Origin of the sequence: Moraxella bovis (genome assembly GCF_025985205.1) — a bacterium.
Lineage (GTDB): Bacteria > Pseudomonadota > Gammaproteobacteria > Pseudomonadales > Moraxellaceae > Moraxella > Moraxella bovis.
In genome coordinates this window covers 2192165-2285000 of the sequence record NZ_CP087840.1, presented here as the reverse complement: position 1 = coordinate 2285000, position 92836 = coordinate 2192165, and the positions used below count along the sequence as shown (strand labels likewise).

94 protein-coding genes, 3 tRNA genes, 3 rRNA genes and 1 other RNA gene (2 of these 101 cut by a window edge) are annotated in these 92836 nt (G+C 44.8%); 67 read left to right on the top strand and 34 right to left on the bottom strand.

All coding sequences use genetic code 11. The features are described 5' to 3' along the window. The 6 genes from LP107_RS11650 to LP107_RS11625 form a co-directional block, all read left to right on the top strand. Positions 1-152 (top strand): 16S ribosomal RNA (locus tag LP107_RS11650) (it extends 1379 nt beyond the left edge of the window). A gap of 61 nt (positions 153-213) precedes the next feature. After that, positions 214-290: transfer RNA gene (locus tag LP107_RS11645), tRNA-Ile, on the top strand. Between the two features lie 5 nt (positions 291-295). Continuing rightward, positions 296-371: transfer RNA gene (locus tag LP107_RS11640), tRNA-Ala, on the top strand. 316 nt (positions 372-687) lie between these two features. After that, positions 688-3913: ribosomal RNA gene (locus tag LP107_RS11635) — 23S ribosomal RNA — on the top strand. A gap of 162 nt (positions 3914-4075) precedes the next feature. Next, positions 4076-4189: ribosomal RNA gene (rrf, locus tag LP107_RS11630) — 5S ribosomal RNA — on the top strand. The 16S, 23S and 5S rRNA genes sit together here with 2 tRNA genes alongside, the layout of an rRNA operon. 134 nt (positions 4190-4323) lie before the next feature. Continuing rightward, complete coding sequence (locus LP107_RS11625) at positions 4324-4836, top strand: GspH/FimT family protein (RefSeq protein WP_112742596.1); 513 nt, start codon at positions 4324-4326, stop codon at positions 4834-4836. Positions 4837-4841: 5 nt separating this feature from the next. Here the strand turns inward: LP107_RS11625 and LP107_RS11620 are convergent, their stop codons facing one another. Both LP107_RS11620 and LP107_RS11615 read right to left on the bottom strand, forming a co-directional pair. Next, entirely contained in the window at positions 4842-5333 is a 492-nt protein-coding gene (locus tag LP107_RS11620; RefSeq protein ID WP_078275435.1) for a YbjQ family protein, read from the bottom strand. A 5-nt stretch (positions 5334-5338) separates the two neighbouring features. Further along, positions 5339-5713, bottom strand: coding sequence for a YbjQ family protein (locus LP107_RS11615; RefSeq protein ID WP_078275436.1), 375 nt, complete (start codon positions 5711-5713; stop codon positions 5339-5341). Between the two features lie 249 nt (positions 5714-5962). Between LP107_RS11615 and LP107_RS11610 the strand changes: the two genes are divergently transcribed. Next, positions 5963-6223: a type B 50S ribosomal protein L31 gene (locus LP107_RS11610; protein WP_029103198.1), complete on the top strand. Its 261-nt coding sequence runs from the start codon at positions 5963-5965 to the stop codon at positions 6221-6223. Between the two features lie 130 nt (positions 6224-6353). Here the strand turns inward: LP107_RS11610 and LP107_RS11605 are convergent, their stop codons facing one another. Next, the gene (locus LP107_RS11605) at positions 6354-7055 is read right to left on the bottom strand and encodes an IS1 family transposase (protein WP_078275358.1); all 702 of its coding nucleotides are present in this window, start codon (positions 7053-7055) and stop codon (positions 6354-6356) included. Positions 7056-7464: 409 nt separating this feature from the next. Here LP107_RS11605 and LP107_RS11600 point away from each other — a divergent pair, with 409 nt between their 5' ends. The 4 genes from LP107_RS11600 (at position 7465) to LP107_RS11590 (ending at position 9140) form a co-directional block, all read left to right on the top strand. Then, a complete protein-coding gene (locus LP107_RS11600; RefSeq protein WP_078275437.1) occupies positions 7465-7671 on the top strand; it encodes a hypothetical protein in 207 nt (68 codons plus the stop codon). Between the two features lie 406 nt (positions 7672-8077). Next, positions 8078-8407: an IS630 transposase-related protein gene (locus LP107_RS14350; protein ID WP_112742594.1), complete on the top strand. Its 330-nt coding sequence runs from the start codon at positions 8078-8080 to the stop codon at positions 8405-8407. Then, positions 8388-8822 (top strand): transposase, encoded by a 435-nt coding sequence (locus LP107_RS14345; RefSeq protein ID WP_338044504.1) that lies wholly within the window; start codon positions 8388-8390, stop codon positions 8820-8822. The genes LP107_RS14350 and LP107_RS14345 overlap by 20 nt, the downstream gene beginning before the upstream one ends. 150 nt (positions 8823-8972) lie before the next feature. After that, a complete protein-coding gene (locus LP107_RS11590; protein WP_162860430.1) occupies positions 8973-9140 on the top strand; it encodes a hypothetical protein in 168 nt (55 codons plus the stop codon). A gap of 221 nt (positions 9141-9361) precedes the next feature. Here the strand turns inward: LP107_RS11590 and LP107_RS11585 are convergent, their stop codons facing one another. Further along, the gene (locus LP107_RS11585; RefSeq protein WP_078273802.1) at positions 9362-11209 is read right to left on the bottom strand and encodes a calcium-binding protein; all 1848 of its coding nucleotides are present in this window, start codon (positions 11207-11209) and stop codon (positions 9362-9364) included. A gap of 641 nt (positions 11210-11850) precedes the next feature. Here LP107_RS11585 and rho point away from each other — a divergent pair. The 3 genes from rho to uvrC all read left to right on the top strand — a co-directional run bounded on the left by rho (position 11851) and on the right by uvrC (position 15863). Then, the gene (rho, locus tag LP107_RS11580) at positions 11851-13107 is read left to right on the top strand and encodes a transcription termination factor Rho (protein ID WP_112742592.1); all 1257 of its coding nucleotides are present in this window, start codon (positions 11851-11853) and stop codon (positions 13105-13107) included. Positions 13108-13498: 391 nt separating this feature from the next. Then, the gene (locus LP107_RS11575; RefSeq protein ID WP_078273804.1) at positions 13499-13903 is read left to right on the top strand and encodes a hypothetical protein; all 405 of its coding nucleotides are present in this window, start codon (positions 13499-13501) and stop codon (positions 13901-13903) included. 133 nt (positions 13904-14036) lie between these two features. Continuing rightward, positions 14037-15863, top strand: coding sequence for an excinuclease ABC subunit UvrC (gene uvrC / locus LP107_RS11570; protein WP_264676096.1), 1827 nt, complete (start codon positions 14037-14039; stop codon positions 15861-15863). Between the two features lie 139 nt (positions 15864-16002). Here uvrC and LP107_RS11565 read toward each other — a convergent pair whose 3' ends face one another. Further along, a complete protein-coding gene (locus LP107_RS11565) occupies positions 16003-17460 on the bottom strand; it encodes an anion permease (RefSeq protein WP_264676097.1) in 1458 nt (485 codons plus the stop codon). A gap of 595 nt (positions 17461-18055) precedes the next feature. Here LP107_RS11565 and LP107_RS11560 point away from each other — a divergent pair. Next, positions 18056-18463, top strand: a complete 408-nt coding sequence (locus LP107_RS11560; protein ID WP_078273807.1) for an alpha/beta fold hydrolase domain-containing protein — start codon at positions 18056-18058, stop codon at positions 18461-18463. Between the two features lie 292 nt (positions 18464-18755). On the opposite strand, the gene LP107_RS11555 is transcribed toward LP107_RS11560, so the two are convergent. Continuing rightward, positions 18756-19472, bottom strand: coding sequence for a pantothenate kinase (locus tag LP107_RS11555; RefSeq protein WP_078273808.1), 717 nt, complete (start codon positions 19470-19472; stop codon positions 18756-18758). Between the two features lie 173 nt (positions 19473-19645). After that, a complete protein-coding gene (locus LP107_RS11550; RefSeq protein ID WP_264676098.1) occupies positions 19646-20488 on the bottom strand; it encodes a biotin--[acetyl-CoA-carboxylase] ligase in 843 nt (280 codons plus the stop codon). A 78-nt stretch (positions 20489-20566) separates the two neighbouring features. On the opposite strand from LP107_RS11550, the gene LP107_RS11545 reads away from it, so the two are divergent. Beyond that, the gene (locus LP107_RS11545) at positions 20567-21376 is read left to right on the top strand and encodes a sulfite exporter TauE/SafE family protein (protein ID WP_078273810.1); all 810 of its coding nucleotides are present in this window, start codon (positions 20567-20569) and stop codon (positions 21374-21376) included. Positions 21377-21401: 25 nt separating this feature from the next. Here LP107_RS11545 and LP107_RS11540 read toward each other — a convergent pair whose 3' ends face one another. The 5 genes from LP107_RS11540 to LP107_RS11520 are packed head-to-tail and all read right to left on the bottom strand — an operon-like array spanning position 21402 to position 25110. Beyond that, on the bottom strand, positions 21402-21950 hold the full coding sequence (locus LP107_RS11540; protein WP_158079630.1) for a restriction endonuclease subunit S: 549 nt from the start codon (positions 21948-21950) through the stop codon (positions 21402-21404). Between the two features lie 11 nt (positions 21951-21961). Next, positions 21962-22789, bottom strand: coding sequence for a restriction endonuclease subunit S (locus LP107_RS11535; protein WP_143821664.1), 828 nt, complete (start codon positions 22787-22789; stop codon positions 21962-21964). Beyond that, a complete protein-coding gene (locus LP107_RS11530) occupies positions 22686-23063 on the bottom strand; it encodes a hypothetical protein (RefSeq protein WP_112742588.1) in 378 nt (125 codons plus the stop codon). Before LP107_RS11530 ends, LP107_RS11535 begins: the two co-directional genes overlap by 104 nt. Positions 23064-23074: 11 nt before the next feature. Then, on the bottom strand, positions 23075-23605 hold the full coding sequence (locus LP107_RS11525) for an HsdM family class I SAM-dependent methyltransferase (protein ID WP_264676099.1): 531 nt from the start codon (positions 23603-23605) through the stop codon (positions 23075-23077). Positions 23606-23643: 38 nt separating this feature from the next. Beyond that, a complete protein-coding gene (locus LP107_RS11520) occupies positions 23644-25110 on the bottom strand; it encodes an N-6 DNA methylase (RefSeq protein WP_264676100.1) in 1467 nt (488 codons plus the stop codon). 127 nt (positions 25111-25237) lie between these two features. On the opposite strand from LP107_RS11520, the gene LP107_RS11515 reads away from it, so the two are divergent. After that, the gene (locus tag LP107_RS11515; protein ID WP_112742842.1) at positions 25238-28996 is read left to right on the top strand and encodes an AAA family ATPase; all 3759 of its coding nucleotides are present in this window, start codon (positions 25238-25240) and stop codon (positions 28994-28996) included. 335 nt (positions 28997-29331) lie between these two features. Here the strand turns inward: LP107_RS11515 and LP107_RS11510 are convergent, their stop codons facing one another. From LP107_RS11510 to LP107_RS11500, 3 genes are all read right to left on the bottom strand, one after another. Continuing rightward, positions 29332-29751, bottom strand: a complete 420-nt coding sequence (locus tag LP107_RS11510) for a S24 family peptidase (RefSeq protein ID WP_112741841.1) — start codon at positions 29749-29751, stop codon at positions 29332-29334. Next, positions 29748-30035: an ORF6C domain-containing protein gene (locus tag LP107_RS11505; protein WP_078274962.1), complete on the bottom strand. Its 288-nt coding sequence runs from the start codon at positions 30033-30035 to the stop codon at positions 29748-29750. Before LP107_RS11505 ends, LP107_RS11510 begins: the two co-directional genes overlap by 4 nt. A gap of 194 nt (positions 30036-30229) precedes the next feature. Then, positions 30230-30529, bottom strand: a complete 300-nt coding sequence (locus tag LP107_RS11500; protein ID WP_078274961.1) for a helix-turn-helix domain-containing protein — start codon at positions 30527-30529, stop codon at positions 30230-30232. A 164-nt stretch (positions 30530-30693) separates the two neighbouring features. Between LP107_RS11500 and LP107_RS11495 the strand changes: the two genes are divergently transcribed. The 4 genes from LP107_RS11495 to LP107_RS11480 all read left to right on the top strand — a co-directional run bounded on the left by LP107_RS11495 (position 30694) and on the right by LP107_RS11480 (position 32148). Continuing rightward, on the top strand, positions 30694-30903 hold the full coding sequence (locus LP107_RS11495) for a helix-turn-helix domain-containing protein (RefSeq protein ID WP_078274960.1): 210 nt from the start codon (positions 30694-30696) through the stop codon (positions 30901-30903). 14 nt (positions 30904-30917) lie between these two features. Further along, positions 30918-31109, top strand: a complete 192-nt coding sequence (locus tag LP107_RS11490) for a DNA-binding protein (RefSeq protein WP_264676101.1) — start codon at positions 30918-30920, stop codon at positions 31107-31109. 8 nt (positions 31110-31117) lie between these two features. Then, on the top strand, positions 31118-31318 hold the full coding sequence (locus tag LP107_RS11485; RefSeq protein WP_264676324.1) for a hypothetical protein: 201 nt from the start codon (positions 31118-31120) through the stop codon (positions 31316-31318). A 77-nt stretch (positions 31319-31395) separates the two neighbouring features. Next, positions 31396-32148, top strand: a complete 753-nt coding sequence (locus tag LP107_RS11480) for a phage tail tube protein (protein WP_078274945.1) — start codon at positions 31396-31398, stop codon at positions 32146-32148. Positions 32149-32191: 43 nt separating this feature from the next. Here the strand turns inward: LP107_RS11480 and LP107_RS11475 are convergent, their stop codons facing one another. After that, entirely contained in the window at positions 32192-32536 is a 345-nt protein-coding gene (locus LP107_RS11475) for a helix-turn-helix domain-containing protein (protein WP_078274944.1), read from the bottom strand. A gap of 122 nt (positions 32537-32658) precedes the next feature. Here LP107_RS11475 and LP107_RS11470 point away from each other — a divergent pair, with 122 nt between their 5' ends. From LP107_RS11470 to LP107_RS11405, 14 genes are all read left to right on the top strand, one after another. Continuing rightward, complete coding sequence (locus LP107_RS11470; RefSeq protein WP_264676102.1) at positions 32659-32865, top strand: helix-turn-helix domain-containing protein; 207 nt, start codon at positions 32659-32661, stop codon at positions 32863-32865. Positions 32866-32971: 106 nt separating this feature from the next. Then, positions 32972-33571, top strand: coding sequence for an antA/AntB antirepressor family protein (locus tag LP107_RS11465; RefSeq protein ID WP_078274942.1), 600 nt, complete (start codon positions 32972-32974; stop codon positions 33569-33571). A gap of 1 nt (position 33572) precedes the next feature. Then, complete coding sequence (locus LP107_RS11460) at positions 33573-33788, top strand: hypothetical protein (protein WP_078274941.1); 216 nt, start codon at positions 33573-33575, stop codon at positions 33786-33788. A gap of 142 nt (positions 33789-33930) precedes the next feature. After that, on the top strand, positions 33931-34119 hold the full coding sequence (locus LP107_RS11455) for a type II toxin-antitoxin system HicA family toxin (protein WP_078274940.1): 189 nt from the start codon (positions 33931-33933) through the stop codon (positions 34117-34119). A gap of 62 nt (positions 34120-34181) precedes the next feature. Further along, positions 34182-34589: a type II toxin-antitoxin system HicB family antitoxin gene (locus LP107_RS11450; RefSeq protein ID WP_112741846.1), complete on the top strand. Its 408-nt coding sequence runs from the start codon at positions 34182-34184 to the stop codon at positions 34587-34589. 75 nt (positions 34590-34664) lie between these two features. Beyond that, positions 34665-35636: a phage tail tape measure protein gene (locus tag LP107_RS11445; protein ID WP_112741847.1), complete on the top strand. Its 972-nt coding sequence runs from the start codon at positions 34665-34667 to the stop codon at positions 35634-35636. Then, complete coding sequence (locus LP107_RS11440) at positions 35633-35965, top strand: hypothetical protein (RefSeq protein ID WP_112741848.1); 333 nt, start codon at positions 35633-35635, stop codon at positions 35963-35965. The genes LP107_RS11445 and LP107_RS11440 overlap by 4 nt, the downstream gene beginning before the upstream one ends. Beyond that, a complete protein-coding gene (locus LP107_RS11435) occupies positions 35899-36336 on the top strand; it encodes a hypothetical protein (RefSeq protein WP_162860346.1) in 438 nt (145 codons plus the stop codon). Before LP107_RS11440 ends, LP107_RS11435 begins: the two co-directional genes overlap by 67 nt. A gap of 53 nt (positions 36337-36389) precedes the next feature. Continuing rightward, positions 36390-37196, top strand: a complete 807-nt coding sequence (locus LP107_RS11430) for a hypothetical protein (protein WP_112741850.1) — start codon at positions 36390-36392, stop codon at positions 37194-37196. Beyond that, positions 37197-37541, top strand: coding sequence for a hypothetical protein (locus tag LP107_RS11425; RefSeq protein WP_078274937.1), 345 nt, complete (start codon positions 37197-37199; stop codon positions 37539-37541). It begins immediately after the preceding gene. Continuing rightward, entirely contained in the window at positions 37529-39358 is a 1830-nt protein-coding gene (locus tag LP107_RS11420; protein ID WP_078274936.1) for a hypothetical protein, read from the top strand. Before LP107_RS11425 ends, LP107_RS11420 begins: the two co-directional genes overlap by 13 nt. Positions 39359-39416: 58 nt before the next feature. Beyond that, the gene (locus LP107_RS11415; RefSeq protein ID WP_078274935.1) at positions 39417-39641 is read left to right on the top strand and encodes a DUF2190 family protein; all 225 of its coding nucleotides are present in this window, start codon (positions 39417-39419) and stop codon (positions 39639-39641) included. Positions 39642-39735: 94 nt separating this feature from the next. Continuing rightward, positions 39736-40014 (top strand): hypothetical protein, encoded by a 279-nt coding sequence (locus tag LP107_RS11410; protein WP_162860347.1) that lies wholly within the window; start codon positions 39736-39738, stop codon positions 40012-40014. 16 nt (positions 40015-40030) lie between these two features. After that, complete coding sequence (locus LP107_RS11405) at positions 40031-41038, top strand: WG repeat-containing protein (RefSeq protein WP_078273404.1); 1008 nt, start codon at positions 40031-40033, stop codon at positions 41036-41038. 1 nt (position 41039) lies between these two features. Here the strand turns inward: LP107_RS11405 and LP107_RS11400 are convergent, their stop codons facing one another. The 3 genes from LP107_RS11400 to LP107_RS11390 form a co-directional block, all read right to left on the bottom strand. Beyond that, a complete protein-coding gene (locus tag LP107_RS11400) occupies positions 41040-41813 on the bottom strand; it encodes a lysophospholipid acyltransferase family protein (RefSeq protein ID WP_264682785.1) in 774 nt (257 codons plus the stop codon). Positions 41814-41930: 117 nt separating this feature from the next. Beyond that, positions 41931-43826 carry an ATP-dependent zinc metalloprotease FtsH gene (ftsH, locus tag LP107_RS11395; RefSeq protein WP_208624073.1) on the bottom strand — a complete coding sequence of 632 codons (1896 nt, stop codon included), beginning with the start codon at positions 43824-43826 and terminating at the stop codon, positions 41931-41933. A gap of 148 nt (positions 43827-43974) precedes the next feature. Further along, the gene (locus LP107_RS11390) at positions 43975-44607 is read right to left on the bottom strand and encodes an RlmE family RNA methyltransferase (RefSeq protein WP_078273401.1); all 633 of its coding nucleotides are present in this window, start codon (positions 44605-44607) and stop codon (positions 43975-43977) included. 116 nt (positions 44608-44723) lie between these two features. Here LP107_RS11390 and LP107_RS11385 point away from each other — a divergent pair, with 116 nt between their 5' ends. Together LP107_RS11385 and LP107_RS11380 are read left to right on the top strand one after the other, a co-directional pair. Further along, positions 44724-45053: a YhbY family RNA-binding protein gene (locus tag LP107_RS11385; RefSeq protein WP_078273400.1), complete on the top strand. Its 330-nt coding sequence runs from the start codon at positions 44724-44726 to the stop codon at positions 45051-45053. A gap of 22 nt (positions 45054-45075) precedes the next feature. Beyond that, positions 45076-45726, top strand: a complete 651-nt coding sequence (locus tag LP107_RS11380) for a DOMON domain-containing protein (protein ID WP_078273399.1) — start codon at positions 45076-45078, stop codon at positions 45724-45726. 138 nt (positions 45727-45864) lie between these two features. Here LP107_RS11380 and LP107_RS11375 read toward each other — a convergent pair whose 3' ends face one another. The 5 genes from LP107_RS11375 to LP107_RS11355 form a co-directional block, all read right to left on the bottom strand. Beyond that, on the bottom strand, positions 45865-46443 hold the full coding sequence (locus tag LP107_RS11375) for a tetratricopeptide repeat protein (RefSeq protein WP_078273397.1): 579 nt from the start codon (positions 46441-46443) through the stop codon (positions 45865-45867). Between the two features lie 353 nt (positions 46444-46796). Beyond that, positions 46797-47414 (bottom strand): methionine biosynthesis protein MetW, encoded by a 618-nt coding sequence (gene metW / locus LP107_RS11370; protein ID WP_112741852.1) that lies wholly within the window; start codon positions 47412-47414, stop codon positions 46797-46799. 13 nt (positions 47415-47427) lie between these two features. After that, a complete protein-coding gene (metX, locus tag LP107_RS11365) occupies positions 47428-48660 on the bottom strand; it encodes a homoserine O-succinyltransferase MetX (RefSeq protein ID WP_264676103.1) in 1233 nt (410 codons plus the stop codon). Between the two features lie 169 nt (positions 48661-48829). Then, positions 48830-50230, bottom strand: coding sequence for an MATE family efflux transporter (locus LP107_RS11360; protein ID WP_264676104.1), 1401 nt, complete (start codon positions 50228-50230; stop codon positions 48830-48832). Positions 50231-50633: 403 nt separating this feature from the next. Further along, positions 50634-52160: an alanine/glycine:cation symporter family protein gene (locus LP107_RS11355; protein ID WP_264676105.1), complete on the bottom strand. Its 1527-nt coding sequence runs from the start codon at positions 52158-52160 to the stop codon at positions 50634-50636. Between the two features lie 515 nt (positions 52161-52675). On the opposite strand from LP107_RS11355, the gene LP107_RS11350 reads away from it, so the two are divergent. The 4 genes from LP107_RS11350 to LP107_RS11335 all read left to right on the top strand — a co-directional run bounded on the left by LP107_RS11350 (position 52676) and on the right by LP107_RS11335 (position 55392). Continuing rightward, the gene (locus LP107_RS11350; RefSeq protein ID WP_078273392.1) at positions 52676-53311 is read left to right on the top strand and encodes a LemA family protein; all 636 of its coding nucleotides are present in this window, start codon (positions 52676-52678) and stop codon (positions 53309-53311) included. 86 nt (positions 53312-53397) lie between these two features. Then, positions 53398-54510 carry a TPM domain-containing protein gene (locus LP107_RS11345; RefSeq protein ID WP_264676106.1) on the top strand — a complete coding sequence of 371 codons (1113 nt, stop codon included), beginning with the start codon at positions 53398-53400 and terminating at the stop codon, positions 54508-54510. Between the two features lie 24 nt (positions 54511-54534). Next, positions 54535-55047 carry a TPM domain-containing protein gene (locus LP107_RS11340; protein WP_078273390.1) on the top strand — a complete coding sequence of 171 codons (513 nt, stop codon included), beginning with the start codon at positions 54535-54537 and terminating at the stop codon, positions 55045-55047. A gap of 6 nt (positions 55048-55053) precedes the next feature. Further along, entirely contained in the window at positions 55054-55392 is a 339-nt protein-coding gene (locus LP107_RS11335; protein WP_078273389.1) for a hypothetical protein, read from the top strand. A gap of 572 nt (positions 55393-55964) precedes the next feature. Here LP107_RS11335 and LP107_RS11330 read toward each other — a convergent pair. Then, entirely contained in the window at positions 55965-56777 is an 813-nt protein-coding gene (locus tag LP107_RS11330) for a Cof-type HAD-IIB family hydrolase (protein WP_078273387.1), read from the bottom strand. Positions 56778-56883: 106 nt separating this feature from the next. Between LP107_RS11330 and LP107_RS11325 the strand changes: the two genes are divergently transcribed. The 3 genes from LP107_RS11325 to LP107_RS11315 are packed head-to-tail and all read left to right on the top strand — an operon-like array spanning position 56884 to position 59018. Continuing rightward, positions 56884-57159 carry an FAD assembly factor SdhE gene (locus LP107_RS11325; RefSeq protein ID WP_078273386.1) on the top strand — a complete coding sequence of 92 codons (276 nt, stop codon included), beginning with the start codon at positions 56884-56886 and terminating at the stop codon, positions 57157-57159. Further along, positions 57159-57563 carry a hypothetical protein gene (locus tag LP107_RS11320; protein ID WP_078273385.1) on the top strand — a complete coding sequence of 135 codons (405 nt, stop codon included), beginning with the start codon at positions 57159-57161 and terminating at the stop codon, positions 57561-57563. The genes LP107_RS11325 and LP107_RS11320 overlap by 1 nt, the downstream gene beginning before the upstream one ends. 9 nt (positions 57564-57572) lie before the next feature. Further along, entirely contained in the window at positions 57573-59018 is a 1446-nt protein-coding gene (locus LP107_RS11315) for an NAD(P)H-hydrate dehydratase (protein WP_264676107.1), read from the top strand. 556 nt (positions 59019-59574) lie between these two features. Here the strand turns inward: LP107_RS11315 and groL are convergent. The 3 genes from groL to LP107_RS11300 form a co-directional block, all read right to left on the bottom strand. Continuing rightward, positions 59575-61212, bottom strand: coding sequence for a chaperonin GroEL (groL, locus tag LP107_RS11310; RefSeq protein WP_078273383.1), 1638 nt, complete (start codon positions 61210-61212; stop codon positions 59575-59577). A gap of 200 nt (positions 61213-61412) precedes the next feature. Continuing rightward, positions 61413-61715 (bottom strand): co-chaperone GroES, encoded by a 303-nt coding sequence (locus LP107_RS11305; RefSeq protein WP_078273382.1) that lies wholly within the window; start codon positions 61713-61715, stop codon positions 61413-61415. Between the two features lie 101 nt (positions 61716-61816). Further along, positions 61817-63292, bottom strand: coding sequence for an alpha/beta fold hydrolase (locus tag LP107_RS11300; protein ID WP_078273381.1), 1476 nt, complete (start codon positions 63290-63292; stop codon positions 61817-61819). Positions 63293-63582: 290 nt separating this feature from the next. On the opposite strand from LP107_RS11300, the gene LP107_RS11295 reads away from it, so the two are divergent. The 16 genes from LP107_RS11295 (at position 63583) to LP107_RS11220 (ending at position 78171) form a co-directional block, all read left to right on the top strand. After that, complete coding sequence (locus LP107_RS11295; RefSeq protein ID WP_410173931.1) at positions 63583-64224, top strand: DUF3108 domain-containing protein; 642 nt, start codon at positions 63583-63585, stop codon at positions 64222-64224. A gap of 125 nt (positions 64225-64349) precedes the next feature. Further along, a complete protein-coding gene (gene pyrH / locus LP107_RS11290) occupies positions 64350-65093 on the top strand; it encodes a UMP kinase (protein ID WP_029102573.1) in 744 nt (247 codons plus the stop codon). Between the two features lie 137 nt (positions 65094-65230). Further along, the gene (frr, locus tag LP107_RS11285) at positions 65231-65785 is read left to right on the top strand and encodes a ribosome recycling factor (RefSeq protein ID WP_029102574.1); all 555 of its coding nucleotides are present in this window, start codon (positions 65231-65233) and stop codon (positions 65783-65785) included. 76 nt (positions 65786-65861) lie between these two features. Then, on the top strand, positions 65862-66611 hold the full coding sequence (gene uppS / locus LP107_RS11280; protein ID WP_112741854.1) for a polyprenyl diphosphate synthase: 750 nt from the start codon (positions 65862-65864) through the stop codon (positions 66609-66611). A 21-nt stretch (positions 66612-66632) separates the two neighbouring features. After that, complete coding sequence (locus LP107_RS11275; protein WP_078275407.1) at positions 66633-66977, top strand: hypothetical protein; 345 nt, start codon at positions 66633-66635, stop codon at positions 66975-66977. Between the two features lie 45 nt (positions 66978-67022). Then, the gene (locus tag LP107_RS11270) at positions 67023-67316 is read left to right on the top strand and encodes a hypothetical protein (protein ID WP_112741855.1); all 294 of its coding nucleotides are present in this window, start codon (positions 67023-67025) and stop codon (positions 67314-67316) included. A gap of 78 nt (positions 67317-67394) precedes the next feature. Further along, positions 67395-67733: a hypothetical protein gene (locus LP107_RS11265; RefSeq protein ID WP_112741856.1), complete on the top strand. Its 339-nt coding sequence runs from the start codon at positions 67395-67397 to the stop codon at positions 67731-67733. Between the two features lie 119 nt (positions 67734-67852). Next, positions 67853-68683, top strand: a complete 831-nt coding sequence (locus LP107_RS11260) for a phosphatidate cytidylyltransferase (protein WP_112741857.1) — start codon at positions 67853-67855, stop codon at positions 68681-68683. Continuing rightward, on the top strand, positions 68683-69897 hold the full coding sequence (dxr, locus tag LP107_RS11255; protein WP_112741858.1) for a 1-deoxy-D-xylulose-5-phosphate reductoisomerase: 1215 nt from the start codon (positions 68683-68685) through the stop codon (positions 69895-69897). Before LP107_RS11260 ends, dxr begins: the two co-directional genes overlap by 1 nt. Before the next feature lie 184 nt (positions 69898-70081). After that, positions 70082-71434, top strand: coding sequence for an RIP metalloprotease RseP (rseP, locus tag LP107_RS11250; protein WP_112741859.1), 1353 nt, complete (start codon positions 70082-70084; stop codon positions 71432-71434). Positions 71435-71642: 208 nt separating this feature from the next. Further along, positions 71643-74039, top strand: coding sequence for an outer membrane protein assembly factor BamA (bamA, locus tag LP107_RS11245; RefSeq protein WP_078274905.1), 2397 nt, complete (start codon positions 71643-71645; stop codon positions 74037-74039). Positions 74040-74041: 2 nt separating this feature from the next. Next, a complete protein-coding gene (lpxD, locus tag LP107_RS11240; protein ID WP_078274906.1) occupies positions 74042-75001 on the top strand; it encodes a UDP-3-O-(3-hydroxymyristoyl)glucosamine N-acyltransferase in 960 nt (319 codons plus the stop codon). Between the two features lie 52 nt (positions 75002-75053). Continuing rightward, positions 75054-75542, top strand: a complete 489-nt coding sequence (gene fabZ, locus LP107_RS11235) for a 3-hydroxyacyl-ACP dehydratase FabZ (protein ID WP_410173932.1) — start codon at positions 75054-75056, stop codon at positions 75540-75542. A gap of 12 nt (positions 75543-75554) precedes the next feature. Continuing rightward, the gene (lpxA, locus tag LP107_RS11230) at positions 75555-76328 is read left to right on the top strand and encodes an acyl-ACP--UDP-N-acetylglucosamine O-acyltransferase (RefSeq protein ID WP_078274908.1); all 774 of its coding nucleotides are present in this window, start codon (positions 75555-75557) and stop codon (positions 76326-76328) included. A gap of 203 nt (positions 76329-76531) precedes the next feature. After that, positions 76532-78046: a sodium-dependent transporter gene (locus LP107_RS11225; RefSeq protein WP_078274909.1), complete on the top strand. Its 1515-nt coding sequence runs from the start codon at positions 76532-76534 to the stop codon at positions 78044-78046. Next, positions 78043-78171 (top strand): methionine/alanine import family NSS transporter small subunit, encoded by a 129-nt coding sequence (locus tag LP107_RS11220; protein WP_078274910.1) that lies wholly within the window; start codon positions 78043-78045, stop codon positions 78169-78171. The genes LP107_RS11225 and LP107_RS11220 overlap by 4 nt, the downstream gene beginning before the upstream one ends. A gap of 259 nt (positions 78172-78430) precedes the next feature. On the opposite strand, the gene nfuA is transcribed toward LP107_RS11220, so the two are convergent. Further along, entirely contained in the window at positions 78431-79054 is a 624-nt protein-coding gene (nfuA, locus tag LP107_RS11215; protein WP_029102586.1) for a Fe-S biogenesis protein NfuA, read from the bottom strand. Positions 79055-79146: 92 nt separating this feature from the next. Between nfuA and LP107_RS11210 the strand changes: the two genes are divergently transcribed. Both LP107_RS11210 and LP107_RS11205 read left to right on the top strand, forming a co-directional pair. Next, on the top strand, positions 79147-80163 hold the full coding sequence (locus LP107_RS11210) for a bifunctional nicotinamide-nucleotide adenylyltransferase/Nudix hydroxylase (RefSeq protein ID WP_112741861.1): 1017 nt from the start codon (positions 79147-79149) through the stop codon (positions 80161-80163). A gap of 10 nt (positions 80164-80173) precedes the next feature. Further along, complete coding sequence (locus tag LP107_RS11205; protein ID WP_078274912.1) at positions 80174-81163, top strand: hypothetical protein; 990 nt, start codon at positions 80174-80176, stop codon at positions 81161-81163. Positions 81164-81284: 121 nt separating this feature from the next. On the opposite strand, the gene LP107_RS11200 is transcribed toward LP107_RS11205, so the two are convergent. Together LP107_RS11200 and ssrS are read right to left on the bottom strand one after the other, a co-directional pair. Next, positions 81285-81360, bottom strand: a tRNA-Asn gene (locus LP107_RS11200). Positions 81361-81496: 136 nt separating this feature from the next. Further along, positions 81497-81687, bottom strand: a non-coding RNA gene (ssrS, locus tag LP107_RS11195) — 6S RNA. A gap of 121 nt (positions 81688-81808) precedes the next feature. On the opposite strand from ssrS, the gene gpmI reads away from it, so the two are divergent. Continuing rightward, positions 81809-83365, top strand: a complete 1557-nt coding sequence (gene gpmI, locus LP107_RS11190; protein WP_078274913.1) for a 2,3-bisphosphoglycerate-independent phosphoglycerate mutase — start codon at positions 81809-81811, stop codon at positions 83363-83365. Beyond that, positions 83362-84759, top strand: coding sequence for a S41 family peptidase (locus LP107_RS11185; protein ID WP_228157773.1), 1398 nt, complete (start codon positions 83362-83364; stop codon positions 84757-84759). The genes gpmI and LP107_RS11185 overlap by 4 nt, the downstream gene beginning before the upstream one ends. 71 nt (positions 84760-84830) lie before the next feature. Here LP107_RS11185 and LP107_RS11180 read toward each other — a convergent pair whose 3' ends face one another. The 3 genes from LP107_RS11180 to LP107_RS11170 all read right to left on the bottom strand — a co-directional run bounded on the left by LP107_RS11180 (position 84831) and on the right by LP107_RS11170 (position 89219). Continuing rightward, a complete protein-coding gene (locus tag LP107_RS11180) occupies positions 84831-86741 on the bottom strand; it encodes a sigma-54-dependent transcriptional regulator (RefSeq protein ID WP_264682784.1) in 1911 nt (636 codons plus the stop codon). A 130-nt stretch (positions 86742-86871) separates the two neighbouring features. Further along, on the bottom strand, positions 86872-88587 hold the full coding sequence (locus tag LP107_RS11175) for a sensor histidine kinase (protein WP_264676110.1): 1716 nt from the start codon (positions 88585-88587) through the stop codon (positions 86872-86874). Next, complete coding sequence (locus LP107_RS11170) at positions 88584-89219, bottom strand: response regulator (protein ID WP_078274916.1); 636 nt, start codon at positions 89217-89219, stop codon at positions 88584-88586. Before LP107_RS11170 ends, LP107_RS11175 begins: the two co-directional genes overlap by 4 nt. A 532-nt stretch (positions 89220-89751) precedes the next feature. On the opposite strand from LP107_RS11170, the gene LP107_RS11165 reads away from it, so the two are divergent. The 3 genes from LP107_RS11165 to LP107_RS11155 form a co-directional block, all read left to right on the top strand. After that, positions 89752-90897 (top strand): D-alanyl-D-alanine carboxypeptidase family protein, encoded by a 1146-nt coding sequence (locus LP107_RS11165; protein ID WP_410173926.1) that lies wholly within the window; start codon positions 89752-89754, stop codon positions 90895-90897. 258 nt (positions 90898-91155) lie between these two features. Continuing rightward, the gene (locus LP107_RS11160; RefSeq protein ID WP_112741863.1) at positions 91156-91800 is read left to right on the top strand and encodes a thiamine phosphate synthase; all 645 of its coding nucleotides are present in this window, start codon (positions 91156-91158) and stop codon (positions 91798-91800) included. A 134-nt stretch (positions 91801-91934) separates the two neighbouring features. Continuing rightward, positions 91935-92836: the 5' portion of a phosphoglycerate kinase gene (locus LP107_RS11155; RefSeq protein ID WP_264676111.1), read on the top strand. The gene runs 298 nt beyond the window's last position; 902 of the gene's 1200 nt are visible here — the first part of the coding sequence; it begins with the start codon at positions 91935-91937; its stop codon lies off the right edge, out of view.

The window sequence follows — 92836 nt, the reverse complement described above, 5'->3', positions numbered from 1 at the left end:
CTTGTACACACCGCCCGTCACACCATGGGAGTTGATCTCACCAGAAGTGGTTAGCCTAACGCAAGAGGGCGATCACCACGGTGGGGTCGATGACTGGGGTGAAGTCGTAACAAGGTAGCCGTAGGGGAACCTGCGGCTGGATCACCTCCTTAACGAGATTATCTGATTGGCAAGAATTCACAACAAGTTGTTCTTAGTAGCGTAAGTTAAATTGGGTCTATAGCTCAGTTGGTTAGAGCACCGCCTTGATAAGGCGGGGGTCATAAGTTCAAGTCTTATTAGACCCACCATTTATGGGGTTATAGCTCAGTTGGTAGAGCGCCTGCCTTGCACGCAGGAGGTCAGGAGTTCGACTCTCCTTAACTCCACCACTTACAATAAATTAGAACTAAGCAATCAAATTAAACAGCATACAATTAGATTTCTTAATTCTACTTTATGTAGATAACTTACAATTAACTGATGAAGTTAATTACATTATTTAACAACGTAACTATGAGTCTGGGTTAATTATTTAATTCCAACAAATAATTAACCATCCCGACCACTACTCCACATCTTTTAGGTTTTATTTAAAATTTAAGTAAGATGAGTGGTCGGATAAAGTAAAGAAAACTGAATCAAGCGTAAACATAGGTAAATCGTTACACATTACCCTTATGACACCAAGACTGCTTGGGGTTGTATGGTCAAGTAATGAAGTGCACATGGTGGATGCCTTGGCAGTCAGAGGCGATGAAAGACGTGATAGCCTGCGATAAGCGTCGGTGAGGTGGCAATATCCTGTGACCCGGCGATTTCTGAATGGGGAAACCCAGCCAACATAAGTTGGCTATCCTAACCTTTGGTTAGGAGGCAAACCGGGAGAAGTGAAACATCTCAGTACCCCGAGGAAAAGACATCAATAGAGATTCCCCAAGTAGCGGCGAGCGAACGGGGAGGAGCCGATCAAACTTGTAGTAGCAAAATGGCGTGGGAAAGCCAACCATAGTAGGTGATAGTCCTGTATGCGAAACTGCAAATGCGACATATTAAGTAGGGCGAGACACGTGAAATCTTGTCTGAAGATGGGGGGACCATCCTCCAAGGCTAAATACTCCTGACTGACCGATAGTGAACCAGTACCGTGAGGGAAAGGCGAAAAGAACCCCTGTTAGGGGAGTGAAATAGAACCTGAAACCGTGTGCATACAAGCAGTCGGAGCCCGACCACTTAATCGCTTTGAGGATAACAATGAACTTTTATTATGTATATGTTCTACAAAACATCAATAATCAAAATGACTTTTATGTTGGGTTTACTTCCAACTTAAAGCAGAGAATTGAAGCACATAATACAGGTCAAACTACCGCAACTCGTGGTAGGACTTGGAAAATCGTTTATTGTGAAGCCTATATAAGTGAGAAAGTGGCAAGAAAGCGAGAACACGCCACAAAAAATAATGGCAAAGTGCGAACTTTCTTAATGAACCGCATTAAATCACAGTTTGAGTCATCATAAAATGACAAAGTATCGTAAATAAGCTAAGTCGGGCTTGCCCGATCACTTAATTACGATGCGAAGCAGAGTGATTAAGTGGTCGGGTGACGGCGTACCTTTTGTATAATGGGTCAGCGACTTATATTCTGTAGCAAGGTTAACCGTTTAGGGGAGCCGTAGGGAAACCGAGTCTTAATAGGGCGATTAAGTTGCAGGGTATAGACCCGAAACCGAGTGATCTATCCATGAGCAGGTTGAAAGTGCCGTAACAGGCACCGGAGGACCGAACCCACTGTCGTTGAAAAGCCAGGGGATGACTTGTGGATAGGGGTGAAAGGCTAATCAAACTCGGTGATAGCTGGTTCTCCCCGAAAGCTATTTAGGTAGCGCCTCGGACGAATACCATTGGGGGTAGAGCACTGTTTCGGCTAGGGGGTCATCCCGACTTACCAAACCGATGCAAACTCCGAATACCGATGAGTACTATCCGGGAGACAGACGGCGGGTGCTAACGTTCGTCGTCAAGAGGGAAACAACCCAGACCGCCAGCTAAGGCCCCAAATTCCTAGTTAAGTGGGAAACGATGTGGGAAGGCACAGACAGCTAGGAGGTTGGCTTAGAAGCAGCCACCCTTTAAAGAAAGCGTAATAGCTCACTAGTCGAGTCGGCCTGCGCGGAAGATGTAACGGGGCTCAAACTAGGAGCCGAAGCTGCGGATTTAATTGTTTCAATTAAGTGGTAGGGGAGCGTTGTGTAAGCCTGTGAAGGTGTGTTGTAAAGCATGCTGGAGGTATCACAAGAGCGAATGCTGACGTGAGTAACGACAAAACGGGTGAAAAGCCCGTTCGCCGGAAGACCAAGGGTTCCAGTCCAACGTTAATCGAGGCTGGGTGAGTCGACCCCTAAGGCGAGGCCGAAAGGCGTAGTCGATGGGAAATTGGTTAATATTCCAATACTTGTTTATGATGCGATGGAGGGACGGAGAAGGTTATGTCAGCCTGGCGTTGGTTGTCCAGGTGAAAGGATGTAGGTAGGTTTAGTAGGCAAATCCGCTAGACTATTACTGAGATCTGATAGCAAGCCAGTTTACTGGCAAAGTGGCAAATACCATGCTTCCAGGAAAAGCTTCTAAGCGATAGTCATAAACAAATCGTACCCGAAACCGACACAGGTGGTCAGGTAGAGAATATCAAGGCGCTTGAGAGAACTCTGCTGAAGGAACTAGGCAAAATGGTACCGTAACTTCGGGAGAAGGTACGCTGCCGATGGTGATAAGACTTGCTCTTTGAGCTGTTGGCAGTCGCAGATACCAGGCTGCTGCAACTGTTTATTAAAAACACAGCACTCTGCAAACACGAAAGTGGACGTATAGGGTGTGATGCCTGCCCGGTGCTGGAAGGTTAATTGATGGGGTTAGCGTATGCGAAGCTCTTGATCGAAGCCCCAGTAAACGGCGGCCGTAACTATAACGGTCCTAAGGTAGCGAAATTCCTTGTCGGGTAAGTTCCGACCTGCACGAATGGCATAATGATGGCAGCGCTGTCTCCAGCAGAGACTCAGTGAAATCGAAATCGCAGTGAAGATGCTGTGTACCCGCGGCTAGACGGAAAGACCCCGTGAACCTTTACTACAGCTTTACATTGAACTTTGACCTAACTTGTGTAGGATAGGTGGGAGGCTTTGAAGTGGCGACGCCAGTTGCCATGGAGCCATCCTTGAAATACCACCCTGGTTATGTTGGGGTTCTAACTTAGATGTAACAACATCAAGGACAATGTATGGTGGGTAGTTTGACTGGGGCGGTCTCCTCCTAAAGAGTAACGGAGGAGTACGAAGGTGCGCTCAGAACGGTCGGAAATCGTTCAAAGAGTATAAAGGCAAAAGCGCGCTTAACTGCGAGACCCACAAGTCGAGCAGGTACGAAAGTAGGTCTTAGTGATCCGGTGGTTCTGTATGGAAGGGCCATCGCTCAACGGATAAAAGGTACTCTGGGGATAACAGGCTGATACCGCCCAAGAGTTCATATCGACGGCGGTGTTTGGCACCTCGATGTCGGCTCATCTCATCCTGGGGCTGAAGCAGGTCCCAAGGGTATGGCTGTTCGCCATTTAAAGAGGTACGCGAGCTGGGTTTAGAACGTCGTGAGACAGTTCGGTCCCTATCTACCGTGGGCGTTGGAAATTTGAGAGGATCTGCTCCTAGTACGAGAGGACCAGAGTGGACGAACCTCTGGTGTTCCGGTTGTGACGCCAGTCGCATTGCCGGGTAGCTATGTTCGGATGGGATAACCGCTGAAAGCATCTAAGCGGGAAGCCCACCTCAAGATAAGATTTCCCTAAAGAGCCGTTGTAGACTACGACGTTGATAGGTTGGGTGTGGAAGCATGGTGACATGTGTAGCTAACCAATACTAATTGCTCGTTTGGCTTGACCATACAACACCCAAGTGGTTTAGTATGAGATAAGTGTAAAGATTTTACCTAACAAGCTTGAATCAATCTTGAATAACTTAACTTAAAAAGTTAAAACTTTAAAAATTAAATTTAAAGTAAAAAATAAAACAACAGACTCATAAGCAGCGTTGTTAATCCTTTTACGCTGACGACAATAGCAAGATGGAACCACCTGATCCCTTCCCGAACTCAGAAGTGAAACGTCTTAGCGCCGATGGTAGTGTGGTTTGCCCATGCGAGAGTAGGTCATCGTCAGCACCTTATTTAGCCCTCTCTGTCATTGATAGAGGGGGTTTTGGTTTTTAAAATCCTTGAATTTGTGTATAATAGCTGACCTAACTTTACTTATAATTATTTATGTGAGTAACTTGCTTGTGCGTAGGGTGATATTAATGGGTGGGCAAAAGGCGTTTACGTTGATTGAGTTGATGGTGGTAGTGGTTGTGATTGGTATGATTGGTATGATTGCTTATCCTAGTGTGATGCGGGTTTTGCGGGGGATGGAAGCAAAGAATGTTACGTCTGTCGTTACTGATGCATTAAAAGAAGCCCGCAGTCAAAGCCATATTACTAAGCAAAACATTGTTATGTGTCCTGCCGATGAGTCAAATCGTTGCCATAAGCAGTCGGGAGTAAAAATTATCGTGTTTAGGGATTTAGATGGTAATGCCCGTCTTGATGATGGTGAGTTGATTAAAGAGTATGGGCTTAATTTAAAACATGGCAGAATTGACATGAGAGTGTCAGCATCTAGGCATTATATTAAGTACTTTGGGCTCAGTGCCAGTCCACGTGGTCATTTTGGACATATTAAGTATTGTTCGGTGTCCGATGAGTTGTCTTATAGGATTGTTTTAACGCATACAGGGGTTGTTAGAAAGCGTGTTGATGATGTGGGGTGTTAGGTTTGTCAAAGATGGCTTGGCAATCTTGGCGGTACATTCGGATTGCCCACACTCATCACCGCCGTGCCATAGGCAAGCACTTCCACACCGCCACCGTCTATCGCCGATGTCTCAATGCGTACGCCATAGATTTGGTTATAGCCGTATTCATGCGCCTGCTGTTTCATGCGCACAATCGCTTCACGCCTGCCACGCTCCAAAAGACTCTCATACACTGTCAAATTTTTGCCAAACAAACTCAAAAAATCAGCAAACACAAGCTTAAATCTATCTTGGGCGATGGACACACTTCCCATCACAAGCGTGCCGTCCGCCTGCACCATTGGCACAAAAAAGCGTTCATTTGAGATGATGATATGCCCAAGCAAATGCTCGTCATCATCAAGGCTTGCCAAGTGCTTACGCTCATTCATCGTACCAAAATACCACCCCACAAAAAACAAAATAATGGCGATGACGATTTGCAGATTATCAAAAATCAGCTTGATAATGTTCATATCAATTACTCAAACGAAGTCGGATTAAACGCAGGGGGCTGTTGTGTGTTTTCAAACAGGGCATTTCGCACCGCTTTTACCGCTGTGCCATAAACAAAAATCTCAGACGCACCCACCGCCACATTGGACGTAGAAAAGCGCACGCCCACCACAGCATCCGCTCTCATTGCGTAGGCTTTGTCTATCATACGCTCCAACGCTTCTTGGCGGGCTTCTTCTAACAGCTCGGTATAGGCGACAAGCTCCCCGCCCACGATGTTTTTTAGCCCCGCCAAAAAATCCTTGCCAACGTGCTTGGTGCGGACAGTACTGCCATAGACCACGTCTAGGCGTTCGGTGATGGTGTAATTGGGTAGGTGCTCTAGGTTGGATAGTTGCATGGATTTTCCTTATTTAATTCAAAAGCAAAGTATAACAAAATCAAACCAATATGACAATTTTTCTTGAAAATTTGGCAAATTTAGGCTAAAATGACGTCTTTGTTTCCCATCTAACTCCCACTTAAGTTGGCTAATAAACGACGGTGTGGTGTATCATGTCAAAGTTGGTTGATGATGATATGGCCGCAATCGGCAAGCGTTGCTTGAAAATGCCTTTTTATTAGTGCTTAGGTTTATTGGATTTTTATCATGCGTAAAGACATTCATCCAGAATACCGTGAGGTATTGTTCCACGACACCAATGCGGACGTCTATTTTCTAACTCGCTCTACTGTGGCAACCAAGACCACTCGTGAGTACGAAGGTGCCCAGTATCCATACTTCCCACTTGATATTTCAAGTGCATCTCACCCATTCTATACTGGTGAACAACGTCAAGCGTCTAACGAAGGTCGTGTGGCAAGCTTTAACAAGCGTTTCGGTGCATTTGCCAACCGTGGCAAAAAATGATAGATTTTACAAATCCATCTATGTCGTTAAAATACCCCAAATCTCTGGTTTGGGGTATTTTCTAAATGAAAATCGCGTTAAAAAGATAGGCGTGTCCTAATTTTTTTTCGGCTCTGGTCTAAAAAGTATGCTAAACCCAACCATAGTTAATATAATGAAACACCAACTCAAATGCTTTGAAATGGTTTTCTAGCTTTTTAGAAAAACAGCAAGTTCTCCTAAATGCTCGCCTGACGAAGGTTCTCAGTCTGGTGTTATTGCCTTCAATACCCACAGTAAAGCGTTTACCAACTTGTTTTAAAGAGTGCTTAAAGGCAGTTAAAAAGCTATCCCAATCATCACAAGCAATTTTGTTGAAAGTAATGCCTAGTTGGGTAAGTTGTATTTTGAGTTTTTTGGCAGTAGCAAGGTTTCGTTTGCCCCACACAAAAGCAACAATCTCACCTGTGCCTTTGTCATAAGCATAGATGAGCCAAACTTTGTTTTTCTTGTTACCAACATAAGTCCAAAACTCATCCACTTCTAAGGTGTCGTAATGTTGTTGTTTGGGTTTGATTTTGTGGTTGCTGTTTGTGAGTACACTTAGCACCTTTGCTTTGCTCACTTGTTCAATTACCACAATATCTGCAATGCTACACCCACGAGCAAGCATTAAGCGTATTTTGTTGTCTATGTGCGAATAACAGCCCTTGTAGCTTAGTTCTGACTGTTGGACAAACTGTCTGTGGCAATTTTTACAAAAATAATTTTGTTTGCCATAGCTTTTTACGCCATTTTTCTTTATACTATGACATAGGCAACTTGGGCAAGTAATGGTAATTGTCGTCTTCATAACCGTAAATTACCACTGTTTGGTTAAGTTGTCTTTTTAGTTTTTGTTACAGCATACTTTTTGAACCACTGCCTTTTTTTTAAATAGACCTTTGATATGAGCTGGAGCACACAGCACTAGCACAATATGCCTGTTACCAACCTTGCAAATAATCAGGGGTTGATGTGGTAAATGGCTTAAATCAAGAAAAAAATTTGCTATGAACAGCAAGAATGCCAAGAAAAAGCCATTGGTAATATTATGGGTATTTTTGATGATTTTCACAAAAGTGGCGATACATCCAGCACATTATCTACGCATTATGCCATCGACAACTATCAGGTTTCCATTAATGATGATGAAATATCGATGTCGTGATGGGAGCTGACACAGGCAAATTTTTACCTTTATTAAGGCATTAAGGCGATTCTTGAGCCAAGCCAAGCATTTTGGCGACAAGAAGCCCATCATCTTAACCCCTACCACGCCCATTCGTGAAGGTAGAAAAATCAATCTCGAAGACACCAAAGATTACTTTATTAAAGGTCTTTACAATGATGCTCATGGCAAGAAAATTGCGTCTGTGTCTATGAAATTGGCAATATTTCTGTCATTAATGATTTCATCAAATCTGTAAATTTGTCCGCTCTGGTCATGACACTCAGCTTGTTTGACAAAGGTGGTAATGTTTTCAATCGCCCGTTGGAGAGACATTCACGTGCCTGATTTGTTTTTTGCTCATCAAGATGTGCCAAAACCCTACCTAGAATGCCTCAAACGACTCAATCTGATTTTTGCCATGGATAAACCACACTGTTTTGAAGGCAGGGCATTAGACTTTTTTCCAAACCTGGATTTTTGTGGATTTTTAAAAAAATTTAACGCTAGTATTTATAAGAGTTTCTGCTTAGTCTACAAGCAGATCTATTTAAAAAATATTTCGAAGGTTTTGATAATTTTTTCTTGCGTTTTGAGAAGACTTTTCCGAAAAAAGACAGCTTACTACTGCCCAATGTGGCTTATATGCTAGACAGCTTATTTGCATGTTAGTAGAGTTTGGTCAAAAAGATGGTGGCCTGCACTCAAAATATAACCAACAAACCTTGAAACAACACCAATTATCACCATATCTCCATCACCATCCACCAATCACTACTTATATGGCTTATTCACTAGAAATCAGACAAAAATCCTTGGCTTATTATGACAAATGCAAGAACATTGACCTTGTTATAGAAGCTTTTGGTGTATCAAGACACACCGTGTTTCGTTGGAGACGACAACTTAAAGAAACAGGCATTTGTCTTGTAAAAAACCAAAAACCTGATTGCTCCACTCATCTACAACAATACAATGACAAGTGCTTTGTTTGAAACGTGGTTTGAACAAATGCTACTGCCTTGTCTTAACAATCACACCAAACAAACAGGCAAGCCTTGTATCATCATCTTAGACAATGCAAGATTTCACAGAATGAAACACTTGCAAGCGCTTATCAATAACATACCATACAAACACATCATCTTACCACTACCACCTTACTCACCCAAGCTAAATCCAATAGAGCAAACTTGGGCAACGATTAAGAGATGGCTTAGAAGTCATTTGTCAGAGTTTGATACAATCGAAGAAGGTTTGAAGTGTTATTTTGGGGTTTGGTGGGTGTATCATCGAAAATACAGATATGCTGTTCAATGGCAAATCTATCAAAAAAATCAACAAAGATGCGGTGGTTTTGGTGGATGGCACCGGCACCCTAGAAAAATTGGGTTATTCCATCTCTGGTGACTCCCTAAGGGTTTCATGAAAATCGTGCAGGAGAGAGTATTGAGGTCAATACAGAACAACATAACGCCAAAAAAGATGTAGCTGAAAGCAACAAAAACAGTTACCTGATATTGGTCATAAGGTTTTTGATAACATACCTGCACCCCGATATTGATGCTACATGAAGAGAATTGTCAGATTGCCTTTCCTAAAGAGCATGCCAATGCGATAAGCTGTATTTATTACATGATATTTAAAGCGGGTATTGATGAGCCAACAAAAGTGCCGATTGACATTATTGATGACTGTATGTACAAAATTATTGACGCCACAAAGTAAGTAAAGATATGCTATTGAATGTCTTAAAGATGACTGGGTTTATATCGATGATTGGGTGACAAGCCTTGATGTTGTTTACAAAACCAAAAAGATAAAGTGCTGATTGTTTTTTAATAAAACTGGTGGGTGAGTTTGCCTCAAAAGTGCAAGCCGTTTGTCACAACCACACCCCAAAAGTTGTGTGTCACTTTTGGGGTGCGCTTACCAGTTGATAATTTAGCTTATGCCCCTGATATGCTGGCATGAGCCAAGACGTCATCAACGTTGGTGTTATTGATGATGATGTACAAATCAGTGGCTCTGATGTGAACATCGTTGCCAATATGATGGGTGGCTTGACTAAGCTCATTTATGTTGGCAAAAACATTGTCAAAGATGACCTTGTCATGGTCGCCAATATAGCTATTAAAGTCACGAATGATGTTCAAGCCAGTACTTTCTTGGTTAAATGCAAAAATGTCATCGCCGATACCACCAAACAGTATGTTGTTGCCTTTGCCACCATACAGATAGTCATTGCCTTCACCGCCATACAGATGGTCGTTGCCATCATTGCCAAATAGGCGGTCGTCGCCTATTCCGCCGTGTAACAGACCATTGACGCCGTTTAGTGCGTACAGAACGTCATTGCCTTCTCTGGCAAAGATGATGTCGCCTGTCAAGACATCATCTGACTGGCTGCCTTCAAGATGGTCTTGATAGTCGATGTTTGTATTGCGACTTTTGATGAGATAGCGGTTGGAGACAAGACCTTCTGAGCTGATGTCATAAGGACGAATCTGGGTATAGGATTCGTTATTAAAGCCAATTTTTTCAACATTTTCAAGGTGTTTGATGCCTGTACCGTCTTTGGCGTGCATAAATACTGTGTCATCAGACAGTCGATAGGCATGCCAATCTTGGCTTTTGCCTTGTAAGATGACAGTATCAACGCCTGCACCGCCATCCACACGGTCTGCACCTTGTGCCAGTACGATGCGGTCATTGCCATCTTTGGCATCGATGTAGTCACCCTGTTTGCTACTTTGTATAAGGTTGTTGTGGTTTGAGCCAATGATGAAACTACCAACTTTGTCCGCTTGATGGCTTTTGTCCTTGACCCACATGCTAAGACGTTCGGCGGCATTTAGCTGATCGATGATGATGCGGCTGTCTCTGTGGGTAAACTCATAAAAAGATGAGTTGGTAATACGTTCTAAAGTATCTTGACCCAATGCACCTGTATGTGCTGCCCAGCCTTGGGCAGTATTGATAAGTGACATGACAAAGGGGTTGTTGACATCCCACAAAGCCGAGGCATACGCGCCTGTCACCAATACCACATTGTCAATACTGCTGTCAAAATCATTGTCTATGTTGGACAATGCAGGACCGCCACCAGCGATGGCATCAGCAACACTGGTGTGAGAGCCTGTGATGCGAAAGACGGCATCATTTTCATAACCCATGTTCAAAATAACATCAGGATTGTCGTAGATGACAGGACTGGCATGACCGATGTATATTGCGTCGTTAAAAAATCCATCAGTCAATGATTCACGGTGTTTTGCCATGATATTGGTGTAGCCCCCACCTAGACTGTAACCTGTAACCAACACGTCTTTGCCCGATAGGTCGTGGGCGGTGGCATAGTCTTTGATGGCTTGCAAAAGTGGCTGCATGTTAGGGGCAATCTTACCTTCGTTGAGATGAAAATAATCCGCCACATCAAGCAAATCATTGGTGCCAGCCCAGCTGATGCCAAGGCGAGTGGGCTTGCCAGTATCATCAAATTCACCAACCAACATAACCTGTGGTCCTGAACCATTAATCGGACGGTCACCGGTGATGGTACTTACAAAAGTGTAGTAACCATAGATGTCCACAGCACTGTTCGGTAAGTTGAGTTCGGCTGGCGTGAGTGAACGCCAGCCATCGGGTAAGGTTAGGGCAGCATTAATGCCTTTTAGGCCATCGGGTATAAGTTTGGCGAAACTGGCGACATTAGCATGCTGAGCCAGCTTACTGGTGGTGTGCATAAGTTCGGTGGATTGGTCGCTGTCAAAATGACGAAAGTCAAACATTGCCATAATAATTCCTTGTGTGGTTAATGATGAATAGAAGTTAATCGTATTCTCAATATAACCAAAAAAATACAAAATAACAAGTAAAAAAAGACGTACTTTTAAATTTTGGCGATAAAGGTGTGTGTTGGGGTATATCTACTGTTGATGAGGTTTTTTATAAGGCGTGGTTAATTTCATGATTTGGTAGTAGTCTAAAAAGTATGCTGAACTAGGTTTTCCGTTCTTCCTGAGCCTGCCTGCGGGTAGGAAAACCGTTATGGTTTGACAAGCTCGCCACGAACGGTTTTCTTTGTAGCATACTTTTTGAACCAGAGCCCATGATTTTAATTACGGTGTGTCTGATGGAGGATTCAAGGCTCTTATTTCTCTTAATAAAGTGAGCAACCCCCCTTGCTCTCAACCTGTTTTTTAGGCAGATATTTTTATTGTAAATGCCGAAATCGATTATGTCCTAGTCATACGTCAACGACTAGCCTTTGGCATATCAAAAAATCACCCCCAAGCCCTTGACATTCAGGCAAAGAGCAGTTATTATGAGTGGCTGATTTATCCTTTCATATTTTTACCGCCCTCGTCAGTCCTTGACTTTTTCTTGGCGGAGTTCATTTTGTTTTCACTTCTACACATCTTATCTAGATCATCTCATGAATTTGACCGAACTAAAACGCAAGCCTGTCAGTGAGTTGCTATACATTGCTGAGCAAATGGGGCTTGAAAACATGGCTCGTAGCCGTAAACAAGACATCATTTTTGCCGTTCTAAAAACCCACGCCAAAAACGGCGAGCCGATTTATGGCGATGGCGTATTGGAGATTTTGCCAGATGGTTTTGGCTTTTTGCGTTCATCAGAAGGTTCATATTTGGCAGGGCCTGACGACATTTATGTCAGCCCAAGCCAAATCCGCCGTTTTAACCTGCAAACAGGTGATTCTATCGCAGGGCAAATCAGACCGCCCAAAGATGGCGAGCGGTATTTTGCTCTATTAAAGGTCAGTGAGATTAACTTTGATACGCCCGACCGTTCACGCCATAAGCTCATCTTTGAGAACCTAACACCGCTTTTCCCCACCCAGCAGTTACGTCTAGAAGTGGGCAACGGCACGACCGAAGACTTGACAGGGCGTGTGATTGACCTCATTGCTCCGATTGGTAAGGGTCAGCGTTCCATCATCGTCGCCCCACCCAAGGCAGGTAAGACGGTACTACTACAAAACATCGCCCAAGCCATCTCAAAAAACCACCCCGAGTGTTATCTTATCGTTCTGCTCATTGACGAACGCCCCGAAGAAGTTACCGAAATGCAGCGTACTGTGCGTGGCGAAGTGGTCGCATCGACCTTTGATGAGCCACCTGCTCGCCATATCCAAGTGGCTGAGATGGTCATCGAAAAAGCCAAACGCCTTGTTGAGCACAAACAAGACGTGGTCATCCTACTAGATAGTATTACACGCCTAGCCCGTGCTTATAACACAGTCATTCCATCAAGCGGCAAGGTGCTGACAGGGGGTGTGGATGCCAATGCGTTGGAGCGTCCAAAACGCTTTTTTGGAGCGGCTCGTAATGTCGAAGAAGGTGGCAGTTTGACCATTATATCCACCGCCCTGACCGACACAGGCTCGAAGATGGACAGCGTGATTTTTGAAGAATTTAAAGGCACAGGCAACCAAGAGATTACCTTGGAGCGAGAGCTTGCCGAACGCCGTATTTTCCCTGCCATTAACATCAAAAAATCATCAACCCGCCGTGAAGAACGTCTCATCGATGAAGAAATGCTTCGTAAAGTGTGGGTGCTTCGCAAACTGTTACAGCCGATGGATGATTATCAGGCGACCGAATTTTTACTTGACCGCCTAAAAGACGCCAAAACTAACGATGAATTTTTTAATAACATGACCAAATAAAGTCATGAATTATTAAGAAGAATGATAAATCATTTAATATTGGCAAGCTGTCATTATTAAAAAATGACTAAAATATAATCATTCTTAGAGTATTTGCTCAGTATGTTTAAAAATAGGTGTTATTAAAATTTTTGAAAAATAATCAGTTTAAGAAAATTTTACGTCATTTTAATGACAAAAATCAAAAATAGCTTTCTGTAGAAATGTTTTGTTACAGATTGATTGCATTTATTACTAAAAATCATTTGTTATTGCCGAATGATGTTTATATAATAGTACAAGAAATATAGGGGTAAATATTCTGCGATGATAATCTTTGTTAAAAACAGAGATTAAACATGGCAGTTTTTTTGCCTTAATTCTATGTTCATCCTAAGATTTGGAGAAAATCATGAAAAAGTTAATCCTAGCTACCTTAATCGGTTCATTGGCTCTTACCGCTTGCTCAAAGCCAGCGGAAGAAGCACCAGAAGCTGCTGCTGCTGCCCAAGAAGCAGCGAACGAAGCACAAGCCGCCGCAAACGCTGCTCCTGCTGATGCTGCTGCACAACAAGCTGCTGACACTGCCCAAGCTGCTGCTGACACTGCTGCTACTGCTGCTGCTGACGCTCAATCTGCTGACAAGACTGTTGCTGAGCAAGCTGAAGCGACTGCTGAAAACGCACAAGACGCTGCCGAAGAAGCTGCCGACGCTGCCAAAGACGCAGCTGACGGTGCTGCCGCTGCCGCAGGTACTGAAACTGTAACCAACGAAAACCCTGCTGTTGCTACTGTTCCTGCAACCGAAACTAAGTAATTCATTAAGTTTTCTTATTGAGTTAAAAGAGCCATATTTTTGTGGCTCTTTTTTTATTTGCCTATTGCTAGGGGCGGGCTTGCAAAAGCAAAAATTTACCTTATAAAGTAGTGAAAAATATCTCGTTTTTACCATGAATCAAGCCTATTCCGACCATCTTACCCAGCTCCTAAAAAACCTGCCCAATCTGCCTGGTGTCTATAAAATGCTCGGCAAGTCGGGCGAGATTTTGTACGTTGGAAAAGCCAAATCCCTAAAAAGCAGGGTGAACAGCTATTTTGCCAAGACCATTGACCACCCGAAAACAGTCGCCCTAGTCGCTCGCATTTGTGATATTGAGATTATTATCACACGGAGCGAGAGCGAGGCTCTGCTTCTTGAGCAAAATCTCATCAAACAGCACCGTCCGCCTTATAATATTATCCTAAGGGACGACAAATCTTATCTGTATCTGTTCATCTCAAAGGACAAATTCCCACGCCTTGCGGTGGGGCGGGGCAAGGGCAATCATGCCGAAGGTCGCTATTTTGGGCCCTATCCGTCCGCCAATAGTGCCAAAGAAGCGGTGCTACTTTTGCAAAAGCTTTTTATGCTACGAAACTGCACCAATAGCGTATTTGCCAATGCCAAACGCCCCTGCCTAGAACACCAAATCAAACGCTGTACCGCTCCGTGTGTGGGGCTGATTAGTCAGACGGATTATGATGACAATGTGGGACAAGCGTTAGATTTTTTGAATGGTAAAACAGGCGAATTGCAAGCCATGCTTGCCCAAAAAATGCACGAATCTGCCGAGAATATGTACTTTGAGCAAGCCGTTTTTTACCGAGACCGCCTTGCCATGCTCTCTGACATCACCGCCCGTCAAGCGGTGTATCGGGTGGGCGATGACAGCAGTGCCGATGTGTTTGCCATTGCCGACAAAAACGGGCTGACGGTCGTCCATGTGCTGACCGTGCGTGGTGGTAAGGTGCTGGGCGGTAAGAGTTATTTTCCTGATGATGTGGGGGTGTTTGATACGCCTGCCGAGCGGCTCGAACGGTTTTTGTTGTCGTTTTATTTGGAGGTGAGCGATGATTTGCCCAAAGAGATTATCATCAATGAGATGGTAGATGACAAAGACACGGTTGCCGAGCTGCTCCATGATGAATTTGGCAAAAAATGCCTGATAAAAGACAGAGTACAAAAGCACCGCCGAGAGTGGCAGGAGCTGGCGATTTTGAATGCTCATAATGCCTTGACCGCCAAGTTGTCTGATTTTAATGAATTAAATGAGCGGTTTGTCGCCATGCAACAGGTGCTAGGAGCGGTGTCAGATAAGGCAATTAACCGCATTGAGTGCTTTGACATCAGTCATACCATGGGCGAGCTGGCGGTGGGGTCGTGCGTGGTGTTTGACAGTCGGGGGGCGAGAAAGCGGGATTATCGCCAGTACGCCATTCATGACGTGGTCGGGGGCGATGATTATGGAGCGATGAGACAGGTGCTGACAAGGCGGTATGCCAAGCACCCCTTGCCTGATTTGCTATTGATAGACGGTGGAAAAGGGCAGTTAAATATCGCCAAAGAAGTCTTAACCGAGCTTGATAAATTGGACGACACGCTACTCATCAGCGTGGCAAAGGGAGAGGGGCGAAAGGCGGGGCTTGAAGTGCTACACTTTTTGGGGCATGAGCCAATAGATTTGCCAATGGATTCTAAGGCGTTGCACCTTATCATGCACATACGAGACGAAGCTCACCGCTTTGCCATTACCGCTCACCGCAAAAAACGAGACAAGGCTCGTGGGGCAAGCGTGCTGGAAGTCATTCCCAATCTGGGGGCAAAACGTAGGCGAGACCTATTGGCTCATTTTGGCGGTATTCAACAGCTCCTTGGTGCGTCCGAAAGTGAGATTGCCAGCATCAAGGGTATTGGCAAGGTGCTGGCAGGGACGATTTATAAAAGTTTGCATGGGTGAATGGCGTGTCTTTTGGGCGGTAAAAATAAAGACAAATCCAATTTGCCCTTATTTTTGGGTGTTGTTTGGTCAAGGGTTAATCAAGTTTTATTAAGATGCCTTACATCGTCATGTTGTAAATCTTAACTCATGATGCCTATCAATAATACCCAAGCACTTTCCACCAAATGAGCCCCACGCCAATCCATGTCACAAGATTGACCACGCTCATGACCGCCCCGACTTTCCACCATTGCCCAAGCGAGACATAACCCGCCCCAAAGATGACAGGAGCTGTACCTGTGGCGTAGTGCGTGAGCGCCATCATCAGACTGCTTGACGCCGCCAAAATCAAGGCGTAGAGCATGGGCGGAGCCCCAAGAGCCAGCCCCACGCCATAAAACGCCCCAAACATTGCCGTGATGTGAGCGGTTGTACTGGCAAAAAAGTAATGGGTGTACAGATACACAAGTGTCAAAATCGCCATTGCACCGACCCAGCCAAGTTCCATGCCCGCAATGGCAGTCTCAATCTGACCTGAAAACCATGCAATCAGCCCAAGTTTGTTCAGATAAGTCGCCATCATAATCAATACGCCAAACCACACAAGCGTATCCCAAGCCGACTTTTCTTTTAAAATATCATCCCATGTCAGCACGCCTGTCAAAATGACGACCGACAAGCCCAAAAACGCCACCGCTGTCGCATCCACCGCCAACGCATCGCCAAACAGCATGGCAGGCACATTTGCCCATAGTAGGAGCATACCACTAAATACGCCAAGCATGATTTTTTCATCACGGCTTAATTTACCAAGCTCGGCAAGTTTTTGACGAGTAAAGTCTTTGACATCAGGCGTTTGGGTAATCTCAGGCTTGGCAAGAACGTAGATGATAAGGGGCATAAGTAGAATACACGCAAGCCCCGGCAGGAGCATGGCGACCGCCCACGTTGTCCACGACATATGAATCTCGTTGCCTGTGGCTTTGCCAACCAGCTCCACTACCAAAGGGTTTGGGGCGGTGGCAGTGATGAACATGGCGGAGGTGATTGGGTTGGATTGGTAGTTTACCAGTGATAAATACTCGCCCATTTTTTTGGTGGTGCCGTCATCAGGCTTTGAGCCGAAACTCTCGGCGATAGAGCGAGTAATGGGATAGATAATCGCCCCGCCCCGAGCGGTATTTGATGGGGTAATGGGGGCAAGCAAGGTCTCAGCGATTGCCAGTGAATAGCCAATGCCGAGCGTTTTTTTGCCAAAAAAGCCGATAACATTATAAGCAATCCTCGCCCCTAGCCCTGTTTTGACAAGCCCTCGTGAGATGATGACCGCCACAGCGATGAGCCAGATAAGCGGACTTGAAAAGCTAGATAACGCATCTTTCATCGCATCTTTGGGCGTGTCGGCGGTTACGCCCGTCAAGGCAACAAGGGTAGTGGCGATGATAGAAATCGCCCCAATGGGCAATGCCTTACCAATAATCGCAACAATCGTCCCAACAAACAACGCAAGGAGGTGCCATGCGTTCGGCTCAACGCCTTGTGGCATGGGAATACCAAACCAAATGATGAGGGTAACAAGCACGGCAATGACCGCAGAAACGGGCTTAAATGGCATATGTTCACCTTTTTATTATCGTAAGATGTTAAAAATAAAACCTTGCCAATTTCCCTATTGGGTAAAATATCCTTATAAATTTTAAGGATTTAAAATGAAATAAAAAATCATCATCCGATTATTGATAAAATGCAACAAATATCAAACTTTTATCAGCATGATTTTTTGATTTGATTATAACAGAATTATTGGCATAAACCCACAAAATATGTGGGGTTATTTAAGGAATGTTTTGATAAATTCATCAGATAAAATGATAAAAATAACCAAAAAGTGGTATAATTGCTCAATTTATGGTTAATTTTTCATAAATATATCAGTAAAATTTATTATTTGGGGTATTTGATTGTAAAACAGAAAAGTTGTGGCATTAGAATGCTGTGTTGTGATAAATGTTTTTTCCAAATTTAAAGACATCTTTTCCAAAAATCATTATTCTTTTATCAATTTTAAAATTTTATAATAGGGCGTGCCTGCCTTTTGTATTTGCCATGAAAAATGCCTGTTTAAAACAGCAGGGGAATCGCCCGTTTTTCATGCAAAAACGATTGGTTTATTTCTAAAATATTTCTATATTGTAAATAGTGCTATAGATGTGAATGGCGTTATTTTGGTGGTGGGTGTTTTGCGTTATAACACCATGAATTTTGGGCATTTGCCACGCCCAGAACCTGCGGGCAGTTTTGTGGACGGCTCGGTGTCTTTGACCACACTTAACATTCCGTTTGAAGGGGCTGGCTTGTCGGTGGCTGGCGACCCATTGATGCTTGACAAATTTTCGGTGTCTTTACCCAACAGCTTTAAAGAAGGTGTTAAATATTTAAAAGACAATGACGACGAATTTGTTACCCCCAAAGATGCCCTTGATTTTTATAATGAGACCAACTCGGTGGATAAAAGTTTGATTTTGTATCCAAACTTTGGGCATTTGCTCATGCTGGAAAATGGCGGACAAAAAATCAATGACGATGTGGCACAATGGATTGGCGAGCGAGTGAAATAAATTAGATAAAAGAAAACACCGTTTGCATGTTCACTTTGGTTGGTTTTGTTTTTTGAGTAGTCTCAAAATCTCCTTTCATGCCCACTTAGACTTATCCCAAACATTTGTTTGTATCATGGCTAAACTGGATCAGACTTTTGCAACTGATTGCTTGGAGATGCTTTTGTGTGAGTTGTTCAGTGGCTTTTGAGCATGGTCTAAACGGTATATTTTTGGGATTGCAGGGGGCTGTAGACTGAGGTTTGGCAAAATAGCATGCTAAGGGGCGGATTGTATTCCGTTGTGTTTTGAGTTAAGCAAAATACCGCTTTAACCCCTCAAGCAATAGCTCTTTCTCCACATTCAGGGCGTTCTCAAATTGAACGTTTATCATATCCGCACCGCCCCCTGTGAGTGTAATCTCAAAATCAGGATAATCGGCACGCACCGCACGCACCGCTCCAACCACACCAAACAGCACGCCATGATTGACCGCATCAAAGGTCGTCCGCCCAAGCTCGGTGCGGTCAAACCGCCCAGCCTTGACCGCAATCTGCTGAGTGCCTGCATACAGGGCGTGGCGTTGCATATAGACGTTGGGCAGGATATATCCGCCCAAATGTGTGCCGTGTTCTATCAAATCAATCGTCAATGCCGTGCCACAGCCGACCACGCATTGTTTTTTGGTGTTATCCACCACACCAAGCATTTGTAGCCATCTGTCCACGCCAAGCTGATTGGGGTCATAATGGCTTGTCAAAAGGGGGTGATTGGCATTGACTTTGGCAAATTCAAACGGCACGGCAAAGCCTTGCAAGGTCTTGTCAATGGCGGTGTTAATTTTATTGCCAAGTACGCTAGAAATCCCCACAAATTCAGGCTCAAAGCTCGCCAATGTGCCAAGCAGTCCAAATAGTAACTCATTGGGGGCTTTTAGGTGTTCTTTTGCGTCATGGGCGATAATGGTGTCGTTATCGACTATCCAATATTTTAGGCGGGTATTGCCCAAATCTAGCCAAAGTTTTTTCATAATTTTCCTTAATAAAATGGGTTTTGGTATTTATATAAATTTTAAAAATTCTCATATTGTGGGGATAATTTTTTTAAAAATCTCAATTTAAATGCTAATTTTTAATACCGATTTTAATACCGATTTTTAATAAAGGGCAAATTGCAATTTTCCCCTACAATTTATTTAAAAACCTAATTCACAATTTTTGCCATACCTGCAAATATCGGCTTAATATCGCCATTGTCATTTAATAACAATTCGCCTTGATTACCAATGCCGATACATCTGCCTTTGGCATAAATATCCGTCATATTATTTTGCATAAAAATATGAATAAGTTTATCGGTCAAAAGATGATTGGCGTTAAATTTATCAATAAAATCTTGTAGATACATGGGTTCTTTACAATCATTGCAAATTTCTATTGCTTGAAAGATTGAATTTGCTATTGGGATATATAAATCTTGGGCGGTTGTTTTTATGTCGGATAATTCTTTTAAACACGTCGCTTGATAAAGACCGTCTTTTATCACAGGCGAATTATTGACATTTAACCCCACGCCAGTTACCACACCCACAAGCGTATTTTTATCCAATTTTTTAAAAACAGGTTCAATTAAAATGCCAGAGAGTTTTTTAAAAAATCCTGCCTTATCATCATAAAAGCCCACGTCATTTGCCCATTTTACGCCAATGGGAGGTAGGTTATTTTCGGTGCGAATTTGATTAATGGTTTGAATGATTTTTAATTGAGCAAGTTGATAGCCTACCGCCAATGACAATAAGCCCGATAATTGATGTAACTCAAATTGCCCCTGACCAATCGGAACATATAAAGACAAAAAAACATTGTCCGCACCGCTGACCCACGTCCGCCCATGCTGTCCACGCCCTGCCGTTTGGTGGTTTGCCGTGTATAGGTGGGGGGCGGTGTGTGTGTGTGTGTCGTCTGTAATGGCGTGGATAAGCTGGGTGTTGGTGCTGCCTGTCGTGTCAAAATGGGTGTGGGGCGTGGCGGTCAAAAAATTTGGCATGGGGCGGTTTTTGGTTGTTTCAAATGAATAAAAATAAGCTATAATACCATAAATTTGGTAAATGTGAGAGTATGTAACATGATGTATCTGTGGTTTGTGGTCGCAGGAGCGTTTGCGGGCGTGTGTGCAGGGCTGTTTGGCGTGGGCGGTGGTCTTATCATCGTGCCTGCACTTGTGTGGATTTTGGGGGCGTATGGCTTTCCGAGCGAGTTTATCCCCCATGTGTCGGTGGGGACGGCTTTGGCGACTATCATCATTACGTCTATCAGCTCTTTGACGGCTCACAACAAAAAAGGCGGGGTACGTTGGGACGTGTTTAAGAATCTAACCTATGGCTTGGTGGTCGGTTCGCTGTTTGGGGCGTGGGTGGCAACGCTTATCAAGGGGGATTATTTGCAAGGTCTGATTGGTGTGTTTGCCATTGCCATGTCCATACAGATGTTCATGAAAAAGGCAGACGAGAATATCAAGCCCCTGCCCAAGCCGATGAGTCAGAGCGTGGCGGGCGGTGTGATTGGTATGGCTTCGGCGATTTTTGGGATTGGCGGTGGTAGTCTAAATGTGCCGTATCTTACCCACGCAGGTCTACCCATGAAACAAGCGGTCGGGACTTCGGCAGCGTGCGGTCTGCCCATTGCCATTGCAGGGGCGCTTGGATTTATGATATTTGGGCGAAGTCATGTGGCAAACATGAGTGAGCCTGTGGCAGGACTGCTTGGCTTTGTACATTTGCCTGCCTTTGTTGCCATTAGTGTGGCGAGCTTTATTACCGCCAAACTTGGAGCAAAAATCGCCCACAAACTGCCAGCAGGCACACTCAAAAAAGCCTTTGCCTGTTTGCTGATTGTGGTGGGTTGTCAATTGGTGTGGAGTGGGGTGGTGGGGTAGGTGGCTACCCCCCCCATTTTTGTCTTTATAGGTATTTTGCTAATATTGCCTCTTTCTTTCTTTGGCTTTCATTTATAACTTTTGTATGAATTTCAATTTTTTGTTCGTAGAGTTCGGCTTTTGCGATTATTTTTTGCATTTCATCATATGACTGTAAGACTGGTATTTTAAATGATAATAAGGTTTTTTGAGTTAATTGGTTAATAGAAACAGTTGATGATATTTTTTCTATTTGTTCTGCATAGTGTTTGCTTTGCGTCCATAGGTAAATCCATTTGCTAAATTTATTACTACGACAAATTGCCATAAATGCCCCAAATGTCATCGGTTCATTTAGGGTATCTAAATAAGCAGATTTACCTAATAATTTTTTGCTTCCATTTCTAACGCAAATTAAAACATCTTTATTTTTAACAAAATACTTGTCGTTAATATTTAGCTTTACTCGTACTTGGTCATTAAAATCTAATTTTCCATTTTTAATATTTGATGAACGTAGCACGAGAATGCCATTATCATTTATATGTTCAGGTTTATAATTTAGTCCGATATATGATTGACAAATGTCTCCCAAATTAACCAGATTTAACCCCCCCCCCCCTGCGTTTTGTAAACAATCTCTAATTCATTAAAAATATCCGCAATTTTTTGGCGATAAGTTTCTATTGCCATACGGCTATTTTCATATTCATCATCAATCTTTTGGCATTCATCAATAATTTGTTGTTGAATACTTGGGGGCGGTAAGGGAATTTTAAAGTTTTTAATATCATCAGGATAGACATGGGGTTGTGCCGAGCCACGAGCCAAATCAAATAATGCCTGTTGCATACTTTGTAAATAAACAAATATATATTTGGTTGCCAATTCAGTTTTGCCACGAATGGTTGTACAATCTGATGCAAATATCTTTTCTTTCCAAAAATTAACAAAACCTGCATTTGCACCAGAAGCACTAATGGTTATGGTGTTTTCATCACGATTATATTCATTATGCGTATAGGCAAAATCTTTACCGCCAGCAACAACTTTGTAATTGCCCGATATGGCATTTTTTGCAGTAATCGATTTGCCTTTTCTGATTTCGCTTGGAAAATCAACTAATTTTATAAGCGGATATTTACTATTAATCTCAATTCTCTTTTGAATGATGGTACGAATGGATTTATTAAAACCAATCAATCCAAAATCAAGCATATCTACAGTATTAACCATATACGCATATTCGCCATAAGTGTCAGCAATCGCAATATCTTTTCGTTCAAACATTTGACGGATATAATGAGCCAATGTGTTTTCGGCAAAACGATTATCGTGGTTGTATAGCTTCCCCCCCTGCTTTGATGATTTGAATGCCTTCTGCCCCTTTACGATTGCTCCAATCATAGCCCAAAAATTCTTTTTGTTTGGCATTTTCGCTTGGGGCATTGATAATAAGGGTTTTCTGATTGTCCGTTAGGGCAAAAAAGGTAATTTTTTCTTTTTCTAATAATTCAAATTCTATTAAGAATTTTTTGGTAATGATTGCATTTTTTTCATCATTAGATAGGTTTTTTTGGGTTTTATCCAAACCAATTTTTGGTAATAAAGATTGGCGATGTAGGACGATATATTCGTTGTCAATGGTTGTTAATTCGTCCCATGTCAATGTTTTTAGGCGAAATTTATCATAAATATCAACAGGCACATCTATCTTATTTAAATAGCGTTGATAAACATTTTTATCATTCCAATATTTAATTCTGCTTTATTAAATATGGCTCGGGCATGATATTTGGCAAAATTTATTTGTTTTGGTGGATACTTCATTTTTTCCAAAAATAAAATTACCGTATTAGTGCCTGTTGCTCCAAATGTTTTACTGCCTAAATTGACAATAGCATGAATAAAAAACTCTTGCAATAATAATTCTCTTGCACCTGTATAGCTTGTGCTATCATTGCTCAAAATACTAGACGGCAGAATAACTGCACCAATACCGCCTGATTTTAATAATTGGGCAATGCGTTCGCAGAATAAAACTTCTATTTCTCCGCCATTATTGGTAATTAAATTTAATAAAGATAATTGGTTGTTTTTTAGTTTTAGATGAGATTTAAAAGCCGAAACAGAATAGGGTGGATTGGCAACCAAAATGTCAAATTGTTCATTTTGTATGCCTTTGCCAATATCATTATCTAAGCCGTCCCCAAAAATAATATTACTGTCGCCAGCACCATTCATAAACATGGATACTTGCGAAACACGAGCCAAACGATAGTCTTTTTCTATGCCAAAATACTATCACGAACCCAATCATTATTTGAATTGGGTTTGGCGTTATTAATGGCTTCTATGGCTTCTGTTAGAAAATGCCCAGAGCCACACGCATAGTCAATCACTTTTGGGTATTTATCATCACTTTTGTTAATGATATTTTGTAGTGGTAAGCTATCCCAAATAAAACGAGTGATTGGACTTGGGGTAAAAAACTGTCCTTCGTTTTGCTTAAAACCTTTATTTAATAATTGTTCAAATAAATCGCCCAAAAATTGATGTTTTGATAGATAAACAATGCGGTATTTCTCAAAAAGCTGTACCATTTCTACCAATATTTTGCCGTTTTGTAAAAATAGAGCTTCGTTATGTACGTCTTTAAAAGAAAAATCGTTATGGGTATAAAACTTTAATTTGCGAATGGTGTGTTTTAATTCATCAATGGCGTGAATTCTATCGCCACCTTGATAGCGTGAAAAAATGTCTTGGGCATATTCATTGGGAATATAAAAGATTTCTTCTTTCATAAACCTATCCATGCCTTCCGTATAAAGTCGTTGCAATCTGTCTTGTAGGGTTTCAAACGTGTCTTGACCAACTTTATATTGAAATTCTACTTCGCTGTTTTCGTCTTTTTGAATTTCATCAACCAATTTACAAATAAATAAAGCAATTAAGCGATTAAAGGCATTTTCTTTATCGGATACAGCATTATGACGTAATATTTCTTCAAATTGATTGATGATTTTGTCATCGGGATTAAAATCTTGCAAATCTTTTTTGCGAAGTGGTTTAATGCCAATATGATAAGCGGTGGTTTCATCGCCAAAAAATAGTTCTTGGTGTAATTGTCCAAGATAGGTTTCTTGCCAAATCTCGTGCAATTTTTGTTTGTTATGGGCATTGTTATAAAGTCCAATGCTTTCATCTGTTTGGAAAAGAAGTTTTAGGTTTTCGTCATCGCTACATTTGATGATGTCATTTTTATAAATCAATTCATCATCAATAATATCAGATGCGTATAAACCAAGCCATTTTACAGAGCGGTCTTGTTGCCAATAACTAAATAATTGACCGCCGTCATCTTTGAGTATTTTTAGGGCTTTATTGTATTCTGTGCCATAAGTTTTGCATTCAATAATCATCAATAAGTCATCATTATGATAAACGCAAATATCAGCCCGTCCGCTTTTTTGGCTATGACCTAATGACCAGCGTTTTTCTAATTCTATATCACAGGCTTGATAACCTTTTTCTAATAAGCGATGAACACATTCAAAAACCACGAAATTCTCATTACTGCTAAAATTACACGTTTGTTTTTCATTGATTTTTAAGTTTTTGGGATAAATCAATGTTTTGTTGTCAAAATCCACTTGTAAAAGAGTGGTTTCGTTAAATGTTTTTGTCCAAATATTTCCATGCTGGTTAAAGTTTAAAAGAACAAGTAGGTCTGGCAGGGTTTGTGCGGTAATCATGTCAGTGTCAAAAGTTTAAAAATGGCTATTTTACAATAAAAATAGGGCAAATGGTATGGATTTTGGTTTAATAAAAAGGTACTTTTTGCTAAAATACACCCCTTTTCCATACCCAATCCCAATCATCATGCGTCTAAAATCCCTAAAACTATCAGGCTTTAAATCCTTTGCCAATCCCACGACTTTTACCTTTAAGCACGACATTACCGCCATTGTTGGGCCAAACGGCTGTGGCAAGTCCAACGTGATTGATGCCATACGCTGGGTACTGGGTGAGACGAGTGCCAAACAGCTGCGTGGCGGGGCGATGAGCGATGTCATCTTTGCAGGGGTAGAAGGGCGAGCGGGTAAATCTCTGGCGAGCGTGGAACTGACCTTTGAGCATACCCAAGATGAGAGTACAGGCATTCGCCATGCTCTAAACCTATACCATGAGCTGACCCTACGCCGTCAAGTGACTAAAGAGGGCAAGTCTGATTATTACATCAATGGGCAAAAGGTACGTCGCCGTGATGTGGTGGACGTGTTTTTGGGGACGGGGCTTGGGGCGAGAAGTTATGCGGTGATTGAGCAGGGCATGATAGGGCGGATTGTTGATTCTAGCCCCATGCAACTGCGTGAGTTCATCGAAGAGGCGGCGGGTGTGTCACGCTATCAGGCACGCCGAGCCGAGACCGAAAAACAGTTAAATGAAACCAAGGATAATCTGGCACGACTTAATGACTTGCAAGGCGAGCTTAAAAAACAGCACAAAACACTCATCCGTCAAGCCGAGTCCGCCAAAAAATACCAAGCCCTAAATGATGAGTTGTTTGAGCTGAATAAAAACGACTTATTAAAACGCATTTTTGAGGCGTGGCAATACCTAGAAGCTAAAAAACAAGACAAAGACAAATCCGCCCAAATCCTGCACGAGCTAGAACAAGCGGTGGGTAAAGCCAAAAAAGAGCTGGACGTCTATTCAGCCAAACTTGCCGAAGCAAACTGGCTCAAAGATGACGCACGGGACAACTACCATAACGCCCGCATGAAAGAGCAGACGGCAGAGCATAACTATTATAGCCTAAACCAAGAGATTGCCAGTTGTGAAGACAAAATCGCCCGCCTAACCGAGCTCAAAGCCCAGTCAGAGGCGAGCATTGTGGAGAACCAACAAAGCATTGATGAGATTGACAAGGAGCTTGGGCAAATCAGCCCTGATGTAACCGAGGGGGCGTTAAAACTGACCGCCTTACAAGATGAGCTGACCCAAGCCCAAGGGGCGTTTAACACTGCCAAACAGCAAGTGAGCAAGCTTACCCAAAAAAAGAACGACCTAGAAAACACGCACAAACTGGCGACATCGCAAAAAAACCGCCTACTCACAAGCCACGAGCGAGTCACCAAAAAATACCAAGAACTCATCAATAAGCACGAGAACAAAGAGCAAAACCACGACAAAGAGCAGGATGAGATAAAGTCGCTGACGAGCCACATCGCCACGCTAAATCTTGCCATAGATGAGCTGTCCGATGACGACGACAGGCAGGTGTTTGATGAAAAAAGTCAGCAGGTCAAAGCATTGCAAGTTGAGCTGTCTGCATTAGAAAAACGCCATGCGTCCATGATGGGCGAGTATGACACCCTACACAAACTGGTGCATAAACCCAAACACGCCCCGTCCGCCCATGATGACGGCACGGATGATGATATAGACAACAGTGGGGCTGACACCAAAAGCTGTGTGGATGGTATCGCTCTGCCCCAACTAGACTCATTAAAAGACAGCATTAAGCTAACCTGTGATGGCGAAAAATATGCCGATGTTCTGGATAAATTTTTGGGCTTTTGGCTGGATGCTCGGGTGCTAGATGGTGAGCGTGATTTTTCTTTGTTGCCACTCATCAATCATCTGCCCACAGCCATGGACGGTGGTAAGCACAGCCATGATGATAAAAAGGATAAGAAAAAAGACGGCAAAAAAGCCAAGCACAAAGGCGAGACTTCGGGGCTGTCTGCTCATGAACGCTTGCCGAGTATGGTGCTTTATACCGCACCTAATTTTAGGCAAAGTAGTGATAAACTCATTCCGCTCACTGCCTTGATAAAATCGCCCACGCTGGCACTGTGGCAGGGCGTGTATCTGCTGGATGTCGATACCCAAACGCTTGATGAAAAGGGGTTTGATAAACTGGTCACGGCATGGGCGGATGAGCTTGCCCAAGGCGTGCTGATTTTGACGAAGACAGGATGGATTATTGGCTCTTTTGGGGTCGTGCATGTCTCTGCTTTGGGGCAGAGCGGACAGGGGCAGGGCGTGCTTAGCGAGCGAGCCGAACACGCCAAACGCTTAGATGAGCTAGAAGAGAAACTGGGACAGATAGAGAGTGAGTTAGATGATAAACAGCGGTCGTTAAAGGCGATGATGAGCGAGCTGGATGTCCTAAGAGTGGCACAAGAAGAACGCCATGCCAAGCACAGCGAGCTGACCCACAGCCTACACGAGAGCAAGGCAAAACTGGTCAAACTAGAACATCAGATAAGTCAAGATAAGCTGATATGGGAGAATTTTAACAGCCAAAAGATAAGCCTTAGCGATGAACTCTCCGAGCTAGATGGCGAGCTTAGGCTCATGGATGATGAGATTGGGCGTAGCATGACGGCACTAGATGAGCATTTGCCCGTATTGCAGGTCACCCAAAACACCCTAAATGTGCTGTCGGTAAGCGTGGATGAGCTGTCAGGCAAGCTCAAGCAGATGACCCAAGACAGACAGGAGCTGACACTCAAACAGACCACACTCACCCAAAACAAAGCCCACGCCACAAGGCTATTAGAGTTATCGCATGAGAACGTAGCAAAGGCGGATGCTGAGACCAAGGAGCTTATTGCTCAGAGCGTGGCGATGAGTGAGCGACTGCCTGTGTTAGAAGATGCCTTTAAGCAGGCAAAAGCTGAGACCGCCGAGCTAAAAGTGCAAAGCGAAGAGCATGAAGCGGTGGCAAAAACGCTGGTCATCATGCAGGGCAGGCTACAAGAGAATCTGACCGATGCCCATGCTAAGTTCGCTGCTGCACAGGCGAGCATTGCCAATGCTCATGCTGATGTGGCGGTGGGGGAGAGCCGTTTGGCGGATTTGGGCGAGCAGATGCTTGGCATGAATGAGCAGTTTAACCTGCCGTCCACGTTGGCGGATTTTCGAGCGAGTACGCCTGTATTTGCCGATAACAGCTCTCGCATTGAGCAGATTAAGGCGGACATTGAGAAGCTAGGGGCGGTCAATCTGGCGGCGGCGGCGGAGCTTGCCGAGTTAGAAGAGCGAGTCTCGCCCCTAGATGAGCAGGTGGCAGACATCACAGACAGCATGAAAAAACTCCAAGACGCCATTCGTGCCATTGATGACAAGACCAAACAGCTGTTTTTGGGCATGTTAAAAGCGGTCAATGATGAGATGAATGCGTTGTTTGCCAAAGTGTTTGGCGGTGGGCAGGCAAGCCTAACACTCATCGATGATGAGAGCTTGCCCAAGGCGGACAAATGGCGAGCAGGACTCGTGCTAATGGCACAGCCCAAAGGCAAAAAAAACTCACGCCTTGCCGTGCTGTCAGGGGGCGAGAAAACACTGACCGCCCTAAGTCTGATTTTTGCGATTTTCAAACAGCACCCTGCTCCGTTTTGTGTGCTTGATGAAGTCGATGCCCCTTTAGATGATGCGAACGTGGGGCGGTTTACGAGTCTGATTCATGAGTTGTCAGACAGCGTGCAGTTTGTCTTTATCAGTCATAACAAGCTTGCCATGCAAGCGGCACATGAGTTAAAGGGCATTACCATGCCTACGGCGGGTATTTCTAGTTTGGTAACGGTCAATTTAGAAGAAGCGGAGAAATATCTAGAACCCCGTGAATGATAAAAGAGTGTTTGGATGAGTGCGGGGGTGCTTGTTATTTCGGTGTGTATTATGGGGGACTGATTAAACCTGCATAGACCAGACCAGAGAGCAGACCAAGCCCGAGCCATTGATACATCTAAGCTGTGGGCGGTTGGGCGGTCAAGAATATGCACGAAACAAAATGATAAAAAATGAGAGAAATTGATAGAAAAATGATAAAAAAACCTGCATAAATGATGGGAGTTTGATAGGTATTTAAATAGCGTTTAAAACCGTTTAAAAGCCCATCAAAACACTTCAAACCAAAGCGACCCTGCAAGTGTAGTGGTCGCTTTTTTATGCGTGAGTGGTAGCTAGTGGGGTAAGTCGTAGCTGATGTGGACGACTTGCCCATAGACTTCAATGTCGGAGCTGTCTAGGTCGGCTTTTGATAGGTCTATGGGGTCGTAAATGGTGTTGTCGCTGATGAGCCGTAGCCCTGTCGGTAGCCACTGGGTGCGTTTGACATACAACTGCTCGCCGATGCGTATCACATAGATACGACCGTCTTTGGCGGTGTTTTTTGATTTGTCAATTAAGACAGTAGCGTTTTCTGGTATTGTGGGGAACATACTGTCGCCGTCTGTGTTAATGGCGACAAGCTGGCTTGCTGTAAGGCTTGTGCGGTTAATCCACTCTTTGCGAAAAGCCAAAAAGTCATCTGTGCCAATCACGCCATCGCTAAACTTACCGCCCCCTGCACTGGCAATAACCCCTTTAAAATAAAAGCTCATTGTGTGTTTGGTATCATACCTTGCAAAAATGACAATACTTCATCGTAGTTGTCTTTCTTTATGCTGTGGTAATTGGAAACACCACAATGCTCAACCAACGCCAACCAAATATCCATAATCGTTTTTTGGGGATTGTTCAAATGCACTTCATTAACAAGTTTTTCTAGTGTGTCTTTTTGTTCTTGCGACAAGCATTCTTTTCTGTATCTCTCCACCTCGTAAGAAAAAAGAAAAATTGGCTCTTCTGTGGGGTCTTCTAGAAGTGTTGGTTTGTGGTTAATCATAACGATTTCCTTATTTGCTAGTTTACAGTTTGTGTTCTGTAACCGTAAACTTTTTAGAAAATTAAAAATTTGGTTTACGGTTTATGTATATTGTTGATTTACAATATAATTTTTTTGGATTTATTGAATTTTCTTAATTTTAAACCGTAAACTCACAAAAACCATTTAAGAGTAAAAAGTTTACGGTTTATCTTTCAATTATTTAATAAAAATCTCATTACCGCACTTTTTTGCTCATCGGGCAACTGTCGCAATTTTTCTATTAACTGTCTCTCATTTTCATCTAATTGGGTGAGTGCTGTCTGTTGCCCCGTTACCAAATATCCAACATCTACGCCTGCTTGGTGGGCTTTTTGTAGGTAGTCAGCATCTGGACTGCGTTTACCACTTTCGTAATTGGACTGTGCCAACAATTTGACACCACACAACTCGCCAAATGTCTCTTGGGTTAGCCCAAGTCGTTTTCTTTCGGATTTTAGGCGTTCGCCAAACATTTAATTTTCCTAGATTTTTAAAAATATTTATTCAAATGAATAAAAAAATATTGATTTATTCATTTGAATAAAATATAATGCACGCATACAAGGAAATATCCTTGTAAAAACAGGTTAAAAGAAAGGGTAATTATACCATATTTTCAAGCAAATTGGGAGTTTTTATGACCAGAGAACAGCAGTCAAACCTAATAAAACAAAGGTTGTACTCGCAAGGTATGACTGTCAAAAATTGGGCGTTGGCAAATGGTTATCCAGTAACCGAAGTCTACAAAGTGTTAAATGGCGAACGCAAGGGGCTTTATGGGCGGTCGTTTGAGATTGCTCAAAAACTTGGGTTTTGGGATTTGGATAAATTTAATTCAAATGAATAAATTTGGGGTATAATATGAATGCTTATTATACAGCACAAGAATTAGCAGACTTAGGGTTGCAGTTGTTGCCAAAAACCAAAATGGGCGTATTTAAAAAAGCCAAAAAAGAAAACTGGCTCTCTCGCCCCCGCACAGGTCGTGGCGGTGGCTTAGAGTATGCCTTTAATAGTCTACCCTTAGCAGTGGCTACCGCTCAGAGCGACTAAACAATCGTATCGGAGGGGCGAAAAACTCAGCTCATAAATATGGGTTAGCGATTGATTTTATCGCCCCACGTTTTGGCAATACCCGAAAAATTGCTAAGTTTTTGGTGGCGGAACTGACTGCAAGAAATATTAAATTTGACCAGATTATTCTAGAATTCCCTGACAGTGCAGGCTCCAGGTGTATGGCTTTTTACTACATCAAGCATTAAATGCTGGTTAAATGACAATGTTGGCGAAACAAATGTCGCCAACATATCCCAACTCTTTAATTTATAAGGATAAATCAATGACACAACAAACACAATCCCTGCGGGGGCGTAAATATTCTGGTGATTTGTACGCTCGTAAATACGGCTCATCTGATGTATTTGAAAAAATGGGTAATGTTACCGAATTTACAACCAAAAGCGAAACCGAAAAAGACGAACTTAAAAGCACAGGTCGGGACGACTTTGGACAAGCCATTGAAGTGGAAACCGTGCCACAACCGATTGAAATTTCGCTTAAATTTAACACCTTTGACCGCCACGCCTTAGCCCGTGTGCTGATGGGCGAAGCGGTGGACATTGGCGGTGTGCCAGAAGTTATCAATGAAACTGCTGTCAAAGCGTCTAAAACGGGCTGGATTAAGCTAAATCACAACGACATTGACCCTGAAAACTTTAAGCTGAAAAACAAAAGCAAACAAGACATTGAAAAAGCCAAATACGAGCTAAACCCCCGTTTGGGTATGGTGCGTTTGCTTGACAGTACAGGCATTAATGACGGCGATAACCTACACTACGAAGGCAAAACAAAGGGGCGTAAAGGCTTTGCCATTGATGCCAATACCTTGCAATCAATCCCGCTTGAACTCTACCTAGACGGCAAAGACCGTATCAGTGGCAACGATGGCGTGCTGGAAGTGGCTCACGTTGTTTTGTCGGCTGATGGCGACATCAACTGGTTTGAAGACGGCTGGTGGGAGTCTGGACTAACAGGCACAATCGTCAAAGACGAGGGTAAACCTGCCATGCGGTTTACAGAGTTTGTGGGCTAATCCACGCCTGCCAAAACAAAACCCCATAAAAATGGGGTTTTGTTTATTTTGCAAGATTATCCAAAAAAGCAAGGAGTGCCTGTTTTGCCTTTGGATTGAGATTTTTTAGGTAGTCTATCAGCCTTAAATCATCAGCCGTATAGTTCGCTTGCCAGTTAGGTAGATCGGTTTCTTTTTGTCCAAAAATCAACCAACCAATATCCACATTGTACAAGTCTTTGAGTTTTATTAGAAAACCAACATCAGGTAATCGCTCACCGTTTTCGTAGTGGTGCAAGGAAGTTGAACCAACTTCCAAAGACTTAGCAAATTCTGGTCTTGTTAGGTTGTGGGAGTTTCGGATCTGCCTTAGGCGATTGCCAAAGTCTACTTTTTTTTCATCTTTCATAAAAAAATTCACAAAAAGGTGTTTACAAATTCAAAATTGTGAATTATAATATTCACAACTTCACGATAATGAAGTTATTATATCACATTTATGAATTTTAAACAAACTTTTAGGAGACTTTTATGTCAGAAAATACCCCTTATCATACCCCCCAAGAAGCCAAAGCTTGGCTAAAAGAACAGGGGTTTAGTATCGCAGGTTGGTCAAAAGCCAACGGATTTAGCCCCGAGAGTGTCCGCCAAGTACTGGGCGGTAAAAACAAAATGCTCTATGGCGAAGGTCACAAAATCGGCAAAGCCCTAAATTTGCCAGTGCCAGAAATAGAATAACGCCTATTTAAACAACTTTTAAAAGCCATTTAAATAAGCGTCTTAACCACGAGTTGCCTGTACTTTAGTCGGTCTCGCAACTCATTAACCAAAAGGAAAAATCCTTATGACTACACAAATTGTACCACAAATCCGCCCCCTTGTCCAAACTTTTCAAGGGAAAATTAACGGTGAAACCCAGCCCCTTGTCAATGCTCGTGAACTGCACGCCTTTTTGGAAAGCAAACAAGACTTTTCAAATTGGATTGCCAAACGCATTGAAAAATATGGGTTTGTAAACGGTAAGGACTTTTCAATAAATTTATTGAAAACCCCCAACGGCGGTCGCCCAACCACCGAATATCATATCACCCTAGATATGGCAAAGGAACTTTCAATGGTAGAACGCTCCGACAAAGGCAAAACCGCTCGCCAGTATTTTATTGCTTGTGAAAAGGCTCTGTTTGCAGACCAAAGCACAGTTAAAAGCCTAATCGCCCAAAACCAAGCCCTAAAAGACGAACTGTTAAAAGCCAATAATGACTACAAGGCATTGGCGGTAATGCACGATGGCGGACTAGAAAACTGGCAAATGGGAATGGCGGTAGGACTTGCTCCAAGTACCGTCAGCAAAAAACTTGCCAAAATGCGAAAACTGGGCTTGATTGGCGAACGCTACGAAGTGGCGGACAATAAAGGGCAATTAACTTTGGGATTGGGGGAATAAGATGGACAATGTAAAAACAGTCAGAGTAATTGACGATGTGGACGAAAGCCTATATCAGTCTTTGGCATTGCTACAAGTGTTGGGGGATTTGGCGTTTTCATATCCTGTCAGCACCAAAACCGTGCAGATTGATGTGTCCAGTCTTGCTACTACGCTGGATATGATAGCAAACAAAATCAGAACCGCCCAACAGCGTTTGACGGATATGCCACGCTAATTTACCCCAACAAAAAAACACCGCTCAAAGCAAATTTGGGCGGTGTTTTTTTTGATAATTTTTAAAAAATAACCCCAATAACTCTTGACTTATTGCATAATTGGGGTTATAATAACCCTACATTCAACAAGCGGAGTTTAAAATGCCCCCAAGTAGCGATGAGATGATAAAGCGAATTACCGAAGACGGTTGGTATTTTGTAAAACAAAAAGGCTCTCACAAGCACTACAAACACCCAACCAAAGAAGGTAAAGTAACAATCCCAAACGGTCGTGAAAACCTACCCAAAGGAACGCTAAAAAGCATCATCAAACAAGCAGGGTTGGATTAATCCAACCCCCCACTTAAAACGGCATTTTAACCCAAAACAATCTTGCAAACAGGAGCGAAATGATGTTATTTCCCATTGCCATTGAAAAACCTGCCAATGAAAACGAATGTTATGGCGTGATTGTGCCAGACATTGCAGGGTGTTTTAGTGCAGGCGATACACCTGATGAAGCCATTAAGAATGCTTATGAAGCCATCAGTTTGCATTTGGAAGGCATGGCAGAAGATGGCGATACACTACCTACCGCCAAGCCCATTTTTTATCATCAAGACAATAGCGAATTTGACGGTATGTTGTGGGCAGTGGTGGACGTGGATATGTCTGCCTTTATGGGTAAGGCGGAGAAAATCAACGTTACCTTGCCAAGCCTACTCATCACCAAAATTGACGAAAAAGTCTTGTCTCATAAATCGCTATACAAAAGCCGTTCTAATTATTTGGCACAATTGGCGATGGCAGATTTGGGGTAGGCTCTGAACCCCGTCATCTTACCCCAACCGTAAACCCCCTTTAAAATCCCCTTAATTAAATTAAGGGGATTTTTTATGAAAAGTTTGGACACTGCCTTAACCATACATGCAGGCGTGAAAGGCATTAACGAGTTAAAACGCCTATCTGATGAGATAAAGGCGACAGGCACGGCAACAGACAGTTTGGACAAAGCCACCGATGAGCTACAAAAGTCATGGAAAGGCTTATCCGCCGATGAGCAGACCAAAAAAGTCAAAGCATTGGGCGATGAGTTTAAACGCTTAAAAAGCATCAGCGATGCCAAAATCGCCCTAGGCATTGATGAAGATAATAAAGCCAAAAAACAACTAGAAGAAGTCCACAAAGCCTACGAACGCCTTAAACTCTCAGGCAAGCTAACAGGCAGTGAGCTTGCTCGTGCCAATGAATTACACACCAAAAAAGTCAAGGAGCTAGAAGAACAGCTGGGCAAAACCACACTCACGGCAAGTGAGATGGCAGGCGAGCTTGGTAAAATCGCAGGCAGTGCAGGTAGCATGGCAGTGGTCGCCAAAGCCGCCATGGAATTTGAGACCGCCATGGCAGGGGTTAAGAAAGTCGTGGACGGCACGCCCGAGCAGATGTCTAGACTCTCCAAAGAAATCAAAGATTTGTCGGTAGAGCTTGGCATGACTGCCACCGAAGTGGCACAGATAGCAACAATGGGTGGTCAGCTTGGCGTGCCGATTGACAAATTGGGCGAGTTTACGACCATGGCAGGTCAGATGTCAGTGGCATTTAGCATGAGTGCTGATGAGGCAGGTAATGCCGCCGCCAAACTTGCCAACGTCTTTAACATGCCCATCGAACAGGTGGGCGAGCTTGGCGATGTCATCAACACGCTGGGCAACAATATGGCAGCCAAAGAGCGAGAGATAGTCGATGCCATGCTCAGAGTGGGTGGCACCGCCCGCCAGTTTGGGCTTGCCAAAGAAGAAGTGGCAGGACTGACCGCCGCCATACCATTTAATGTACATTTAAACCTACTTTATAAGACAATCACATGACCAATAAACGCACCAAACTCAACAAATCCGACCTAAAAATCTACCCATCAGAACGCTTAACCGACAACGATGACGGCGGTGGACTGGCACTGGGTACACCGCTCACAGGGGCGGATAATGAACTCTTTGACCCCATATCGTCTATCCAACGCATTAATGGCGGTATGATGACTCGCTTAGTCTATGCAGGGGTACAGCGAGCTGATGACGAGCCACTTTTGGGGGCATTTACCGCCGCGGTAATTTGCAAGTGCGAGCTTCCGTGCCATTTACCCAAAGAAACTGGACGAATGTGTGGCAAGACACCCGCATTGGCGACGAGCCATTAAACCGCTTAAATGTCAAAGATTATCCCATTGTCTTGACCGATGATGGGGCGATAGACGAGAAATGGCTGATTAAGTTTACCAGTAGCTCACAGTTTGAGCTGTACGGGCAAACACTCGGCTTTGTGCTAAAAACCGACACCTTACAAGACTTAGCCCCAATCAATCCGTCCACCAAAAAGCCCTACTTTACCATACCCAAACAAGCCTTTGGGGCTGACACGCCGTGGAGCGTGCAAGAAGTGGTACGGTTTAACACGTGGGGGACACTGCTACCTGTGTGGGTCATCTGTGCCGTCCAGCCGTCAGCGGACAACCCTAAGGGGTCAGACGGCTATACGCAGGTGTTGTTTGGCGATACGACCGAGATTTAAAGCGGTTTTAAGTGTATTTTAATGTTAATTAATCAAGCTTTAAAGGATAATTTATGAGCTATTTAAATCCCATCACCCTAACCCCCAAACTCTACCAATCCACCGACCTACAAGCCCCACAGCTCACAGGGGCGATGGGCGATTATAAAAGCGTGTGGAAAGCCTGTCTGGTAACAGGCTACGGTAATAAGGCAGGGGCAGGATTTATGCTTGACAACGAAACCGACCATTCGTGTGATTTTATCAGTCCGAACATCATGATGGACAAGTTTGGTGTGGAGGAGGATAATTCGGCATATAAGCCTTATTATTATAATGGCACAAATAAGGTATCGCAATGGCCTAGCAACACACAAAAATCACACGCCAGAAATCCAAGCTGGACAATGTTAGTCTGCGAACTCGGTGTGTATTTTGTCATTACCACAAATGGCATGAGCCAAGTGGGGTATTTGGGTCTCATTAAATCAGCGATTAATGATAATAATATTAACTTTGTACGGCTAAATATTGGGAACTTATCAAGTTCTAGTTACAACAGCTTTTTAGGCAGTCTTAAAATTGGCAACTATACCAACGCCCGTATCTTATCTAATGGCTATGACTTAGTAAAATCGCTCAAAAAAGACTTCTTGGTTAGCCTAGTCTCTGATGTCTTTTGGCGACAAGATGGGGCATTGCTCGGCTCTCAGCCCGCCTTACTGATACAAAACAGTCTGACTTTGCCAACGGATATTCAGATCACCGAATATCAAGGCAGACCTGTGTTGTATATATATGTGGTCAATGGTACAAATAGTTATTACCAAGCCAATTATAGCTTTGGGGTGATGATTTACTTAGACTACTGGGAGTACTAAATGCAAGTACACAGCAAAGCAGATGTGGCTCTTGCCCTACCTAATGTGGGCTACATCGCAGGGGATAATGACGGTATTGTAACAGTGGGCGGTGTCCCTGCCCGCCGTGAAATGGTGGTGTTTAATATGGATTTGTCGGTGCATTCACGCTTTTACAGTCTTGACAACGGGCATTATCTGATTAACAATCTTGACCCAAATCAGCAGTATCTCATCATGGCACGAGACCTGCCCCCATCCGATGGGGTGGAGCGTTACGAACCTGCCACTTGGGATTATGTAACCCCCATGAGCGACAAAACCCAAGCCGAGCAAATGGAACTGTGGCAGTCATGGCAGACCTGACCCGTGATAAATTGCCCTTGCCACTGACACGGCGGATAAGCGACAGACCACCGTCCGACCGCTTACCGCTTACCCTAAATCGTAAGTTAAGCACGCTGGATGTGGTCTTGCCAACACCGATTGACCCAACACCTAAGCCCACTGACCCAACCCCAAAAAGACAAAACCCTGTCATGGCAGAGTTTGATAGCCTAATATCTGACCCACAGGGCGTGAATATGGGCAGACAAGTGAGTATAGCAAGTGATGAGGTGGCACGGGCGTATAGTGTGGTGTATGGTGATACGCTAACAATGGCTTATGGGCGTGATATGTCTACTCGTCATTTTGCCCCTGTTGCTAGTGGGGCAGATAGTGCTATGGGTACGCCTTATCTGATTGGCAGTGTCTATCAGCACACATGGCAAGCTCTCATGGCACTTCACCACGCTCATCACATCAGCGTGAGCGATGGTGTGGGACTGTTTAGTTGTAATCTTGTCAAATATGGGGCTAAGGGCTATTTGCAGGGCGGTACGCAGGGCAATTTATCAGACGTGGCAGGACTATTTGGCGATAACACCCACCAAGCAGGCAGTACGCTGATTGCTCGCCCTAGCACACACACGATAACCCACAGCACTCCTGTGCCATGTCGTTATTATCCTGTGCCAGAGCCTGAGCCTGACAAGCCCGTCTCGTATTGTCGTATCAGACCACCATCTGACCGCCTGCCACTGGCTTTAAGACGCAAACGAGGCGAGCACCCTGCGGGTGCCTTGCCCCTACCGCTTATTTGTTGGCATGACTTACCACCGACTGCCACCCCCAATTTAGGAGCTTATATCGTGCATAATACCATCACTGCAACCATCGGTGGGGTCAATGTCAATCCCTTGTCATTTAGCATTAAGACCGACATGGACAGCTTTTGTTGGCAAGGACAAATTGAAATCCCCACCAAAGACTTTGATAAAATCAAAGACAAGCTAGGCAGCCGTGGTAATGAGCCGATGATTAGCGTGGTCATTAACAACCACCGCTTTGTCATCATTGCTGAGGAGCTTAGCAAAAACCGCTCATTTGTCAATCACAGCTACACGTTATCAGGACGAAGTGTTACCGCTCGCCTGTCAGCAGACTATGCGACAAATAAACAAGGCGGGTTAAATCAAGCCCTCTACGCCAGTCAGCTTATCATGAGTGCGATGGTAAATACAGGCATGACGGCAGAATATCAAGCCCCTGATTGGCTGATTAAAAAAGGGGTATATAGTACCGACAAAACCCCGATGGGGGTAATACATGATGTGGCAGAGGCGTGTGGGGCGTTTGTGTATTCGCATCCGCACGAGCCAAGCCTTGTCATTAAACCTCGCTACAAAGTGCCTGCGTGGAAGCTTGCCACGGCTGAACCTGCTTTAATCCTTGCTCTTGACCCTGTAAAAAGCATCAGTGAGCAACAAAGAGTAAGTCCTCTTTATGATAATGTGTGGCTGACCAGTACAAGCCGTCTTGATAACGTCTATCGCAGACAGTCGGCACGCATGACAGAGGCACCCACACAGTCTGACGAGCTATTGACCGACCAAATCGCCACCATTGCCAAAGGCGTGCAAATACTGTCAGAATCAGGCACGCACATGGACATGACGGTAACGACACGTTGGGCGGATAAATACGGCTTGCCCCTTGCGGTGGTGGGCGATGTTTGGCAAATCAACGATGACGGCGGTTATAAGGCAGTGGTGGTCAGTGTTGAGGTGCAGGTCAAGGTGGAAAATGGCGTGCCGACCATTTGGCAGGTGGTAGGGCTTGATAGGTATATGGGAAATTAATAGCCGATTATATTATACATTAATGCTCTAAAAAGTCAATAATTCAAAGGCAAAAAAAATGAATTTATATCAAACATTTAGCAAGCTCTTTGCCACACCCAAAGGCGTGGCACAAATCACAGGTCAAAAGGGGCAAGGCGTGGTGGTCGGGCAGACACTCGGTGGGGTGTTTGTCGTGCTAAACGGACAGGCAGAGGTGGGCGATATGGTCTATTATGACCGACAGACTCATGAAATCACAGGGCAAGCTCCGCAGGGGGAGCGAGGGGAGTTTGGGGTGTAAGTTTGTTAGATTAATATCTGCATACTGTGATAAAAATATCTGCATAATTGAGTTTTCTTTATGCAGATATTTTTGCGATTTTATGCAGATATTTTTGCGATTTTACAAGACAAACCACGGCAATATTCATCAAGTTTGTGGGCAACTTAACAAAATCGAACATCGCCCTTTGAGCAAACAAAGTGTACTAAGCCTGTATCTTGATGACCCAATAAGCCAAAAATCGTATCGTTTTGACCGCCTTGATGACTGGCATAGGGATGATGTTTTTCGCCCGTACAAGGGAGGCGATGTGATTTGTGTCAAGTACACCAAATCGCCCGTTTTGACCCGTACCTATCCCCATATTTTGACAGACATACAGCCCAAATGACAACCTAGGACAACCCATGAAAAAACCACTCATCGCCTTATTTGCCATGCTCACACTACCGCAAGCGTGGGCGTTATCCATGAAGCCTGCCGATTGGGGCGATTTTCGCTATGATGAAAACGTGGTTTGCTCAACATCCGCAGAAAACAGCGACATATTCGGCGTTGTCAAAAAACACGGCAAATATGGCATGGCGGACAGCACAGGCAAAGTACTATTACCGCTTGAATATGATGACGGAGCGTGCCTAACTGGTCATATCACTTTATCAAAACAAGGCAAATGGGGTTTGGTGGACGCTCATCAGCGTGTGATAGTGCCTTTTATTTTTGACAGACAGCCTTGGGATTTTAATGGCGTGGATAAAGTCATTATCACCGATGAGCGTGATGATGGCATATATTCGGCAGTGTATGGGGTGGGCGGTGGGATTATTTTGGATTATCGGCGTGGTGAATGGGACTTTGAAAATGATGTCTTGATACGCTTTGAAGATGATGAGAACGGGCAAAGTGGCTTTATGGACACGCAAGGCAATATCATCTTGGCGGGACGTTATGATTGGGTAAAGCTACTGGATGATAAAGCAGGCGATGAACGGTTTTTGGTAGGTGTAAATAGCCAAGTCATGATGATAGACCGCCATAAAAACGTATTTACACAAGACTATGACGACATGGAGCCTTTTGATGAGCAAGGCATATCAAGGGTTCATCTGGATGTAAATGGTAAGAGTAAAATAGGCTTTGTAGATAGAAGTGGGATACTTATTGTCAAACTCTCATCACATCGCTACCCCATGTGGAACGATGTCTATGGACATGAATGGCAACTACGCATAGACGGTAAGCAGTGTACACTATTTTTGCAAGACCTTGCAGGGCAAGTGGTTAGCAGCCCAGAGTTTCCTGATGAATCCTGTCGGCTACTTGCCACGCCCAACCAAACACCCAATCAAGAACCCACAGCAAAGCGTGGGTTATGGGATAGGATTTGGGCGTGGGCTACTGGTTTGATTCGCTGAATCAAACCTTCAATACCTGTCTATGTAGCTCTGCTAAGCCGTATTCCATCGCTTTTTGTAATAGTTCGGTCAGCTCAGCACGGGTCTTATCTTCGGGTAAAATCGGTGCAAGGGGTAACACATACGCCTTAACCCCATCGCTGTCCGCCACTCGTCTTAGGCTCTCCGCCATCGTGCGTTTGTCATAATACGCACAGTCGTCCGACAATGTACCGTCTGCATTGACATAAGCAATCACCATAGGACAAATGGGCAAGCCTGTATCCATGCTTGCTTGTAGCAATTTTCCGTGGATTTTTTTGATTTGTTTGCCGTCTGTGGTGGTTGCTTCGGGGAAAAATACCACCGATGAACCGCCACGCAAAAATTCGGCAATCTGACGTGCCACCCCGTCAGCGTCCCCCGAACCACGCTTGATAAAGAGTGTTCCGCCTGCTTTGGCAAGTTTGCCAAAAATAAACCACTCGCCAATCTCCGCCTTTGATAAAAAGAATACAGGAGCGACCGACCCCACCACAGGAATATCCAGCCAAGAAATATGGTTAGATACCCAAAGTCCGTGTGTCTGTGGTACAGGCTCAACTTGCACGACTTCCACACCAAAGGAATTGACCATTTTACGGCAAAAGGTTTGGATATATTTTGGCAAAACATCTCTGGGTGGTGTTTTAAATGCCCCAACACGTCTGGCGGTAGTAAAGCCCCTCACCAAGGTATTACTCATGCCTGCGATGATTTTGGTGCGTTTTAGTTGTTTATTTAAAAAATTTGCCATAAGATTATCATTGTCAATTAAAAGACGTATCGTATAAGAGTTTGAGTAAAATTGCAAGTGTTTTTGGTACACATTAATGCACAAAAAACCGCCTTAGTGTTTAAGACGGTCTGTAAATCAAGCATTCGGCAAAGGCGGTGGCAATTCGTCATTTTTGACGATATTCACCGTTGGCACTTCATGCTGATATTCTTTTGGCTCTCGTGGCGTCTCGCCATTCATGATTTGCAAGAACTGCTCACGGTCAATGGTTTCCCACTTCATCAGTGCGTCCACCATGGCGTGCATCTTGTCGTGATTGTCATCAATGAGCTTATACGCCACATCGTACTGCTCTTCTAGGATACGGCGGACTTCTTCGTCCACTTTTTGTTGGGTAGCCTCACTGATAGTACGGCTCGCCCCACCAAAATATCCGCCTTGCTCTTCGTCCTCATAGACCATCACGCCCAGTTTGTCGCTCATGCCATATTTGGTAACCATGGCACGGGCAAGTTTGGTGGCACGTTCAAAGTCGTTGGACGCTCCTGTGAATTTGCGATTGATAAAAATCTCTTCGGCAATACGCCCGCCAAACAAGATAGAGATGTCATTTAGCATTTTATCGCTATAACTGCTCACCGCATCTTGCTCGGGCAACTGCCACGTTACCCCGAGTGCCCAGCCACGGGGCATGATGGTTACCTTATGTACAGGGTCAGTAAAGGGAAGTAGTTGGGCGACTAGGGCATGACCTGCTTCGTGATAAGCGGTGGCACGGCGTTCTTCTTCACGCAACACCATGGATTTACGTTCAGGCCCCATGTAGAGTTTGTCTTTGGCATCTTCAAAGTCGTTCATGTCCACGCTCATCTTGTTGCGACGGGCGGCAAATAGGGCGGCTTCATTGACAAGGTTGGCAAGCTGTGCTCCACTAAACCCTGGGGTACCACGAGCTAGGGCATTGACGTCCACACCAATGGTTTGGGGCAGTTTTTTCAGGTGTACATTTAGGATTTGTTCACGACCTTTGATGTCTGGCAAGCCAACCGACACTTGACGGTCAAAACGACCAGGACGAAGTAGGGCTTTATCCAGTACATCCACACGATTGGTCGCTGCAATCACAATCACGCCGTCATTGCCTTCAAAGCCGTCCATTTCCACCAAAAGTTGGTTTAGCGTTTGTTCACGCTCATCATGACCACCGCCCATGCCCGAGCCACGATGACGACCCACCGCATCAATCTCATCAATAAAGATGATACACGGGGCGTTCTTTTTGGCTTGGTCAAACATATCACGGACACGGCTTGCACCCACACCGACAAACATCTCCACAAAATCCGAACCCGAGATGCTAAAAAACGGCACTTTGGCTTCGCCTGCAATGGCTTTGGCAAGCAGTGTTTTGCCTGTCCCAGGAGGACCCACCATAAGCACGCCACGAGGAATGGTCGCCCCAAGTTTGGTGAATTTTTCTGGGTCTTTTAAAAAGTCCACAATTTCAACAACTTCTTGCTTGGACTCTTCGCACCCTGCCACATCGGCAAAGGTAACTTTGATGTCATCTTCGGAGAGCATTTTGGCTTTTGATTTGCCAAAGCTCATGGGGTTACGACCACCCATGCCGCCACCGCCAGCACCGCCACTCATGCCACGCATGAACAGCCAAAACAGACCGATGATGAGCAAAATCGGAAAGGCTGCAATGAGTAGCTGAGTACCCACGCCTTGACGCTGTGGTGCTGCCCCTTCTACTTCTACGTTATGCTTGCGAAGTAATGGCATTAACTCGGTATCATCTAGGGCAGGGCGGATGGTCTCAAACTCTGAGCCATTAACCTTTGTGCCCGTAATCTCTTCGCCATCAATCTCAATTTTTTGGATTTGACCTTCGGCGACTGCCGTGACAAAGGCTGAGTACTTCATGTCATCAGCCTTGCCCGAACCACGGTCGAGATTACTAAATACCATGACTACCACGGTGATAATCACGAGCCATAATAGAATGTTTTTTGCCATGTCGTTCACAAAGGGTTTCCTGTTTTTGGCGTTTGATACAACTTTGATTGAAAATTTAAAAATTGAAAAATGGGGCAAATCGTGCAATTATTCACACAAAGAGACATTGCTTTTAATAAGGCTTATTATCAATAAATCAAGCCCTAAATTTGGATGATTATTTTATCGCCACCCAAAACATCTCTTTGGAGCGGGGACGGCTTGCCTTGGGTTTTATACTTTTGATTTTACTAAACTTTTTTTGCATGTCAGCACGAAGCTCGGGCGAACCTTCGCCTTGGAATACTTTCATGATTAACGCACCGCCTTCGGGCAACACTTTTAGGGCAAAATCCACCGCCAACTCACACAGATACATCATGCGTGGCATGTCCACTGCTGACATGCCAGACGTGTTGGGAGCCATATCGGATAACACCACGTCCACACGTCGTCCACCCACTTCATTCATGATTTTATTAAAGACTTCTTCTTCTCTAAAATCGCCTTGAATAAAGGTAACATTCTCCAAAGTATCCATGGGCAAAATATCAGATGCTATTAAAATCCCGTCATCGCCCACAAGCTGTCCTGCCACCTGCGACCAGCTACCAGGGGCAGAACCTAAGTCCACCACGGTCATGCCTTTTTTGATAAGAGAAGTTTTTTCGTTAATCTCCAATAACTTATAAGCTGCTCTGGCACGATAGCCGTCTTTTTGGGCTTGTTGAACGTAATAGTCGTCAATATGCTCTTTCATCCACGCTTTCGATGATTTGGAGAATTTTTTGTTGGTAATGCGAGTTGCCATTGGTCAGTGTTGATGAATTAAAATAACTGCTTAGTTTAACATTTTTATGAGAAAATTTGGTATATTTTTGTTATAATGAACATTAATTTATTTAAAAACCTGTTTTGAGACATTTTATGGCAAAACCCAATTTTAAAAACTTATCTAACGACACCCTAAAAGAACTACGGGGCATCGGTCATCGCCTAAATCCCATCATCATGGTGGGTGGTAATGGCTTGACGCCCACGCTCATCGAAGAGACCGCCCGTGCTTTAAGTGACCACGAACTCATCAAAGTAAAAATCCCAGCAGGCAGTGCAGATGAACGCAAAGAATGTGCCGCCGCCCTAGCTGATGCCACCGAGAGCCAAGTGGTACACCATATCGGGCGTATGGTTTTGTTGTTTCGTAAAAATGATGAACCTAACGATAAACTGTCTAATTTGGCAAGGTTTGGGTTTTAGGAATTCAGCAAAAGGGAATGTCATGAATTTTTTTACCGCAAATCCCATTGATAAACTGTTTAGCTTGCTGTCGCTGTCGCACTTTACCGAGTTTTATTATGATGATAATTCGGTCATGCAAAGAGAGCGGTTGTTTGTCTTGCAAGACCTGCAAAATGCCCAAAAAAACAAGCCTGCCCCCAAAGTTCATGCCTATATCAGTGAAGACACGCACGGGGGTAAGTATGTGATTAACATGAGTTTTATGGTTGAAAGGGTGGACGGACTGCATTTTACCAATTATCATGGTGATAACATCAAGCGTGCCGATGGGCTGTGGCAGGAGACCTGCCTAGAATGCTTTATCGGTCTGGCAGATGGCGGTTATATTGAGATGAACATCGCCCCTGATGGACGTTATGCCCTGTATCATTTTAGCGATTATCGTACGCCCGCCACGCCCATACAGACCGATAAAGTAACTCTGTCATGGCGTGCCGATGATAATGATAACGTGCTGGTGTACGAGCGTCATGTCAGTCTTGATGTGTCAGCCGTGGCGGATTTGTTGCCCGAGCAGACACTCATCAACCCATGTGCGATACTAAACATCAGAGGTGATTTGCATTACTTTGCTGTCAGTTCTGCCCCTGCGCCTAATTTTCATGATAAGGCATTTTGGCAAAAATGGTAAATGTATAAAATGGTGAGTGTCTTTTGATTAAAACTTAGGGCGGTAGCCCAAAACTGAACTGGATTTTTGTTTAAATCAAAATCGTATTTAAAAAGCCCATGCATGATGTCATGGGCTTTTTGGTGAGTGGGTAAATGATTATTTGATGGTAAACCAATCATTGGCACTGGTTTTGGCTTTTTCGATGTCGCTTGATGATAGGTTTAGGGCAAGCTGACCAATTTTGGCTTGGGCTTTATCACGAATGCCGTTATCAAGCATGCCGTCACGGCTAGATAGGTCATACCATTTGTAGGCATCCACATAGCGTTGCTGTTTTTCATCAATCATTGCAAGTGCATAGCTGGCACGGTTGTCGCCCAGATGAGCGGCACGTTCTAGCCATTTGCGACCTTCACTCATGCTGGCTTTGACACCTTCGCCACGCAGATACATGAGTCCTAGGTTTAGCTGAGCAGGGGCAATGTCTTTTTGGGCAGCTTGGGTGTACCAATGCACGGCTTTGGCAGGGTCTTTGGCAACGCCTTCGCCTTTTTGTAGGCGTTTGGCTAGGAAAAATTGGGCATGATGGTTGCCACTGCTTGCTTGACTGGCAAGTGCTGAGATGTCCATAATCTCAAAACGAGAGACATCAAGCGGTACATTTGAGATAAGTTCAGCGTTGGCAACACCTGCCAAAAGTAGGGTGGATAGAATGCTAAGTTTTAAACGTTTCATGATGACGACCTGTGGTTGAGATTATATTTAAGATGTATGACAAATGTCAAATTAATTCTTTATCATACCATTAATGAGTGATAAACTCAATTTTTCATTGGTTAAACATGTCAAATTTTGTAACACCATTTATCAGTTATCAGTTATCAGTTATCAGTTATCAGTTATCAGTTATCAGTTATCAGTTATCAGTTATTTGATGGTGTTTGCTGGTTTAAAATGTAGGGCCTGCCTGCCTTTGGTATTTGCAATGAAAAACAAGATTTAGCCGTTTTTCATGCAAAAATTGATTAAGATTGTCAAATTTTCATCTTATTTTATAAAAAATGTTATCCATGGTAGGCATGCCCTAATTAACCTTTGGCAATCCGAAACACCGCCACGTCCGCCAACAGGTTGGGGGCTTTTTTGACGGCTTTATCACGAACAAAGGCAGGGATTTTGGGATTGGGGTTGTCCCATAGGGCGACCGTATCCAAAATGCGAATGTTGTTGTCGTGGCACAGTCGTTCAAAATCCTTAAAGGTGCAAAGATGAATGTTGGGTGTGTTGTACCATTGGTGGGGCAGGGTTTCACTCATCGGCATGATGCCTTTAATACCAAGATAAATGCGGTTTTGCCAATAGGCGAAGTTTGGAAAAGTTACAATGCCAAATTTAGCTACTCTTAGCATATCGTTTAGCAAGGTTTCAGGATTTTTGACCGCTTGCAAGGCACGAGCCATCACCACGGTATCAAAACTGTTGTCGGAAAAGCGAGCCAAGCCGTCATTTAGGTCTTGCTCTACGATGTTTAGCCCTTTGGTAATGCCTTCATTGATTTTGTCAGGGTCAATCTCAATGCCATAGCCAAACACGCCCAGACGCTCTTGCAGGTGAGCCAATAGTGTGCCGTCCCCACAGCCCAAATCTAGGACTTTTGAGTTGGGTTTTATCCATTTTTCGGCAAGTTGGTGGTCAATGTTATTCATGAGTTTCCTTGTTTTATTGTCTTGCCAATTGTGAAATCTCTTGGGACGTGATGTCGCCTTGTGTTTGGCGTGCGATAACAGAAGCGTTCAAAAAGCCTCGAACGGCAGTCGTATAACGGGGAATGTTAAACAAAAACGAATCATGCCCGTGCGGTGCGTCCACATTGACAAAGCTCACTCGCTTGTCGTTCGCCATTAAAGCGTCCACAATCTCAACCGACCGCTCAGGCGTGAACCGCCAATCGGTGGTAAACGAGACGATGAGAAATTGGCACTTGGTGCGAGCAAGCGTTTGTTTGAGAGCTTCTTTTTCGCCCAGCTCATCTTTCGTATAATCCCGTGTCGGGTCAAAATAATCCAGTGCTTTGGTCATGAGTAGGTAAGTATTGGCATCAAAATTTTTGCTAAACCGCTCGCCTTGATAACGCAAATAGCTTTCTACTTGAAATTCCACATCATAGCGGTACATGAATTTGCCTGATTTTAAGTCCCGCCCAAATTTGGCTTTCATCGCCTCTTCGGTGATGTAGGTGATATGCCCAACCATACGAGCGAGTATCAGCCCACGTCTGGGATAAGTGCCGTGTTTGAGATACCAGCCGTCATGAAAATCGGGGTCGGATAGGATAGACTGGCGAGCGACTTCGTTAAAGGCGATGTTTTGGGCGGAGAGCTTGGGTGTGCTTGCGATGATGACGGCACGTTCTAAGCGGTCGGGGTAGTCCACCGACCATTGCAACGCCTGCATACCGCCCATACTCCCACCGACAATGGCGTGCCATTTGGCAATCCCTAGGCGGTCTGATAGCATGACTTGGGTTTTTACCCAGTCTTTTATCGTGATGAGTGGAAAATCCGCCCCCCAAATTTCGCCTGTGGCAGGATTGATGGTGGTAGGGCCTGTGGAACCGTGGCAGGAGCCGATGTTGTTTAGGCACACCACAAAAAATCGGCTCGTGTCTATCGCTTTGCCATTGCCAATTAGATTATCCCACCAGCCAGCCTTAGTATCATGCTCGCTATGATAGCCTGCGGCATGGTGTGAGCCTGATAGGGCATGGCAGATTAAAATGGCGTTGGTTTTGTCGGCATTTAGCTCGCCATAGGTCTCGATGACTAGGTCAAATGACGGCAACACCCGCTCGCATTCTAGGGTTAATGGCTCATCAAAATGCAAGGTTTGGGGCGTTACGATACCGACTGATGTCGGGTCTAAATAGGGGGCAAAGTAGAGGGGGTTGTCCACGTTGTCGCTCTTGTTGTTTTTAAAGCTATATTTTAAGGGCAAATGCTAGGATTGGCAAGGCATAAAAGAAAGTTATTTACTTAGGGCGTGCCTGCTTTTTTTAATCAACCATTCTTGAATTGCAAATACCAATACTGAGCATGCCTTACGCCTGATTTTTAAAAATTTGTCAATGTATCATGCTTACCATGCATTTGCTATACCGCTCCAAATACCAACCCAAAAACACCGCCGCCACTGCCAGTGAGATGACCAGTGCCGTCCAAAAACCATAAATGCCCATGCCCATATAAAACGCTAACACAATACCAGGCAGTAGCCCACAACCCCAAAATGCAATGATGTGGATTATCATCGGCACGGTGGTTACTTTATAGCCACGCAAGGCATAGCTTGCCACGCATTGCACCGCATCGACCAGCTGAAAGGCGGCGGCATAGAAAATGATGGCGGAGGCGATGGCAATGACTGCCGTGTCCTTGGTGTAGAGTGTTGCCAGCTGTTCTCGCCCGATGACCAAAAAGGCAGCGGTCAAAAATGAGATGGCGACCGCACCTGATAACGCCACGCCACTGCTATAACGGGCAGACTCAGGTTCACGCCGACCCATCGCCATGCCGACCCGTACGGTGCTGGCAACCCCTAGGCTTTGGGGTATCATAAAGATGAGTGAGGTGATGTTGATGGCGATTTGTTGGGCGGCGACGTAGTTTTCGGTGTTGCCGTCCAGCCTTGCGACCAAAAACATGATACAGCTAAATAGGCTCACTTCAATAAAAAATGACAGTCCGATGGGTATGCCAAGTTTGGTGATGTCGCCAAAGAGCTTGATGTCAGGCAGGCTAAATTTGTCCATTAAGCCAAATTCATGAAAATATCTGTCTTTGGCGATGTATATGCCAAGCACGATGGCGTTGAGCCAAAATACGATGGCGGTTGCCAGTCCGCAACCTGCACCGCCTAGGGCAGGCATGCCAAATTTGCCATAGACAAAGACGTAGTTTAGGGGAATGTTGGCAAAAAAGCACAGCCAACTGACAATCATGATAACTTTGGGTTTGTTAAGACTGGACGCATAAGCGTGCAAGGTGCGATGTATCATGGCGGCAGGCATGGCAAGCCCGATGAACCACAGATACTCTTTGGTAACGGCAAGAGTGTTGGTGCTTAGATGACCAAAATAATGCTCAAAGGGCAGTATCGCCGTCCAAATCAGCACCATGCCAATCACGCCCATGAGCAGTCCATACCACAGCCCTTGCCGTCCCAGCTCGCCAATGTCGCCTGCCTTAGCATCGCCTTTATTGACCGCACCATACTGCTGGGCAATCAAGGGATTTAGGACGGTCATCACCCCAAGTAAGGTGATGTAGATGGTAATAAACAAACTGTTTCCCAGTCCGACCGCAGACAAGTCTTCTTTGCTGACACTGCCTGCCATGACCGTATCCACAAAACCCGTCCCAACTTGGGCGATTTGGGATAAGAACATGGGCAGGGCGAGTGTGGCGAGAGCGATGAACTCTTTTTTATAATCAGCAAAGCTGTGGCGGTTTAGGTTTAGGAGCATGGTAATTTTTCAAAAAAGCGTATTTTACCATAAAACGTTGCGTTGTGGTTTTGCCTTTTAATGGTGATGTGTTGGCATTAAATAGACGTACTGAGAAATAAAACATGTATACTTACACGCCCTGATATTTTCCAGGATTTTAAAATTGAAAAATTCTGTAAAATCGTTATATGCAGTGATTTTAATATATTTTAACCGCAATTATGATTAGGGCGTGCCTGCCTTTTATAATACAACTTAAAATTTAGAGTGTTTATGGGGAATATAATGTTTTCCTTGAAAAACGTGCGACTCCCCACTTTTTTAAACAGACTTTTTCATTGCAAATACAAAAGGCAGGCACGCCCCACATAATGGCAATAAAAAAGGGCATTATCTCGCCCTTTTTTGTGTTGTTGTGTGATTATTGACCGTTTTGCTTGTCATTTTGACGCAGACGCTCTTCCCAAAATGTGGCGTTTTTGATGCCAAATTTGGTAGGGTCAAAGACAATCTTGCTACCCACCTTACGCTGTGCTTCATAGTCGGCAAGCATTCGCATGGTAACCCGAGACCCCATAAAGAACATGATCAAGATGCCGATGATGTTAAGCCATGCGGTCATACCCACGCCCACATCGCCCCATGCCCAGATAGCCCCAGCACTGTTCAACGCTCCATAACCTACCATGATAAGAATGATAATTTTGGCAATCATTAGCCCTGTTTTTTGGGCTTGTTTGCCCAAAAATCTTGACAGATACACCACATTAATCTCAGCAATGTGGTAGTACGCCAAAATGGTGGTAAAGGCAAAGAAGAAGATGGCAACAGCAATAAAGTAATTACCAAACGCCCCAAAAGTCGTCTCAAGTGCCATCTGAGTAAAAGCAGGTGTGCCGATTTCTACCGATTTGTCCACATTTAGCAAGATAAATTCTTTGGTTTTTTCATTTTGAACGTTGTAGGTTCCCATGGTCAAAATCATAAATGCCGTTGCCGTACATACCACGAGTGTGTCCACATAAACAGAAAACGCCTGCACAAGACCTTGCTGAGATGGGTGGTCAACTTCGGCAGCCCCTGAGTGGTGCGGACCTGTACCTTGACCTGCTTCGTTTGAGTACACGCCACGCTTAACACCCCAGCCAATCGCCGCTCCAAAGCCTGCCATTGGGTTGAATATGTCGCCCATGATAAGCCCAAAGACCGCAGGGATTTTGTCAAGATTCATGACCATGATAAGTAGAGCAAGCATGATGTAGCTGACCGCCATAAATGGCACGACAATTTCAGCAAAGCTTGCAATACGCTTGATACCGCCTAGGATAATCACGCCCACCGCAACCACAACAACCGCCATGACAGCGATGCGTAGCGTGCCGACTTCTAGCCCTAAGAAATTGACCAAGTTGCCTTCGCCTGTGATGCGAGTTACCGCACTGGCAACGCCGTTAGCCTGCACCCCTGGTAGGAACACGCCACACGAGATAATCATCGCCACCGCAAAGAGAATGGCGTACCATTTTTGTCCCAAGCCTTTTTCAAAATAATAGGCAGGGCCACCACGGTATTGACCTGTGATAGGGTCTCGCTCCTTGTAGATTTGCGATAATGTACTCTCAGCGTAAGCGGTGGACGCTCCCAAAAATGCCACCACCCACATCCAAAACACCGCCGAAGGGCCACCAAAGCCGATGGCAGCCGCCACCCCTGCAATGTTACCCACGCCCACACGGTTGGCAAGTGCCACCACAAATGCCTGAAAGGACGAAATCCCGTCATCACTTTTGGTTTTACTAAATACAAGGCGTACCATCTCGCCAAACAGACGTAACTGCACAAAACGGGTCATGATGGAATAAAATAGTCCTGCCCCAAGACATAGATAAATCAAGGCAGGACTCCAAATAATCCCGTTTAGCCAATTAATAATCTCATTCATAGTCATCGCTCCCTATGCGTTTGCAATCATGACAAATAAAAAGTAAAATTAACGCTCAGCTTAGCCGATTGATTTGACAAAACAAACCGCAAGCAATTTGTCCATATCTAAAAATCCAAAGCCATCAATCAATGAGTATTTTAAGCTAGATACGTTAAATAAAAGGTAGTAGTCTAAAAAGTATGCCAAACTAGGTTTTCCGTTCGCCCTGAGCCTGCCTGCGGGTAGGAAAACCGTTAGGCTTCCCAAGCTCGCTACGAACGGTTTTCTTTGTAGCATACTTTTTTAAAAAAATCTACAATTTTTTAATGTTTTTTACAATTTTTTTGGTTTTATTAAGTTTTTTTATTTATATTTTTAAGATAAATTTAATATAAGACAATGGCAAAAACCTTGTCAATGCCAATTATTCATCTTGTAAATGCCAATTATTCAAAGACAAGCTACATTTTTTTACTTGCATTTGACGGACAAATCTTTATTATAAGCATGACTTTTATTTTATATTCAAAAGGCAATTTATGAAAAAACTCATCACATCAGCCTTGCTTACCAGCACTTTGACCCTATCAGGTTGTGGCTATAACAACTTACAAGCCCTAGACGAAGACACCAACGCCAAATGGTCGGAAGTGGTGAACCAATACCAACGCCGTGCCGACCTTGTACCAAACCTTGTGGCGGTGGTGGAGCGTTATGCCGAACACGAAAAAGAAGTCTTGACCGAAGTCGCCCAAGCCCGCTCTCGTGTCGGTAGCGTTCAGCTGACCCCTGAGACCCTAAACGACCCTAACGCCATGAAAGCCTATACGGACGCTCAGGCAGGCATGACATCTGCCCTATCTAGGCTTATGATGGTAACCGAAAACTACCCACAGCTTAAAGCAGACGGTATGTTCCAAGACTTGCAAGCCCAGCTAGAAGGCACCGAAAACCGCATTACGGTGGCTCGTAATAACTATATCCAAAGCGTGCAAGGCTATAATACAACGGTTCGCCAGTTCCCAACCAACCTAACCGCCAAGGTGTTTGGCATGCAGACCAAAGCCAATTTTAGCGTAGAAAATGAACAAGCCATTAGCACCGCACCGACCGTGAATTTTGGTAATAATAGCAATAATGCCAATACAGGCTCGGCAACGGCTACTGCTCAATAACCTTGCGTGTTTTGTAAGGGCGAGTTACATTCGCCCTTATTCCCTATTGTTAAAAATTCATTAAAATTATCATAAAAAGGCAACCCATGACCCCAATCACAACCCGTTATCGTTCATTATTTGCCACGCTTGGCATGAGTGTGGTGCTTGGGGTCGGTGTACCTGCTTTTGCCAATAACACGGCAACCGCTACCACCCCTAGCTCTGAAAACACCGCCACAGCAACCGCCAGCGCCCAAAGCGAAGGGCAAGCGGTGGAGAATTTGATTGTTTTAAATGAATTAAATAAAGCCAAAAATCAAGCCCAAAATCAACAATCCCAAAATCAAGCCCAATCAGACAGCCAAAACCAAGCCACACCACGCCAATCCACCGCCCCTGCCGTCTCTCATGACAAGCTGATTTTAAATAACCCCGTTGTTGATGAAGCCCACATCTTGACCGCCAGCGAAAAGGCTCATTTGGAGACTCAGCTAAGACGGATTTATGATGACGGTCTGGCTCAAATGGCGGTGGTGATTGTGCCAACCACGGACGGCATGGATATTTTTGATTATGCCATTAATGTGGCGAATCGTTGGCAACTTGGGCAAAAAGACACTGACGAAGGCATTTTAATGGCGGTGGCGATTAACGACCGCAAGTTGCACATCGTTACAGGTTATGGCGTGGAAGGGGTGTTGCCCGATGCCAGTTTGAACCGCATTATCCGTGAAGACATCACACCCAGTTTTAAGACAGGGGCATACGCCCAAGGTATATCGGCAGGGATTGCACGCATTGACGAGCGGCTACGAGCCGACCCCGAGACCCTTGCCCGAGCGGATGCACGGCAGGTCAGTACCGATGAAGAGATTAGCGTGGTGCCGTTTTTTATTTTTGCCATGTTTTTTGGTACGGTGTTAAGCGGTGCTTTGGGGCGGTTTTTGGGGGCGAGCGTATCCACAGGCGGTTTTGTGCTACTGGCGACTTTGTTTGGCGTGGGGCTACTGACCGCCATTGGAGCAGGCATTTTGCTTTGGATATTGCTCATTCTTGGCGTGTTTTTAAATGGCGGACGCCGTGGCGGTGGTACTTATGTCGGTGGGGGCGGATTTGGTGGCTCTGGCGGGGGCTTTGGGGGCGGTGGGTTTGGCTCAGGTGGCTTTGGCGGTGGCGGTGGCGGATTTGGCGGTGGCGGAGCAGGTGGCTCTTGGTAATTGATTGAAAAACAAGGATAAAATATGAGACACATTCCCCAAAAAAGCCTAGCACGCCTGTTTCGCCAGATTGTTTTTGTGCCATTTTTGCACAATCGCTGGCTAACTGCCGAACTTAAAATCGCCCTTGCCGAGCGTATCGCCCGAGCCGAAAAAGGACATCGGGGCGAGATACGCCTTATCATTGAAAATCATCTGCCAGTCGGTATCGCCTACGACAACGACTGCCGTGGGCGTGCCTTACAGCTTTTTGGCGAATATGGCGTGTGGGACACCGCTCACAATACAGGCGTGCTGATTTATGTCAATCTGTGCGAGCATGACCTTGAAATCATTGCCGACCGTGGCATTGATACGTATGCCTGCGATGACTGGCAAAATCTTTGCCAAAATACGCTAGATTATTTTAAAAAAGGCGACATGGCGGACGGCTTGGGGTGGCTTGTTGATGAGATTGGGCGACTTTTGAATCAATATTTCCCTTGCGATGATACAAGTGGTAATGAGTTACCTGATAATGTGGTGTATTTAAGGTAGGCTAAAATGAACGCAACACAGCTTTTTATTGGACTTATCACGCTCTTTATCGGACTGTTTGTCATCGCCTTAGCTAACCCCTATTTTGCCAAAAAGCCTGCCAGTATTGATGATTTTAAAAAAGAACTTAGTCGGCTACTACCTAACCATGACCTAATGATAAAACACGGTTCGCAGTCTCGTATCATCGTAAGCCTTGACGGCATTCAAAAGGCGATTGTGATTATGGATAAGCCAAAGGCGGATTATGTCATGGGTGGTTTGCCGATTTTTACCACGGATAACGTGGGCGGGTTAAAACCCATTGCTGATAAAATCGGGGTGAGTGCGGTGGTGGTGAATTAACTTAATTTGCTCTAGAAATTTTTAGGGCGTGCCTACCTTTGATGTTTGCAATAAAAATGAGAAAAATCGCATGTCTTTCAAGGAAAAGTCTGCCATTGATATTGAAGTACACGCCACAAAATGAAAGAGTACTACGGTTTCCGTAGTAAAATTCAATTTTGTTGGCTGTATCAACAAGGATTTTGACATAGAAAAACAATCCGACCACTTAATTTTTAAGATTAAGTAAAAATCTTAAAATTTGCCTGATTAAGTGGTCGGATAGCTATTTTTTGTGCAAAAATTAACTTAAATTGTCAAATTTTACCATATTTTATAAGAATGTTATCAATGTCTAACACGCCCTAAATAAAATGATGTTTTAAAAAATTTATAAAACCACCACACGGTTGCCAGGCTTAAAAATCCCACCAATAATAAAAACCCATCAAGGATAGATACATTCTACAAAACGAAAAATGACTACGGTTTTTGTTCGTGGTGAGTTATGCCTACCCATGATGGAAGCCAACCTTCAACAAGCTTAGGATGAACGGTTTTTGTGGTAAATTCGATTTTGTTGGCTGTATACCCTAAATCAATCCCAAAGCCACAAGTCCCTTAAATATCCCATCGTCATCATGGCGTGGGCAGACATAGTCCGCCACGGCTTTTAGGTCGGGGTGGGCGTTACCCATCGCCACGCCAAAGCCGATCGATGAGAGCATTTCGATGTCATTTAGCCCATCACCAAAAGCAACAGCGTCCGCCATGGACAGACCCAGTGCGTCCAGCACCGAGCGAATGCCCCGAGCCTTTGAGCCGTAGACATCTAGGATGTCCACGCCAAAAATGTGCCAGCGTACGGTTTTTAGGTCGTCTCTTAGGGCGGATGAGAGCTGAGTGGTGTGGTTATTTTCATAAAATGCCAGCATTTGATAGACGGGTGTACTCATGTCAAACGACTCTGCCACACGATAGGGGATGTGTAGTGATGTTAAGGCTTGTGCCATGTATTCATCGGGACTGATTGTGACAATCTCATCACGGGTCATGTAGCCATGGGCGATACGTTCGCTTTGTAGATGGGCGGTGGTGTGGGTCAGCTGAGCGTGCGTTAAGGGAAAATGGGTCAGGCATTTACCCTGATACTCGTTATACTGCCCGTTAATCGTCACAAAAATGTCAATGCCAATCTCGTCGATAAGCTCATTAATACAAGGTGGAAACACACACAGACCACGCCCTGTGGCTATGGCGACTATGATACCACGCTCTTTTAGGGCGTGCAGAGCGGTTTTGGTGCTGTCTAAAATGTGATTTTCGTATTTGATGTAGAGCGTGTCATCGATGTCAAAAAAGACGATTTTAGGGGCGATGAGGGTGGTGGCAGGCGTGGTGTTCATGTGTGTTTTTCATTGAAAATTTACCTATTTTATGCAAAAATAACCAGATTTGCAAATCTTGCTGATTTGTGATGTTTTCAACCTAAAAGACACCAAAAGGCAACTCATGACCACATCAGATTTAGAACCAACCCTGCACCAACGCCGTATCATCTATCAAGCTCGCCGTGGCTTAAAGGAGCTTGATTTTTATATTGACCCCTATGTCAAAAATCATTATCTGACCGCCAGTGAACAAGAACAGCTTGCCTTTGAGCGACTACTAGAACACGAAGACCCTGATTTATTGCTGTTTTTTTTGGGGCAGGCAAGTCCTAATGATGCCGAGATAGGCTCACTCATTGATAAGATAAAAGCACTTAGACACACCCAATTGCTTTGATGTTTATTGATACTGCTGTCGCTCAAGTCGCTCATGACCTACCCATCAAGGCTGGTGTGCTTATCATCACGCTGTTACTGATGGCGGTGATGGGTATGCCGTGGTGGCAGTCTGCCATGGTGGGCGTGGTGTGGGCGGTGTGCCTGTGGATGGATAAAATGCGTGCCATCCCGATACATGAGCTGTCCACCCATGCCCCTGATGATGTGTGGTATCTGGGCATGTATGATGGGGTGGATAGGCAGGTATGGCAGGCGTATCTGTCGGATGTGGTGGTGATGGGACGAAGGGTGACGATGACGTTTCGTGTTGTTGTGCCGTTTGAGATAACGCACCGAGTAACCATTCATCATCGCATGATGTCAGAGCAGGATTTTCGCCGATTGGCATCACTAAAAATATAGGAAGAGCCGATGACCACGCCTATTTATACCGCCAAAGCCGTCAAAGACTGGGAGAATCGCTGGTTTAAAGATGGTAACAGCTCGTTTGGTCTGATGAAACAGGCAAGTCTTGCACTGTGTTTACGTATCATTGATTTTATCGATAAAAACAACATCGCCCAAGCTGACATCATCGCATGGTGTGGCGTGGGCAACAATGGTGGGGATGGCTATCTGACGGCAAAATATCTGGCAGAGAGACTGGATAATAAGCATTTTAACGTACAAATCATCGCCCCAAATCCGCCAAAAAGTGCGGACGCTGTCCGTGCTAGGTCGCCATGTACAGGCATGCCAATGTGTGATGATGTGGGCGGTGTCATTCGCAAATTTGAAAAAGTGATACATCTGGACGCGTTGTTTGGCAATGGACCAGACAGAGAGCTTGACAAAGCATATCAAGACATCATTCACGCCTTTAACGCTCAAACAGGCACCAAAATCGCTCTTGACGTGCCAAGCGGTCTGCACCCTGATAGGGGTATTCCCATGCCTGTGTGTGCGGACGTGGATATGACCTTGTGTGTCATGGGGCTAAAAATGGGGTTGTTTGTCGGGGTGGCAAAGGATTTTGTTGGAAAAGTCATCAATCTGCCCTTGATACCGCCTGATGATGAGCTGTTGGCGGTGGCGTATTTGTCGGATAAACCCAAAATACCCACACGCCAAAGTACCGCCCACAAAGGCGACTTTGACACGGTGGCGGTCGTGGGCGGTCATCGGTGTATGGGCGGGGCGGTCATCATGGCAAGCCAAATGGCGATGAGCATGGGGGCAGGGCGAGTTACGGCGGTTTGCCACACCACGCACCACAATGCCATGCTGACACGCTCGCCCAATGTCATGGTGGCGGACATTGACGAGATGAGTGCAGGGGGCTTGGTAGGGTTTGACCGTGTGGCGTTTGGCATGGGGCTTGGGCGTGATGCGTGGGCAGAGATGATTTTTGATAAAGTCATGGATGGGGTAGCCCATCACGCCTTTGATAGGGTGGTGCTGGACGCTGATGCGTTGTACTTTTTGGCAAAAAATCCATGCAAACTGCCCGATCATGTCATCTGTACGCCCCATTCGGCAGAGTCGGCACGTCTGCTTGGTGTGAGTGTGGCGGACGTGGATAATGACAAGCTGGGTGCGCTGTATCGTTTGCATGAGCGGTATGGTGGGCAATGGGTCATCAAAGGGGCAAATACGCTAAGCTTTGATGGTACAAGGGTGCAAGTTTGCCCATTTGGTAATGCCTTTATGGCAACCGCAGGCATGGGGGACGTACTGGCGGGTATGCTTGTTGGGGCGGATATGAGTGTGCATGACGTGGTGGCGTGGCACGCTCTTATGGGCGATAGGCTTGCTGACGGGGCGATGTTTGGCATTCATGCGTGCAACATGTCAGGCGTGGCAGGCGACATGGCTTGAAATCAGACAGGGAAAAATAGACAAAAAGTCAAGGTCTCACAGACAGGATAAAGCAAATATGGTCTGCCAACTTTGAAATAATACTGCGTCAAACTCGCTCGTAGTACTACTTGTACAACTTCGCTTGTTTTCCTTGTCTTATTTCAAATTTATTTGGCTATATCATCAAAAAACTGGCAAATGATTGTTTTTACTTGTCATTTTTTATGGCTAAAATTTGCCAAAAATTTATCCCCAAAAGCTGTGGATAAGCCTGTGGATAACTTTGTAATTTTATGTGAAAATGCTGTAATGATGGGCGATGACGGTTAATTGATTGAAATTTATACATAATTTTATAAAAAATAATCCATTTAAAATCAATAACTTGTAAGTATGAATTTGTTTAGATTCTGATAGATTGGACATTTATCGTAAAATGTTTCACGCACCATTAAGAATAAAACACCCTGTGGATAAGTGTGAATTTTTGACATTTACCAAAGATTTGACCAAAAAAATCCTGCCATAACGACAGGATTTTTTATTGGGTAGTCAATAGCTGACAGCTAGGCGATTACATCATACCGCCCATGCCACCCATACCGCCCATGCCAGCACCCATATTAGGGGCTTCTGGGGCAGGTTTGTCGGTAATCATCACTTCGGTAGTGAGCATAAGACCTGCCACGCTGGCGGCGTGTTCTAGGGCAGAGCGAGTTACCTTGGCAGGGTCAAGAATACCCATTTCTAGCATATCGCCATACTGACCTGTGGCAGCGTTGTAGCCGTAGTTGCCAGAGCCGTTTTTGACTTCATTGACAATCACAGACGCTTCATCGCCAGCGTTGGTTACGATTTGGCGAAGTGGGGCTTCCATAGCACGGCGTAGAATATTGATACCTGCGTTTTGGTCGTCATTGTCGCCTTTGAGCTCAGCCAATGCAGACAACGCACGTACTAGGGCAACACCGCCCCCTGGTACGATACCTTCTTCTACCGCCGCACGGGTGGCGTGTAGAGCATCATCAACACGGTCTTTTTTCTCTTTCATTTCGGTTTCGGTAGCAGCACCGACTTTGATGACCGCCACACCGCCAGAGAGTTTGGCAACACGTTCTTGCAGTTTTTCTTTGTCGTAATCAGACGTGGATTCTTCGATTTGACGTTTGATAGATTCAACACGGCTGTCAATTTGAGCCTTGTCGCCTGCTCCGTCCACAATCACGGTGTTTTCTTTGCCAACGGTGGTTTTCTTAGCTGTGCCTAGGTGTTCAAGTGTGGCAGTTTCAAGAGACAGACCCACTTCTTCTGAAATCACCACACCACCTGTCAAAATGGCAATGTCTTGGAGCATGGCTTTACGTCTGTCGCCAAAGCCAGGGGCTTTAACGGCACAGGTTTTTAGACCGCCACGCAAGTTGTTTACCACAAGTGTCGCCAACGCTTCATTTTCTACGTCTTCGGCGATGATAAGTAGCGGACGGCTGGTTTGCATGACTTGTTCTAGTAGTGGCACAATCTCACGGATATTGGCAATCTTTTTGTCCACTAGCAGGATGTAAGGATTGTCAAATTCACAAGTCAAGCTGTCTTGTTTATTGGCAAAGTAGGGGCTGATATAGCCACGATCAAACTGCATACCCTCAACCACTTCTAGGGTGTCTTCAAAGCCTGAACCCTCTTCTACGGTAATCACGCCTTGCTTGCCGACTGTTTTCATGGCCTCACTGATTAGCTCGCCAATCTTGGTATCGGAGTTGGCTGAAATTGAACCCACCTGAGCAATCGCTTTAAAGTCATCGGCAGGGGTGGATAGAGCGTGGATTTGCTCAACCGCAACACGGGTTGCCTTGTCAATGCCACGTTTTAAATCCATAGGATTCATGCCAGCAGCGACAGTTTTCATGCCCTCCACTAGAATGGCTTGGGCAAGTACGGTGGCAGTCGTTGTGCCGTCCCCTGCCACGTCATTGGTTTTTGAAGCCACTTCACGAACCAATTGAGCACCCATGTTTTCAAATTTGTCTTCAAGCTCAATCTCTTTTGCCACGCTCACACCGTCTTTGGTAATGGTTGGAGCTCCAAAAGACTTGTCAATCACCACGTTGCGACCTTTTGGCCCTAGGGTAACTTTGACTGCGTCTGCTAGGATATTGACACCGTCAATCATTTTTTCGCGGGCGGATACGCCAAATTTTACATCTTTTGCCATGTTTATTCTCTCTTATTTGGTGGTAAGGTGCGTACCACGCACCACATTTAAAATATCAATCTAAAACGGTGCGTACTACGCATCTTACGGCTGTGAATTAATTTGAAAGGATTAAGAAAACTGTTTGTGGTGAGCTAAGTCGAACCATGAAAAGGTTTTCTTTCACCCTTCGATAAACTCAGGGCGAACAGAAAACCTAATTATTCAAGCACGCCCAAAACATCAGATTCTTTCATAATCAAAAGCTCTTCGCCGTCCACTTTGACGGTTTGACCTGCATATTGACCAAATAGCACTTTGTCGCCCACTTTAACATCTAGGGGACGTACGCCACTTGAAAATAGGCTAACGTTGTCCACAAGCTGACCGTTACCCACGGCAATCACTTCGCCTTGTTGGGGTTTTTCTTGGGCAGAACCTGGAAGCAGGATACCGCCTGCGGTTTTTTGCTCTTCTTCGGTACGGCGAACGACAATACGATCGTGTAAAGGACGGATTGGCATAAAATTTCTCCATTAACTTGTTAGGGATACTGGCAAAACCAGATTGTTTGTAAAAATGGTGTTTAGGGGCAAATTTTTCAAGATAATTTTTTAAAAATTTATCACTCACACAGTATTACTTTTTTATCAAACTGTATTTTTGGGTCAAGCAAGTACTGCACCACATAGCCGTCTACGCACGCATTCATGCCCGATAAACTCACGGTATGACCGTGATAAGGGGTGTAGATGAGCGTATCGTCAAAGCGTTTTGCCATATTAACCGCATTGGCAAGCGGTGTGGCAAGGTCGTATTTTTGGGCGACAAAGAGCAGGTTTGGCGTGTCGTTTGTGATAAGGTTTTCATTTAAATCATCGGTCGCTTGCCATTGCCAATAGTAGCAAGCGTCCAGATAATCATCATCAGAACGCTCTTTAATATCATCATAACGAACCTCACTATCGATGATTTTGGCTTGTTTGATGTAGTCGTCTCGGCTAAGTTTGGGGGCGGAGTCGGCACAGTTCACAAGGGATAAGGCATCTTTACTAAACCCTTTTTCGCCAAATTCGGACAATCGTAGCTGAGTGTTAAACTCGCCCGTCTCGCCCCTGTCAAGCTCGCCAAGCATTGTCATCATGTCCGCCCAATAGGCACTGTCGTTGATGTTCTCATTAATAATGGCTAGGATACTTTGGCTGTCTATGGTGTCGCCATTTTTGTCGGTTAAGTTTTTGGCAGAGATGTCGGCTAATTTGTTGATAAATGCGGTGTTTGGGTCTTGGGAGTTGTCAAAAATACAAGTGTCTTGGCAGCTTTTGATAAAGGCATCAAAGGCGATTTGGGAGCCTTTGTACTGATTTTTTAAAATGGTAAATAGGCTCTCGCTCGTATCCACCACCCCGTCCGCCACGCCTGCTCGCAAGTGCGTGGGGTAATGCTCGGCATATTTGGCGACAAGTTTTGTGCCGTATGAGTAGCCCACCATGCTCCACACGTCCACGCCAAGCTGAGTGCGAATGCTGTCTAGGTCTTTGACGACTTCTTTTGAGCTGATAAAGGGCAAAATGTCCGCCCCTGTGTGCTGTATGCAAGCGTCCATATAGGCTTTGGCACTCGTGTTGCCCTGCTCGTCCGTCTCGTCCACGCCACCGCAGTCTATGGCAGGGGCAGACGGGGCAACCCCACGGGGAGCATAGCCCAATACGTTAAAATTGTCCTTAACCGTTTGCCCATAGTCATCAAACAACGTCATGCTCATATCAAGGCTATGACCGCCCGGCCCGCCGTTTAGGAGCAACAACTCGCCAATGGGACTGCCCTTAGTAGGCAAACGGGTAAGCGGTATGGCAAAGGTTTTGCCATAAGGCTTGGTATAATCCACAGGCACATTGACGGTCGCACATTGCAGTCGCACGGACGGCGGTAAGCTAAACCACGACCAGTAGGCAGGGCGATAGCAAGAATGCCAAGTAATGTCGCCTTGTTTGGTAGACCCACTAATAAGGTATAAGTAAAAGCACAGTAAAATGGCGATAAGTGCGATGATAAAAATAGTGATATATTTTAAAAATGATTTTAATAATTTTAAAGTCATACAAAACCCACAAACTAACAAATTTTAAAAGTTATATGATAACATAAAATGTAACAAAATATGCATAATGATTAGTTTGCTTTATGATAATGGCAAATAAAATATGTTTTGAGAAAGTTTTCTCACAAAATGCTACAAATCATCATGCCATCACCCTTGTAATTGTAACAAAAAATGTCAATAATAAGCCCATGTTTTAAATTAATTTGCAAAGCAAGAGAGTGATTATGTCTGTATTAAATAAATTTTTCAAAACTGCCACCACTGCCACTGTTGCCACAGGCATTACCATGGGGGCAACCTTATCTGCCAATGCGGCAGATTTATCGGGCTTTTCTGCCACTTATGCGGTCAAAGCAGATGGCAGAAATGGCACGGCAACACGCACTTTAACCAAAAATGGCAATAATTACAGCTACAACGTCAAAGCCAGTGCTGCAGGCGTGGCAAGCGTGAACCAATCGGCAAATTTTAGCTTATCTAATGGCAGAATTATACCGTCTAGCTCCAATATGTCAGTTAAAGTGCTGGGTGTGGGGCGTACTCATAATATCAAGTTTAATAACTCTGCCAAATCGGTGGTTAGTACTTATAAAGGCAAATCCACCACCTTAAAAATGAACGGACAAGCCTATGATGATTTGAGCCTAGAAGCTCAAATCCGTCAAGAGCTGATTAACGGTAAGTTTAGCGGTAATTACCATTTGGTTAAGAAAAATGAAATAGAAGCCACCAAATTTAGACGTTCGGGCAGTAGCAAAATCACCGTCCCTGCGGGTACTTATGACGCCATTCGCATTGACCGTGTGCATGATGACAAAGGGCGTGCCACGAGCTTTTGGCTTGCCCCAAGCCTAAATTATCTACCTATCAAAGTCAGCCAAACCAATGACGGCAAAGTCATTAGCATGAAATTGATTAAGGTGAATTAATAGGTAAATCAAAGACAGATTTAAAAATAAAAAGGCGGACAAGGTTTCGCCTTTTTTAATTTTACAATATTTGGCAAAATGTGATAAAATTACTTAATTTGTATTTAAATTATAACAGGTGTGCCATGTCAGACATTAATAACCCCAACGACAAAAATCCAAAATTCTCTCGTATCCTACTAAAGCTCTCAGGCGAAGCCCTAGCAGGGGGCAAAGACATGGGCATTGATGCGTCCATTCTTGATCAGATGAGCCTGTCTATTGCCCATTTGCGTGGGCTTGGCGTGCAAGTGGGGATTGTCGTTGGGGGTGGTAATTTGTATCGTGGTAGTACCCTACAAAAAGAAGGGCTTGTCGGGCGTGTTACAGGTGACCAAATGGGCATGCTTGCCACCGTGATGAATGGTCTTGCCATGCGTGATGCCCTAGTCCGCCGTAACATCAAATGCCGTCTCATGTCCGCTCTTAACATCGCTACCATTGGCGAGCCGTATTCTAGCCGTGAAGCCATTCGCCACCTAAATAATGGCGAGGTGTGTATTTTTGTGGCAGGTACGGGTAATCCGTTTTTTACCACTGATACGGCGGCGTGCTTGCGTGGGATTGAGATTGAAGCGGGGCTTATCTTGAAGGCGACCAAAGTGGACGGTGTGTACGACAAAGACCCAAGCGTTCATGCCGATGCGGTTAAATACGACAGCCTAACCTTTGACAAAGCTCTAGAAGACAAATTGGGCGTGATGGACTTAACCGCCATTGCCCTATGCCGTGAACACAACGTGCCGTTGCAGGTGTTTGACATGAACAAACCCAACGCCCTATTAAATGTTGTCATGGGCGAAAAAGAAGGTACACGAGTGTATCATTAATTCAATTTTTATTGAATTTAAAATCAACTTTAAAAAGTGTTAAATCTTGCTTATCATACCGATTGGTGGGGGCGAATCATATTCGCCCTGATTTAACAAAATCAATGTTTAGCAAATATTGTAAATAGGAAACCCTTATGATTAACCAAATCAAAACAGACGGCAAAGCCCGTATGGAAAAATCGCTTGAAGCTCTAGAAAGTGCGTTTGCCAAACTGCGTACAGGACGAGCTCACCCTGGTATCTTGTCAAGCGTCATGGTCAGCTACTATGGCTCGGACATGCCCCTAAACCAAGTGGCAAGCGTGAACGTAGAAGACAGTCGTACTCTGCTTGTACAGCCCTTTGACCGCTCTATGGTGCAAGCGGTGGATAAGGCGATCCGTGAAGCGGATTTGGGGCTTAACCCCATGACCGCAGACGTAATTCGTGTGCCAATGCCTGCCTTGACCGAAGAGACTCGTAAGGATATGCAAAAATTGGCTCGCTCTGATGCCGAGTCTGCCCGTGTGTCGGTGCGTAATATCCGCCGTGATATGCTAGGCGACATCAAAAAATTGGTCAAAGACAAAGAAGCCAGCGAAGATGACGAACGCCGTGCCGAGACCGACATTCAAAAGCTCACCGATGACTTTATCAAAGCGATTGACACTCGCCTTGCCAAAAAAGAAAGCGAGCTTATGGAAGTCTAACAGGCAACCAACAAATGTAGGGCGAGCCATTCGCCCTATTTGTATCATTTATCATTGACAAATCCGCCTATCTATCATGCCAAACGCCCCATTACCCCCCATTTTAAGCCTACCCCAACACATCGCCATTATCATGGACGGTAACAACCGCTACGGCAAGGCTCACGCTTTGCAGGCAGGGGCAGGGCATATCAAGGGCAAAGACGCAATTGACCCCATTGTGGAGCATTGTTTGGCACGGGGCGTTAAGGTTTTGACGGTGTTTGCCTTTTCGTCCGAAAACTGGGCAAGACCACAGGCGGAAGTGGCACTGCTTATGCGACTACTTGAAAGCACCATTCATGAGCAAATGCCCCGCATGAACAAATACCAAATTCGCCTAAGGTTTATCGGCGACAGGTCAATGCTAAATTCCGACCTGCAAGCCCTTATGACAGACGCAGAAAATAAGACCGCCCATTTTGACAAAATGACGCTTGTCATCGCAATCAGCTATGGCGGACAATGGGACATCGCTCAGGCGTGCCAAAAATTAGCCATACAAGTCCAAAAAGGCGAACTTAACCCAAATGATGTCAATGCACGCCTTATCGGACAAAATGTAGAACTTGCCGATTTGCCCGATGTGGATATGCTGATTCGCACGGGGGGCGAGTGGCGTATTTCTAACTTTTTGCTGTGGCAGTCGGCTTATGCCGAGCTGTTTTTTACCGATACATTGTGGCCTGATTTTGGGGCGGACGAGCTTGATAAGATGATACAAGATTTTGGCAATCGTGAAAGACGTTTTGGTAAAACCAGTGAGCAGGTGCAAGGCGAAAGTTAAGGATTGATTTTAATATTTTTTATGCAAAACGACATTAAACAAACTTACCGTTATTTATTTAAATTGCCCAGTAGTGTGCTATTGATTGTTTTGTTTGTAATATTGATGGTCAGTGAAAAACAAGCATTGGCAATGCTATTAAAAGGCAATGGGGTAATGTTAATGGCATCAATAGTGTTTGGTATTTGGTTTCTTTGTGAGCGAATGTTTGAAAAATTGATTAAATTTTATTGTACTAATGGTAAATTTCCAGATAAACAACTTATCAATGCTAATAATAAAGCAAAATGGATTTCTTATTTGGCAGGAATATTGCTGATTATTGGTATTGTTTATGTGCGTAGTTTGATAAAAATGGCGGTTTGATTTTATCAATTAAATTTCAATTTAATCTGATAATTTGAATGAATGATGAAAAAATTATTTAAATACGACTTTTTGGATAAAAATAAAGGCATTCAATCGGCATTTTTTAGCGTATCATTTTGTGTATTTATTGCCATTCCAAAATATAATACATTGTTTATTATTGTCTTGGGTGTGATTTGGGCGGCTTTGTTATGTGGTATTTATGCCTTTCTTGATAAATGGCTTGCTAAACAAAATTTTAATCAAAATCAATTAAGTATTTTTAATAAAATAGGTTGGATTATTTATATTATCAGCTTGATGGTGGCGGGTTATTTGGTCATTTGGCAAGATTGACAAATCATTCATTGGGCATAAGGTGCGTATCACGCACCATTGAGTGAAGTGATAAATTTGAATTAAAAGGAAGTTTGTATGAATGAATTGCAAAAAACTTACCGTTATTTATTTAAATTACCCATTAGTGTGCCGTTAATTATTCTGTTTTTTATATTAATGGTAATTGATAAACAAGTACTGGTAATGCTATTAAGAAAAGAAGGGGCGATTTGGATTTCTTTGGCATTATTGATTGTTTTGGCTTGTGAGTTTATTTTTAAAAAAGTGGTAAAATTTTATTGTACCAATAGACAATTTTCAAACGAGCAATTAGAAAGTGCCAACCAAAAGGCAAAATGGGTGGTTTATTTTTCTATTGTGGCGTTGGTGTTTTCTTTATTTTATATGCGTTATTTGATAAAAATCGTGGTTTGAGTTTTAAGTATAAGGTGCATATCACGCACCATTTAAAGCACAATACCAATAGCGGTGCGTAATATGCACCTTACGAGTGTTATATTATTTTTGAGATTATTAAAACTGGAAACCCTTAAATGTGGCAACGAATTAAAACCGCAATCATCCTAGTCATTATCGTTGGTGTGGCGATGTTCACCAGTCGTCAGCCTTTTTTGTTTTTGCCACTTTTGACGGTCGGTACGCTCATTGCGTCCCATGAGTGGACAAAACTCATGCCAAAACGCAAACAGCCTGCTCAGTTTATCGCTCTGATGCTTGCGGTTACGCTTGTCAGTATTTTTGTGCCTGTCTCTTGGGTGGTGTGGTGGGTGCTGTCTTTTGGGATATGGCTTATGGCAACCAAATGGGTGCTTGTTTATCCCGCCCAAGAAAAATGGTACGGCAAACGCTTGTTTTTTATGGGGATTGTCATCTTGACCGCCAGCATTACCGCCATGTATAGTCTATGGCAAGTGTCGCCTTGGTGGCTCATGTATGTGTTTCTTTTGGTGTGGTGTGCCGATAGTGGGGCGTATTTTGTTGGGCGTAAACTTGGCAAACGCAAACTTGCCCCCAACGTCTCGCCCAATAAATCCATAGAAGGGCTGATTGGCGGTATCATCACGGCAAGCCTTGTGGCGGTGGGCGTGGGCTTTGGGCTAAAACTTGACACGGTGGCACTTATTGCCTTTTTGGGTTTATCGGGCTTGACAGTACTGGCAAGTGTGCTTGGCGATTTGTTTGAATCCATGCTAAAACGCCGAGCTGGGATTAAGGACTCTGGCACCATTCTGCCAGGGCATGGCGGTGTGCTTGACCGCATTGATAGTTTGCTGTCGGCTACGCCTGTGTTTGCTCTTGGGGTCTTGGCGCTCGTGTATTTGGGTGTATTGCCTGCTCTTGGCGACTTAAAGGGGCTTTTGTGATGACGGCATTGACAGTACCATTAACAGTCCTTGGAGCAACAGGCTCAATCGGCGACAGCACGCTTGACATCGCACGCCTAGCAGGGTTGCCTGTGTACGCTTTATCGGGTTTTGGTCGCTTGGATAAGCTCTTTGATTTGTGCGTGGAGTTTCGCCCAAGCCGTGTCGGTGTGCCGTCCGGTAAGGTGGATGAATTTGCCAAGCGTTTAAAGTCGGCAAATTTGGCAATTGACGTGGTCGGCGGTCAAGATGGTTTGGCGGAGTTGGCAAGCGATAAAGGGGCGGGTAAAGTCGTGGCAGGCATTGTCGGCTCGGCAGGGCTTGGCTCTACCTTATCGGCAGTCAAAGCGGGGCAGACGGTGCTAGTTGCCAACAAAGAAAGCCTTGTCATGGCAGGCGAGCTGGTCATGAACACCGCACGCACACATGGGGCAACCATTTTGCCCATTGACAGTGAGCATAACGCCATTTTTCAATGCTTGCCAAAGGCGGTGCAAGACGACAATACCGCCATTCATCGCACCGAGCTTGGCATAAAAAAATTGTGGCTTACGGCAAGCGGTGGCGGATTTTTACACAAATCTTATGATGACATGAAAAACGCCACAGTCGCCCAAGCGGTCAAGCACCCCAACTGGAACATGGGAAGCAAAATCACGGTGGATTCTAACACCATGATGAATAAAGGCTTGGAGCTGATTGAAGCGTGTCATTTGTTTAATTTGTCCGAAAGCCAAATTGACATCGCCATTCACCCTCAAAGTATCATTCACTCCATGGTAGAATATGTGGACGGCTCTATCTTGGCACAGCTCGGTACACCTGACATGAGAACGCCCATTGCTCATGCACTTGCGTACCCTGACCGCATGGAGAGCAGTGCTAAGTCTTTGAATTTATTTGACATATCCGCCTTAGAATTTATCCGCCCTGATAAGGATAAATTTAAATCCCTAACGCTTGCCCGTCATGCCATACAGACAGGCGGTGGGGCGTGTATCGCCCTAAATGCGTCCAATGAAGTATCTGTTTCGGCATTTTTGGACGGCCGCATTCGCCTGACCAACATCGCCGACACGGTGGAGCATGTGCTAAATGACGATGAGCTAGGGGCGGAGTTTGGCAGACATTTTGATGAGTTGGACGAGATTTTGGCGTTGGATAAGCGGGTGCGAGATAGGATGGGTGTTTATTTAAGAAAATTAACGGATTGATTTTAAATGTATTTTTTTAAATTTAAATGCGTAGGGGCGATTTATTCGCCCAAATTTACCCAATTATCCAAAATCTTAAAACCAAACCCTTGTATTGATTAAAATTTATCATTTAACCATATTTCAAAAATCGGTAAATGTCGTGGCGAACACAACGCCCAAAAATTAAGAGAACCCAAAAAGCATGACCGCTTTATATTTATTTTTATCCGCCTTGCTTGTCCTAACACCCCTTGTCGCCTTGCACGAGTGGGGACATTATATCGTAGCACGGCTGTGCGGGGTTAAGGTTTTGACTTATTCTATCGGTTTTGGCACTCGGCTGTTTGGCTGGACAAGTCCCAAAACGGGCATAGATTATCGCATTTGTGCGATACCGCTTGGCGGATATGTCAAAATGCTGGACGAGCGAGAAGGGGAAGTTGCCGAGCATGAGCGACATTTGGCGTTTAATAATCAGCACCCCTTAAAAAAAATCGCCATTGTGGTGGCAGGGCCTTTGATGAACTTTATCATCGCCATTGGGCTGTTTTTTGCACTATTTTTACAGCCAAGCGAGCAGTTATCGACCAAAATCGGACGGATTGTGAATGATAGCCCTGCTCATGCAAGCGGACTTGTGGTGGGCGAGACGATACACGCCATTGACGGCAAAAATACGCCCACTTGGGAGAGTGTGAATTTTGCCCTAGCTGACCGCATGGGCGAGCATGGGGTAGTGGTTGTGGCGACCGATAAGGGCAAATACAGCGTGCAGGTCAATGACTTTATGCAAGGGACGGACAAGGGCAAAGACCCACTCACCGCTCTTGGCACGTTGCCTTGGCGACCTGTCATACCGCCTGTGATAGGCTCGCTCACCGCTGACGGAGCAGGGGCGTTAATGGGGCTAAAAGCAGGCGATAGGATTGCCCATATTGACGGCAAAGAGATAAAAGATTGGCTGTCTGCAACCGAAATTATCCAAAATAATCCTGAAAAATCGCTCACGTTTAGCGTTGTCCGAGATGGGCAAAACATGGACATTAAGGTCATGCCTCGAGCGGCCAAAGTGGATAATCGCACGGTTGGGCAAATTGGAGCAAGGGTGCAAGAGACTAAAATCACCGTTCCTGATGATTACAAAATGACGGTAAACCATACGCCATTAGAAGCCCTACAAAAATCCTTTATCAAGACTTATGATTTGTCCGTGATGACCGTGAAATCCATGGGTAAGATGATAACAGGGCTGATAGGGCTTGACAACTTATCGGGTCCGATTACCATTGCCGAAGTGTCAAAAGACAGTATCCAAATGGGCTGGGAGCAGGTGCTATCCACCGCAGGGCTGATTAGTCTGTCGCTTGCCGTGCTAAATCTCTTGCCGATACCTGTGCTGGACGGTGGGCATTTGGTGTTTTATACTTATGAGCTGATTCGGGGTAAGCCCATGAGTGAGCGATTACAAATCGCAGGGCTACAAGTGGGCATGTTATTGCTGTTTGGTTTCATGGTGCTAGCCATTGGTAACGACATATCAAGAGTTTTTGGCTGATAGCGACTTTTAGTAATAATTGAGCAATATTTATAGAAATTTTTTAAAAATTTAATAATTTTACTTGCCAAAATTGATTTTTTGGCTTAACTTACACCATATTTTTGATTAATTAACATCTGCCCATTCAATCATTATCAATATATACTTGTAAAAGATATTTTTGGTGTTATTGCTAATGAGTTGAACGACTTTGAGTGAATCTGTTATGCGTACTTCTTTTCTGACTAAAACCTTAACTGCCTCAGTGATGACGGTTATGGCGACTACTGCTTATGCTGACGATACGGTCAGTAGCATTGCCTTTGATGGACTAAGCCGAGTAACTCCCCAGAGTTTGCAAGTAGCACTGCCTTTGGGTGTGGGGCAGGCACTTACCTCAGATGCGTTGGCGGACAGCATTCGTGCGTTATATGCCACCGAGCAGTTCTCCAACGTACAGGCAGATGTTGATGGCGGGCGTGTGGTGTTTCATGTGGCGGAGCGTCCGATTATCGCTGAGCTAAATTTTGATGGCAATAAACTCATTCCTGATGATGGCTTAAAGCAAGGCTTGGAGAGTACGGGACTTGCGGTTGGTAAGGTACTAAAGCAAGCAACCATACAGACCTTGGAGAGCGAGCTTGAAAATCAGTACATCTCACAGGGCTATTATAATGCTGACATTGAAGTTAAACAGACCGAGCTAGATGGCAACCGCGTTAAGTTAGACATTAACTTTGTTGAAGGTAAGCCCGCCAAAGTTGTGGATGTTAATATTATCGGGAATGAGCATTTTAGCGATGAAGAGTTAAAAGATGAGTTTGTGCTTAAGGATAAAAAATGGAATCCCTTGTCCAAAGCCGACCGTTACAGCCAAGAAAAACTAAATGCCAGCCTAGAAAATGTCAAAGCCAAATACCTAAATGATGGCTTTGTGCGTGTCAATGTTGATAATGCAACCCTAAACATCGATGATGAGAAAAAGAAAGTCTTTATTGAGACGACCATCAGTGAAGGTCAGCAGTATAAATTTGGGCAAACGCAGTTTTTGGGCAATCCAACATATAGTGCTGATGAGCTTGCTGAAAAAATCAAATTTACCCAAGGCGGTACCTACTCCCAAAAAGAGTTGGACGAGACCACTGCTGACATTGCCAATAAATTCGGGGATGATGGCTATTACTATGCCCAAATTCGCCCCATCTCACGCATTAATGATGAAACCTTAACAGTTGATGTGGATTATTATATCGACCCTGTGCGCCCTGTTTATGTTCGCCGTATTAACTTCACAGGCAACCTAAAAACCAAAGACGAAGTGCTACGCCGTGAAATGCGTCAGTTAGAAGGGGCGCTCGCATCCAACCAAAAAATCCAGCTGTCTCGTGCCAGACTCATGAGAACGGGCTTTTTTAAAGATGTCAAAGTCGATGTCAAACCTGTGCCAAACAGTCCAGACCAAGTGGACATTAACTACATGGTTGAGGAACAGCCGTCAGGGTCGTCCACCATCGCCGCAGGTTATTCTCAAAGTGGCGGTATGACCTTTCAAGTAGATTTATCTCAATCCAACTTTATGGGAACCGGCAACCGTGCTAATATGTCATTTAGCCGTTCAGAGACCCGTGATAATTACAGCCTAGGCATGACTGACCCTTATTTTACCGTCAATGGCGTCTCCCAAAGTGTTAATGCTTACTACCGTAAGACCAAATACGATGATAAAAACATCTCCAACTATGTATTGGATTCTTATGGGGCAAGCCTAATTTATGGCTATCCCATTGATGAAAAACAGCGTATTAGTGGTGGTTTTACCATGGACAAAACCAAAGTGCGTGGCGGTCAGTGGATGGGCATCTCTAACGTCAAACAGCTGTTAGAAGATGGTGGTAAGGCGGATATTGATACTAACGGTGTCAGCTTTACTAATGATTATACCACTTATGGCGGAGTGCTTGGGTGGAGCTATTCTAGCCTTGATAAGCCCGTATTCCCAACCAAAGGGGTGAGCCATAACGTTGATCTTAACCTAGGGTTTGGTGACCAAAATTACCAAAAAGTCAGCTACCGCCTAAACGCCTATTACCCATTATGGAAAGGTACGGTACTGCGTGGTCATGCTCGTTTAGGTTATGGTAATAATTTACCATTTTATGAAAACTTCTATGCTGGCGGTTATGGTTCGGTACGTGGCTTTGAAGCATCATCATTAGGACCTCAGTCTCAAGCTTATAGACATTTGGCAAATGGCACAAGATCTACCCGTGGCGAAGAAGTGGGTGGTAATGCTTTGGCGACTTTTGGGGCGGAGCTGATTTTACCAGTACCGTTTAAAGGCGACTGGGCAGACCAAGTGCGTCCTGTGTTATTCTTTGATGCAGGTCAAGTATTTGACACTACTAAGCTTGATAAGGAATTGGTGAATTTACCAGCAGTGGGCGTAAGCAATAACAACCTAACTTATATCGAACAAGATAAAGAGCTGCGCTATAGCGTGGGTGCGGGCGTGACGTGGTACACTCCAATTGGTCCAATCTCTTTAAGTTATGCTAAGCCGTTGAATGCCAAAGAAGGCGACCAAACAGAAAAAGTCCAATTTCAAATCGGTAGCGTATTCTAATCATGATTGATTTGGATAAACTTATTTGTGCTATTGAGCGTTGCCAAGCGGTGTTAAACAAACACACATTGGCAAATCGCCATGTGTCGGTTAGCCGTGTGTCGGATTTGGCAGATGCTGATTGTGAGAGTTTGGCATTTTTGGCAAAGGCAAGTTATTTGTCTGATTTGGTGGGAACTTGTGCGGGTGTGGTGCTGGTGTCGGAGCGATTTGCTGGCAAACTGCCCGCCCTGCCTGATACCACCGTTATGCTTGTTAAAGATGCGTATTTGGCGTATGCATCCGTGAGTGGCTTATTTGATTATCAAGCCGATAATGGTATTCATTCCACCGCCATCATCTCACCCACTGCCACCATTGGTAAAAATGCCAAAATTGGGGCGTATGCCGTCATTGGCGATTTTGTGCAAATTGGCGATGATTGTCAGATTGACTCGCACGTTGTTATCGCTCATCACTGTGTCATTGGCGATGAGGTGCAGATTCATGCTCATGCCAGTATCGGCTCGGATGGTTTTGGCTTTGCTCCAAAAATGGGAGCGGACGGACTGGCTTGGCAAAAAATCCACCAGCTTGGGCGTGTTATCATCGGTCATCGTGTGCGTATCGGTGCAAGCACTTGCATTGATAGGGGTGCGGTGGGCGATACTGTGGTTGGCGATGATGTGATTATTGATAATTTGGTGCAAATCGCTCATAACGTCCATATCGGGCGTGGCACGGCGATTGCGTCCATGACAGGGGTGGCAGGCAGTACGCATATTGGGGCAGGCTGTATTATCGGGGGCGGTGTGGGCATTAGCGGGCATTTGACCATTGCAGACGGCACAACTTTGACAGGCAAAACGTTTGTCGCCCAAAGCATTGACAAAGCAGGCTCGTACTCATCAGGCACGACCGCCATGCCCACCCAAGATTGGCGTCGGGCGACCATTAAGTTTCGCCAAAGCGGGCAAAAGTGATTTTATTTAAATGGGCGCATTCATGACAAATTCTACCCTAGACCTAGAACTGATGACCGATGGCGACCACGCACGCCTAATGGCTCAAAACTTGACCTTGCCATTTGGCTATCACGTCATCAAGCGATATTTACCTCATCGTTATCCCTTTATACTCATCGACCGTGTTACAGCGGTGTCGGCAGATAACTGGATTACGGGCTATAAAAACATCACGATTAACGAAGAGTTGTTTAACGGTCATTTTCCTGATAATCCTGTCATGCCGGGGGTGCTTATGGTGGAGGCGATGGCACAGTTGTCGGGTATTTTGGGGTTTGTCAGTGCAGGGCAATCGTCCGAAGATGGCTATTTGTATCTGTTTGCAGGTGTGGATAAAGTGCGTTTTAAAAAACTTGTCAGTACAGGCGATACGCTGGTGATTCGCTCAAAACTCGTTACCGCCAAGCGTGAGATTTATAAATTTGAATGTACTGCTCATGTGGACGGTAAATTGGCGTGCAGTGCTGAGATTATGATTGCCCGTCAAAAGCTGGACTAAGTGGATAGCGTCATGAACATACACCCAACCGCCATTATTAACCCGAGTGCTGTCATACACCCAACCGTTGTGATTGGGGCGTATTGTATTGTGGGTAAAAATACCACGATTGGCGAGGACACCATGTTAAAATCGCACGTCATCGTGGGTGATAATACAACCATTGGCAAGCGTAACACCATTTTTCAGTTTGCCAGCATTGGCGAGATGCCGCAAGATTTAAAATTTACAGGCGAAACCACTTACCTAGAAGTGGGCGATGATAATACCATTCGTGAGTCTTGTACCTTTCATCGTGGCACGGCAGACGGTGGTAATTTGACCAAGATTGGCAACAACAACCTATTTATGGTAAACACTCACATCGCCCATGACTGTATGGTGGGCGACCATAACGTCCTTGCCAATAACGTGGGCGTGGCAGGTCATGCCCATATCGGTAATTATGTGATTGTTGGTGGGCAGACGGGTGTACACCAATTTTGTCGGATTGATGATTATGCGATGATTGGTGGGGCAAGCCTGATTTTAAAAGATGTCTGTGCCTTTACCACCGTATCGGGCAACCCATCTACAGTGCATGGGCTCAACAAAGAAGGCATGAGACGAAAAGGGTGGAGCAAAGAAACCATTGAGACATTGGATAGAGCCTATGACGTAGTGTTTCGTTCTGGTAAAATCAAGGCGGACGTGATTGCTGAGCTGTCCACTTGGGTGGCGGATGAGCCAAAAGTGGCGTTGTTTATCGAGTCGCTACAAAATAGCAAGCGTGGACTGATTCGCTAATTTCAAGTCTACAAATGTTATCACCAACCCATAATATTTTGTTATGGGTTTTTATTTTTTTATTTATTTGACTTTTTTAATTGATTCAATCAAACTATGCAGGACAAAATATTTTTACAAAATTTAACAGATTTGGCATAACAGATGACAATGGGTAAATTCTCCATTAAATGGAGTTGCCAAAACATTAACAAGGAGTAATTATGTCCACACAACGAGAAAGTTGGTCGGCACGCTCAGGCTTTATTTTGGCGGCGATTGGGTCGGCGGTAGGCTTGGGCAACATTTGGCGTTTTCCTTATGTGTCCTATGAAAATGGTGGTGGGGCGTTTTTTATTCCCTATCTCATTGCTTTGGCAACCGCAGGGTTTCCCTTGCTGTTTTTGGATTATGTCGCAGGGCAAAAATATCACGGAGCTCCGCCTACCGCTTATCGGCGAATGATTAAATCAAAAGAAATCGTGGGCTGGTGGCAGGTGCTGGTGTGTACCGTCATTGGGATTTATTATGCGTCCGTGTTGTCATGGGCAGGGCAATACACCCTATACGCCTTTGGGCAACAGTGGGGCGATGACCCGCAGACGTTTTTCTTTGAACATTATTTGCAAAATGGCTCGGGGCTAGATTTTGGCATTGTGCCTAGTCTGTTTATCGGGGTGGCTATCGTCTGGGTGTTGGTGCTGTTTATCATGTATGGCGGTATCCGAAAAGGCGTGGAGCTTGCCAATAAAATCTGCATTCCGCTCCTTGTTATCATGTTTACCATCATGGTCTTGCAAGCGGTACAGCTAAACGGTGCGTCCGCAGGTCTAAATGCCATTTTTACCCCCAACTGGGAAAAAATGGCTGATCCTAAGGTCTGGCTTGCCGCTTACGGACACGTCTTTTTCTCCATGTCTATTGGCTTTGGGATTATGGTAACGTACTCATCTTATTTAAAGAAAAATGCCAATTTGACAGGCTCAGGACTGGTGGTGGGTTTTGCCAACTCATCGTTTGAAGTCATGGCAGGCATTGGGATTTTCTCGGTGCTGGGCTTTATGGCAACCCAATCAGGCGTGCCTGTATCAGAAGTGGTATCGGGCGGTATCGGCTTGGCGTTCATCGCTTTTCCAAGAATTATTTCTAACATGGGCGACGCTGGTACGCTCATTGGTATTTTGTTTTTTGGTTCGCTGTTTGTGGCGGGTGTTACGTCTATGGCAAGTATCCTACAAGTACCAATCTCAGCGGTCAAGGACAAATTCGGCTGGTCGCACAAAAAAGCGGTTAGCGTGGTCGGTGGTGTATCGGCTCTCATCTCACTCGCTTTATTTTCTACCAAAACGGCGATTACCTTTGTGGACGTGATTGACCATTTTGCCAATAATATCGGCGTGGTAACAGGGGCGATTTTGTCCATTGTTTGGGTAACGTGGTTCAACCGTCCTGTCATGGATAAGCTCATGAACCACATCAACGCCATTTCTAGTGTAAAAGTGGGCAAGGGCTGGGCATTTATGCTGACCATTGTTACGCCCATTTCGCTCATCGTGGCGTTGGTGCTAAGCGTGTTTTCGCTGGTTACTAAAGGCTATGACAGCTATGATTTGGCAACTCAGCTTGTCTTTGGTTGGGGTGTGGTGGCAGTGTTTGCACTCGGTTCATTCTTATTGACCAAGGCACCTGCTCACACCACACATCATCAGCATAAATCCATAGAAGGAGAAAACGCATGAACGGTACCGCATTAGCAGTCATGGTGGTGGCTTTATCTATCGTTTGGGGTGGGTTGATATTATCTATCATTCACTTAACCAAAAATCCCGACATTGACATGGATAAAGTGCCAAGCGACCATTAACCATTAGAGTAAAAACGGCAATCATATTGCCGTTTTTTTAAGGTAAATTTATTTAACATAATACATTTTGATTTTCATAATTTAGTATTTTGGGGTGTGGGGGTGATCCACTTGTTCAAAACCAAAATTCTATCACAGGGCAAATTGCAATTTGCCCCCACAAGTCCACTAAAAGCATGATTGATTAACAACACCTAAATTTAAAAGAGCGGAGCATTAAAAACGGGCAAATCCATGCCCTTTTATCTTTTTTAACTAATTATTTATAATACGCATTTTCGGTTTTGGTGTGGTCGGTTTCGTCAATGACTTGGGTCAGTTCGGGAATTTGTTGTTTGAGCTGAACTTCCACGCCTTGACGTAAGGTAACGTCCACCGCACTGCACCCTTGACAGCCACCACCGAATTTTAGCACGGCGGTTTTGCCTGCATCATCTTCGATGACTTCCAAAAGCTCCACATGACCGCCATGACTGGCAAGTTGGGGATTGATCTCGGCTTGCAAAACATAAGTAATCCGCTCTTCAATGCTGGCATTTTCGCCCACTTGGGGGACTTTTGAGTTGGGGGCTCTAAATGTCAGCTGACCGCCAAAACGGTCTTTGTTATAGTCAATCACCGCATCATGCAGATAAGGAATGCTCGGTGCGTCAATGTGGGCGACAAATTTGTCATAAGGAATTTGCAAATCGTCTTCGTCAATCTCATCGGGCTGGCAGTAGCTCATACAACATTCGGCTCGGGGTGTGCCTGCGTGTTCCACAAAAATACGCACGCCAATGCCGTCCACTTCCTGCTTGGCAAGCAGTTCTGCCAGATAGTCTTGGGCGCTCGGTGTGATGATGATGTTACTGCTCAAAGGCTCGTTTTGCAAATCGCTCATGGTAAAAACTCAATAATAAAGATAAAATTTATGCTTTTATGGTAACATAATCGCTTTTATCAAGTTTAATTTTTTAAATAATGAGATTTAACATGGTTCAATTTGATTATTTGGTGTTTATCGGGCGATTTCAGCCGTTTCATCATGGGCATGAATTTGTCGTGCGTGAAGCTCTAAGCCGTGCCAAAACCGTCATCATGCTCATCGGTTCGGCAAATAGCCCACGCACCATCAAAAACCCATTTAGCTTTGATGAGCGTGAAAGCATGATTTTAAAAGCGTTTGAAAATGACACAGCCGACAGCGAGCGTATCATCTGCATGCCCATTGATGATACGCTCTACAACGACCACAAATGGCTCCAAAACGTCCAACAAGCGGTCTCATTCATCACCCAAAACGAACCTGCCAACATTGGTATCATTGGACACACTAAGGACGACAGTTCGTATTATTTGTCGTTATTCCCTGATTGGGGTTTTGTTGAATTGCCCAGTTTTGAAAATTTGTCCGCCACACCGCTAAGACGGGCGTATTTTTTGGATGAACGTCTAAAAAATGGCGATGATTGGCAAGATAAAATGCCTGCCCCGAGCGTGGCTTTTTTACAAAAATTTGCCCAAACGGACGATTTTACTCATCTGCAACGTGAATACCGCCATGTCCTAGATTATCAAAAGGCGTGGCAGTCCGCCCCGTATCCGCCTGTATTTGTAACGGCAGATGCGTTGGTGGTGCAGGCAGGTCATGTGCTACTCATCGAGCGTGGGGGCGAATATGGGCGTGGGCTGTATGCGTTGGCGGGCGGATTTTTGGATAAAGATGAGAGCCTGCTTGACTGTGCCTTGCGTGAATTACAAGAAGAGACGGGGCTTATCATCAGCCCAAGCACCCTAAAAGCAAGCCGTACCTTTGATGCTCCTGACCGTTCGGCTCGTGGACGGACAGTAACGACAGTGTTTTATTTTGAACTGACAGGCGACAAGCTACCCGATGTGGCAGGGGGTGATGATGCCAGCCTTGCGTTTTGGTTACCGCTTGGCGAGCTTGACGGTCGCATGATGTTTGAAGACCATTATAGTGTGATAACTAAGGTGTTGGGGTTGTAGGGGTACTTTGATGAGATGGTTGCTTTGTTTGATGATGTTTATGAGTGTTTGTGCTTATGCAAACAGCCATCCAAATGCTGATGAGCTGATTGGTTGTTTAAAACATGACGAAGACAAGCCTTATCAGAGCATGATGTGTCTTTTGCCCAATCAGCGTGTGATGATAAGTGCGATGGGCATGGTAGCGTTTGGCAGTTATCGACTTGCGGATGATGTGATGTCTATTGAGATGGATAAGCCTTCTGTGTTTGCCGTGATGAGTAGGCATAACCGTTATCAAGACGGCACACGTCTTCATATCAAGGGGCGAAGTGATGAAGATGGTTTTTTATTACAAATTAATGATGATGAGCCAAATTATGTCTCTGGTAGTCATGCTTATTTGTGTCATGGTAATGATGTCAATACCTTGAAGTTTTATGCTAACATGAATGAAGTGGGTAAAGATGGCAGAGAGTACCAAGAGAGCTATGCATGGCAAAATGCTGTTCCGAGCGGTCATAATGACATCATTGTCATGTATAGCACCAAACGAGAGCGATTTAGCCAAAGTTTTAGTTATAAGTTGATGGCTGATAATGGGCGGATTTATTTCATACAAGATGGGGAGGATGAGACAGTAGGGCGAGCGTATCTTAGTCGTGATGAGAGCGAGCTTGATTTTATTGATGAGTATTTTGATGATAATGGCAATCCCATTGTGGAAAAATTAAACGACCCTAATTTTATCCTGTTAAATGGGTTTAACCAAATAGACATCCTGATGAGTGATGATGAGTCGTATGGGTGGGATTTGGATATGTTTGATTATCATGAAAACGGTGATTATTATACGGTCAAACCTGAGTATTCATCTGAATTTTATACCAAAGATGATAAAATCTATCGGTATCATTGGGCGTCAAACCAGCCTAAAAAGACGGCAAAGACAGATATGAATAAGTATCAAGACATCCGTCAAGGGCGATGGCAGTGCCAAGCAATCGCAAATGATTGGTGATGGGGTGTGGGCATGATGGTGTGGTTTTTATCATCATGCCTATGATATCAAACAAATAATAAAAGAGCCAAAAATGAAAAAGCAAAAACCCTTTTCCAAAACAGAAAAGGGTTTTTAAATATGGCTCCCCAACCTGGGCTCGAACCAGGGACACACGGATTAACAGTCCGATGCTCTACCGACTGAGCTATTGGGGAATAACTTGTCGTATCAAGTGATTGCGTATTATATAGATTTTTGATAACTTGTCAAGGAAATTTTTTAAAAAATGATAAAAATTTTAATATTAAAAATATTTTTGTTTAAAATCAATATTTTGAAAAGCATAAAAAATAAAAAACCGAAACACCGCTGTCAAGTGTTGCCCATGAACCAAGTAGTTCAAGGCGGGTAAATCTTTGCTGTTTTAGGTTTCCCGATACATCAGATGATGCGGGCATACGCACCACAGCAAACAGTCATTACCCTGTAAGTGTGATTATCGGCTCAGGTGTATTCTCAACTGGCGAATGTTTCAGTGGCTCTATTGTACGATAATTTTGTAAAAATTTCAAGATTTGGGCGGTTTTTGCCGTGCCGAATGGGGGTATTTTGTGATAAAATGAGAAATGATTTATCATTTTGATTTGTTAAAAAGGCTTTATCATGAAAAAAATTCCCCATGTTTTGATGATTTTGGACGGTGTCGGACATCGAGAAGACCCCCGAGACAACGCCGTTTATACCGCCAAAAAACCCAATCTAGACACGCTCATGGCGACCTGTCCGCATGGGCTTATCTCAGGCTCAGGGCAGGACGTGGGTTTGCCTGACGGTCAATTTGGCAATTCAGAAGTGGGGCATATGAACCTAGGAGCGGGGCGGATTTTGTACCAAGACTCTACCCGTATCATGAATGACATTAGCTCGGGCGAATTTTTTAATAATGACGTGCTGGTTAAAGCGGTCAAGGATACGGTGGCAAATGAAGGGGCGGTGCATATCTTGGGCTTGCTGTCGGACGGTGGGGTTCATGCTCACATTGACCACATTAAGGCGACCGCCAGACTTGCCGTAGAGCAGGGGGCAAGCCAAGTGTTCGTTCATGCGTTTTTGGACGGGCGAGATACTCCGCCAAAATCGGCAGACGGCTATGTGGCGGATTTGGAGCAGTATTTGGCAACTCTTAGCCAAGAGTTTGATGCCGAAGCCAAAATCGCAAGCTGTATCGGACGCTTTTTTGCCATGGACAGAGACAAGCGGTGGGATAGGGTGGAGCAGGCGTACGACCTGATGACCCAAGCCAAGGCGGTGCGTGAAGCGGACAGTGCCAGTCATGCCATAGAGCTTGCTTATGGGGCGGACGAGACTGATGAATTTGTACAGGCAACCATCATTGATGATAATGGTGTGATAGCGGACAATGACGGCGTGATTTTTGTCAATTTTCGGGCTGACCGTGCCAGAGAGATTAGTGGGGCCTTTGTGAGTGCTGATTTTGATGGCTTTAATCGTAAGGCAACGCCTGAGCTGTCCACCTTTGTCATGATGACCAAATATTCTGATGAGTTGGAGGCTAACCCCAAAACAACGGTGGCGTATTATCCCACAAGCCTTGCCAACACACTGGGCGAATACCTGCAAAATCACGGCAAAACTCAGCTTCGCATTGCCGAAACCGAAAAGTACGCTCATGTTACGTTCTTTTTTAGTGGTGGACGTGAAGAGCTGTATGACGGCGAAAAGCGCATTTTGGTAAACAGCCCTGATGTCAAAACCTATGACCAAAAGCCCCAGATGAGTGCTTTTGAAGTAACCGATAAGCTAAAAGAGGCGATACTCTCAGGCGAGTTTGACGTGGTCATCATCAACTACGCCAATGGCGACATGGTGGGGCATACAGGCGTATTTGATGCGGCGGTCAAGGCGGTAGAGGCGGTGGATACCTGTATCGGTGAGATAGTCAGTGCGGTGCGTGAGATGAGTGGTCATCTGCTCATTACCGCCGATCACGGTAACTGCGAGCAAATGCAAGACTATGATAGCGGGCAGGTGCATACTCAGCACACGACCGAATTTGTGCCGTTTATTTACGTGGGCGACAAGCAAGTGAGCGTGCGGACGGGTGGACGACTGTGTGATGTCGCTCCGACCATTTTGTACCTAATGGGCATGCAAAAACCTGCCGAGATGACAGGGATAAGCCTATTGGTGGATGTATGAAACTGACAAAAACACTACTGGCGAGCATGGTGGCTTTATCGCTAAGTGTGCCGATGACAAGCCATGCCGAGCTACCCAAAGCCATTAGTACGCCCATCAATAAAGTAGCAAATCTGCTCGGCTTTGGCGATGATGTGCAAGCTGACAGCGGTCTGGATGTTGAGGCAGAGACAGGCGAGCAGATGGATGCCCAAGACCCGACAAGCCCGACACTTGATGCCTTAGGCAGTAAGCCTAATACACTGCATGGCATAGAAGGGCTTCATCAGGGGCGTGTGCCGTTGGGGGCGGTGTCGCCAAACACCCTAAAAACCTTTGTGTCGGTGGTGGATTTGGTGCGTCGTGACTATGTCGAAGAAGTTAGTGATGAGAAGCTCTTTGAAAATGCGATGAGTGGCATGCTGACAGGGTTAGATAGCCATGCTGAGTTTTTGGACAAAGAAGCCTTTGCCAATCTACAATCATTCACCGCAGGCAACGTGGCGAACATCGGACTGTCAGCAGTGTGGCAAGCTGATGAAGAGCATTGGGTCGTCACCGATATTCATGAAGACTCATCTGCCAAGCGTGCTGGTGTGAAAGTGGGGGACTATCTACATCAAGTGGGCGATACTAAGCTGTCCGACAGTCATAGTGAGAATGATGTCAAGCAGTTATTAAATGGCATTGCAGGCACGCAGGTAGACATTGTAATATCAAGTGCAGGGCGTAACAAAAGACGACTCACCGCTCAGCGTAATGAAGTACTAAAAAGCAATGTTGAAACCAGTATCGTCGGTGGGGTAGCCGTCATTAAGCTCCCTGTGTTTCAAAATAACACCCGTCAGCAGATTTTGGAGAGCTTGGGGCAGGCGGGCGTACCGATATCAGGGGTGATATTGGACGTGCGTAATAACCCTGGTGGGGTCTTAGAGTCAGCAGGGGCAGTGGCATCGCTCTTTATGCGTAATCAGACGTTGGTGCAGGTGGCAGGGCGACAAGGGGTAGAGCGAGAGCTAAAAACCGAAGGCTCGCCACTGCTGATTGATTTGCCAGTGATGATACTACAAAACCGCTATTCGGCATCGGCCGCCGAAGTGCTTGCCAGTAGCTTGCAGTCGCAAAAGAGAGCGTTGATAGTGGGTGAGACGAGCTATGGTAAAGGCTCGGTGCAGTCGGTCATCCCTATCGGTGATGATCAAGCAGTTAAGATGACCACCGCTCATTACCTGACTGCCGATGGCAAGCAAATTGATGGGGTAGGGGTCGTGCCTGATGTGACATTTAATAAATCTACCAATTTGGCACCGACCATGATGGCGGTATCTGACGTGTGGCTGTCGCAAGCACTCATCTTGATGGATGGAGCAAAACTAGAAACAGGCGTGGAGTTTGCTCCTGTGGGTGGATTCTAGGCGTGTAAAAAAGGGGTATTTAGATGAACACCCCTTTTTGTGGCTGATTTTTATGGTTGGTATGTCAGAAGTTATTCATCGTCGCCATCATCGATATCAAGTTTTTTCATGCGATAACGCAGAGAGCGAAAGGTCATGCCAAGCAGTTTGGCGGCTTGGGTTTTATTACCTCCTGCCCGCTGTAAAGCGTTGCAGATTATTTGACGTTCTTGGTCAATCAAGTAAGCTTCTAGTCCTTGACTGGGTAGTTCGCCGTTTGCCAAATTTTCATGCTCTGACAAATTTAGGTTGTCAAAAGCTTGGCTGACACTATTTGAGTCAAGTGGACTGACTTTTTGGGATTTTGGGGTGGATAAGGGCGTGCCATAGTTGGCAGAAGCGATGATGTTTAGACCTAGGGTAATGGGCTTGGGCTCTTTATTTTCTTTGATGACGGTATTGGCGGTATAGGTTGGTCGCTGGTCATGATAGGGTGATACCTTGATGACATTGGAAGAGGTGGGGATGTCATTGGCAGTAGTGTTGATCGCCTCTGTTGCAGGTTCGGACGGTACAAGCGTGATGATGTCATCATGGCTTACATGAGATGGGGTATCATCTGATTCTGATATGTCGTGAACATCATCTAGCATGAGATGATGGGCATCAATCTCATCGCTGTCGCTCATGGTAACAGCACGCTCTAAGATGTTTCTAAGTTCACGCACGTTGCCTTTAAAATTATGATAGGTCAGCACATCGATGGCATCGTCGGTTAGGCTAAGATTATCAAGCTTCCAGTCTTTGGCAATCATGTTCAAAAAATGCTCAGCTAACATGGGAATGTCATCACGACGGTCATTTAAATCAGGAAGTTTGACTTCAATGACGTTAATGCGATAGAACAAATCTTGACGAAACGCCCCTTTTTGTACCAAATCCGCCAAATTCTTGTGTGTGGCACAGACAATGCGAATGTCCACAGGCACTTCTTTGGTGTCACCAATGGCCCGTACAGTTTTTTCTTGGATGGCACGCAGGAGCTTGACTTGCATGGCAAGGGGCAAGTCCGCCACTTCATCCAAAAACAGCGTGCCACCATCGGCTTGCTGGAACAGTCCGATTTTATCCGATGTCGCCCCTGTGAAGCTGCCTTTTTTGTGTCCAAAAAATTCACTCTCCATTAGCTCAGATGGTATCGCCCCACAGTTTACGGGTACAAAGTTGCCATTGCGACGACCACTTAGATCATGAATGAGTCGTGAGACGACTTCTTTGCCCGTACCAGAACCGCCCCATAAAAATACCGGAGCCTGTGAGCGAGCCAGTTTTTTGATGGTGGAGCGTAGCTGTTTCATGGGGCGAGAATCACCAATGAGCCGACCGCCAAAAATGTCATCGTCACTGACGACGGTGACAGGCGTGGATGACTTGCTTTTTTTGGCGCTGTTTTGACCTGTTTTTTGGGGCTTATCTTTGCTAGTTTCGGTGTTGTGCTCTGTGTCTGTCTTGGTATCATTTTCTGTGGGTGCAACCAGCTCACCTGTCAAAGGATTGGGTGGAATGGCGGTACTGACACTTTTTTCTTGGCTACCATCTTGTGGTATGTCATCTTCGGTGCTTTGGATGATGGTTTCATTGACTTTTAGGGCGGACTGAGCCAACTGACGCAGGCGAGGCAAATCCAATGGTTTATTGACAAAGTCAAACGCTCCGATTTTCATCGCTTCAATGGCGACATTGACATCGCCGTGTGCGGTAATGACTGCCACAGGCGTGGTTGTGGTTTTGGTAACAAGCTCCACAATCTCCATGCCAGAGCCATCAGGTAAGGCAAGGTCAGTCAGACAAAAATCATAATGATTGTCCGCCAAAAAGGCTCTGGCACTTGCCATATCATAGGCGACGTTCGTATCCACACCCATTTTGTTTAGAGTGATTTGCATGAGACGACACAGGTCGGCTTCATCATCAATGATTAGGGCGAGTGGCTTATCTTGCATGAATATTCCCAATAATTTAGATATGCTCTATTATATAGGATTTTTACACAAAACCCAACATACAGAGATTTTACGGTAAAATTAAGTGGATGAATGTATCAAGCAAAGGTGGTTGGGTGCTGACCAAACATCAGGTAACTGGCGTGTTAGAGACAATCAAGCGAAAACAGCTTTTGTCATCTTCTCTAAAATAGCGAATCTTGGCGTTATTGGCTTCACTAAATGATTGGGATAGATACAGACCTAGCCCCGTGCCTTTTTTGCTGGTGGTAAAAAATGGATTAAATAGGCTTGCCAAATTCTTCTCGCTTACGCCTTCACCGTGATCTAGTACATCAATAAACGCCCCTGTTTTGGTCTTGGTTAGACGTATTTCCACATCATTATCATGGAATTGATGAATGGTGTGGTATAAGGCGTTATTAATGAGATTTGTCATGACTTGTTCTAGCTGATTGGCATCAAAATAGAACAAGATAGGCTTGGCAGTGTCGCCCGTTACAATGATGAATTCGTGTGGATAATGCTCCGCTAAAAACTGTCGCACCCAACTTGGTGCGTCTAGGGCGGACTGATTGGGTATCTCTTGGCGAGATAGGCTTAGTACATCAGAGATGATGGAATTGACCCGTTTGGTCTGCTGATAAATCATCTCATAAAACTCAGCATTGACATCATCATCACGCACATCTTCCATGAGTAGCTGACTGGCTTGGCTGATGGCGGCGAGGGGGTTTCGTATTTCATGGGCGATACTGGCAGAGAGCTGACCTAGGCTGGCGAGTTTTAGTTGTTGGGCGTGGCTTTGTTCACGGCTCAAATCTTCGATGATGAGAATCTGCCCGTGTTCTAATAGGGGCTTGGAGCTGATGCGTAGCTTATCGGCAAGGTGAGTTTGGCTCATGTTGGCTTCGTCATGAGTTTTGGGTGGTATGTCATAGATGAGCTCGGCTGACTGGTTGGGGGCAAGTGAGCGATACCAACCGATGATTTTGGGGTGATGTTTAATGATAATACGAGACAGCTCAATGATTTTGGCAGGGCTGTCACAGGCATTGTTATCAATGGGTAGATGCAAAAGACGTTGGGCGGCGTTATTTATCATGATGATGTTACGCTCAGGGTCTAGCACCAACACGCCGTTTACCATGTTCTTGACAACAGCTTGGTTGATGGTGTGGAGCTTTTCCACTTCATCGGCATGATCAAGTAGGGACCTCTCGGCTTTGGCGAGTCGCTGAGAGATGGACCAACTTAAAAAACCCACCGCAATCAAGCTTACCGACAACAGTAGACTGTCATTGATGGTAAGTAAGTTTTTTTCGGTCGTCGGTGTCTCAAAGAAAAAGCGAAAAGACTGTTGGTAGATGAGCGCTGAGACAGTCATGAGTGTGATGGCGGTCGCTCGGGATAGGGACAATAGCATGTAGCTTGCGGCGATGACCACCATGTATAGTAGGGTGATTTGAAAATCACTGATTTTGCCATACAGAGCAAATAAGGTCAAAAAAACAACGTCCACCACAAAGCCTGATAACAACTGCAATCTTGACCGTTTTTTTATCATAAAAAAAGCAAATAACAGCACCAAAGCGACAACAACATAAATACTAAATACCGTCTGCTCTAAAAAAGTAGGCTCGGTGGGTAGACCCGCCTTGCCACGGTTGAGTAAAAAGTTTGCCATGAGCAAAAAGCAGGCGGTGATAAAACGATAGAAGCCATAGGTAAGTCCAAGCTGACGCACACGCATCGTGGAAATGAGAGCTTCTTCGTGAACATTGGCGGACAAAAACCACAGTTTTCGCACCCATGTTTTGGTGTGTCTGATGGGAGATGGGCTCATGTATTGACCAGTCCGTGACGTATGGCAAGATGGGTGAGTTTGACATCAGAATCCACACCCAGTTTTTCAAAAATTCGATAACGGTAAGTGTTTACGGTTTTGACACTCACAAATAAACTGTCGGCAATTTGACTGGCACTTTGGCAGTTTGCTACCATCATGGCGACTTGTTTTTCACGTGCAGACAAACTGTCAAAAGGGTTGGCTTTTTTGTCAAGCACGCTTTGGGCAAGCACATCGGCAATCTCATGACTAAAATATTTACCGCCTGCCTTGACTTTTTTGATGGCGGTTATCATCTCACTGATGGGGGTGCCTTTGGTGATGTAGCCGTCTACCCCTGCCTTTAAAAGCATGGATGGGTAAGGTTCAGCCACCAAGCTAGACACTGCCAGAACCTTGATGTACTCATCAAGCTGTTTAATCCGTCGTGTCGCCTCCACGCCACCGATGTTGGGCATATTGACATCAAGCAGCACCACGTCAGGAGCGAACTTGCGGGTCATTACCACTGCCGTCTCACCACAGCCTGCTTCACCAACAACTTCAATGTCAGAATCATCGCTAAGCATGCGACTGATGCCCATCCGCACCAATTCGTGGTCGTCTACAATGAGTACTTTTATAGTCATCTTGCCCACCTAACTCTAAATCATGCTAAAATTGTTAAAATCGCTTAAAATGTGTACAATTAAGCACTTAAATTTAAAAAATCATCCAAAATGGCTCAAAAATTGCAACATTCATTGGGCTAATCATTGATTGTTGTTATCTTTAAATAATCTTGATAATTGTAGCAACTAAATTTTAATCAATCAAACTTTTTTAACAAAATGTTAGCAAATTTTGCTTATAATTTGCCAAAATGTTATAAAAATTTTACCCAATTCTTACGATAAGATATAACTGATAAACTCATCCTTGATTGGTATAAGAATGTGTTAAATTTGCTTACAAATTTACTTAAAAACTTTGATTTTTAGCATAAAAAAGTGGTTTTGTTATGTTAGAATAAAAAAATAGGCGGCTCTCGTCTCATGGTATTAGCCACTGGCGTTAAGGAGGATGCTAAGTGGTGTAGAGGACTGTATTACTGACCCAAGCTAGGTGCCAAGGTCTAAAAGCAAGTCCGCATTTCGTCACACACCAACTAGAGTAACATTTATGTCATACAGCCCAAAACCTAGCCGTGCCAAGCGTCTTATCAGCTCCCTGAGTGTATCAGTACTGTCATTGATGACGGTGTCTGCCCATGCGTTTTTGGTGGACAACAGCCAACAAAAAACCATCTATATCGGCAAAGGCAATGCCCAGAACATGCAAGCGGTTACCGTCCAAGAGATTCCACCTGCGACCACGACCATTCAGCAGACTCGCACTTATACTAACACCAATACAGCCCCCAACACCTACAATCAAGGCTACACCAACACTCAGGTAACCCGAAGCTCTGTTCCTGCTGGTACGACTACTTCTCAGCCCTTTGCCATTCAGCCTTATGGACAGCAGACCAATTATGGCAGTAGTTACCAATATGGCGAGCAGTTGCCTATTAGCACAAAATCTGCCGCCGCCATCGTATTTGACCTACAAACAGGTCAGCCCATCTATCAAAAAAATGCTGATGCTGTACGCTCTATCGCTTCTGTAACCAAGGTTATGACAGCGATGGTGCTGATGGATGCAGGGCTTGACATGCGTGAAGAGATTGTGATTGAACCATCGGACTTTATCGCCGCCAAAAAAGCAAGCTCTAACCTACGCTCGGGCGACCGTATGAGTCGTAGTGAATTCATGCTCCTTATGCTTATGAAGTCAGAGAACCCTGCTGCCAAGGCTCTAGCCCGTACTTACCCTGGTGGTTATGATAACTTTATCTGGGCGATGAACCAAAAAGCCAAAAGCTTGGGCATGAACAGCACAAGCTACTCTGACGCATCAGGTCTTGACCCACGCAACCGCTCATCAGCGAACGACCTAGTGAAGATGATGCGAGCGGTGAATTCTGACCCACGTTATCAGACTGTGCGTAACTTCTCAACCGCCCCAAACTATGACTTTTATGTCAATAACTACAACTCAGGTTCACGCACTTACAAAGCTCAAAATACCAGTCGTCTCATCCGTGCAGGCAATCACCCGATTGGCGTGTCAAAGACAGGCTTTATCCGTGAGGCAGGTTATTGCTATGTGATGGAAACCCATGTCAATAACCGTCCTGCCGTCGTTGTACTGCTCGGTGCCAGTGCTTCTAACAGCCGTTGGGACGATGCCGAGGACATCCTAACTCAGCTTGCCTATCGTTATTAATCATCCTATTGACAGCAAAAAAGACCCGACCATTGGGTCTTTTTGTTATTTATTATTTTGATAAATTGACTATAATATCGATATATCCAAGAAACATTAAAGTTACTACAAACGCAATGATGTGTGGATGTAGGGGTGTGCTGAGCACGCCTTATAAAAAAAGACACATCAAAGGTGTGCTCAGCACACCCCGACAAAACCCGTGGTAAATATCAAGTTCGTTAGGCATACCAACCAGCCCTGCTCCAAGGACGACTCATGACCGCCCCCAAACTATATCTGCTTACCAATGATGAAGACATTCATACCCTAAGCGACAAATTAGAACGTGCCTTTGATACGGGCGTGGTATCACTACTACAAATCCGCCGTCAGCAGACCGCCCATGTCTTTGATTTGATTACACTCTACCAAGAGACCGAGATTCTCATCAGTCTAGCGGACAAATACGACATTCCCACGGTTATTAATGAAAATCTAGAACTCGCCTCCCACTTTAACACAGGGCTACATCTGTCAGGGACGATGAGTGTGCGAGTGGCACGAGAGATACTGGGCGATGGCGTGCATGTCGGTCGTAGTTGTCATGGCGATGTGGCGGTATTTAGAGAGGCCAAAAAACAAGGGGCAAGCTATGGGGCGATGGGGGCAATGTTTGGCACAATGACCAAGCCACTGGCTAAGACCGTCAGTAGCGAGACGCTAACTCGTGCTCACAAAGTGGGCTTGCCCCTGTGTCTGATTGGCGGGATAAGTCTAAATAGCATGGACGAGCTTCGCCAAAAGGTCGGTGAAATACCCATTGATTATGTCGCTGTGACCACGGACATCCTGCACCACAGCCCTGAGATGGTTACAGCAAAATGCCAAGCATGGCGTCGCTACCTAGAAACATGGGATTGATGGTTTTTAAAAATGACATCATTATAAAAAGTACCATCATTTGCTGTCATGATAACATTGAGAAAATCCAAAAAGTTATGCTAAAATAGCGTTACTTTATGTCACCATTCATATCATGACCAAAAGGAAGACCCATGAGCATTACTTATCTCTCTGACTTAGACGTATCGGGCAAGACCGTCCTTATCCGTGAAGATTTAAACGTACCCATCAAAGACGGTGTCATCACCAGCGATGTCCGCCTACAAGCCTCCCTACCCACCATTAAAGCCTGCCTTAACAAAGGGGCAGGCGCGATTGTCTGTTCGCACCTAGGCAGACCCACCGAAGGCGAGAGCGAGAGCAAATATTCATTGGCTCCGATTGCTGACTATTTGGTGGACAAATTGGGCGTGAATGTGGCGTTCTCCACCGATTATCTAGATAATGGCGTGTCGGTGCAGGCAGGCGAGGTAGTACTGCTAGAAAACGTCCGCTTTAATGTCGGCGAGAAGAAAAACAGCCCCGAGCTGTCCAAACAATACGCCGACTTATGCGACATCTTTGTCATGGACGCCTTTGGCACCGCTCACCGAGCCCAAGCATCTACCGAAGGGGTGATTCGTGCGTGTATCGCAGACGGTAAGCCTGTGTGTGCAGGTAACTTACTCTCTGCCGAGCTTGATGCTCTATCCAAAGCTCTAGACAATCCCGCCAAACCTGTGCTATCTATCGTGGGTGGCTCAAAGGTCTCTACCAAACTTGACGTGCTAAACAGCCTAGCTAAGCTATGCGATAGTATCCTAGTCGGTGGTGGTATCGCTAATACCTTTTTGGTGGCGAGTGGCAAAAATGTCGGTGCCTCTCTATACGAAGCCGACCTTGTGGATACCGCCCGTGACATCATGACCAAAACAAACATCCTACTACCCACTCATGTCGTGGTCGCGGACAAAGGCGAGATTGATTTTGATGACTTTTTGGGCTCACTTAGCCGAGTGACTGCCACCATCAAATCCGTGGATGAGATTGGCGAGCATGACATGATACTAGACAT

Excerpts from the sequence above, each read along its gene's own strand:
- LP107_RS11335 (WP_078273389.1), top strand. The coding sequence starts at position 55,054 with ATGAACGCAACACAGCTTTTTATTGGACTTATCACGCTCTTTATCGGA.
- LP107_RS11505 (WP_078274962.1), bottom strand. The coding sequence starts at position 30,035 with ATGATTAACCACAAACCAACACTTCTAGAAGACCCCACAGAAGAGCCA.
- LP107_RS11210 (WP_112741861.1), top strand. The coding sequence starts at position 79,147 with ATGGTTCAATTTGATTATTTGGTGTTTATCGGGCGATTTCAGCCGTTT.
- uvrC (WP_264676096.1), top strand. The coding sequence starts at position 14,037 with ATGAATCAAGCCTATTCCGACCATCTTACCCAGCTCCTAAAAAACCTG.
- LP107_RS11615 (WP_078275436.1), bottom strand. The coding sequence starts at position 5,713 with ATGCAACTATCCAACCTAGAGCACCTACCCAATTACACCATCACCGAA.
- LP107_RS11555 (WP_078273808.1), bottom strand. The coding sequence starts at position 19,472 with ATGAAAAAACTTTGGCTAGATTTGGGCAATACCCGCCTAAAATATTGG.
- LP107_RS11385 (WP_078273400.1), top strand. The coding sequence starts at position 44,724 with ATGGCAAAACCCAATTTTAAAAACTTATCTAACGACACCCTAAAAGAA.
- fabZ (WP_410173932.1), top strand. The coding sequence starts at position 75,054 with ATGACCGATGGCGACCACGCACGCCTAATGGCTCAAAACTTGACCTTG.
- lpxA (WP_078274908.1), top strand. The coding sequence starts at position 75,555 with ATGAACATACACCCAACCGCCATTATTAACCCGAGTGCTGTCATACAC.
- dxr (WP_112741858.1), top strand. The coding sequence starts at position 68,683 with ATGACGGCATTGACAGTACCATTAACAGTCCTTGGAGCAACAGGCTCA.
- LP107_RS11325 (WP_078273386.1), top strand. The coding sequence starts at position 56,884 with ATGACCACATCAGATTTAGAACCAACCCTGCACCAACGCCGTATCATC.
- LP107_RS11445 (WP_112741847.1), top strand. The coding sequence starts at position 34,665 with ATGAAAAGTTTGGACACTGCCTTAACCATACATGCAGGCGTGAAAGGC.
- nfuA (WP_029102586.1), bottom strand. The coding sequence starts at position 79,054 with ATGAGCGATTTGCAAAACGAGCCTTTGAGCAGTAACATCATCATCACA.
- LP107_RS11575 (WP_078273804.1), top strand. The coding sequence starts at position 13,499 with ATGAAAAAGTTAATCCTAGCTACCTTAATCGGTTCATTGGCTCTTACC.
- LP107_RS11550 (WP_264676098.1), bottom strand. The coding sequence starts at position 20,488 with ATGCCAAATTTTTTGACCGCCACGCCCCACACCCATTTTGACACGACA.
- LP107_RS11220 (WP_078274910.1), top strand. The coding sequence starts at position 78,043 with ATGAACGGTACCGCATTAGCAGTCATGGTGGTGGCTTTATCTATCGTT.
- LP107_RS11515 (WP_112742842.1), top strand. The coding sequence starts at position 25,238 with ATGCGTCTAAAATCCCTAAAACTATCAGGCTTTAAATCCTTTGCCAAT.
- LP107_RS11470 (WP_264676102.1), top strand. The coding sequence starts at position 32,659 with ATGTCAGAAAATACCCCTTATCATACCCCCCAAGAAGCCAAAGCTTGG.
- LP107_RS11495 (WP_078274960.1), top strand. The coding sequence starts at position 30,694 with ATGACCAGAGAACAGCAGTCAAACCTAATAAAACAAAGGTTGTACTCG.
- LP107_RS11475 (WP_078274944.1), bottom strand. The coding sequence starts at position 32,536 with ATGAAAGATGAAAAAAAAGTAGACTTTGGCAATCGCCTAAGGCAGATC.
- LP107_RS11415 (WP_078274935.1), top strand. The coding sequence starts at position 39,417 with ATGAATTTATATCAAACATTTAGCAAGCTCTTTGCCACACCCAAAGGC.
- rseP (WP_112741859.1), top strand. The coding sequence starts at position 70,082 with ATGACCGCTTTATATTTATTTTTATCCGCCTTGCTTGTCCTAACACCC.
- LP107_RS11425 (WP_078274937.1), top strand. The coding sequence starts at position 37,197 with ATGCAAGTACACAGCAAAGCAGATGTGGCTCTTGCCCTACCTAATGTG.
- LP107_RS11265 (WP_112741856.1), top strand. The coding sequence starts at position 67,395 with ATGAATGAATTGCAAAAAACTTACCGTTATTTATTTAAATTACCCATT.
- LP107_RS11320 (WP_078273385.1), top strand. The coding sequence starts at position 57,159 with ATGTTTATTGATACTGCTGTCGCTCAAGTCGCTCATGACCTACCCATC.
- LP107_RS11500 (WP_078274961.1), bottom strand. The coding sequence starts at position 30,529 with ATGTTTGGCGAACGCCTAAAATCCGAAAGAAAACGACTTGGGCTAACC.
- LP107_RS11420 (WP_078274936.1), top strand. The coding sequence starts at position 37,529 with ATGGCAGACCTGACCCGTGATAAATTGCCCTTGCCACTGACACGGCGG.
- LP107_RS14345 (WP_338044504.1), top strand. The coding sequence starts at position 8,388 with ATGACAAGTGCTTTGTTTGAAACGTGGTTTGAACAAATGCTACTGCCT.
- LP107_RS11295 (WP_410173931.1), top strand. The coding sequence starts at position 63,583 with ATGGGGGCAACCTTATCTGCCAATGCGGCAGATTTATCGGGCTTTTCT.
- LP107_RS11300 (WP_078273381.1), bottom strand. The coding sequence starts at position 63,292 with ATGACTTTAAAATTATTAAAATCATTTTTAAAATATATCACTATTTTT.
- LP107_RS11565 (WP_264676097.1), bottom strand. The coding sequence starts at position 17,460 with ATGCCATTTAAGCCCGTTTCTGCGGTCATTGCCGTGCTTGTTACCCTC.
- LP107_RS11340 (WP_078273390.1), top strand. The coding sequence starts at position 54,535 with ATGAGACACATTCCCCAAAAAAGCCTAGCACGCCTGTTTCGCCAGATT.
- LP107_RS11535 (WP_143821664.1), bottom strand. The coding sequence starts at position 22,789 with ATGCCAAACAAAAAGAATTTTTGGGCTATGATTGGAGCAATCGTAAAG.
- LP107_RS14350 (WP_112742594.1), top strand. The coding sequence starts at position 8,078 with ATGTTAGTAGAGTTTGGTCAAAAAGATGGTGGCCTGCACTCAAAATAT.
- LP107_RS11380 (WP_078273399.1), top strand. The coding sequence starts at position 45,076 with ATGAATTTTTTTACCGCAAATCCCATTGATAAACTGTTTAGCTTGCTG.
- LP107_RS11440 (WP_112741848.1), top strand. The coding sequence starts at position 35,633 with ATGACCAATAAACGCACCAAACTCAACAAATCCGACCTAAAAATCTAC.
- lpxD (WP_078274906.1), top strand. The coding sequence starts at position 74,042 with ATGATTGATTTGGATAAACTTATTTGTGCTATTGAGCGTTGCCAAGCG.
- LP107_RS11160 (WP_112741863.1), top strand. The coding sequence starts at position 91,156 with ATGACCGCCCCCAAACTATATCTGCTTACCAATGATGAAGACATTCAT.
- LP107_RS11350 (WP_078273392.1), top strand. The coding sequence starts at position 52,676 with ATGAAAAAACTCATCACATCAGCCTTGCTTACCAGCACTTTGACCCTA.
- LP107_RS11455 (WP_078274940.1), top strand. The coding sequence starts at position 33,931 with ATGCCCCCAAGTAGCGATGAGATGATAAAGCGAATTACCGAAGACGGT.
- LP107_RS11390 (WP_078273401.1), bottom strand. The coding sequence starts at position 44,607 with ATGGCAACTCGCATTACCAACAAAAAATTCTCCAAATCATCGAAAGCG.
- LP107_RS11375 (WP_078273397.1), bottom strand. The coding sequence starts at position 46,443 with ATGAAACGTTTAAAACTTAGCATTCTATCCACCCTACTTTTGGCAGGT.
- LP107_RS11465 (WP_078274942.1), top strand. The coding sequence starts at position 32,972 with ATGACTACACAAATTGTACCACAAATCCGCCCCCTTGTCCAAACTTTT.
- LP107_RS11180 (WP_264682784.1), bottom strand. The coding sequence starts at position 86,741 with ATGCAAGATAAGCCACTCGCCCTAATCATTGATGATGAAGCCGACCTG.
- LP107_RS11430 (WP_112741850.1), top strand. The coding sequence starts at position 36,390 with ATGAGCTATTTAAATCCCATCACCCTAACCCCCAAACTCTACCAATCC.
- LP107_RS11585 (WP_078273802.1), bottom strand. The coding sequence starts at position 11,209 with ATGGCAATGTTTGACTTTCGTCATTTTGACAGCGACCAATCCACCGAA.
- LP107_RS11460 (WP_078274941.1), top strand. The coding sequence starts at position 33,573 with ATGGACAATGTAAAAACAGTCAGAGTAATTGACGATGTGGACGAAAGC.
- LP107_RS11480 (WP_078274945.1), top strand. The coding sequence starts at position 31,396 with ATGACACAACAAACACAATCCCTGCGGGGGCGTAAATATTCTGGTGAT.
- LP107_RS11355 (WP_264676105.1), bottom strand. The coding sequence starts at position 52,160 with ATGACTATGAATGAGATTATTAATTGGCTAAACGGGATTATTTGGAGT.
- uppS (WP_112741854.1), top strand. The coding sequence starts at position 65,862 with ATGCCAAACGCCCCATTACCCCCCATTTTAAGCCTACCCCAACACATC.
- LP107_RS11270 (WP_112741855.1), top strand. The coding sequence starts at position 67,023 with ATGAAAAAATTATTTAAATACGACTTTTTGGATAAAAATAAAGGCATT.
- LP107_RS11275 (WP_078275407.1), top strand. The coding sequence starts at position 66,633 with ATGCAAAACGACATTAAACAAACTTACCGTTATTTATTTAAATTGCCC.
- LP107_RS11205 (WP_078274912.1), top strand. The coding sequence starts at position 80,174 with ATGAGATGGTTGCTTTGTTTGATGATGTTTATGAGTGTTTGTGCTTAT.
- bamA (WP_078274905.1), top strand. The coding sequence starts at position 71,643 with ATGCGTACTTCTTTTCTGACTAAAACCTTAACTGCCTCAGTGATGACG.
- gpmI (WP_078274913.1), top strand. The coding sequence starts at position 81,809 with ATGAAAAAAATTCCCCATGTTTTGATGATTTTGGACGGTGTCGGACAT.
- groL (WP_078273383.1), bottom strand. The coding sequence starts at position 61,212 with ATGGCAAAAGATGTAAAATTTGGCGTATCCGCCCGCGAAAAAATGATT.
- LP107_RS11345 (WP_264676106.1), top strand. The coding sequence starts at position 53,398 with ATGACCCCAATCACAACCCGTTATCGTTCATTATTTGCCACGCTTGGC.
- LP107_RS11225 (WP_078274909.1), top strand. The coding sequence starts at position 76,532 with ATGTCCACACAACGAGAAAGTTGGTCGGCACGCTCAGGCTTTATTTTG.
- LP107_RS11405 (WP_078273404.1), top strand. The coding sequence starts at position 40,031 with ATGAAAAAACCACTCATCGCCTTATTTGCCATGCTCACACTACCGCAA.
- LP107_RS11260 (WP_112741857.1), top strand. The coding sequence starts at position 67,853 with ATGTGGCAACGAATTAAAACCGCAATCATCCTAGTCATTATCGTTGGT.
- LP107_RS11175 (WP_264676110.1), bottom strand. The coding sequence starts at position 88,587 with ATGAGCCCATCTCCCATCAGACACACCAAAACATGGGTGCGAAAACTG.
- LP107_RS11545 (WP_078273810.1), top strand. The coding sequence starts at position 20,567 with ATGATGTATCTGTGGTTTGTGGTCGCAGGAGCGTTTGCGGGCGTGTGT.
- LP107_RS11510 (WP_112741841.1), bottom strand. The coding sequence starts at position 29,751 with ATGAGCTTTTATTTTAAAGGGGTTATTGCCAGTGCAGGGGGCGGTAAG.
- LP107_RS11610 (WP_029103198.1), top strand. The coding sequence starts at position 5,963 with ATGCGTAAAGACATTCATCCAGAATACCGTGAGGTATTGTTCCACGAC.
- LP107_RS11620 (WP_078275435.1), bottom strand. The coding sequence starts at position 5,333 with ATGAACATTATCAAGCTGATTTTTGATAATCTGCAAATCGTCATCGCC.
- pyrH (WP_029102573.1), top strand. The coding sequence starts at position 64,350 with ATGTCAGACATTAATAACCCCAACGACAAAAATCCAAAATTCTCTCGT.
- LP107_RS11450 (WP_112741846.1), top strand. The coding sequence starts at position 34,182 with ATGTTATTTCCCATTGCCATTGAAAAACCTGCCAATGAAAACGAATGT.
- LP107_RS11400 (WP_264682785.1), bottom strand. The coding sequence starts at position 41,813 with ATGGCAAATTTTTTAAATAAACAACTAAAACGCACCAAAATCATCGCA.
- LP107_RS11360 (WP_264676104.1), bottom strand. The coding sequence starts at position 50,230 with ATGCTCCTAAACCTAAACCGCCACAGCTTTGCTGATTATAAAAAAGAG.
- LP107_RS11330 (WP_078273387.1), bottom strand. The coding sequence starts at position 56,777 with ATGAACACCACGCCTGCCACCACCCTCATCGCCCCTAAAATCGTCTTT.
- LP107_RS11490 (WP_264676101.1), top strand. The coding sequence starts at position 30,918 with ATGAATGCTTATTATACAGCACAAGAATTAGCAGACTTAGGGTTGCAG.
- LP107_RS11165 (WP_410173926.1), top strand. The coding sequence starts at position 89,752 with ATGTCATACAGCCCAAAACCTAGCCGTGCCAAGCGTCTTATCAGCTCC.
- LP107_RS11625 (WP_112742596.1), top strand. The coding sequence starts at position 4,324 with ATGGGTGGGCAAAAGGCGTTTACGTTGATTGAGTTGATGGTGGTAGTG.
- LP107_RS11525 (WP_264676099.1), bottom strand. The coding sequence starts at position 23,605 with ATGTTTATGAATGGTGCTGGCGACAGTAATATTATTTTTGGGGACGGC.
- frr (WP_029102574.1), top strand. The coding sequence starts at position 65,231 with ATGATTAACCAAATCAAAACAGACGGCAAAGCCCGTATGGAAAAATCG.
- LP107_RS11605 (WP_078275358.1), bottom strand. The coding sequence starts at position 7,055 with ATGAAGACGACAATTACCATTACTTGCCCAAGTTGCCTATGTCATAGT.
- LP107_RS11170 (WP_078274916.1), bottom strand. The coding sequence starts at position 89,219 with ATGACTATAAAAGTACTCATTGTAGACGACCACGAATTGGTGCGGATG.
- LP107_RS11185 (WP_228157773.1), top strand. The coding sequence starts at position 83,362 with ATGAAACTGACAAAAACACTACTGGCGAGCATGGTGGCTTTATCGCTA.
- rho (WP_112742592.1), top strand. The coding sequence starts at position 11,851 with ATGAATTTGACCGAACTAAAACGCAAGCCTGTCAGTGAGTTGCTATAC.
- LP107_RS11315 (WP_264676107.1), top strand. The coding sequence starts at position 57,573 with ATGACCACGCCTATTTATACCGCCAAAGCCGTCAAAGACTGGGAGAAT.
- LP107_RS11520 (WP_264676100.1), bottom strand. The coding sequence starts at position 25,110 with ATGATTACCGCACAAACCCTGCCAGACCTACTTGTTCTTTTAAACTTT.
- LP107_RS11305 (WP_078273382.1), bottom strand. The coding sequence starts at position 61,715 with ATGCCAATCCGTCCTTTACACGATCGTATTGTCGTTCGCCGTACCGAA.
- metW (WP_112741852.1), bottom strand. The coding sequence starts at position 47,414 with ATGAATAACATTGACCACCAACTTGCCGAAAAATGGATAAAACCCAAC.